This is a genomic window from Bifidobacterium myosotis (assembly GCF_002259745.1).
Lineage (GTDB): Bacteria > Actinomycetota > Actinomycetes > Actinomycetales > Bifidobacteriaceae > Bifidobacterium > Bifidobacterium myosotis.
Genome location: NZ_MWWW01000008.1, coordinates 1 through 115,343 on the forward strand (window position 1 = coordinate 1; position 115,343 = coordinate 115,343).

89 protein-coding genes, 1 tRNA gene and 6 pseudogenes (1 of these 96 running past the window's edge) are annotated in these 115,343 nt (G+C 61.5%); 34 read left to right on the forward strand and 62 right to left on the reverse strand.

Annotation, left to right across the window (positions count from 1 at the left end; translation table 11 throughout):
- The 3 genes from BMYO_RS04150 to BMYO_RS04160 form a co-directional block, all read left to right on the forward strand.
- Window positions 1-475 (forward strand): transposase (locus BMYO_RS04150; RefSeq protein WP_233428146.1); only part of this gene is annotated, 475 nt, incomplete at its 5' end.
- 83 nt (window positions 476-558) lie between these two features.
- Window positions 559-1,527, forward strand: coding sequence for an Abi family protein (locus BMYO_RS04155; protein WP_158216942.1), 969 nt, complete (start codon window positions 559-561; stop codon window positions 1,525-1,527).
- Between the two features lie 203 nt (window positions 1,528-1,730).
- A complete protein-coding gene (locus BMYO_RS04160) occupies window positions 1,731-2,495 on the forward strand; it encodes a DUF3841 domain-containing protein (protein ID WP_233428148.1) in 765 nt (254 codons plus the stop codon).
- Between the two features lie 146 nt (window positions 2,496-2,641).
- On the opposite strand, the gene BMYO_RS04165 is transcribed toward BMYO_RS04160, so the two are convergent.
- The 8 genes and pseudogenes from BMYO_RS04165 to BMYO_RS04190 all read right to left on the reverse strand — a co-directional run bounded on the left by BMYO_RS04165 (window position 2,642) and on the right by BMYO_RS04190 (window position 13,027).
- Window positions 2,642-4,237, reverse strand: coding sequence for a hypothetical protein (locus BMYO_RS04165; RefSeq protein ID WP_143249107.1), 1,596 nt, complete (start codon window positions 4,235-4,237; stop codon window positions 2,642-2,644).
- Window positions 4,238-4,378: 141 nt separating this feature from the next.
- Complete coding sequence (locus BMYO_RS11465; protein ID WP_143249108.1) at window positions 4,379-5,503, reverse strand: zinc ribbon domain-containing protein; 1,125 nt, start codon at window positions 5,501-5,503, stop codon at window positions 4,379-4,381.
- A gap of 155 nt (window positions 5,504-5,658) precedes the next feature.
- Window positions 5,659-7,752, reverse strand: a complete 2,094-nt coding sequence (locus BMYO_RS04175; protein ID WP_094667280.1) for a hypothetical protein — start codon at window positions 7,750-7,752, stop codon at window positions 5,659-5,661.
- 351 nt (window positions 7,753-8,103) lie between these two features.
- A pseudogene (locus BMYO_RS12565) lies at window positions 8,104-8,169 on the reverse strand (zinc-ribbon domain-containing protein); the annotation flags it as partial.
- Window positions 8,170-8,258: 89 nt separating this feature from the next.
- A complete protein-coding gene (locus BMYO_RS04180; RefSeq protein WP_094667281.1) occupies window positions 8,259-8,648 on the reverse strand; it encodes a hypothetical protein in 390 nt (129 codons plus the stop codon).
- On the reverse strand, window positions 8,602-8,841 hold the full coding sequence (locus BMYO_RS11675) for a hypothetical protein (RefSeq protein WP_158216943.1): 240 nt from the start codon (window positions 8,839-8,841) through the stop codon (window positions 8,602-8,604). Before BMYO_RS11675 ends, BMYO_RS04180 begins: the two co-directional genes overlap by 47 nt.
- A 660-nt stretch (window positions 8,842-9,501) precedes the next feature.
- A complete protein-coding gene (locus BMYO_RS04185) occupies window positions 9,502-12,312 on the reverse strand; it encodes an ABC transporter permease (RefSeq protein WP_094667282.1) in 2,811 nt (936 codons plus the stop codon).
- Between the two features lie 13 nt (window positions 12,313-12,325).
- Complete coding sequence (locus BMYO_RS04190) at window positions 12,326-13,027, reverse strand: ABC transporter ATP-binding protein (RefSeq protein WP_094667283.1); 702 nt, start codon at window positions 13,025-13,027, stop codon at window positions 12,326-12,328.
- Window positions 13,028-13,163: 136 nt separating this feature from the next.
- Here BMYO_RS04190 and BMYO_RS04195 point away from each other — a divergent pair, with 136 nt between their 5' ends.
- Both BMYO_RS04195 and BMYO_RS04200 read left to right on the forward strand, forming a co-directional pair.
- On the forward strand, window positions 13,164-13,823 hold the full coding sequence (locus BMYO_RS04195; protein ID WP_094667284.1) for a TetR/AcrR family transcriptional regulator: 660 nt from the start codon (window positions 13,164-13,166) through the stop codon (window positions 13,821-13,823).
- Between the two features lie 123 nt (window positions 13,824-13,946).
- Window positions 13,947-15,314, forward strand: coding sequence for an ATP-binding protein (locus BMYO_RS04200; RefSeq protein WP_158216944.1), 1,368 nt, complete (start codon window positions 13,947-13,949; stop codon window positions 15,312-15,314).
- 65 nt (window positions 15,315-15,379) lie between these two features.
- On the opposite strand, the gene BMYO_RS04205 is transcribed toward BMYO_RS04200, so the two are convergent.
- The 9 genes and pseudogenes from BMYO_RS04205 to BMYO_RS11680 all read right to left on the reverse strand — a co-directional run.
- Window positions 15,380-18,565, reverse strand: coding sequence for a type I restriction endonuclease subunit R (locus BMYO_RS04205; protein ID WP_094667286.1), 3,186 nt, complete (start codon window positions 18,563-18,565; stop codon window positions 15,380-15,382).
- Between the two features lie 9 nt (window positions 18,566-18,574).
- On the reverse strand, window positions 18,575-19,714 hold the full coding sequence (locus BMYO_RS04210; protein ID WP_094667287.1) for a restriction endonuclease subunit S: 1,140 nt from the start codon (window positions 19,712-19,714) through the stop codon (window positions 18,575-18,577).
- A complete protein-coding gene (locus BMYO_RS04215) occupies window positions 19,701-21,314 on the reverse strand; it encodes an N-6 DNA methylase (protein WP_094667288.1) in 1,614 nt (537 codons plus the stop codon). Before BMYO_RS04215 ends, BMYO_RS04210 begins: the two co-directional genes overlap by 14 nt.
- Window positions 21,315-21,426: 112 nt before the next feature.
- On the reverse strand, window positions 21,427-21,738 hold the full coding sequence (locus BMYO_RS04220; RefSeq protein ID WP_094667289.1) for a type II toxin-antitoxin system RelE/ParE family toxin: 312 nt from the start codon (window positions 21,736-21,738) through the stop codon (window positions 21,427-21,429).
- The gene (locus BMYO_RS04225) at window positions 21,731-22,015 is read right to left on the reverse strand and encodes a type II toxin-antitoxin system Phd/YefM family antitoxin (RefSeq protein ID WP_094667395.1); all 285 of its coding nucleotides are present in this window, start codon (window positions 22,013-22,015) and stop codon (window positions 21,731-21,733) included. The genes BMYO_RS04220 and BMYO_RS04225 overlap by 8 nt, the downstream gene beginning before the upstream one ends.
- 320 nt (window positions 22,016-22,335) lie before the next feature.
- On the reverse strand, window positions 22,336-22,650 hold the full coding sequence (locus tag BMYO_RS04230) for a cupin domain-containing protein (RefSeq protein WP_094667396.1): 315 nt from the start codon (window positions 22,648-22,650) through the stop codon (window positions 22,336-22,338).
- Between the two features lie 282 nt (window positions 22,651-22,932).
- Window positions 22,933-23,370 (reverse strand): class I SAM-dependent methyltransferase, encoded by a 438-nt coding sequence (locus BMYO_RS04235; protein ID WP_094667290.1) that lies wholly within the window; start codon window positions 23,368-23,370, stop codon window positions 22,933-22,935.
- 41 nt (window positions 23,371-23,411) lie between these two features.
- The gene (locus BMYO_RS04240) at window positions 23,412-24,218 is read right to left on the reverse strand and encodes a sulfite exporter TauE/SafE family protein (protein ID WP_094667291.1); all 807 of its coding nucleotides are present in this window, start codon (window positions 24,216-24,218) and stop codon (window positions 23,412-23,414) included.
- 617 nt (window positions 24,219-24,835) lie between these two features.
- A pseudogene (locus BMYO_RS11680) lies at window positions 24,836-25,003 on the reverse strand (hypothetical protein); the annotation flags it as partial.
- A 215-nt stretch (window positions 25,004-25,218) separates the two neighbouring features.
- Here BMYO_RS11680 and BMYO_RS04245 point away from each other — a divergent pair.
- The 3 genes from BMYO_RS04245 (at window position 25,219) to BMYO_RS04255 (ending at window position 27,179) form a co-directional block, all read left to right on the forward strand.
- On the forward strand, window positions 25,219-25,740 hold the full coding sequence (locus BMYO_RS04245; RefSeq protein ID WP_094667292.1) for an NAD(P)H-dependent oxidoreductase: 522 nt from the start codon (window positions 25,219-25,221) through the stop codon (window positions 25,738-25,740).
- A 137-nt stretch (window positions 25,741-25,877) separates the two neighbouring features.
- Window positions 25,878-26,093, forward strand: a complete 216-nt coding sequence (locus tag BMYO_RS04250; protein WP_143249111.1) for a TetR-like C-terminal domain-containing protein — start codon at window positions 25,878-25,880, stop codon at window positions 26,091-26,093.
- A 228-nt stretch (window positions 26,094-26,321) separates the two neighbouring features.
- A complete protein-coding gene (locus BMYO_RS04255; protein WP_094667294.1) occupies window positions 26,322-27,179 on the forward strand; it encodes a sugar O-acetyltransferase in 858 nt (285 codons plus the stop codon).
- A 112-nt stretch (window positions 27,180-27,291) separates the two neighbouring features.
- On the opposite strand, the gene BMYO_RS04260 is transcribed toward BMYO_RS04255, so the two are convergent.
- A complete protein-coding gene (locus BMYO_RS04260) occupies window positions 27,292-28,098 on the reverse strand; it encodes a methyltransferase domain-containing protein (RefSeq protein ID WP_094667295.1) in 807 nt (268 codons plus the stop codon).
- 194 nt (window positions 28,099-28,292) lie between these two features.
- Here BMYO_RS04260 and BMYO_RS04265 point away from each other — a divergent pair, with 194 nt between their 5' ends.
- Entirely contained in the window at window positions 28,293-28,655 is a 363-nt protein-coding gene (locus BMYO_RS04265) for a type II toxin-antitoxin system RelB/DinJ family antitoxin (RefSeq protein WP_094667296.1), read from the forward strand.
- Window positions 28,655-29,170: a type II toxin-antitoxin system VapC family toxin gene (locus BMYO_RS04270; protein ID WP_094667297.1), complete on the forward strand. Its 516-nt coding sequence runs from the start codon at window positions 28,655-28,657 to the stop codon at window positions 29,168-29,170. The genes BMYO_RS04265 and BMYO_RS04270 overlap by 1 nt, the downstream gene beginning before the upstream one ends.
- 234 nt (window positions 29,171-29,404) lie before the next feature.
- On the opposite strand, the gene BMYO_RS04275 is transcribed toward BMYO_RS04270, so the two are convergent.
- From BMYO_RS04275 to BMYO_RS04285, 3 genes are all read right to left on the reverse strand, one after another.
- Window positions 29,405-30,070: a DedA family protein gene (locus BMYO_RS04275; protein WP_094667298.1), complete on the reverse strand. Its 666-nt coding sequence runs from the start codon at window positions 30,068-30,070 to the stop codon at window positions 29,405-29,407.
- Window positions 30,071-30,266: 196 nt separating this feature from the next.
- Window positions 30,267-31,268: a sensor histidine kinase gene (locus BMYO_RS04280; RefSeq protein WP_158216946.1), complete on the reverse strand. Its 1,002-nt coding sequence runs from the start codon at window positions 31,266-31,268 to the stop codon at window positions 30,267-30,269.
- 107 nt (window positions 31,269-31,375) lie between these two features.
- Window positions 31,376-32,071 (reverse strand): response regulator transcription factor, encoded by a 696-nt coding sequence (locus tag BMYO_RS04285; protein ID WP_094667300.1) that lies wholly within the window; start codon window positions 32,069-32,071, stop codon window positions 31,376-31,378.
- A 187-nt stretch (window positions 32,072-32,258) separates the two neighbouring features.
- Between BMYO_RS04285 and BMYO_RS04290 the strand changes: the two are divergent.
- Both BMYO_RS04290 and BMYO_RS04295 read left to right on the forward strand, forming a co-directional pair.
- Window positions 32,259-33,095, forward strand: a pseudogene (locus BMYO_RS04290) (ABC transporter ATP-binding protein); the annotation flags it as partial.
- Between the two features lie 224 nt (window positions 33,096-33,319).
- The gene (locus BMYO_RS04295; RefSeq protein WP_094667301.1) at window positions 33,320-34,111 is read left to right on the forward strand and encodes an ABC transporter permease; all 792 of its coding nucleotides are present in this window, start codon (window positions 33,320-33,322) and stop codon (window positions 34,109-34,111) included.
- Window positions 34,112-34,457: 346 nt separating this feature from the next.
- On the opposite strand, the gene BMYO_RS04300 is transcribed toward BMYO_RS04295, so the two are convergent.
- From BMYO_RS04300 to BMYO_RS04340, 9 genes are all read right to left on the reverse strand, one after another.
- Complete coding sequence (locus BMYO_RS04300; RefSeq protein ID WP_094667397.1) at window positions 34,458-34,856, reverse strand: cupin domain-containing protein; 399 nt, start codon at window positions 34,854-34,856, stop codon at window positions 34,458-34,460.
- Between the two features lie 188 nt (window positions 34,857-35,044).
- The gene (locus BMYO_RS04305) at window positions 35,045-35,524 is read right to left on the reverse strand and encodes a flavodoxin (protein WP_094667302.1); all 480 of its coding nucleotides are present in this window, start codon (window positions 35,522-35,524) and stop codon (window positions 35,045-35,047) included.
- A gap of 1,416 nt (window positions 35,525-36,940) precedes the next feature.
- On the reverse strand, window positions 36,941-37,822 hold the full coding sequence (locus BMYO_RS04310; protein ID WP_094667303.1) for a LysR family transcriptional regulator: 882 nt from the start codon (window positions 37,820-37,822) through the stop codon (window positions 36,941-36,943).
- Window positions 37,823-38,341: 519 nt separating this feature from the next.
- Window positions 38,342-40,753: an alpha-xylosidase gene (yicI, locus tag BMYO_RS04315; RefSeq protein ID WP_094667304.1), complete on the reverse strand. Its 2,412-nt coding sequence runs from the start codon at window positions 40,751-40,753 to the stop codon at window positions 38,342-38,344.
- Window positions 40,754-40,856: 103 nt separating this feature from the next.
- A complete protein-coding gene (locus tag BMYO_RS04320) occupies window positions 40,857-41,726 on the reverse strand; it encodes a carbohydrate ABC transporter permease (protein WP_094667305.1) in 870 nt (289 codons plus the stop codon).
- A gap of 3 nt (window positions 41,727-41,729) precedes the next feature.
- Window positions 41,730-42,698, reverse strand: a complete 969-nt coding sequence (locus tag BMYO_RS04325; RefSeq protein ID WP_094667306.1) for a carbohydrate ABC transporter permease — start codon at window positions 42,696-42,698, stop codon at window positions 41,730-41,732.
- 169 nt (window positions 42,699-42,867) lie between these two features.
- Window positions 42,868-44,175 (reverse strand): ABC transporter substrate-binding protein, encoded by a 1,308-nt coding sequence (locus BMYO_RS04330; RefSeq protein WP_094667307.1) that lies wholly within the window; start codon window positions 44,173-44,175, stop codon window positions 42,868-42,870.
- A 409-nt stretch (window positions 44,176-44,584) separates the two neighbouring features.
- Window positions 44,585-45,601 carry a LacI family DNA-binding transcriptional regulator gene (locus BMYO_RS04335; RefSeq protein WP_233428149.1) on the reverse strand — a complete coding sequence of 339 codons (1,017 nt, stop codon included), beginning with the start codon at window positions 45,599-45,601 and terminating at the stop codon, window positions 44,585-44,587.
- 393 nt (window positions 45,602-45,994) lie between these two features.
- Window positions 45,995-47,017 carry a LacI family DNA-binding transcriptional regulator gene (locus BMYO_RS04340; RefSeq protein ID WP_338024371.1) on the reverse strand — a complete coding sequence of 341 codons (1,023 nt, stop codon included), beginning with the start codon at window positions 47,015-47,017 and terminating at the stop codon, window positions 45,995-45,997.
- A 312-nt stretch (window positions 47,018-47,329) separates the two neighbouring features.
- On the opposite strand from BMYO_RS04340, the gene BMYO_RS04345 reads away from it, so the two are divergent.
- The 3 genes from BMYO_RS04345 to BMYO_RS04355 all read left to right on the forward strand — a co-directional run bounded on the left by BMYO_RS04345 (window position 47,330) and on the right by BMYO_RS04355 (window position 51,666).
- Window positions 47,330-49,834, forward strand: coding sequence for a glycoside hydrolase family 94 protein (locus BMYO_RS04345; protein ID WP_094667308.1), 2,505 nt, complete (start codon window positions 47,330-47,332; stop codon window positions 49,832-49,834).
- Window positions 49,835-49,917: 83 nt separating this feature from the next.
- On the forward strand, window positions 49,918-50,739 hold the full coding sequence (locus BMYO_RS04350) for an alpha/beta hydrolase (protein ID WP_094667309.1): 822 nt from the start codon (window positions 49,918-49,920) through the stop codon (window positions 50,737-50,739).
- 117 nt (window positions 50,740-50,856) lie between these two features.
- Complete coding sequence (locus BMYO_RS04355; RefSeq protein ID WP_094667310.1) at window positions 50,857-51,666, forward strand: TetR/AcrR family transcriptional regulator; 810 nt, start codon at window positions 50,857-50,859, stop codon at window positions 51,664-51,666.
- A gap of 35 nt (window positions 51,667-51,701) precedes the next feature.
- Here the strand turns inward: BMYO_RS04355 and BMYO_RS04360 are convergent, their stop codons facing one another.
- The 9 genes from BMYO_RS04360 to BMYO_RS04400 all read right to left on the reverse strand — a co-directional run bounded on the left by BMYO_RS04360 (window position 51,702) and on the right by BMYO_RS04400 (window position 66,229).
- Complete coding sequence (locus BMYO_RS04360; RefSeq protein WP_094667311.1) at window positions 51,702-52,592, reverse strand: ROK family protein; 891 nt, start codon at window positions 52,590-52,592, stop codon at window positions 51,702-51,704.
- A 234-nt stretch (window positions 52,593-52,826) separates the two neighbouring features.
- On the reverse strand, window positions 52,827-54,986 hold the full coding sequence (locus tag BMYO_RS04365) for a beta-galactosidase (RefSeq protein WP_094667312.1): 2,160 nt from the start codon (window positions 54,984-54,986) through the stop codon (window positions 52,827-52,829).
- Window positions 54,987-55,202: 216 nt separating this feature from the next.
- On the reverse strand, window positions 55,203-57,242 hold the full coding sequence (yicI, locus tag BMYO_RS04370) for an alpha-xylosidase (protein ID WP_094667313.1): 2,040 nt from the start codon (window positions 57,240-57,242) through the stop codon (window positions 55,203-55,205).
- 204 nt (window positions 57,243-57,446) lie between these two features.
- Window positions 57,447-59,723 (reverse strand): beta-glucosidase family protein, encoded by a 2,277-nt coding sequence (locus tag BMYO_RS04375; RefSeq protein ID WP_094667314.1) that lies wholly within the window; start codon window positions 59,721-59,723, stop codon window positions 57,447-57,449.
- Between the two features lie 82 nt (window positions 59,724-59,805).
- The gene (locus tag BMYO_RS04380) at window positions 59,806-61,281 is read right to left on the reverse strand and encodes an alpha-L-fucosidase (protein WP_094667315.1); all 1,476 of its coding nucleotides are present in this window, start codon (window positions 61,279-61,281) and stop codon (window positions 59,806-59,808) included.
- Window positions 61,274-61,951, reverse strand: a complete 678-nt coding sequence (locus BMYO_RS04385) for an SGNH/GDSL hydrolase family protein (protein ID WP_094667316.1) — start codon at window positions 61,949-61,951, stop codon at window positions 61,274-61,276. The genes BMYO_RS04380 and BMYO_RS04385 overlap by 8 nt, the downstream gene beginning before the upstream one ends.
- 173 nt (window positions 61,952-62,124) lie before the next feature.
- Complete coding sequence (locus BMYO_RS04390) at window positions 62,125-63,885, reverse strand: ABC transporter substrate-binding protein (protein ID WP_094667317.1); 1,761 nt, start codon at window positions 63,883-63,885, stop codon at window positions 62,125-62,127.
- A gap of 335 nt (window positions 63,886-64,220) precedes the next feature.
- Entirely contained in the window at window positions 64,221-65,141 is a 921-nt protein-coding gene (locus BMYO_RS04395; protein ID WP_094667318.1) for a carbohydrate ABC transporter permease, read from the reverse strand.
- Between the two features lie 38 nt (window positions 65,142-65,179).
- A complete protein-coding gene (locus BMYO_RS04400; RefSeq protein WP_211276825.1) occupies window positions 65,180-66,229 on the reverse strand; it encodes an ABC transporter permease in 1,050 nt (349 codons plus the stop codon).
- A 479-nt stretch (window positions 66,230-66,708) separates the two neighbouring features.
- Here BMYO_RS04400 and BMYO_RS04405 point away from each other — a divergent pair, with 479 nt between their 5' ends.
- Together BMYO_RS04405 and BMYO_RS04410 are read left to right on the forward strand one after the other, a co-directional pair.
- Window positions 66,709-67,356: a YesL family protein gene (locus BMYO_RS04405; protein WP_158216947.1), complete on the forward strand. Its 648-nt coding sequence runs from the start codon at window positions 66,709-66,711 to the stop codon at window positions 67,354-67,356.
- Between the two features lie 357 nt (window positions 67,357-67,713).
- Window positions 67,714-68,187, forward strand: coding sequence for a PH domain-containing protein (locus BMYO_RS04410; RefSeq protein ID WP_094667320.1), 474 nt, complete (start codon window positions 67,714-67,716; stop codon window positions 68,185-68,187).
- A gap of 131 nt (window positions 68,188-68,318) precedes the next feature.
- On the opposite strand, the gene BMYO_RS04415 is transcribed toward BMYO_RS04410, so the two are convergent.
- Entirely contained in the window at window positions 68,319-68,882 is a 564-nt protein-coding gene (locus BMYO_RS04415) for a TetR/AcrR family transcriptional regulator (protein WP_094667321.1), read from the reverse strand.
- Window positions 68,883-68,956: 74 nt separating this feature from the next.
- On the opposite strand from BMYO_RS04415, the gene BMYO_RS12310 reads away from it, so the two are divergent.
- Both BMYO_RS12310 and BMYO_RS04425 read left to right on the forward strand, forming a co-directional pair.
- Window positions 68,957-69,616 (forward strand): sugar O-acetyltransferase, encoded by a 660-nt coding sequence (locus tag BMYO_RS12310; protein WP_275542053.1) that lies wholly within the window; start codon window positions 68,957-68,959, stop codon window positions 69,614-69,616.
- Between the two features lie 309 nt (window positions 69,617-69,925).
- On the forward strand, window positions 69,926-70,732 hold the full coding sequence (locus tag BMYO_RS04425; RefSeq protein WP_094667402.1) for a carboxymuconolactone decarboxylase family protein: 807 nt from the start codon (window positions 69,926-69,928) through the stop codon (window positions 70,730-70,732).
- Between the two features lie 63 nt (window positions 70,733-70,795).
- Here the strand turns inward: BMYO_RS04425 and BMYO_RS04430 are convergent, their stop codons facing one another.
- On the reverse strand, window positions 70,796-71,926 hold the full coding sequence (locus BMYO_RS04430) for an AEC family transporter (protein ID WP_094667322.1): 1,131 nt from the start codon (window positions 71,924-71,926) through the stop codon (window positions 70,796-70,798).
- An 82-nt stretch (window positions 71,927-72,008) separates the two neighbouring features.
- On the reverse strand, window positions 72,009-72,536 hold the full coding sequence (locus BMYO_RS04435; RefSeq protein ID WP_094667323.1) for a PadR family transcriptional regulator: 528 nt from the start codon (window positions 72,534-72,536) through the stop codon (window positions 72,009-72,011).
- Between the two features lie 144 nt (window positions 72,537-72,680).
- Here BMYO_RS04435 and BMYO_RS04440 point away from each other — a divergent pair, with 144 nt between their 5' ends.
- Window positions 72,681-73,424: an NADPH-dependent F420 reductase gene (locus tag BMYO_RS04440; protein ID WP_094667324.1), complete on the forward strand. Its 744-nt coding sequence runs from the start codon at window positions 72,681-72,683 to the stop codon at window positions 73,422-73,424.
- Window positions 73,425-73,490: 66 nt separating this feature from the next.
- On the opposite strand, the gene BMYO_RS04445 is transcribed toward BMYO_RS04440, so the two are convergent.
- The 4 genes from BMYO_RS04445 to BMYO_RS04460 form a co-directional block, all read right to left on the reverse strand.
- The gene (locus tag BMYO_RS04445) at window positions 73,491-74,822 is read right to left on the reverse strand and encodes an MATE family efflux transporter (RefSeq protein WP_420807291.1); all 1,332 of its coding nucleotides are present in this window, start codon (window positions 74,820-74,822) and stop codon (window positions 73,491-73,493) included.
- Window positions 74,823-74,944: 122 nt separating this feature from the next.
- Window positions 74,945-77,608 (reverse strand): excinuclease ABC subunit UvrA, encoded by a 2,664-nt coding sequence (locus BMYO_RS04450; protein ID WP_158216948.1) that lies wholly within the window; start codon window positions 77,606-77,608, stop codon window positions 74,945-74,947.
- A 122-nt stretch (window positions 77,609-77,730) separates the two neighbouring features.
- Complete coding sequence (locus tag BMYO_RS04455; protein WP_094667326.1) at window positions 77,731-79,482, reverse strand: serine/threonine protein kinase; 1,752 nt, start codon at window positions 79,480-79,482, stop codon at window positions 77,731-77,733.
- 99 nt (window positions 79,483-79,581) lie between these two features.
- Window positions 79,582-80,022, reverse strand: a complete 441-nt coding sequence (locus BMYO_RS04460; protein ID WP_094667327.1) for a helix-turn-helix domain-containing protein — start codon at window positions 80,020-80,022, stop codon at window positions 79,582-79,584.
- A gap of 381 nt (window positions 80,023-80,403) precedes the next feature.
- On the opposite strand from BMYO_RS04460, the gene BMYO_RS11685 reads away from it, so the two are divergent.
- The 4 genes from BMYO_RS11685 (at window position 80,404) to BMYO_RS04475 (ending at window position 83,713) form a co-directional block, all read left to right on the forward strand.
- The gene (locus BMYO_RS11685) at window positions 80,404-80,550 is read left to right on the forward strand and encodes a hypothetical protein (RefSeq protein ID WP_158216949.1); all 147 of its coding nucleotides are present in this window, start codon (window positions 80,404-80,406) and stop codon (window positions 80,548-80,550) included.
- Complete coding sequence (locus BMYO_RS04465; RefSeq protein ID WP_233428152.1) at window positions 80,547-82,049, forward strand: DUF6591 domain-containing protein; 1,503 nt, start codon at window positions 80,547-80,549, stop codon at window positions 82,047-82,049. Before BMYO_RS11685 ends, BMYO_RS04465 begins: the two co-directional genes overlap by 4 nt.
- Before the next feature lie 53 nt (window positions 82,050-82,102).
- Window positions 82,103-82,333 carry a hypothetical protein gene (locus tag BMYO_RS04470; RefSeq protein WP_094667329.1) on the forward strand — a complete coding sequence of 77 codons (231 nt, stop codon included), beginning with the start codon at window positions 82,103-82,105 and terminating at the stop codon, window positions 82,331-82,333.
- Window positions 82,334-82,441: 108 nt separating this feature from the next.
- Entirely contained in the window at window positions 82,442-83,713 is a 1,272-nt protein-coding gene (locus BMYO_RS04475; RefSeq protein WP_094667330.1) for an SPFH domain-containing protein, read from the forward strand.
- 159 nt (window positions 83,714-83,872) lie between these two features.
- Here the strand turns inward: BMYO_RS04475 and BMYO_RS04480 are convergent, their stop codons facing one another.
- From BMYO_RS04480 to BMYO_RS04525, 10 genes are all read right to left on the reverse strand, one after another.
- Window positions 83,873-84,373: a helix-turn-helix transcriptional regulator gene (locus BMYO_RS04480; RefSeq protein ID WP_094667331.1), complete on the reverse strand. Its 501-nt coding sequence runs from the start codon at window positions 84,371-84,373 to the stop codon at window positions 83,873-83,875.
- Window positions 84,374-84,431: 58 nt separating this feature from the next.
- A complete protein-coding gene (locus tag BMYO_RS04485) occupies window positions 84,432-84,800 on the reverse strand; it encodes a GntR family transcriptional regulator (RefSeq protein ID WP_094667404.1) in 369 nt (122 codons plus the stop codon).
- Complete coding sequence (locus BMYO_RS04490) at window positions 84,797-85,849, reverse strand: hypothetical protein (protein ID WP_143249113.1); 1,053 nt, start codon at window positions 85,847-85,849, stop codon at window positions 84,797-84,799. Before BMYO_RS04490 ends, BMYO_RS04485 begins: the two co-directional genes overlap by 4 nt.
- A 628-nt stretch (window positions 85,850-86,477) precedes the next feature.
- A complete protein-coding gene (locus BMYO_RS04495; RefSeq protein WP_094667333.1) occupies window positions 86,478-87,527 on the reverse strand; it encodes a zinc-dependent alcohol dehydrogenase family protein in 1,050 nt (349 codons plus the stop codon).
- 440 nt (window positions 87,528-87,967) lie between these two features.
- Window positions 87,968-88,702 carry a DUF4391 domain-containing protein gene (locus BMYO_RS04500; RefSeq protein WP_094667334.1) on the reverse strand — a complete coding sequence of 245 codons (735 nt, stop codon included), beginning with the start codon at window positions 88,700-88,702 and terminating at the stop codon, window positions 87,968-87,970.
- A gap of 519 nt (window positions 88,703-89,221) precedes the next feature.
- Complete coding sequence (gene tuf / locus BMYO_RS04505; RefSeq protein ID WP_094667335.1) at window positions 89,222-90,421, reverse strand: elongation factor Tu; 1,200 nt, start codon at window positions 90,419-90,421, stop codon at window positions 89,222-89,224.
- A gap of 172 nt (window positions 90,422-90,593) precedes the next feature.
- Window positions 90,594-92,717 (reverse strand): elongation factor G, encoded by a 2,124-nt coding sequence (gene fusA / locus BMYO_RS04510; RefSeq protein WP_094667336.1) that lies wholly within the window; start codon window positions 92,715-92,717, stop codon window positions 90,594-90,596.
- A gap of 24 nt (window positions 92,718-92,741) precedes the next feature.
- Window positions 92,742-93,212: a 30S ribosomal protein S7 gene (gene rpsG / locus BMYO_RS04515; RefSeq protein WP_094667337.1), complete on the reverse strand. Its 471-nt coding sequence runs from the start codon at window positions 93,210-93,212 to the stop codon at window positions 92,742-92,744.
- Between the two features lie 5 nt (window positions 93,213-93,217).
- Window positions 93,218-93,589, reverse strand: a complete 372-nt coding sequence (gene rpsL, locus BMYO_RS04520; RefSeq protein ID WP_094667405.1) for a 30S ribosomal protein S12 — start codon at window positions 93,587-93,589, stop codon at window positions 93,218-93,220.
- Window positions 93,590-94,305: 716 nt separating this feature from the next.
- A complete protein-coding gene (locus BMYO_RS04525) occupies window positions 94,306-95,334 on the reverse strand; it encodes a bile acid:sodium symporter family protein (RefSeq protein ID WP_094667338.1) in 1,029 nt (342 codons plus the stop codon).
- Between the two features lie 450 nt (window positions 95,335-95,784).
- Between BMYO_RS04525 and BMYO_RS04530 the strand changes: the two genes are divergently transcribed.
- Both BMYO_RS04530 and BMYO_RS04535 read left to right on the forward strand, forming a co-directional pair.
- A tRNA-His gene (locus BMYO_RS04530) sits at window positions 95,785-95,860 on the forward strand.
- A 192-nt stretch (window positions 95,861-96,052) separates the two neighbouring features.
- Complete coding sequence (locus tag BMYO_RS04535) at window positions 96,053-97,078, forward strand: threonine aldolase family protein (protein ID WP_094667339.1); 1,026 nt, start codon at window positions 96,053-96,055, stop codon at window positions 97,076-97,078.
- Window positions 97,079-97,136: 58 nt separating this feature from the next.
- On the opposite strand, the gene BMYO_RS04540 is transcribed toward BMYO_RS04535, so the two are convergent.
- On the reverse strand, window positions 97,137-98,318 hold the full coding sequence (locus tag BMYO_RS04540) for a glycosyltransferase (protein WP_094667340.1): 1,182 nt from the start codon (window positions 98,316-98,318) through the stop codon (window positions 97,137-97,139).
- A 216-nt stretch (window positions 98,319-98,534) separates the two neighbouring features.
- The gene (locus tag BMYO_RS04545; RefSeq protein WP_094667341.1) at window positions 98,535-99,740 is read right to left on the reverse strand and encodes a pyridoxal phosphate-dependent aminotransferase; all 1,206 of its coding nucleotides are present in this window, start codon (window positions 99,738-99,740) and stop codon (window positions 98,535-98,537) included.
- Between the two features lie 649 nt (window positions 99,741-100,389).
- On the opposite strand from BMYO_RS04545, the pseudogene purT reads away from it, so the two are divergent.
- Window positions 100,390-101,857: pseudogene (gene purT, locus BMYO_RS12075) on the forward strand (formate-dependent phosphoribosylglycinamide formyltransferase).
- A gap of 275 nt (window positions 101,858-102,132) precedes the next feature.
- A complete protein-coding gene (locus BMYO_RS04560; protein ID WP_094667342.1) occupies window positions 102,133-102,663 on the forward strand; it encodes a hypothetical protein in 531 nt (176 codons plus the stop codon).
- Between the two features lie 46 nt (window positions 102,664-102,709).
- Here BMYO_RS04560 and BMYO_RS04565 read toward each other — a convergent pair whose 3' ends face one another.
- Entirely contained in the window at window positions 102,710-103,075 is a 366-nt protein-coding gene (locus tag BMYO_RS04565) for a VOC family protein (protein ID WP_094667343.1), read from the reverse strand.
- Between the two features lie 148 nt (window positions 103,076-103,223).
- Between BMYO_RS04565 and purC the strand changes: the two genes are divergently transcribed.
- From purC to BMYO_RS04585, 5 genes and pseudogenes are all read left to right on the forward strand, one after another.
- Window positions 103,224-103,976 carry a phosphoribosylaminoimidazolesuccinocarboxamide synthase gene (gene purC / locus BMYO_RS04570; RefSeq protein WP_094667344.1) on the forward strand — a complete coding sequence of 251 codons (753 nt, stop codon included), beginning with the start codon at window positions 103,224-103,226 and terminating at the stop codon, window positions 103,974-103,976.
- Between the two features lie 270 nt (window positions 103,977-104,246).
- Window positions 104,247-108,014: a phosphoribosylformylglycinamidine synthase gene (locus BMYO_RS04575; RefSeq protein ID WP_094667345.1), complete on the forward strand. Its 3,768-nt coding sequence runs from the start codon at window positions 104,247-104,249 to the stop codon at window positions 108,012-108,014.
- Between the two features lie 940 nt (window positions 108,015-108,954).
- Window positions 108,955-110,547 carry a lactonase family protein gene (locus BMYO_RS12080; RefSeq protein WP_233428154.1) on the forward strand — a complete coding sequence of 531 codons (1,593 nt, stop codon included), beginning with the start codon at window positions 108,955-108,957 and terminating at the stop codon, window positions 110,545-110,547.
- 158 nt (window positions 110,548-110,705) lie between these two features.
- Window positions 110,706-110,876, forward strand: a pseudogene (locus BMYO_RS11480) (DNA-deoxyinosine glycosylase); the annotation flags it as partial.
- 324 nt (window positions 110,877-111,200) lie between these two features.
- Window positions 111,201-111,575: pseudogene (locus BMYO_RS04585) on the forward strand (uracil-DNA glycosylase family protein); the annotation flags it as partial.
- Window positions 111,576-111,789: 214 nt separating this feature from the next.
- Here BMYO_RS04585 and BMYO_RS04590 read toward each other — a convergent pair.
- On the reverse strand, window positions 111,790-113,268 hold the full coding sequence (locus BMYO_RS04590; protein WP_094667346.1) for a Na+/H+ antiporter NhaC family protein: 1,479 nt from the start codon (window positions 113,266-113,268) through the stop codon (window positions 111,790-111,792).
- Window positions 113,269-113,721: 453 nt separating this feature from the next.
- Here BMYO_RS04590 and BMYO_RS04595 point away from each other — a divergent pair, with 453 nt between their 5' ends.
- Entirely contained in the window at window positions 113,722-114,699 is a 978-nt protein-coding gene (locus tag BMYO_RS04595) for an aldo/keto reductase family protein (RefSeq protein ID WP_094667347.1), read from the forward strand.
- Between the two features lie 22 nt (window positions 114,700-114,721).
- Here BMYO_RS04595 and BMYO_RS04600 read toward each other — a convergent pair whose 3' ends face one another.
- A complete protein-coding gene (locus tag BMYO_RS04600) occupies window positions 114,722-114,940 on the reverse strand; it encodes a hypothetical protein (RefSeq protein WP_094667348.1) in 219 nt (72 codons plus the stop codon).
- 251 nt (window positions 114,941-115,191) lie between these two features.
- Window positions 115,192-115,343: the final stretch of a Y-family DNA polymerase gene (locus BMYO_RS04605; protein ID WP_094667349.1), read on the reverse strand. Its footprint extends 1,597 nt past the window's final position; only the last 152 of its 1,749 coding nucleotides appear in the window; its start codon lies off the right edge, out of view — the gene reads right to left on this strand; the stop codon is at window positions 115,192-115,194.

A 115,343-nucleotide genomic window follows, 5' to 3' on the forward strand; every position in this document is an offset into this window, starting at 1 on the left:
CGCGAGACGCGACGGCGACGAGGAGGGGGCGAAGCGCATGCGCGGCGTCAAATACGCCGTGTTGAAGAACCCGGACCGATTGACCGACCGGCAGGACGAATCCCTCGCCGCATTGGGGAACACGGACCCCAAGGGCCAGCTCTACCGCGCATGGCGGCTCAAGGAACTGCTGAGGAACCTGCTCAAGCACCCGCTCGGACAGGCCACGGCGGAGCTCAGGCACTGGGTGTTCTGGGCGTCCCACAGCCGCATCCCCGAGATCGTCGAACTCTCCCAAAAAATCCGCAGACGGCGGCCCGACATCCTCAGGACGATCGAGCTCGGCTACTCCAACGCCAGGCTCGAGGCGTTCAACAACCGGATCAAGGTCACCATCCGCATGGCCTACGGCTTCCACCACGTGAACAACCTCATCGCCCTGGTCATGCTCCGATGCGGCGGCCTCGACATCCGACTACCGAAACCCAACCCCTAACCCACGAAAACAGCAGAAGCCTCCATTATGACAAGCCTTGGCTGAGCTTGGACGAGCAGATCGCGCGGGTGGAGTCCCGCGGCATGACCGACGCGCACGAGTACGCGATGGAGTTCGCGCGCATCGGATACTACCGTCTGAGCGGATACTGGTACCCGTTCCGCAAACCCGCACCCGGGACGACGGATAAGCGCCTTGACGAGTTCGTCGAGGGCGCCCGCTTCGAGCACGTGATGCGCCTGTACCGGTACGACGACCGGCTGCGCGCCGCCCTGTACTCCGCGTTGAGCAAGATCGAGCTCGCGATACGCGTCAAGGTCGGCTACGTGCTGGGCCGGCGCGACGCGTTCGCCTATCTCAAGCCCGTGATGCTCAGGGACGACCTCAATGTGGTCGAATACTCCAACTTCGTCCACTCGTTCACCAAAGAGGTCAAACGCAACGACGAGGACTACGCCGAACACTTCAGGAACGACTACGACGGCCAGATGCCGATCTGGGCGGCCACCGAGGCCATGACCCTGGGCCACATCATCACGCTCCTGCGTTGCATGAAGCCCGAGGACCTTAACGAGATAGCCGCCGACTTCGGCGTCTCCCGGGGTGCGTTCAGTTCCTGGTTCACCACCATGACCGAACTGCGTAACAGCGTCGCCCATCAGGAGCGTCTGTTCGACCGTGAGTTCGACAACATCCCGAACTGGGAGCAGCGTCCCGAGCTCGCGCACGCCAAACTGGCCAACGAGGCGTATCTACGCCGGCTCCAGAATCTGGTCCGTATGAACAAGGCGTACCACGAGTTCCAGCAGTCCCAGCGCCGTCATACCAGGATCTACGGGCAGCTCGCCGTCATCGCGTATATGCTGCGCAACCTCGGCGACGACGACGAGGCCCTGAACCTCAAGCACTGTCTGGAGGCGTTCCCCACCGACATCCCGGGCATGAGCCCGAACAAGACCATGGGCATCCCCGACCACTGGAAGGACCAGATCCTGTGGAACTTCGACCTGCCCGGCGCGGGTGCGGCGGACGGCTCCACGACGGGCGAATAGTCGTAGACCACTGGCTGCACCAAGTCGCATAACCAACTCCCCCGAGGATGTCATCCTCTTACAGGAAACGTCATCCCATCCACACCGATGACTTGTCCGGTTACCTTAAGCAGCACGGGGAATACGAACCGTGCGCACGCCGCGGGACAAGCCCGCCGGCGTACTGGTTGGCTTCGAGGTTTCTTGGACGAGAGGAGAGCGGTATGGGACGCAATGGATACGCACGCCACGACGGGATGGGCATGATTTCGGGCAACACCCTAGCCGTCCCCCAGCCGTTGGAAGGGGCGGAGCCGATGGGGGCCGGCATCGACGGCGACGCCATGATCGACCTGTACTCGTTCCAGCATTGGGACACCATCCGCCGCGCGTTCGGCCGGCGCGGCGCGTACACGCCCTCGCTGGCCAAGTCACGCGAGGAGGCGTATCGCGAGGACGCCGACGCGGGCTTCGAGACGCCATCGTGGAACGTGTACGGGCCCGCCTACCGGTGGATGATGAAGGAGATGACCGAAGCCGGCCTCCGTCGCCCCTACGCGGGCGCGTCCCCGTTCTGGGCGTGGGCCCGTTGGCTTGATCCCGATATGCAGGGCAGCAACGACCCCTCTTGCCTGTACGAGGGGTTCGAGGACATGTACCGGGGATTCCAGCTGCTGCACCTGCGCGTGAAGACGAGCCGCGTCCTGTGCACCAGCTTCGACCAGTACCACTGCGTGCTCAACAACATGCCATGCGGGCCCATCGCCCTGCTCGCCGACCACGACGGCGACTCGCTCGACCGGTGGCTGGACGACCACTGGGAGGACTCGGACGAGCAGAAGCGCCGCCAGTGGCACGACAACGTCATCGTCCCCGCGGACCGCATGCCCGACGACTGGATCCAGGCGTGCCTGTGGACCATCACCCCCGCCGACGTCCTCGACATCACCGAGCTCGTCGACGACAAGCTCACCATCACCACCCTGTAAACGACGACCGCGGCGCCGGCCAAGAACCACCCTGCCGATCACAGAGCGGCATGGGCGGCACGCATCCGGCCAACTCGATGATGCCGGACCATGCCCGATACGGCATCGGGGCCAGCCAATGGCCGCCGTCAGGACATCAACCGTGCCTACCCCTCATGCCTCACAGCGTCCGCCTGATCCATGAGGCGGAAGATGTTGAGGCCGCGGAACCGTGCGTCCGATCGCAGTACGTCAGTCGGGCGTGTGCCCTTGCCGGTGTCCGTGTCGTAGACGATGGTGTCGCGGATGGGCTCGGCGGGCTGGCTCGCCTCCTTTGCGGACTCGTCCAGCAGTTCGGGCTTGGGGTCGTCCTGCTTCAGGCATTCGGCGCACACGGGCAACATGCCCTCGCGCGTGTACCGCATGGCGGCGAACCGGCCGCACTGCGAGCACACGTGGATGGAGACCAACTGGTAGAGGAACAGCAGCGCGTCCATCGCCGCGGCAAGGGACACCGCCTCAGACCCGCCGTCCGTATCCTCGTCGCCCGCATCGCAACCCCATGTGATTCGCATCTGCCCGAACCGGGCCTCCGCGAGGTTGATGCGGAAGCCGCCGAGCCCCGCGTCGATGATCGTCTGCATGTCGCGGACGAGTTCCGCCCCGAGACCGAGCTTCCACCCGTCGGGCAGATCGTAGAGCGGCCCGGCCCACGGCCAGTGGCGTCGCAGCGCCGTGTCAAGCATGCGCCGAGTGTTGTGTCCCGTGAGCAGGTGGCGCAGCAGCGGCATGCTGATCTCGCCGGCGAGGACACGCTGCCGGTCGTCCTCGGTGAAGTCATGCCGGTGATGCCATGTGTCCGTGCTGTCGCCGGACGGGTCGATCACCTTCAACACGGTCCCGTACACGAAATTGTCCCTAGCCCACTGGTGGGCGAGCCGGATCGTGGTCTCGCGGGGCGTGTTCAAGCGGGAGTTCCGATTATATTCGTCATCCAGATCGAACAGCAGCCGCCGATAGTAGCGACGCAATGCGGGAACATCGTCGGGCACCCACCCATAGTCGTCCATATCGGCCGAGCAACGGTACCCCAAAGCGATCAGCTTCGCACTCAGATCGTTCTGTTTGTCGTAGAACCGTTCGGCCAGCTCCCAGTCCTCCATGTCCTCCAATGGCCACAAACTCTGCGTGCACGCGTACCGTTCCATCCTGTCCTTGACGAAATCGCCGTCATCCTTGCGGGGATTCCCGGCCAACGCGGCATGGACCCTGGCGCGTGCGTCGGGATCGGGCCAGGCCACGGGTTCCAGTTCCTGCATCCGGCGCCCCCATGCCTCGGCCGCCTCGTCCATGCGCGCGAACTCGTAGGATTCGATGGTCTCGCGTCCCTCGCGCAGCGCATGCCATTCGCCCGTGTAATCCCGATACCCCCGCTCATCCCCGTCCCGCTTGGCCCGGTAGGCGAGCAGACTCACGCGGACCAGCAGAGGCGCGAGCATACTCTCCGCGTCCTCGAACCGGCGGAGCGTGCCACGGGAGGATGCCGGCGTGCGGGCCGCGTCGCCGTCGGCCTTGACCCGTTCGCTGACCAGGTGGATCAGCCACCGCAGTCCCTCCTCGCCATCGGCTGCGGGCACCGGTCCGACCTCCGGGTATTCGACGCAGGAGGACACATAGGCGAGCTGCTCCTCGCTCCACTCCACCCGATACGTGTACCCGTACGCGGGATCATCGTCACGCATCCCCCACCATACGGCCATCACAACCACCTTCCTTTCGCATCGTCATGTATCGGGCCGCATCCCGGCCCCACAAATGACCAACCAGAGAAATAAGGCCGGATGGGATGCCGTCCGGCAAAGGCGACATCCCATATCATCACGGAGGCTCGCGCGCCCCCGTGTTCAGGACAGCAGGCTGCCAAGATCGTTGGCGAACATGACGCCGAGCGTCAGGGCCACGGCCAGCACGATCACCACCGCCACGACCGTCTCCAGTACGATCATCAGCAGCATGGACAGGAACCGCGCCCAATGCGCGTCCAGCCGGCGTCGGGGATTGCCCTCCCAGACGAGCACGAGCAGCCACACGTTGAACGTCTGCGAGGCGAGCATCCAGACCGCCAGGGCGAGCGGATCCAAGTGGACGAGCCCGAGCAGGCAGGCGACGAGATTCAGCACCGTCCACGGGCCCAGACGGTGCGCCACCGAATCATGCAGACCGCCGAAGCCCAGCGGGTCGGCCATGGCCGCCCGGGCCAGCCGCAGGCAGCCAAGGGCCGCGTACAGGAACACGGTCCCCCCGATCCACAATCCCATGAACACGCGGAACCCGGCCTCCTCCATCATGTCGGACAGCCAATAGGACACCTCGTAGGGCAGGCCCGCCGTCGCGCCGGACGCGGCGTTGCCCGCCACGAGGATCGGGGCCAGGGCCGACAGGAACGTGGTCAGCACGATGACCACGATCCCGTACCACGCCCGGCCGCCACCCACCTTGGACGGACGGGTGACGAACGTCCTGAACCAATCACCGAACGCACGCGCCTCGGCCTTCGCCCTCTCCTGCTGCTCGGGCGTCAACAACGGCTTGACATCCGCAGCACCCGGAACCGGCATGGGACCGGTGGGCGGCACCCCCGGAGCCGGAGACGGGATGGGCGGCACCCCCGGAGCCGGGCGAGGCGGCACAGGCGCCGCTCCGGGCTCGGACACCTGCTGGGCCGGAACACTCGGAACAGGAACACTCGGCGCCGGAACAGGGCCGGCCACGGACGGCGGCATCGGAACGGCCGACCCTGCCGGCATATCCGACGCCGACGGCAACGGCTGCGACCCCAACACCAAGGTCTGTAGAGGGTAGACATCCGGCGCGGAATTCGGCACGGCATCCGGCACGGACGTCTCACCGGCACCGGGCGCAGTCGCACCTTGCGTCTGGGGAACCGCCCCCTCGAAACTGCTGCCGCATCCACGGCAGAACCTCGCCGCGTCCGGGCTTTCGATACCACACTTAGGACATGACTTCATCATCGACTTCCTTTCCTATCCAATCGACTTCACACCAAGCCCCGTTCAGGGCCTCCACACATCACAACTGGACAACGTCACTGCTCTTGGTCCTTGGCAGACATGAGCGACCGCACGGGGCATGACGCCATTCGAACGGCCATGTGCACACCGAATCAGTTCTGCACTCCCGCCACAAACGGAAGACCACTCTCCAATTGGGTGTTGAGCAGTACAGTGTGGGGAATGCGGCCTCCACCATCTCCACCATTGAAAGCCATCTGCAACCACTGGACGGTGTCAGAAGGAATCTGATCGGTGCTGGTGCCGGTTAGATAACCAGAGAATGCACCACATGGACTCATTCCGGTGGCCTCCGCTTCGGCGTTGTGATAGCGTGTGCCATCCTTGATCGTGCTCTCCCCAGGCGTTCCGGCGAGCTTGAGCGCCGCAGCGTCGCACTTAAGAAGGTAGGTGCCGTCGCTCTGTTTCTCGATCGAACTGAATCGTCCGGTGAAATCGGCGACTTCGACAGTACCGTTCGGATATCCGTCACCCTGGTCGCCGAGGTTGGCATCCTGAAAATGGCCGGAGAATGTGCCGTCCTCGGACACCTTCAGGCTGGTGTACCAAGCACCCGCGCCGCCGGAGAACGAATACGTCGCGGCGAACGGCTTGTAATCGGTCTTGGTTGCCGATTTCTGTGAGCTTCCTTCGCTCACGGTCTTGCCGTCAAGAAGCGTCCAGTCGATTGGATTCTCCTCGAGGTAGTACACGTTCTTCGCGTTGGGCGCGTCCTTGAAGGGAGCAGGCTTGCCCTTGGCGGTGGGACGTGTGGTGTCGACAGCGCCGTTGTCGGCGGAGACTGGCTGGTAGGCGGCCTTATCACGACGGATGAGGTAGGGGCGGTCCGCGTCCGGCTTGAAATCAGTCTTGGACGCGAAGTAACCGTCCGACTCCAGCTCGTTGAGATCGGCATCCACAGGCATGTAGACGAACAGTTCACCCGGATGGTAGGTCAAGCCGGTCATGGGATGCATGTCGCCGGTAGTACTGTACACGCCGTTGTCGCATGAGTAGGAACCGACACCCCCGCCGAGGTAATGGTCGCCGCAGTAGGGCAGGCTATAGCCTTGGATGAGCTCGAACGCGCCGGTCTTGCCGGAAATCAGGAAGTTCTCCATGCCCTTCATCGCATACTCGTCACCACCCTGCCCGGCAGGCGCGCAACGCACGCTCTGCGTATACCAGCACATGTCGAGACGAGAATCACGATCATCGGCCCCATTGAGCGCGACGAAGAAACCACTGGATTCCTTGCTTCCCCATCCCTCGGACGAATCCAAGGTGATGCAGTCACCGCCGGTCGTGCAATACCGGCCGACCAGCCGACCCACATGCTGGATACTCGTCTTGCCGGTCATCGAATCGACGCCATCCAACACGTCATACCGTTTCGACGCGTCGACGCCGTAATACAGGGTCACGTCCTTGACATCCGTCTTCACACCAATGCCCGGATTCGCGCCCACGATCCTGCCCAAGTATTTCCTACTGGAGAAACGTGGCTCCAACGTGACCGTATAACCCATCGACTCAAGCTGGCTCTGCGCCTCGTCCTGGTTCATGCCGGCGATCTCCACCGGAATGCCATCGCCCTCGACGCCCACGCCCAAATCGATGCCCGCATCCGGGTCGGTCACCGGGTCACCGTCCGCGGGACGGGTCACCGACACATGCCCCGGCTTCAGGGAGACGACCTCATGCTCCGTCAACGTCACACCCATCGGCTTCAAAGTCTGCTCAGCCTGCTGCACGCTCTGGCCGACCGTACCCTCGGGCACACCCGGGCCCATGGACTCCACCACCGTCACCGTACTGCCCGCAGCAAGACGGTCACCGCTCTTCGCACCCTCGAGACCCACATACGAGCCCTTCCTCGCACCGTCATACTGCTTCTTACGGATGACCTTGAAGCCACGGCCCTCCAACTGGGAAGCCACATCACCCGCACTGGTCGCGTTGATCGCGGGCACCTCACGCGGACCCCACACGTTCCACGCCACCAGACCGCCAACCACCACGCACAACGCAATCAGCGCCGCCAGAACAGTCACCATGATCCGCGTACGACGATCCGGACCCGGGACAGGAGCGACGACGGCCGCGACGGAACCGCCAGCCACACCGCCGTCGCCACCGGCACTATTGCCGCCGGCCACACCACCGGTAACACCGCCACGCCCGCCGACGCCGCCGGATACAGGCATTCCCATGGAAGTGGAAGCGGATGTCGGCAACGGCGCAGTCGGCACACTCCCAGGCTTTTGCGACGGCACGGCACCCGCCCCGGACGGCGTTGAAGACTGGGCCGGCTCGTCCACCAGCGTCCTCGTGGATTCATCAACCAACGTCCTCGTCGAATCGGCAGCCGACGCAGCCGGCACCGCATCCACCGAAGTAGACGCAAAGCCCGCCGGAGCCGGGGCCGGCACCGGTGTTACGGCCGACACCGAAGCGAACGGCACCGACGGAACCGGCGACGCCGGAGAACCCGGCACACCCGCAGGCTCCCCGCCGCCCCCAGGCCGCCACCCATCACGGTCCATCCCATCCAGACGCGCACCACAACCGGTGCAGAACTTGGCACCATCATCGTTTTTCGTGCCACATACAATGCAGAACATCCCTCAACCCTCCTTGCAACCAATCATGCCAGCCAACGACGCCAGAACCGCCGTAGACAACCGGCAAACAGGACCGACCACCGGCCCGCCTATTCCACCAAACTGGACAACACGCCCGGACCGTCCAAAACCACGCGCGACCTATGCCATCGATACAGCTCACGCCGACCAAACCACCGCCCATTTCCGCGTCCACCGCACCGCCAACCCCAGGTACCATCCTCATCAACGAGTCCGCCGGCGCAACCCGTGTCATCCGCATCAGCCGAGCCACCCGCGTCATGCCGAATCATCCATGCCATCCACACGACCCGCCCCGTTACGCCATCGAGCGGGAAGAGGAGGTCGCGCTCCATCGTCATGTTCTTGTACGTCATCGGCCCGTCATCCCCATCGACCAGCACGTCATACGACCACTCGTTGCCGAAGAAGTCATGATGGTTCACCGTCACCACCACCCCGGCATGCACCCGTGCCATCGAACTCGAACCCCACACGCTCGCCCCTGTTTAATACCAGACCGCCCGCGTTGAGATCCACGCCCTTCGCCATGATCCTGCCAGCCGCATCGCGCGCATGCGCGACGGCTCGCCCCTCGTCATCCGACGAATGGCCTCCACCGTCATCGACGGCCATCTCTTCGATTTCATGACGTACCGACACCTCACACATGACGACGCTCAGATACGGCAACCTCGTTTGCAGCCACCTCGTCTGCGGGACGAAACTACGATTTGGTCGTTTTTGCAGTTCCGTCCCACAACATCGCGGCACGATGACGCGTGCAATCGTTTGCACGTTGCATCGTACCACCATGACAATCATAAAAACCGCGGAAACAAGCCGTTTTTACCGCACCTTACAATCCACTCCTTCGGAGCCGCGTGGGACGAAACTGCAATAATGCCTTATTGCGCGTATCGTCCCGCGCATGTTCCACATCGGACCGCACAGAACCCGCTAAAACCACTCCGCGAAACCGTCGGACCACAAATTCAAGCCACCACGCCGCATCCGACCGCCGAAATGCCAGTGGACCGCCCCACACACCACAACGCCTTACCACATCTAAGGCTGCAACATCGCACTCAAGACGGACTCATCACAACATCATGAACAGCAATACCGCACACAAACAAATATGAAACCGCACCCGACAATTGGCGAACCTGAAGTACTTCAGTTCGACCAATCGTCAGGTGCGGTTCATCACAGGGACCTCCAGAGGCACTGCTTATCCAAGCGCCCTCTTATCGGAGCAGCCGCGCAGCCGCGCAACACCGCAGCCACCTACAGCCGCGCAGCCACCCACAGCTGCACCGCGCAACAACATCACTCCGGGCTCTTGAGGGCACCGACCATGTCGATGCGGTCGAGCGACTTGTTCGTCGCCTTCTCCACGATCACCGTGAAGCCGAACGCCAGCAGCGCGGCGAGCGCGTAGCAGTACCAAGCCACATGCGGCACGATGTTCATGCCGGGCAGATTGAGCTGACCCAGCAGGAACCCAAGCAGACCACGACCGCACGGCAGACCGATCACAATGCCGATGGCGGCCAGCAGCAGCATCTCCTTATTGACGTAGCCATGCACCTCCTTCTTGCGGAAGCCCAATACCTTAATCGTCGCCAGCTCGCGTTCGCGTTCGGAGATGTTCGTGGAGGCGAGCGTGTAGAGCACCACCACCGCGAGGATCGCCGCCATGACCACGATGAAGCCGATCATCACGAAGAAGATGAGGAAGCTCTTGGTGAAGTCGCGCGTCTGCTTGGCGGTGCTCACCACCGTCAGGTACTCATCCTGTTCGGCCAGATCGTCGGCGAACGCGATCTGCGCGTCGTCGTCGCCCTTCACCTTGATGAGGTCGGCGTTGAGCGCGAGGTCCGTATCGTCATCCACATCGAACGCGGCCCGATAGGCGGCTTCGGACATGACCACGATGTTGCCGGTGTAGTACTGGGCCACGCCGGTGACCTTCACCTGGGCGGTGTCCATCATCGCATCGGCGAGCTCGACCGTGCCGCCGGCGTCCAGACCGAAGGTCTTCGCGGCATTCGCGGTGACAATCGCCGCGGCCTCGCTCCCCTCGTCCAGCGCGATGGGCTGGCCGTCCGTCGTATGCAGGTCGAGATAGCCGTCAAGCGACTCGCCATCCGGGATGACCATGAACTGCACGGTCAGCTTGCCGTCCTCGGCGGCCCCACCGTTACCGGTCTCACCAGAACCACTGTTACCGGAACCGCTCGAGCCACCGTTACCGCCAACGGCACCGCCCGCGGACAGCGTCGCGCTCTCCAGATGCAACGGGACCGACGACTCCACCGCATCGTCGCCGTCCAGCGCCTTCTGCGCCTTATCATGGTCGGCGGGCTTGGTCACGGCCATCACGTCGTAGGTGGCGATCTCGCCGAACTGGCGAGGCATCATCGTCATCGCGGAGGAGGCCATGCCGAAGCCGGCGGTCATCAGCGCGGTGCATCCGAGCACGCCGATGATGACCATAAGCGCACGGGACTTGTAGCGGAACAGGTTGCGCGCGGTCACCTTGCCGAGGAAACTCAGATGATTCCAGACGAAACCGATGCGCTGCAGCACGATGGTCTTGCCGGCCTTCGGTGCCTTCGGACGCAGCAGTTCGGCCGGCTGGAGCCGCAGCGAGCCTGCGCACACGGCAATCGCGCTGCCGGTGATGAGCACGAGGAACAGCAGGATGCCGCCGATGCCGATACGCCAATCGATGATGAGCGGATAAGTCGGGATTACATAAAGGATATGCAGCATGCGCTTGGTGAACACGAACGGCAGCCCAGCCAGACCGATGAGGTCGCCGACCACACCGCCCGCGAGCACCGCCGCGGACGAGTAGATGAGGTACTTGAGCATCGTCTCGCCGCGCGTGTAGCCAAGGGCCTTGTACGTGCCGATGAGCTGACGGTCCTCCTCCACCATGCGCGCCACGGCGGTCAGGCTCACGAGAATCGCGATGACGAGGAACAGGATCGGGAACAGCTTGCCGAGACGCGAGATCATCTCGCTTTCGGTCTTGACGTCCTCGTAGCTGGCCAAGGCACTGCGGTCGCGGATGATCCAGTTGGCCTCCGGCAGGGCGTCGAGCTTCGATTCCAGCTGGGATTCGGCGTCGGCGATCTTCTGCTCGGCGGCGGCCTTCATCGGGCTGCCGTCGGGCAGGGCCGCGATGGTTCGCTTCTGTTCATCCAGTTTGCTCTCGACCGGCTCGCGCACGGCATCCTTGATGGCGTCGGTGCGGGCCTGTTCGCGGGATGATTGGATCTTCTCGATACCGGTCTGGGCCCGTTCGACCAGCGCCAGATAATCGTCACCATACGTGTTGAGGTCGGCGGCGCCGTCCACGCTGATGAGCGCGGACGTGTACGGCGCGTCCGTCTCGGCCACGGCTTCGGGCGAGACGAACAGCGGGTAGACGGTTTTGGCGCCGGAAATCAGTGCCATCGGGCCGGATGGGTTGACGATGTCGTTCGGATCAATGACGGTGCCGACGATGGTGTACTCGCCGGTCGAGAACGTGCCGGAATCGGATTCGCTCGACGCATCCGATGAATCAGCAAACGACGAATCGGAAATCAGCTGCGCCACGGACGTGGATTCGTCCAGCGTGAACGTGAGCGTATCCCCCAGCGCCTTGCCGCTGTCGGTCAGATACTGCTCGGTGACGGCGATCTCATGCGCCTTCTCCGGCAGACGGCCATCAGTCAGATATGGCTGGTCGAGCCCCTGATCGTTCAGCGCGGTCACGGTGGCGGACGACTGCTTGCCGTCGATCCGGGTGTATGCGCTGGCCGACCGCTGACCGGCGACCGCACCCACACCCTCGACGTCGGACAGGGCCTTAATGTCGTCATCGTCGAAGCCGAACGTGGAGACGATGCTCAGGTCGTGCATGTCGGTCTTGTCAAAGAAACCGTCGAGACCACCGCGCAGATCGTTGCTGATGGACGAAAGCGCGCCCATCATCATCACGCCGACCGCGACGATCACCGCGATCGCCGCGAACCGCTTGCCGTTGGATGCGACGGCCCGCCAGGCGTCCTTGTAGAGCGCGGTGCGTTTCGCTCGCGCCCGACTCCCGGACCGCCGCTTCGCGTGCTGTTGTGCATGTGCCATAGCGTTCACCCCTTTACCATTCGATGTCCGCGATGGGCGTCGGGTTGGCGTTCGTCGTGATTTCGGTGACCTTGCCGGAGCGGAAGCGGATCAGGCGGTCGCCCATCGGCGCGAGGGCGGAATTGTGGGTCACCAGCGCCACGGTGATGCCGCGGTCGCGGCAGGCGTCCTGCAACAGCTGGAGGATCTGCTTGCCGGTGTTGTAGTCGAGTGCGCCGGTAGGCTCGTCGCACAGCAGCAGCTTCGGGTTCTTGGCGAGCGCGCGGGCGATGGCGACGCGCTGCTGCTCGCCGCCGGAGAGCTGCGCCGGGAAGTTGCCGAGACGGTCGCCGAGTCCGACTTTCTCCAAGGTCTCGCGGGCATCGAGCGCGTCGGGGCAGATCTGCGAGGCGAGCTCCACATTCTCCAGGGCAGTGAGGTTGGGCACGAGGTTGTAGAACTGGAAGACGAAGCCGACGTCGAACCGGCGGTAATCGGTGAGTTCCGCCTCGCTGGCCTTGACGATGTCCTTGCCGTCGATGGCGACGGTGCCCGAAGTCGCGCGGTCCATGCCGCCGAGGATGTTGAGCGTGGTGGACTTGCCGGCGCCGGATGCGCCGAGGATGATGGCGAGCTCGCCCCGCTCGATGTCGAAGGTGGCGTGGTTAAGCGCCAGAACGGCCGATTCTCCGCTGCCGTACTGACGTACGACGTCATGGAATTCCAGGAATGACATGGTGGTTGGTTCCTCTCGTTAATCACTCGACACTATGTCGTCGGATAACACGATAATGAGGTCATCGCCGTACATCAATCAACAATTTCCCAGAATCTATCGAGCGATTCATACGAATCACCAAGGAGCGCACCTCATGGCCAAGAAGAACCCGGAACTGACCGGTCAGACCATCCGCAATATCAAGGAGGCGTTTTGGAAACTCTACGAGGAGAAGCCCATCGAGAAGATCAGCGTCAAGCAGATCACCGACCTGGCTGGCTACAACCGCGCCACGTTCTACCTGTACTTCTCCTCGGTGCGTGACGTGCGTGACCAAATCGAGGAAGACCTACTCGCCCAGCGCAACGCGATGCTCAACGCATCGATGCATGACGGCAAACTTGCCATCACCCCGGAACTGACGGATGTGCCCATGACGCTGTTCCGCTACGGCAGGGTGCTGCTCGGCCCGCATGGCGACCCGAAGTTCGTGGAGCGCGCCGAGGAGAGCGTCTGGCCGTACATCCAGCCGACTCTCTTCCCCGACACGCCGGACATCGGGGACATCAGCGACCCGCAGGAGCGCCGGCGGCTGGAACTGCTCAAGCATTTCTACCTCTCGGGCATCCTCGGCATGTTCCGCGCGGCGCTCAACAACCCTGACCTCATCAACCCCACCGAAATCGGCCGGTTCATGTCCGAGGAGCTCCTCCCCCGCATCGCACCGCGGGGCACGGGCGCTGGCGCTGGCGCTGGCGCTGGCGAAAGCCAAACATCCAAGCCCAACGAGCGCGCCGAAAGCGCCCGCGCATAACCGGAGCGAAAAACCAACCTCAATCTTCACTTTTCACAAGAGAAGATTCACATCAATCTTCATCTCCAGCGAGTGAAGATAGGATATAATCTTTACTGTCAGCAAATGAAGATGGAGAGCATTATGTCGTTGTCATCGTTGATCGCCGAATATCTCGACTTTCGAGTCCCCGAATACATTGAACGCGACAGCGCATCCATCGAGGTTCCCGAACCGGCGCGCAACAATGTGATCTACACCATCACCGGCGTACGACGATGCGGCAAAACCTATGCCATGTACCAGCTCATGGACCGGCTTATCGCCGCCGGAGTTCCGCGTACAAAGCTGTTCCACTTCTCATTCGACGACGAACGCATCATGCCGTTCACCGACCACACGCTCGCCGACCTTCTCGATACCTATTACCGCATGGTGCCTGACGCTTTGGATGGCTGCTATCTTCTTTTCGACGAGATTCAAGAGGCTCCATATTGGACGAACTTTATCCGACGCGTAGCCGAACAGCATAACGTCACTATTGTGCTCACCGGTTCCTCATCGAAGTTGCTGTCCTCGGACATCCCGACGAATTTCCGTGGGCGCTCACTATCAAGGGAGATGTGGCCTCTGAGCTTCAGGGAATACTGCCTATTCCATGGCATTTCCACAACGAGCGTCGCCGGCGAATACCCTGCGAACACGCGAAGGCCGTTGCAATCCGCATGCAACGACTATCTCAACACCGGAGGATTCCCCGCAGTGCAACGCATGGGCACGCTCGACCGCATGCGTATGCTGCAAGGATATGCCGATGAGATTGTCACCAAGGACGTTCTGGAACGATTCGGCACCACATCCCTGCGCGTTGCCACACGATTCTCCCGCAATGCGTTACGGTCCACAGGACTCAAATTCTCCGTCAACGCGCAGGTCAAAGCGATGCGAAGCATGCAGGTACCTGTCTCCGGTGGCAAACTGTATGATTTGATGGATGATTTCGAAGATGCGCACCTGCTGTTTAAGGTAGGCGACTTCACACTTTCCATACGGGACAATCCCAAGACCCCGTACAAGGTGTACTCCGTGGACCCCGGACTCTCCCTCGCGGTGGCCCCGGCCAATCATCTCGACCTCGGACAACGACTGGAGACGGCGGTATTCGTCGAACTCAAACGACGTTACGGCGACAACAGAACCAATACCATCGCCTCGTATTCAGCCGTCAATTGTCCGGAAGTGGACTTCATCGTCGGAGACGAGGCGATCGGAGAGCCGTATCAGCTGATTCAGGTCGCCGCGCAGACCGGCATCGACCGTACTGCGGTCACGGACTTCGGCGATCAATCATTAAGCGACAAGTTCCGCAGTGAAATCGGCAATCTATCAGCAGCGATGAGCAATACCGGGTTGAACCACGGCACCCTCATCTCACTAGACGAGGAAGGTGAAATCACCGTGCCAACGGGAACCATCGAAGTGATTCCCGCATGGCGATGGTTCCTGCAATGAACCTCATATAATCGGCATCCGCCCCTGCTACTGTCATGACTTGGTGATTCCAGACAAAGCATGAGCTACCTATCATGTGATTTGTAATTCGTCGCCTGCGCCATCACCTTGTCGAACACTTCCTCATTCCATTCCGGCGGATAGCCGTTCTGGTACAGCAAAACGGTCAGATCCATGTCGAGTGCGTTCTTGATGTCGTCGCGGGTCGACCAGTCGGCGTATCGGGATTTGTCATCCACCAGTTTTCGAATCTCCTGTGCCAGAAAACGACATTTCTCCTCTTCATAGGGGAATCCATGGTCGTCACGCACTTTGACCAAGATGTCGTAGAACGCTTTCTCCTCATAGGTAAGGCCAAGCGACTCAAATGACTGCCTGTCTTTGTCGAGATCCTTGAGCAGATCAAGCAGCTGGTCGGACAGATCGTTGACGAAGTCGGAGACCGTGTCACTGACGAACTGAAGGTTGTCGCGGGTGTTGTATGCATCCACGATTTTCTGGAGGCGTTCGCCAAATTCCACGGCCTTGACATTATTTGTCCGTCTATAGTCGCGTATGCTCCTCTGCAAGAGCTTGAGCAGGGCATTGAACTTGGTGACTGGCAGTTTGACCTTCGCAAGATTCTGGGCGAATTCCTCACTGAAGATATTGCCCCCATCAGGCAACTGCTGTGCGATCACTACGTTTTCGACGCCGGTGCAGGAGATTGCCTGTTTGACCATATCCTCGACCACGGCGTTCATGATATCGGCGTCAGGGGCATCGCCGATCGTCTGCTTGTGGATGACGGAGCGAATTGCGAGATAGAACTGCGCAGTTGCCGTTTCCTTATCTGCCAGTTCGCCAGATGGCGCGCAAATATCGTAGGCCTGCTTCAGGATGCGACTGGCATGCATGAACCGGTTCTCGCGGTCCTTCACCGTCTGCACGAATTCGGCTGCCCGGTTCAAGCAGTCCAATCGTTCCATCGGTGCGCCAACGAAAAATGGTCTGGTATCAAACCCGTACAAGATGTCTTTGAGGATGGACAGCTGGTTGCGGAATATGCCCAACGTCACCTGAAGCTCCTGCACCGGGTCGCCGCCATCATCCCCATATGCCTTGATGGCCTGCTCCATATTGTTTTTAATGCCGATGTAGTCCACCACAAGCCCCTGATACTTACCTTGGTAGACACGGTTGACTCGCGAGATGGTCTGGATAAGGGTGTGCTTCTGCAAGGGCTTGTCAACGTACATGACCGACAGGCAGGGCACATCGAATCCGGTAATCCACATGTCCACCACGATGGCGATGCGGAAGTTCGATTGAGGATTCTTGAACTGCTTGTCGAGCATTTTACGATGATCCTTGGTGCCGCACAGATTATAGAGTTCCGGCTCATCGTCGGCTCCGCGCGTGGCGACAAGGTTCATTGCAGGCAGTGCTACGAGATTCTCTTTCTGCTCCTTGGTGAGTTCCGTGCCCGATGGAGCCTTTGCGGGCTTCCCCCATTCGGAACGAAGCGCAAGAATTTCCTTGTAGAGCTTGTAGGCGTGCTGCCGATTGGAACATACGACCATGGCCTTTTGCACGACGGCGGGCTTTGCGGCGCACAGAGCCTCGTAATGTTCCACAAGGTCCTTGGCAAGTTTGCTCAACCTGGCCGGGTTCTCCAGAATCACCGACAGTGCGCTCATGGCGCGCTGGCTTTCCTCGATCTGCTGCGGGGTCGAGCCTTCCACAGCACATTGCTCATAGTATTCCTGTATTTTTTTGGTCTGCTCTTCGGACAGCTGGATGCGAGCGAGCCGTGGTTCATAGTTGATGGGCACGGTGATGCCATCGTCAGTGGATTGCCGCATGGTGTATCGGTCGACGACGGGACCGAATACTGCAAGCGTCTCATCGATGGGAGTGCCGGTGAAACCGCAATAAGTGGCATTGGGGAAACTGTCGCGCAGATATTTGGCGAAGCCGTAGGTGGTGAACACGCCTTCATCGGTACGTTTGAATTTTGCGTTGACACCTGTTTGGGTTCGGTGGGCCTCGTCGGAAATGCAGATGATATTGCTACGATCAGAGAGTAGCCCCGTCGATTCGCAGAATTTCTGGATGGTGGTGATGTAGACGCCGCCACTTTCCTTGCCTTTGAGGGTTTGTGAAAGATCGACGCGTGTCTCGATGCTGCGGACGTCATTGTCGTGCAGATAGGTCTTGGCGCTCTCGAACACCGCGGAGGTCTGGTTGTCCAAGTCTTCTCGGTCCACGATGACGATGATGGTGGGATTACCGAGCAGTTTGCTCCGGCGCAACATCATGAGTCTGCTGAGGAACAGCATCGTGTAGGTTTTGCCACATCCCGTCGCACCGAAATAAGTTCCGCCCTTGCCATCACCTCCGAAGCCTTCCCGCTGGAGATGATGACAAATACTGCTGAGCATAAGCTCAGCACCGAAGAACTGCGGATAACGGCATACGATGGCCGTCTTGACCGCATCACCGTCCGGATAGAAGATGAAGTCGCGAATGATGGACACCAGACGTTCCGGAGCCAGCGCGCCTTCGATAAGCGTATCCAGCGAGCTGATGCCGTCCATACTCTTGCCGTCATGGTCTCTTCTACGCCACGCGTAGAAGTACTCATATGGAGTGAAGATGGTGCCCATACGGTTGTTCGCGCCGTCACTGATGACGGCAAGGCAGCAGTAACGCATGAGATTGGGAATACCCCGGTTGTAGCGGATGGTGATTTGCTCCCACGCATCGTGAATGGTGGTGTCCTCTTTGATTGCCGATTTGAACTCGCAAATGACCAGAGGGATGCCGTTGATGAACAGCAGCACATCAGGCCGACGGCGCTCGGAGCCTTGCACAGTGAATTGGTTGACGGCCTTGAAGATGTTGAACCGCTGCTCGTCATAGTCGATGTATTCGATATGCACGGCAGGTTGTGCGGGATCGTCGCGCGTCAGGTCGAATCCTTCGTTGATAAGGCGGAACGTGCGTCGATTGCCATCGTACAGAGGCGTGTCCTGTATGTACCGGAGCCGGTTGATGATCTGTTCGATTTCGGATTCGCTGAGCTGCAGGTCAGCATACCGGTTGTGTAGATATGCCTTCAGATCGTCAATGAGAAGAACTTCGCTCAGGTCGCGTTGCATGCCACGACCGTCCACATGCTCATAGGATTGCCGCTCCAGCTTGCCGATGATCGCCTGTTCGAGATCATCCTCAGTGAATTTGCCGTTGCCCTGCGCGGAGCCTCCCATACGTCCTCCTTAACGTGACGCTTCCTCTATTGATCCTTTGATAAGAACCGGACAAATATCCTTGAGCTGGGACTTCAGGCGCTCGTTGATCTCGCTGCGCAGGGTATACGCCTTGTACAGATTGACGATGGACTGTTGCACTTGCAAGGATGGCAGTGGGATAGTGACATCGAGCATACTGCTCCAGTCGAAGGTCTCCCGTGCGCTTCCCCACGAATTAAACCTTGCGTACCTGTCAAATTCGGAACGATTAAAGAACAACATAAGGTACTCCGGCAACAGCTGCTGAATAGAGTCCGTCTTCACACGGAAGACCGTGTTGATTGACGAAGTGATAAATGATTCATCTCTGTCGTTCAGAGCAATTGATATCTTCTCACCATTACGCGACGTCACTGGAACATAGACAAGATCATATTTACTTATGATTTTGTAATTTGACAATGAGACGCCTCTAAGATTTGCCTTGGTGGGAATCAATGTCTTATTTATCGAAAGCCCCATAACCTTATTAGCCACAAAGGAATTGTCACTATTCCTCACATCAACTTTCTCAATATACGATCCGATTCTCTCGTATTTAGCTGATTTACAAATAGCTTTCAACGCTACCTCATACGAGGTTTTCAAATCATCAAGACCGCATTCGTAGGCTTGCTGATCCTTGAGCATCGCCTCATAGACAGCAACGTATTTGCGCTGAACATCAAGCGACGGCAGCTCAATCTCCACATCGCACAGGTCTTCCCAGTTATAGAACTCAGTTGAACTTCCCCATGAATTCTGAATTACATAACGATCGAATTCAGAGCGGCAAAAATACAGATAAAGCCACACTGAATCCAGTGCATCATCCCTAGAGACATCAAATAAGACGTAATCCTCAGTCACTATTCGCGATACCTCATCATAGTTATAGGTAATACTGAATTTAGAACCGTTTCGCGAAGTTCGATGATTAAAGAAGAATTCGTTAGGTTTTACAATCTGAAACTTTGTAAGATCACGAGCGGAAACATCGGCCTTGGTGCGAATCATTTCCTTGAGATTATTGACACCTCGCACATCATCCAGCCCGTATTCCCCAGATGAATTCCGTCGCTCAATAAGAGTAATCAACTCCCCCAACCTGTACTTATGCAATGCCATAGCCAATCCCCTCGAACGCGGCCTTCAGCATGGCCTGGGACTCCTGCTCCATGCGGAGTGTCGTACGCATCTCCTCACGAATGCGCGCCATCTCACCCTCGTAGTCGATATCAAGGTCATGGTCGACGAACTCGATGTACTTGCTCGGAGTAAGCGTAAAACCGTTGGCCCGCAGACCGTCCTCGCCTTCTAGCTTCACCGAGGCGCACAGTTCGGGAATATCCTCATAGCCGTCGCCGGTCTGCCATGCGGTGTAGGTACTCTTGACCCGCGCGATCTGCTCGGTGGTGAGCACCACCTTCTTCTTGCGCTTGTTCTTATCCAGCATGTATGTCTCCACATGCTGGTCCCATGTGCGTAGATCCATGAACAGCACTTCGCCCGAGCGGTCACGCAGCTGCTTTCCTTCACGGTTTACTCCAGCATGCTTGTTCATGCGCATAATCCACAACGTGACTGAGATATCGGTGGTGTAGAACATGTCGCGCGGCAGCACGATGATGGCCTCCACCTTGTCGTTCTCCAATAGCTTGCGCCGAATCTCGCCCTCCACGTCGCCGGCGTTCAACGCGCCGTTCGCCAGCAGGAACCCGGCGACGCCATGATTGACATCCAGTTTGGAGAGCATGTGCAGAATCCACGCATAATTGGCGTTGGATGCCGGTGGCACGGCGTATCCAGCCCAACGCGGATCATTGATCAGCTCGTTCTCGCCCCTCCATCCCTTCAGGTTGAACGGCGGATTCGCCATGATGAAATCGACCTTGCGGTCACGGTGCTGGTCGTCGGTAAAGGTGGACACGGCACGCTCGCCGAGGTTATTGGAAATGCCGCGCACGGCGAGATTCATCTTGCATAGTCGCCATGTGTCCGGATTGCTTTCCTGTCCCACCACGGAGATGGCGGCACGGTTGCCGTGATGACTTTCCACGAACTTGTGCGATTGGACGAACATGCCTCCCGAACCGCAGCATGGGTCGTACACCACACCCTCGTATGGCTCCAGCAGTTCGGCGATGAGCTGCACAACGCTTGCCGGCGTGTAGAACTCGCCGTCTTCCTTGGAACTGCCCGCAGCGAAGCTTTGCAGGAAATACTCGTATACGCGACCGATGAGGTCCTCCTCATGGAATCGGTCGCTACCGATCTGGTTCACACTGTCGATGAGTGTCTTGATAGAACGGGTTTCCGCCCCCAGCGTGGAAAACAGGTTGAGGGGAAGGGCGCCCTTGAGGGCGGGATTGCGTTCCTCAGCCTTCGCCATGGCGGTGTCAATCCTGATAGCGATGTCGTTGGCGCCCGCGTTCGCCACCAATGTGGACCAACGGGACTCTTCGTCAAGATAGAATACGTTCTGCGCGTTATAGAACGACGTCTTCTCCAAGAAGATAGGATTATCGCCGTACTGCTCGATAATCTCATCGCGCCGCCGATCAAACTTGTCGCCGGCGAACTTCAGGAACGCAAGACTGACGACCGCATCACGGTTCTTCTCGATGCTGCCCACACCACGCAAGGCCACGCGGCAATCCCACAACGCTTCCTCAAGTGTCTTTCCTTGCTGTTCTCGCGACTTTGCAGAACCCGTCTTCTTGGCCATGCTCCCTCATAATCTTCTCGCTTGTACAGTTTGGGCTAACGGATAATGTTAAAAGACACTACCAATTTGACACGCGAGTCGGCCGCTCAAGGCGGAATGCCGCCACAACGGCTTACTCTAAATGCCGCGATAAATCACATCTCGCGTAGATGACCCTTGCCACAGTGACAGTTTTCGCCTCCTCGTCAACCCAGTAGAAGACCCCATAATTGCCGACCATGATGCGCCGGTATTCACGGCGAAGCGGACGAATCGGAATATAGGCGGGATGCGAATACGGGAACTCGGCCAGACCATCAATCGCGGCACTCAATTCCATCATGAGATTCTCAGCCGCATGCGGACTGTGCAACTCACCTGCGATATAGGAAACCGCGGCGCTCATATCCCCCACAGCCTTCGGCAGAATCTCGACCTTATACACGGGCGGCGCCGTTGATCGCGGCGCGCATAGAAGCCAACGCCTCCTCAGGACTGAACCGGGTTCCCGTGGCTTCCGCCTCACGCTCTCCTTCCAACAGCATGTCGTACACATGACTGTCGAGCCGAAGACCCTCGTATGCCTCCATGCTGAGCACCACCATGTCTCCGAATCCGTTCTTCGTAAGGAAGACAGGCTCCCCCGTCTCATGCACAGTGCGGGATACGTCCGCGAAATTGTTGCGCAAGTCCGACACTGGGCGAATCATCTGATTGACCATAGCAACCACCTCCACATCTGAATTTAGCATAATTACGCTAAATCAAGGACTTTATCATTAGTCCGGCCGCATCACATCACGCCTCCTCGGCTACATCGTCTTTGCGGGCCTGCAGCAGGGCTGCGTCACAGTAGGCGATCACCTTGCTGTCGGCCTCGCCCTGCCAGGAGAAGAGACCACACCCGGTTTTCGCTCCGAGGTCGCCGGCGATCGTCTCGATGACAAAGTCAGCACCAGCGACACCCTGCTCATGGCCGATGACCGGCGCAATGCGCGCAATCGCTTTGTCGACATTGTCTCCATCACGCAGCAGTCCCGCGTCAACGCCGCATCATGATGAGCATCATTTTCGACGCCTCCTCGGCGTAGACCGCGTGGGGCAGCCGGGTCGGGAAGTGCAGGATGCCGCCGGGCACGAGGTCCACGGTCCTGCCGCCGCCGGTCACCTTGAGATGACCCTCGAGGCACTGGACGAGCACCGGCATCGCGACGGTGTGCTCGCTCAGCTCCTGGCCCTTGTCAAAGGAGAACAGCACGACGTTCGCACCCTCCACCTGCATCACGGTGCGTGAGACCGTGGCCTCGGGCTGCACCTCGACCATCGGGGCGAGTGCGTCGATGAACTCCATCACCATCGGCTGGCCGGCGTTGGTTTCATCCGTCGCTTCGGATGCCGTGCTGTTGGGAGTTGTGGTGTTGGGCGTTGCACCGTTGGTCATATCGGGACTCCTTTATTCCTATCCGTACAATCCGTACGTCTTCGTTCCGTCGCCTACCGACCGTCCGCGGCCGGCTCGCGGCGTCGGGCACCATGACTGCATGTCATGACTGCGCACAATGCCCGGCACCGACGATTCATCGATTTTCAGCTTAATCGCATCCAGACACGTCAGACGCGATTCACGCCGCATATGTCGTCAGTCCTTGCGGCGCACCACGAAGGCGATGCCGGTCAGCGCATCGCCGTAGGTGTTGAACACGTGACGCATCTCAATCACGCGCGCACGCAGATCCGGGTGTGTCAGCACGTTGCGCATGATGCGCAGCACGCCGGCCAGCCCTTCGTCCGCGATATTGCGGCGCATCCTGAGCAGCGCCATCGGTTCGACGCCGTGCCAGAGCACCTCGAATCCTTCCGACTCGAGCAGCGCCCGCCATTCGGCGGCGGTGAGCGGTCTCGCGTTCACCTTGATGGCCCGCGCAAGGTCCTTGCGAATCGACTCCTTGATGGACTCGTCAAGATCATCGGGCGCGAGTCCCATCTCATGAATCGCATACAGACCACCCGGCTTGAGGATGCGATGCGCCTCGCCGATAATCGCGCGTTTGCCTGCGACGCGGTTACACGAGCGCACCTCGACGCCTCCACCGCACGGTGTTTCAATAGCTCGACGCGTCACAGGAACAGGCGAATGACCGCCACTACGGACAGCGCGTAGACGAGCACGCTGAACGCGGACTGGCTGACGCGACGGGCCATCCAGCGGCCACAAAGCACGGCGATGATCACCAATAGGATCGTCCAAGCCATCGCTGGGAAGTTCGCCCAAGTAATCATGTCCAAGCCGATGGCGAACGGCAGCTTGACCATGTTGATGATCAGATAGAACCACGCCGTGGTACCGAGGAAGCGCATGACCGACAGGTTTTCGGACAGGAAGTATATGGAGGTGATCGGCCCGCCCGCGTTGGCTACCATCGTGGTGAAGCCGGCGAGCGCGCCGCACACCACGCGCTTGGCCAGTGCGAATGACTTCGCGCCAATGGTGTGTGGCGCGGCAGGCGACCGCGCATCCGAATCATCCGCCGCCGTCGTGCCGTCCGACTTCACGGCATTCGACGCATCGGCCTTCGACGGTTCCGCTTCGGTCTGCCCGGACCGTCCGACCGCCCTGCGCGCGGCAAGCCTTTTGCGCGCCAATGAGAGGAAGTACATCGAGACGAACACCGCCAGAATCACGCCGATGGTCAGACGGGTGACGGTGTCGTCGGCCACGAACAGGAATCCGGCACCCGCCGCGATTCCGATGGCGACGAACGGGAACAGTCGGATGAGCGAGCGGCGCGACACGTTGCCCCGGTACGCCCAGATGGCGCTCCAGTCGGCCACGATTGCCATGATGAGCGTGATGCCGGTGGCCTCCTTGGCGGGCATGACGGCGGTGAGCGTGGCCACAGCGAGAATGCCCGCACCGGGTGCCAATGACTTATCCAATCCATACAGCAGCGGCGATCGCCACCACGGCCATCACACCCATCGTCATCCGTCAATCCTTCCTCGCATGCCACCCGCATGTGCACGTTCCGCATCAGCAAACGATTGTGGTCTCAGCATGATTACCTGCAATCGCCGACGCCGGCATTATGCCACGCGCATCGACCCCTGCGCATGATATGGCGCGCGGGATGCGCCGGGTGTCACGCCGGTGTCACGCCGGGACGCAAATGCAATATCGCCCTTTTTGCACATGCGTCCCACATCATTGCGGGACGCACGCGCATTTCGACCGATAATGCACTTGCGTCCCACGCCCAGCATCACGGAATCGGCGGAATACCGCCATTGCTCAGGAAAACGGCCGAGAGAGCCAGTGGGACGCAAATGCATATCGGCGTATTCTGCATTTGCGTCCCACAAACAGCCACTGGTCACAGCCATGCCGATAGCTCGACACGCATCAAACCCATCAACGCATACCCTTCCGCACACCGCAATCGGTAGAACCCGCACCTCTCCGCGATCCAATAGGAGTATCGAACTCTGCACGAAAACAGAGGCATAGAGGTGCAGATTGATACGCGGCAGCAACGGCACGGGCTTCATGGACGAGCCATATCAACCGCACCCGCCACAGCAGACATGTCCCGCCTCGACAGCATGCGCACGTACCAAGCGACGGGCAGGGTGAGGAGCCCACCGGCGATGAACACCCAGGAAATCGGGATCACATCGGCGAGCGGCGCGAAGACGAGCATGCCCAGCGGCATGCAGAATGACGTTGTTCTCTTTCCTTGGCACCCTTCCGACAAGCCCCACCAATGAGCCGCGAGAGCATCCACGTTCGCCTATAACGTAGAGCAGGGTGTCGATGGGCGCGTCGTGCACGTCGTTTGCGACACTGATAACTGAATCGGCGCTTTCGTATACGCGAATATGCGAAAGGCCGTCGCCCGATTATCACCATCGAGAAAAAGGAGTAACCATGAAGACTCTGGTGCTGGTGTTCCACCCTGACCTCAAGGGCCAGTCGCACGTCAACAAGGCGCTGGCCGAGGCCGCCGCCGAACTGGACAACGTGACCGTCCGCGACGAGTACGCGCTGTACCCGGACGGCAAGATCGACGTGGCCGCCGAGCAGAAGGCCGTCGAAGAGGCGGACCGCGTGGTCTTCCAGTTCCCGCTGTACTGGTTCTCCTCCCCGGCGCTCCTCAAGAGCTGGGAGGACGAGGTGCTGCAGCACGGCTGGGCATACGGTTCCGAAGGCCATGCCTTCGAGGGCAAGGAATTCGGCGTGGCCGTCTCCACCGGATCCCCGGAGACCGCCTACCAACCGGACGGCTCCAACAAGTTCGTCATCGACCAGGTGCTCACCCCCTTCCAGGGCACGGCCAACTACGTGAGCGCCACCTGGATCAAGCCGTTCGTGACGTTCGGCGCCTTCGGCATCACCGATGAGGCGCTGTCCGCCGCCACCAAGGCCTATCAGGAAGCGCTGTCCGCCTGATTGAGATACGGTTCGCAGACCCGAGCGCAATAGTCCCAGATGCGCTGCTCGGCGAGGTCCGCTGCATCGCGCCGCAATACCGGCTGCTGCTGGAGGCCGGATACGGCGGCCGCATCATCGACGCAATCCAGCAGAACATGAACCGCAGTCCTTTGGCCCGCGAAATCGGCCCACGCTATGCCAGCCGATTCTGGGCCGGCGCGATTTGCGCCGTACTCGAGCAGTGGGTGCGCGGCGATATGGACGCTCCGGACGACGAATTGGCGGACATCATGACCGCGCTCATGCATCGCGGCGTCGAGACCGCCGCCGAATTCGGCACCGGCTGCACGCCCAAGTGGGACGAAACATAAGTTTCACACGACATCGACTTGCGTTTCGTCCCGTTTTGGGGCGGGGGTGCGGACGAAAAGTGGGACGAAACGCAAGTCGACCTCGTCGCTGACTTATGTTTCGTCCCGTTTTCCAGCCATAGCCTCAGGGCATTGCACGGCCGCGCGTGACACTATTGGACGCATGACCTGCATATCGATTCAATGGGAGGCGAGCACCGCACTTCATGTGAATATAAGGAACCGCATATGACTGGGACAATCCAAACCCTCCCCGCACCCGCAGCCCGTCCAACCGGAACCCGCCCAGACGCGAATCATCCGGATGCTGCACTTCCGAACACCTCATGCCACCGGAACACTCCGAACCATCAGTACTCCTCAAATCTTCAGTACATCTCAGACCTGCAGCACGCCCCGGACCATAACGATATCCCGCATGCTCCCGATATCCTCATCCGCGACCGCAGCGGCGAACCGGTCTCGCCGGACGAACCGGGATACAAGGCGATCGCGGCCATCATCGACTCGACGAAACGCCTGTGCGCCGAACTCAACACCAGCTGGCACGAGTCAAAGGAGGCACACGAGCTGTTCGAGCGCATCGTCGGACATCCGGTGGACCCGTCGTTCCGCTTCAACCCGCCGTTCTACACGGATTTCGGCCATAACATCACCATCGGTCGCAACGTGTTCATCAACTGGGGCTGCACGCTGATGGACCGCGGAGGCATCACCATCGGCGATGATTCGCTCCTAGGCCCGAACGTGCAGCTCATCACCATCAACCATCTCAAGGATCCCCACCGTCGCGCCACCACGGTATGCCGACCAATCGCCATCGGCAAACGCGTGTGGATAGGCGCGGGCGCGACCGTGCTGCAAGGAGTTGAGGTCGGCGACGGCGCAATCATCGGCGCGGCGGCGGTCGTCACGCATGACGTGCCGGCAGGGGCGATCGCGGTCGGCAATCCCGCGCACGTCATCGGACAGGTCGAGACGGATAACGCTGACGAGCCGGACAGCTCATCGAACAAGTCAGCCGAGCCAGCCGAGCCAGCCGGATCAAACAAGGCGAATCACCTCACGCCCACCGACGTGGCATGACCCGCTGGGCCGTCAGCCCTCAATCAGCCGGCCGGTGAAACAGGTCCAGTGAAACAGGTCCGAGGGGCATTGAATCAGTCAGCGAATTGCGGAGCACCCACCCAAAGCCGTCCTACCGTACCGCGGTGAAGAAGAAGCGCGGGAAGGGGAAGATGATGCTGCCGTCGGACTGGGCCGGATACTCCTCCCGCACGCGGGCGAACACCTCCGACTCGAAAGCGCGGCGTTCCTCATCGGTCGCCAGCGCCTGCAGATAGGGGCGCAGACCGGTGCCGCAATACCAGTCCATAATCGCCTCATGCGAGGGAAGCGTGTGCATGTACGTGGTCTTCCACATGCGGAAGCTTGCGGCGCACGTATGCAACAGTTCCCAGTATTCAGGCGGCGTGAGGTTGTAGAACTCGCGTTGCTGCGGAAGCCTGTCCGCGTAGGCCGGCGAATGGACGATTTCGCCGATGATGCGGTGAATCGGCTCCTCGTAGTTCATCGGCGTCTGCACGGCCAGGACGCCGCCCTTACGCAAGCGTCCCAGCAGCCTTGGAATCAGGCGGTTGTGGTCCGGCACCCATTGGATGCAGGCGTTGGAGAACACCACGTCGAAGTCGCCCGGCAGATCAGCAAGGCCAAGGATGGCTCCAACCTCCCCGGACTCCACGGACACGTCGCACAGCGCGAAATCGATATCGGGATGCGCCTTGCGCGCTGCCTCGATCATCTCCGGCGAACTGTCCACACCGAGAATCTCGGCATGCGGATAGCGCTCGCGCAACACAGCCGTGCTGTTGCCCGGCCCGCAGCCGATGTCGAGCACGCGCCGGACCGTCCCGTCGTCGGGCGGCAGCTGCATCGCCAGATCGCGCGACGGCTGCGTGCGCTCACGATTGAACCGCAGATACTGTTCCGAATCCCATGTGACCATGCGTCCGACGCTAATCGGAGACCACGAATGGTCCATAATCCCGTTCACATTCCGGACGCAAGCAGACTGCTCGTCTCGCCGGCAGCAGACCCCCGGCATGAGCCGCAATGACCCACCTCGAACGAATCCGCGCTCCCATGGACAACGCCTGTTGCTATACTGTATAGCAACAGGCGGCCGGGAAGGAGCCCGATATGACAATGACACAGATGAATGTGCGCATCGACGACAAACTCAAGGATGACGTCGATACGGTGCTGCGCGAACAGGGCGTCTCCCCAAGCGACGTGATACGTTCGCTATGGCGCTATATCGCCGACAGAAGACAGGTACCGCGTCTGGAAACGACGACGGAGGAACAGGCACGCAAGCAGCGCCGGATGCGCAGGCTCACGATGATCGACGCCTCTTCAGGACTCATACAAGAGGAACTCCTGCGCGCAGGAGTCATCGACGAAGACACGAATCTTCTCGCCGGGCAGACCCGGCAAGACATTCGCGTAGATGTATACGACCAGAAACTCGATGACTATCTGAACATGACAAGGAGCGTCTGATGAAGCGCCCAAATCCCCAGCGTGTCCTTCTGGATACGAACGTGCTACTGGATCATCTGCTGCAACGCGACGGGCGCGCGCAACAGGCAAAACGCGCCCTGGAGGCATGCACGAACCATGATGTGGAATTGATGTGCGCCTCGACATCGTTGAAAGACATCGCCTACATAGCCGAGGCGATGGTTCGCAGACAATTCAAGCAGGGAGAATCAGCTCTGGAAAACGAGACCCTGCACATGCTGGTACGTCATGTACCGTGGCGCTGCGTGGAGCAGGCACGAGCACTATGCGACATCGCGTCAATCGACCAGCAGACCTGCGATGATGCCCTCGCCTTGCGCCCCAGACATGACGATTTCGAGGATAATCTCATCATCGCGGCCGCACGGCAGTCCGGTGCTGACTGTGTCATTACATCCGACGCCAAGCTAATCGAGCATTTCCCGGAATACTGCGTCAGCCCAAGCCATATCGTGCAATCTTTCACGGCCAACGACGAATCCGACGACCTCTGACAACGCAAGAGGATTGCCTACGACATGGATTCCGCCCCACCCAGTACGCGCCATCCCGTTGATAATGACTACCCGTCAGACCCTCTCCGCGAGCTCGAGGGGTAGCCCATTCGTCAACGAACTTATGACGCAGGACACCAGGACCGTCCCAGCGGGAGCGATTCCGCCGCCCGTGGCGGCTCCATTACGCCGCTCTCACCTCTAGCCGCGCCCCAAGTTCCTCATCAGCGACCGCTACTCGTCGGCCGCGGCCATATGGGCCCGGACCTTGACCACCACGTACCAGACCACCAGCGCCACGACGATCGCGGCGACGGCGTACTGGAATTTGTCGAGGAACCCGAGGATCGAACACCACTGTGCGCCGAGCAGATACCCGGCCATCACGAGAATCGTGTTCCAGATGGCCGATCCCAGCGCGGTCAGCAGTGTGAACTTCGCCAGATTCGTGCGCGCGATGCCGGCCGGAATGGAGATCAGCGACCGCACGATCGGAATCACCCGCCCGATGAGCACAGAGGCCAGACCATAACGCGCGAACCAGTCATTGGCCTTGTCGATGTCGGAGGCGTCGGTCAGTGGCATCCGGTCGAACAGGCGACGCATCCGTTCGGCACCGATGGCGTAGGCGATCGCGTACAGCACCAGCGCGCCGATCACCGAACCGGCGGTGGCGCCGGCGATGGCCTCGACCAGCGTCATGCGCCCCTGGGCAGCGGTGAAGCCGGCAAGCGGCAGGATGACTTCGCTGGGAATCGGCGGGAACAGGTTCTCCAGAAACACGGCGATGCCGGTGCCGAGCCAGCCCATCACCGACATGAGTCCGACAAGCCATTCGGTGATGGCGCCGATGAATCCGCCCGTGGAGACCGGGCATTGCGTGATTGTTGCGATGTTCATGCCCCATACGCTACGGTACGCCCGCTTAACCGCCGCTAAGACGACAAGCAGCACTTTCGGTTTCCCCTGTCAGGGAGCCGGCACCGAAGGCGACGTCGCTCGTGACAAGGAAATCTTCGTTTCCCCTGTCAGCGGAGCCGGCCAGTGAAACGAGGCTGAGGGCAGTCAGTTCATCAACGAACTCACCATGCGGATACTAGGCCAGCGGCAGGGTGATGAGCATGGTGGTGCCTTCGGCGGAAGTCGATTCCACGTCGAGCGTGCCGCCGTACCGGTTCGCCACATCGCGGGCGAGCGCCAGCCCCAGACCGTACCCCTGATGCGCGGTGCCGTCGTCGTCCCGGGCGAAGCGGCGGAACAGTCGCTCCGGGTCCGCCCCGATGCCAGTGCCGTGATCGGTCACACGGATGGCCACGTCACCATGATGGTGGTATCCGAGCGAAACGGTGACGTCGGAGCCGATCGGCGCATGAGCGATGGCGTTGTCCAGCACGGCGACGAGGCAACGCGAGAGCCCCACCGCATTGCCGCGCACGACGAACCGGGACGGGTCCCCGTCGATGCGGGTCGCGACCCGCACCTGCTGCTTGTCGGCGAGCGGACGGACCGCCTCCACGGACTGGTCGATCACGCCGGCGAGCGCCACCGGTTCGGCGTTGACCGCCCCGCGCGCGGCCACCAGCAGGTCGGTGATGATGGCGTTCATGCGGTCCACGTCGCCGCGCAGATCATCAAGCACGCCGTCAATGGGCTGGCCGTGGGCGCGACGGAAGTCGATGAGGTCGATGCGCGTGGCGATCACGGCCAGCGGTGTCTTGAGCTCGTGGCTGGCGTCCGCCACGAAATCCTTCTGCAGCTCGAAGGCGTGCTCAAGCGGCGCGACCTCCTTGTGCGAGTAGTACCGTCCGATCAGCGCCACGGCGGCGATCACGCCAAGCACGAACAGCAGCGTGAACGCCACGGCCTTGCGCGTGTCGATGACCATCATGCCGGAGCCGTACTGCGCGGTGACCAACATGGCATTCGGGTCAAGCCCGCGTTCGGCGAACTCATGCCGCGATCCGAGCAGCACGCCGAGTACGAACAGGATGCCACCCAGCACGGTGATCGCCGTCATGGCCACGGTCATGCGCAGACTGATCAGGCCCGCCACATTGCCGGAACCGGGTTTGCGTACGCCGTCGTTCTTCGTCTTCATCGTCATTCCTTATTGATTCCGTTTGGCCGGCTGCCCCGGGTATGGGACAACCGGCCCCGCACAAGCCGGACGATACCGCGCAAGCCCATCCGTCACGGCGCCCGCCGTCAATCCCGCGGACTGCCGATACGATACCCGCGGCCACGCACGGTGCTGATGATGCCGCGGGTGGTTTTGCCACGCACGTACGACACGTACACGTCCACAGCGCCGATGTCGCTGCCCGCCGAGAAGGCGTTGCGCAGCAGTTCCTCGCGCCCGAACACATGGTCCGGCGCCGAGGCGAGTGTGGCGAGCAGCTTGGATTCCACGTCGGTCAGCGGCACGGCACGACCGTCCGGGTCCTCGATGACGTTCGATTCCGGCTTGAGCAGCCAGTCGCCGATCATCACGCTGGCGGCCTGCGCGTGGAATCCGCGCAGCAGCGCGCGCAATCGGGCTTCAAGCTCGACGAAGTGGAACGGCTTGGTCAGGTAGTCGTTGGCGCCGGCATCGAGTCCGTCCACGATGTCGTCCACTTCGGCGAGCGCGGTGAGGATCAGCGCGGACGTGGCGATGCCGCCGCCGCGGATTCGGCGGACCAGGTCCAGTCCGTCGCCATCCGGAAGCCTGCGGTCCACCACGAGCGCATCGTATCGCCCTTCATTCAGTCGCCTCTGTGCTTCAGTAATGGTCTGCACCCAATCGACCCGGTAATCGACGCCGAGCATCTCCGCCGTCATGGCGCCGAGATTGGGGTCGTCCTCGATGAACAGCACCGACGGCAGCATGAGCCGTTCGGGGTCGGTCGCGTAATCACCCATCGTCCGTTCCCTGCACTTTCCACATCGTTCGCATCGCCCACGTCTCCGCGCCGGATGCATCTGTCCGGCGGCATGCCGGAACAAGCCTGTTTCTACGGTTATATCAGACATCCAAATGACTTAGGCTGCGCTAAGAAACGCGTGCGGATTGGCCCGTTGGCCCACCATCGACGTAACGTGCGGACTTATGAATAGGACCAACGTTTTCACCGCCGAACGGGTGGGATGCGCGGTGCCATCCGCCGATGGCGACCGCGTGATCTTCGAGGGGCTGTCCTTCGCGATCGCGGCGGGCGAGATCGTCGATCTGGTGGGACCGTCCGGTTCGGGCAAGAGCAGTCTGCTGACCGCGTTCGCCCGGCTGAATCCGCATGCGACCGGCACCCTCGCCCTGCAGGGGCGGGATGCCAACGATTTCACGCCGCAGCAGTGGCGGCGCGAGGTGGCGTATCTGCCGCAGAAACCGATTCTGCCGGGGCGAACCGTGGCCGAGGCGATACGACTGCCGTTCAGCCTGGCCATCAGAGCCGACGCGGAGGGCGCGGCCGATGGCGGCGAGACCGGGACCGCAGCCGCTGATGCCAACAAGAGTGCAGATGGGATGCAGGCGCGCGGCGACGGTGGCGACGGCGCCAACAGCCATGCTGGCGGAACCGGTGGTGCTGGCGGCGACGGCAACGCCGATGCGGGGACGACCGTCAACACCGGACGGAGAATCGGACATATCGGCATCGGGCGGAAGTTCCTCGCGCTGTTTCGCAACAACGAGGAGCAGGCCCGCCGGCTGTTGCCGGATCAGCGCATCCGCATAACGTTGGACGCCATAGGTTGCGACGACATCGATCTCGATCGTCCGCCGCACGACCTCTCCGGCGGTCAGGCGGCCCGTGTCTCGCTTGCGCGCACGCTGCTGACCGGGCCGAAGGTGCTGCTCGCGGACGAGGTGGACGCCGGTCTGGACGACGAGAACGCCGAGAAGGTGGCGGATATCATGGCCACTGCGGCGGCTCGCGGCATGGCGATCGTGCGCATCAGGCATCGCCCGCCGGACGGGCGCGCCAGTCGCATCGTCACCCTTGCGGATGGCGTGCTGGCCGCTGGCGCGGCGGGCACGGCGGCATTCGCGGTGACAGGCACGGCGGTGGACACGGCGGCGGGCGCGGTGACCAGCACGGCCCCGGTTCCGGGCACGGTGACTGGAATGCCATCGGATACGAACCTGAGCACGACGGCAAGGAGGGTACGGGCATGAGCGGCAACGCCTATGACATCGATATCTGGGGCCTCCTCGTAGCGCTGGCGATGGTGACCGTCGCGGCGGGCATCAGCGAGCTCATGCGCATCAACATCGGCAAGACGCTGCTATGGTCCGCCTGCCGTGCGTTGCTGCAGCTGTGCGCGATGGGATTCGTGGTCGGCTATGTGATTCGCGCGAACAACGTGTGGTTGGTGTTCGCGGTGATCGCCGTGATGCTGGTGGCCGCCGTGCAGATCACGCTGTCACGCGCCAAAGGCGTGCCGAAGGGACTGGCCGGACCGGTACTGCTGAGCCTGACCATCACGATGCTGCTCATGATCTCGCTGGTGACCGAGCTTGTGGTGCGGCCGCACCCATGGTACGCGCCGCAGCTCGTCGTGCCGCTGACCGGCATGCTGCTGGGCAACACGGTCTCCGCGCTGGCGGTCGGGCTGAACCGATTCTACGAGAGTATGGACGAGCGGCGCGATGAAATCGATACGATGCTCGCACTGGGCGCCACCGCCTGGGAGGCGGCGCGGCCGTCCATCGTCTCCTCGATCCGGCTGGGGCTCCTGCCCACCACGGCCACGCTCGCCTCCTGCGGCATTGTGACCATTCCGGGCATGATGGCCGGCCAGGTAATCGCCGGAGGTGACCCGCTCGAGGCCGCCAAATACCAGTTCGTCGTGTTCGCCGCCATCGCGGCGTTGACGTTGGTGGCGGACAGTCTCATCATGGCGATGGTCTACCGCACCTGCTTCACCGCCGACGACCAGTACAAGCCGCCGGCAATGCGGTAGCCGAGAGCGGCTCATCGTCGTTCAACGAACAAAGCGGAACGAAACATAAGTTTCTTACGATGCTGTGTTATGTTTCGTCCCGTTTTGATACGGTCACACGGGACGAAACATAACACGGTATCGTCGCTGACTTATGTTTCGACCCGCGCAACAAGGTTTTGCAGCGTTACCAATCTGCGCAACGAAGTCTCGCTGTGGTTATGCAGTGGACGTAGACCCTAGTGGTCCGTCTCGCTCAATAATTAAGGGTCTTCGCATCTCCCCAGCCAGCCCCGCTGCCTGTTCCTCCTCAGAGGGGCCAACCGTACAAACAGTTGCAAGACAGATTACTGGAATCTTTAGGCCCTCACGCCAGACGGCGGTAGGCCTCCTCATCCACCGGCTCCAGCCATTCATTCGACGCACCCTCGGCCTTGGGCATGATGGCCACATGCGCGAACGCCTCATGCGGGGCCGCCCCGTGCCAGTGCTTGGTCTCCGGCGGAATGTAGGCCACATCACCCGGCTTGAGCTCCACAGGGTCCTGTCCTTCGATTTGGTAGTAGCCTCGGCCGCCTACCGCGAGCAGAATCTGGCAGACGCCGTGGTGGATGTGCCAATGGTTCGTGCAGCCGGGTTCGAAGGTCACGTTCGCCACGCTCACCTGACCGTCGCCGGCAAGCGGAGCGAGGTAGCTCTGCCCTTCGAAGTACTGTGCGTAGGCGTCGTTCGGTTTGCCCATCGGGAAGGCGCTCGGATTGTCCATCGTCATGTCATGCTCACTTTCTTCTATTCCGCGGTCTTTCTTCCATCCCGTGATGTCATGCGTTTGCCGGCCTGCCCGGTCACGCCGGGATCATTGCAGCTTGGCGGCCGTTCCGGGGCGAACGACCCGTCAACGGATGGATGGCTCACCATCCATCGAATCGTCAACGGCGACTCGCCACCGGATGGTCACAGATGCAGTCCTGCGACCCACTTGTCGAGTTCGGATTCCTTGACGTTCGCGGCGAGGCGACGGCCCGCGACCCAGTGCGCGGCCGGTGCGGAGTCATGCAGCTGCACGCCATCGGCGCCACGGATGCTGGAACCGGACGTGGCGAACGTCACGATGGTCTTCCCCGACCAATCCTCGCTTTCGAGGAAGGTGCGCACCACGCGCGGCGCGGTCTCCCACCACAGCGGATAGCCGACGAACACCACGTCGTACGGCGTGATGTCAATGGGCGCCGCAAGCGCCGGACGCATCTCGCGGTGCTTGTGCTCCACGCTGGAACGGCTGTTCGGGTCCCGCCAGTCCACGTCGGCGGCGGTATACGGCTCAGCCGGCACGATCTCCTTGATATCTGCGCCGATGGCCTTAGCCAATCGTTCGGCCACGGCCTGCGTGGTGCCAGTGGCCGAGAAATATGCAACCAGAATTCGCTTGCCCATATCGATTCCTTTCCCGAAAAAGCGAGGCAGTGTCGCTCGACAGGTACGCGATCTGCGCGGGCTTGACGCGCCTCGCACCCATAGATGCGCGGACCGGTCCCGCTTCACCTTCGATTATGGCGCGCATGGATTCTCTGTCCAATAGCTATCCGCGATAAGCGAGCATGTCCTATGGGCATGGCAGCGGATTCCCGATGCGTTACTGCCATAGCTATGTTGATGTGTTGATGTGGTTCAGACCCTAGTGGCCTGTCCGATAATTGGTTGAGTGGTGCTGTCCCCTCTGACGATGGGGCTGTCAGCGAAGCTGACTGAGGGAGAGAAAAAAGTTGAAACCCTCAATTATTTAAGAGACGAACCACTAGCGCACCACAAAAGTTCCTGCCGCACGGCATTCACCGCCCGCGGAGCACATTCCCTCCCATATTTCTCCGAGTACACATCTTTCCCCACGCACATCAATCCGGCCATGGCACGATCCGGCGTCGGCATGGGCCAAGGCATCTTTTTCCCCCACGTACATCGCCCCGTCCATGGCATGATCCGCCCATCGGCATGGGCCAGGGCATCTTCCCCCATGTACATCGTCATCCGTCGGTCTCTCAGGCGCCTTGAACTTGGCTGCCTCCCATCCCCCACGTACATCGCCCCGTCCCCTCATCTCGGTCAGACAAAGGAAAAGCCCGACCGTAAGGCCGGGCTTGGAAAGGAGAAGAGAGGAAGAAGTTCAATTGTCGCGGTCATTGCGGCCGTGATTCCTATATAACAGCATCCAACTTCACACAACATGCAAACAGTCTGGGAATAGACTGGGAATCAGGACGATTAGACTATTCATCACTCGGCAACAACTCTGCAACAACTCAGCGACCATGTCTTTAGGGGCCTTTCTGGGCCTTTCCATGTCTTTTTGGACCTTTCACGCGGGACAACGCGGTGTCAACGTGGTGTCAACACGGGACACAACGTCAATTTGACGCTTTTTGCATTTCCGTCCCACTGCTCCGTGCCACGAAAGCTCAAGCAATCGTTTGCAAACAGTATCGTCCCAATCCATCGATTACAGAAACCGCGGAAACAAGCCATTTCTCATGTACCCGACAATTCACTCCTTCAGAGCCGTGTGGGACGGAACTGCAAAAAGCCGGATGCACGTTGCGTCCCGCACGACGCACTTCGCGTTGCGTCCCGCACAGCGATTCACACGGCGCACTGCACGTCGCATCCCATGGCGATCCGCATCGGCCGACCCCAAACGGCACAATCACTCCACGAAGACGCCCTCACCATGACAAACGTTGCATGCGACAGTCACGGCAGACGCGCCATGGCAGACGCTCTCCAGCTGTCACACGCAACATTTACGCGGCAGCACAACCTCAGCCGAACGCATCCGCACACAACCGCACTCGCCGCCTACTCCGCCAAACCCTCGCGCAGGAAGGCGATGAACGCCTCGGCGGCCGGCGTGTGCATGATGCTACGCTTCCACGCCACCACCGACCTGGCTTCCAGATGCGGGGACAGCGGCAGGAACCGCAATCCTTCGCCAACCTGCCCCACGTCATAGCACAGCGCGGCACCCACACTCTGTCGTACGGCTATCGCCGCGTTGAGCGGCAGATTGAAGATGCACGCGAGCTGCACCTTGTCACGCAAAGAACCGAACCAGCTGAACAATTCGGCTCGCACCTGCGGCCTGAACGGCATCAGCAACGGTCGGTTCACCAAATCCTCCGGACGGGCCGACTCGGCGCCGGCCAATACCAGCGGATCATCATCGCGAACCATCACGCCCCACTCGTCCGCCATCGCCAGCCGCGTGAAGTCGAACCGGGCCTTGTCCACCGGCTCGGTCATCAGCGCCACGTCGCTCAAGCCCTGATCCAACCGTTCCTGAATCACGTCGGCGGTGGTGGAGACCATGACGAACCGGACGCGCGGATGCAACCGACGGAATGCAGCCATACGCGAAGTCAGGTATTCCACGGCACGCACCTCGCCGCAGCTTACCGAAATCTCACCGTCGAGTTCCTCACTGCAGCTGTTCGAAATCTCGCGTTCGGTCTTGTCGGCCAGTTCCACGATCGCCCGAGCACGGTCGCGCAGCAGACGGCCTTCTTTGGTGAGTGTGATGTTGTGGCGCCCGCGCGTGAACAAGGTGACCCCCAGCTCATCCTCGAGCTGCTTCAACTGCCGAGAAAGCGTGGGCTGCGAAATCTGCAACAGTTCCGCGGCCCATGTGATGTTGCCTTCCTCGGCCACGGCGAGGAAATACCTGAGGACCCTCAGTTCCATCGTCACCCTCCTGTCCGCGCGCGTTTCTTCCATCGGTGTTCTCAAGGGTAGCGCGGACAGCTGCACATTGGTGCGCGCGCTGTTGCGGGCTATGGAGCGGACGGACGAACGCCGAGAATAGGTAAGGCGTCGGTAGGTAGCGGGCGGGCAACGGGTGGGCAGACAGGTCAGGCCAGATGCAGGCATCAGACGCAATTGCCCCATCGAAGGCCCTGCACCTACCCCTCGCACCGAATTGGTTCGGACTGCTGGCGGATTGATTCTCCGCGCTCAATACCCGTCACATCGAAACGCTGTCACTTCTTGGCTGGCGCTTTGTGCTGGGGGGATATCAGAGCCGTTTACTTGAACGAATACGACGTCGAAAGCCCGCAATCTGCCGCCGTGCAACAGTGGATACAGTGTCGCAGAACCAAAGAATCGACGTTTCAAGGCATATCCCAGCAGGGGGATACATCTCGAAACGTCGATTCTTCTATCCGCACGTTGCGATATCAGCCATATGGCCGACCATAGCTACTACAGCGTCACGACGCCGTTTTCGGAGGCAATGATCTCACCATCAGCACCAAGGCGAGCGCGGAACGCACGGCCATCGGAGCTGGTCACCTCCACACCAGAAGGAGTACGACGGGCAGTGAAGGTCACGGATGTTCCATCAATCTCGCTGACTTGCGCTTCGGCGGATTCCGCATCCGAGATGAACACGGAAACCAGCGCATCCGAACCATACACGCGATCTGGCTTGGTTTCACCCGGATTGGTGACGATGACGCTACCATCACGCACCCACAGCGGGATGGAATCATAGCCGTGGGTCTCATGACGCCACACGCCGCCCCTCGTCTGTTCGCCGGTGAGCCAGTTGGTCCACACGCCGTCCGGCAGATAGTAGGACACCTCGCCGGAATAGGTGAATACAGGAGCGACCAGGAAGGACGGGCCGAACATGTACTGGCGGTCCAGCGTACGGCAGGTCTGGTCGTCCGGGAACTCCACGAACATGGAACGCATGACCGGCGTACCGGTGAGATGTGGCTGAAGACCAGTCTCATACACATACGGCATGAGTTCAAGCTTGAGCTTGGTGAACTTGCGAGCCACGTCCACGGCCGTCTGGCCGGGCACGAGTTCAACGCCGTTCTTCTCATCCTCCTGATCGAACAGCCACGGCACACGATAGACGGTGGAACCGTGCAGACGGGAATGGGATCCGAGCAGACCAAACGCCACCCAACGCTTATAGACGGCCGGGTCGGGGAACGCGCCCTCGAACCCACCGATGTCATGGCTCCAGAAGCCGAAGCCGGAGGAAGTCAACGACAGGCCGGCGCGCAAGGTCTGAGCCATGCCGTTGAAGGTGGATTCGCAGTCACCACCCCAATGCACGGGCTGCTGCTGGCCTCCCACGGTCGCCGAACGGGCGTACAGGCATGCATTGCCTTTACCGTAGGTCTCCTCAATGGCCTCGAATACCGCCTGGTTATAGAGCTGCGTGTACCAGTTGTGCATGGAGAGCTTGGGCGAGCCGTCATACCAGACCACATCACGCGGGATACGCTCGCCGAAATCGGTCTTGATGGCATCCACGCCTTGGCTCAGCAGATGCTTTACCTTGCCCTTGAACCAGTCACGCGCCTCCGGATTGGTGAAATCCACCAATCCCATGCCGGCCTGCCACAAGTCGGTCTGCCAGACCTCGCCGTTGGGCTTACGGACCAGATAGCCCTTCTCCTTGCCCTCCTTGAACATCTCACCGCGCTGGCCCACGTACGGGTTGATCCATGCACAGATATGCAGGCCCTTATCCTCATGCAGGCGCTTGAGCGTGGATTCGATATCACCGAAGAAACGCTTGTCCCATTCGAAATCGCACCAGTGGAACTCACGCATCCAATAGCAGTCGTAGTGGAAGGCGGCCAGTGGGATGTCGCGTTCGGCCATGCCGTCGATGAACGAGTTAATAGTCTTCTCGTCGTACTTCGTGGTGAACGAGGTGGTCAGCCACAGGCCGTAGCTCCAAGCAGGCACATTGGCCGGACGGCCGACGAGCTTGGTATAGCGATCAAGAATCTCCTTGGGGGTCGGACCATAAATCACACAGAAGTCGATGGCTTCACCCGGCACCGAGAACTGCACGGCTTCCGTGTTTTCAGAACCGATTTCGAAGGAAACATGGCCACGATTGTTGACCAGCACACCGTAACCGTTTGACGTCATATAGAACGGGACGTCCTTATATCCCTGCTCGGAAGCGGTGCCTCCATCCTCATTCCAGATATCCACGGTCTGACCGTTCTTGATGTACGCACCGAACCGCTCACCAAGGCCGTACACGTTCTCACCGACACCCAGATGCAGTTGAATCGCAGTGAACACATCCGACTCGTCATAGGCGGAACCATCCATCGAGACGCCGAACTCGCCAACCGGTTGAGCGGTGACGTTCGAGTCACGCGTCAACTTGAATCGTCCCAGCGACTTTCCAAACGACTGGGTCAGCACACGGCCATCCTCACCGGTGAAGATGAGGTTCCAAGGCGCACCCTTGACAACCTTCGCGGTGAGGCCTCCAGTGGTCAGCTCGATATCGGAACCGTTCTCACCGACTTCCCCATCCCCATTGCCGTGCGCGGCGACGGTCACGTAACCACGGCCACCGGGTTCATCAACATTGAGCGGAAAACCGGGATACTCGGTGGCGCCCTGCCAATGCTCGGCTCGAACCCGAATCACACCTTCGGCGGGAGCGGTGATATCCACGTTGAACGTAGGAAGGTTCAACGTATCGTACCGGCCACGAACCACGGAAGTGGGTGCCAACACGTTCAGGGACTCGGAGGAGGCATTCGCGGTCAATTCATAGGCTTCTCGCGCGTACAGGGCCTCAACGCCATCGCGAATCATCCAGTAACCGTTGGTGAACTTCATTGTTGTACTCCTTGAGGGGAGGGACGGTCCCGACCGAACTAATGACGAGGATTCGGTCAGGACCACCTATTCATGTATTGCGTTGAATTATGGTTTAGTACCGTTACTTGACGGCACCAGAGGTAATGCCGCGGGATAGCGTGCGCTGGAAGATCAAGTAGAAGATCAGCGTGGGCACAATGCTAATCAGCGATGCGGCAGCGGTAGTGGTCACATCCATCAGACGGTCGCCGGTCAGCGAGCTGACGGCAATCGGGATGGTCTGCGTGGAATTGTCGATGAGGAAGGCCATCGGAATCATGTACTCGTTCCAAGTCCAGATGAAGAAGAACACAAGCATGACGCTCAACGTGGGCTTGGAAATCGGGAAAACAATATCCTTGAAAATCGTCCAACGGCTTGCACCGTCAATTGTGGCGGCCTCAAGAATTGCTTTCGGGAAAGTGCCGTACACCGAAGACAGCAGGTAAGTTCCGAACGCGGACTGAATCACCGTGAAGATGATGACAATGGCCCACGGGCTGTTGTACAGACCGATGTTCTTGAACATGATGTACAGCGGGTAGAGCATTGCTTCCTGCGGCAGCATGTTTGCCAGCATGATAAGCAGTACAATCCAACGCCGTCCCTTGACTCGGCCAATGCCGAGTGCGAAGGCATTGAACATCGACAGAATCACCGCCAGCACAGCCACAAGACCAGATGTCCAGATGCTGTTCCACAGCTTTTCGGGATAATTGACTCGCGTCCAGAATTTAATCAGCCCATCCAAGCTGAATTCGCTCGGCCAAGCCAAAGGGCCGGAGGCATTGTAGTCGGCCGTGGTCTTGAAAGCGTTCAGAAGAAGAACGATGAACGGGAAGAGCATCACCAGACCGCCCAGAATCAGCAGGACGAGAATCGTCCAATCACCGACCGTGCGGTTCTTATGGGCCCTGGGGATACGCACTTTGGTAGTTGTTGCCGAAGTCATGATCTACTCCTCATCTTCCTTCGCAACCTTCTCCTGAAGGTTGGTGAATACAACGGCCACAATGATGATGACAATGGTCAGTGCGGTGGCAATCGCGGCACCGTAACCAACCTGCTGAGACTGGAAGAACTGCACGTACGAGTAGTAGGACGGCACAATGGTGCTGGTACCTGGACCACCCTTGGTCAGCATGTAGACCGGACCGAATACCTTAAGGGCTGCGATGGTGCAGGTCAGAGCCACCACAAAGATCTCCGGCTTGATGGCGGGAAGCGTGATCGCAAGGAAGCGCTGCCACCAGTTCGCTCCGTCAAGGCTGGCTGCCTCGTACAGTTCAGGGTCCACTCTCTGCAGACCGGACATGAAAATGACCAACGGGTAACCGACCTGAATCCAAATCATGATAAGCATGAGGAAAATCAGCGCCGTATCGGGCTTGCCAAGCCAATCGTGCTGAAGATTGCCTAGTCCGATGGCTTCCAGCAAAGCATTCAGCGCACCGTTCTCCGGACGGAAAATCCATCCCATGACCAGCGAAGCCACAGCGATAGGCAGGAGCTGCGGGAAGTAGTAGATGGCGCGCATCGTGGAGGCGGCTTTGGCACCGAATTTCTTCTGTACCACATCAAAAACAAGCGAAGATAGAATGAGGCCGAGCAGGATTGGGATGACCACCATGGCCACAATCATCCAAATCGAATTACGGAACGACGTCCAAAATGTCGTATCGCGCATCAACCGTATCCAATTGGTCAGACCGGCCCATTTAGGCGGACGGATACCACGATAGTTGGTAAAGCTCAGGTAGATGTTCCAAACTGCAGGAATCACGATGATCCACAGCAGCATAACGAAGCCGGGAATCAAGTAAAGCCAGAACCTACTTGACGGACTGCCCGGGATTCGGGACATTCCCTTCTCACGCGCAGTCTGTTCCTGCACATGCTTCTTTGATTTCGCTGTTGCACTCATAACGGCTCACTTCCGTTAACATCATTGTTCGGATTATCGGACTTCCTTGCCCGATGCAAACACTGTTCGGGCATGGCTTACGCGCAGCCCAACGAAGAATAGGGATGGCTTGCCGATCTTATAGGGAGACCGGCAAGCCGTTTTGTGGAGGAGGAAAGAAAGGAAAGTCTTACTGCTGCTTTACGCCAGCCGCTTCAACGCCCTTGTCGTAATTGTCCTTCATCTGGTTCAGGACAGTCTTGACATCGGAAGTGCCATTGACCAGCTCCTGCAGAGAGGCATTGAGCTCGTCATAGAACGTGGAGGTCGGCCAATCCGGATAGAAGCCAAGTGCGTCGTCCTTCAGCACACCATTGAAGGAGGTGATGAGTTCCTTGGTCTTTTCATCGGTGATCTTGTCAGGATCGGCGGCAATCGGCAAACCACCGGAATTACCCATGAGGTTCTGCACTTCTTCGCTCAGCGTGATGTCGATGAACTTGGCAGCGAGATCCTTACGCTTGGAGTTCTCGGGGATGACCCAGATGTTACCGGAGGAACCGACGACCTTCTTGGTCTCCGGGAACAGGCTGAAGGTCCAGTTGGTGTCCGGCATATCGGACTGGAAACGACCGAACCACCAAGTACCCGAGAAGAACATCGGATAGCTGCCCTTGATGAAGTTCTGTCCGGCATCCTCAGCCTTCAGGCCGGTGGAATCCTTGGAGATGTAGCCCTTGTCCACCCAATCCTTGATGGTCTTGGTTGCGTAAGTCGTGGCCTCACCCTGCCAATCGACGTCGCCATCGTACATCTCGTATGCCTTCAGGAACTTGTCATTGGCCTTCTGAAGAACCAGCTGCCACCAAAGATGCTGCAACGGATATTCGGCCACGCCTTCGGACAGTGGTGTCACACCGGCATCCACGAACTTCTGCATGGCATCTTCAAGCTCGCTCATCGTAGTAGGAATCTCGATGCCGTACTTGTCGAACATGTCCTTGTTGTAGTACATGACGATGTCCTCACCATAGTTGGTGATGCCATACCAGTCACCGGAACCCATGATGCCCTGCTCGTTGTACTTACCGGTATCCGCCAATGAACCAGACACCTTTTCGTCCCACTTGTACTGGGAAACATAGTCATTGAGGTTGGACAGCAGTCCTTGGCTTGCCAACAGACCGGCGGTGGCATTGCCCTTGTTGTATTCCATGACGTCCGGCGCTTCGTCGGAATTGAGAATCTGGGAGGCATTCTGGCGAATCTGCTCGAAAGACTTCTTCTCGAACTCGACCTTGACGCCAGTCTCCTTTTCAAAGATTTCCATGGCCTTGGCCCAAGCCTTACCCTGTGCGCCGTTGTCTTCTTCGTAGTGCCAAATCTTGATGGAGGTGGGATTCTCCTCCTGAGCGGTGTCACCGCTGCCGCATCCAGCCATGCCAATCATGGTGGTCACAGCAAGGGCAGCTGCGATAAATTTACGAGTCGCTTTCATCATTTCTCCTTATTCAGCGCCATTACTGATTGAAAACTTTCGAAACGATTCGAAGCTGTTTTCAATGTTTAATATAACGAGCAAACAAGTAAACGGCAAACCGTTTCGATTGATTTCGATAAATTAGTTCAACGAATAAATAATGTGAGCGTTCACGCTAACCTCACCCGGGCAACTGGGCTATTCCGCCATGTGACAGTCATTCGAGTACCGCCAACGCCGACAGCAACCACACCAAGAAACGCGAGGCCGCACTCTGTCAAAGCAACCCGAGAAGGCAGTATGGCTAGTGCCATCGAAAGGATTCGACGGCACTAGCCATACTGCTCAACTTGACGGAGCCACACAAAGATGTTTCCACAGGCTCCTCTTACGCAACTCTTATACTGATATATGCACTAACACGCCATCAACGGCATGAAGTCACACTCCCCCTTGCAACATATCGCGGCTGAAGCAGTTCAACTCGTCCCACATCATCGCGCTTGCCTTGCAGAACCTCCATCATCACATCCACAGCTCTCGAACAGGTATCATTCGGAATCATCGGCATCTCATCAACCGGCCTTGGCAGTGAGCCCAAACCATAAGTGCATGCAGCCAATACGGATACATCCTTCGGTACTTCCAAACCTCGATCACGCAGCCCACTCAATACATTGGTGATGTGCGCGGCATTCGTCTGGCAGATAATCATCGTAATTGCGGGATCTTCGGCAAAAGCCTCATCCAACATGAGATTGACATCATCACGACCATTACCAGTGGCCGCCTTGAACAGCACCGATACCCCCAAGTCACCCCCTCTCTTCTGGGCTGCACCAAGGAACCGAACGAGATAATTCGACCCATCGTCGTAAGCCCCGCCACTTGTACCCGAGACCAATATGTGGCGATGTCCAAGCGCATATGCTTTTTCCACCGCTTCACGCCCCATACGTTCGAAATCAAGGTCAACAGAATAGATGCCATCCGAGTTCGTAGGATATCCCACTGCGACCACCGGCAAATTAAGCGTCTTTGCCACATCAGCGCGCGCATCGCACATCACCACATCAAGCAGCAGGATGCCGTCCACCATTCCACTCGCAGCAATACGCGCAAGCTCCTGATCCCCATACTCATGCATCAATAGCAGGATGTCATACCCATATCGCTTCGCACGCATAGCAAGGGCAAAGAAAAATACCGCATAATTCGAATAATCCGTGTACTCGTGCAACGGTGAACTTAGCGCCAGCACCTTGGTGGGCTCCCCACGAAGAAACCGAGCCTGCGCATTGGGCATATAGTTGAGCTCCCTCGCAGCCTGAAGCACTTTCTGTCTGGTCGCAGCTCCGATGGAGCGCTTGCCACTCATAACATAGGAAACCGTACTGATTGAGACGCCGGCTTTTGCAGCTACATCCTTGATACCTGCCAACATCCACCTCCACATCGAATCATCATCGAAACGTTTCTATTAAGTATAATAAAAAAACTCCGCAAATATAAGATGCCCAAGGGCGAATAATATCGACATCCCACCTCATCACAACGGCCTGCACGCAGACCCGCTTCACGTTCAGCCCACATCGACCTTCGCCGCAAATAACGACAAAGCGATACGGAATCGTTTCCACTTTAGAGAATCAGAATTGCGCTTAATGAATAGAAATGGGCATCACGAGACAATCAAACCGATGAAGCGACAGCCTGTTAAACCACTGCAATGTACTGGAAATTAAGAGATTAGCGCAATTCCCTAAAACACCTACGCAGGCGTCCGGCATCACCGACGATACCCGCTTGCACCATTATGAAATGAAAACGATTCCAATCAGGCGGACTCGCGAATGGCCAGGTGGACCGGGAAACGCTGGGACGTGACCTTCCACGCATCATGTTCCAAGCGGTACGAGAGCATCTCGGTCGCGGCCTCGGCCACGGTGTTGAGAGGCTGGGACAGGGTCGTCAACGGCGGATTGAGCAGGCTGGCAGCCTGCAAATCATCGAATCCGATTACGGCGACGTCGTCGGGCACGCGCCTACCCGCCTTGTTCAGCGCGGCCAGCACGCCTGCCGCGATCTTGTCGGAATGCGCGAACACGCCGTCCACGTCGGGGTATGTCTCAAGGATGCGTTCCGTGGAGCGCAATCCGTTCTCCCGCTCATAGCTGCCCGAACACACCATCACCGGCTCGAGTCCATCCTCCGCCAGAGCGGCGAGGAAACCGGCGGTACGCTCCTTCGGCGTCGGCATGTCCTTCGGCCCCTCGATCAGCGCCATCCGCCGGCAGCCGCGACCCACGAGACGCCGACCAGCCTGATATCCGCCGTCATAGTTATCCACGTCCACGAACGGGCATTTGAACCCATTCGGAGGCGCGCCAACAAAGACGATCGGCTTACCCAGCGACCGCAACGCCTTCAGGAACCGCTCGTCCTCATGGAAACTGACCGCCACCACGCCCTCGGCGCCCGACTTGTTCAGGAGCTCCTCGAACCCGCCAACATCCCCGGGCGATGCCAGCACCAAGAACGGCAGCAGATTCCGACTTGCCAGAGACACACTCAACTGACCGAGAATGCCGACGATGAAATCGTCCCGGAACAGAAAATCAGTGGGCTCGTCCACCACCAACGCCACCACATTGCTGCGGCCACCGATCAGGCGCCTCGCCGAAGGGTTCGGCACGAACTGCAGCTCCTCGGCGGCACGACGCACCTTTTCCCGGGTGGATTCGGACGCCGATCCGCCGCTCAACGCGCGCGACGCGGTGGAAACCGCCACGCCTGCCCTCTTCGCCACATCACGAATCGTGACGGATGCCTTGTTCGCTTCTCGCGTCACCAACCTCACCCACTTCCCGATATCACGGCGACGCCGCCCATCTCCTCAACGCAGCGGAGCGCGACGCAATGGGACACACTGCCTAGGACTCCAGCTGCAGTGCCTCACATATCAAATCATTGTATCGCGTTTCCATCCTTACTACACCAAAGAAAGACACGCGGATGGAAACGTTTCCACTCACATGATATATGATGAAATCAACCAAACAACGACGTTATACGCCATAGCGCGATGGAACACAACCAACGCCGTCAACAATCAACAACAACCGAACAACAACACAGCCGCAACCGGCACGACAACAGGAAGGAACCCGCCATGCGATACGGCCATTTTGACGACGCAGCCCGCGAATACGTCATCGAGACCCCGGCCACCCCTCTGCCCTGGATCAACTATCTCGGCAACGAGGACTTCTTCTCGCTGATCTCGAACACCGGCGGCGGCTACTCCTTCTACAAGGACGCGAAACTGCGCCGCATCACCCGCTACCGCTACAACGGCGTGCCCGCCGACAACGGCTCGCGCAACTACTACGTGACCATCATGGACGGCGCCCGCCCGGACGCCAAGCCCGTCGAGACCTTCTCCCCCACGTTCCTGCCCGTCAAGACACCGCTGGACGACTACCGTTGCCGCCACGGCATCGGCTACACGGTGTTCGAGGCCGCCAAATCCGGCATCCGCACCTCGCTGACCGCATTCGTGCCGCTCCACACGCCGGCCGAAATCAACCGCTTCGACGTCACGAACGATACCGATGAGACGAAGACCGTGGACGTGACCGGCAGCGTGGAATGGTGCCTGTGGAACGCCGTGGACGACTCCTCCAACTTCCAGCGCAACCTGTCCACCGGCGAGGTCGAGGTCGAGCGCGACAACGACGCGACCATCCTCTACCACAAGACCGAGTTCAAGGAGCGCCGCAACCACTACGCCTTCTACTCCGTGAACGCACCAGTCATCGGCTTCGACACCAGCCGCGACGAGTTCCTTGGCCAGTTCAACGGCTGGGATACCCCGCAGGTCATCACCGAGGGCCGCGCCCACGACTCGGTGGCCCACGGCTGGTACCCGATTGCCGCGAACCGCGTGCGCATCACGCTCGCCCCCGGCGAGACCCGGTCGCTCGTGTTCGCGCTCGGCTACATCGAAGTGCCGGATGACCAGAAGTGGGAGGATCCGGACGATCCGGCCAAGGTCGGCATCATCAACAAGCGTCCGGCCCATGACCTGTTCGCCCGCTTCGACAGCACCGCCAAGGTGGACGCCGCCCTCACCGAGCTCAAGGCGTACTGGACCGCGCTGCTGAACAAGTACCATGTGGAATCCGGCGACGACAAGCTCGACCGCATGGTCAACATCTGGCACCAGTACCAGTGCATGGTCACGTTCAACATGTCCCGTTCCGCCTCCTACTGGGAGTCCGGCACCGGGCGCGGCATGGGCTTCCGCGACTCCAACCAGGATCTGCTCGGCTTCGTGCACCTCGTGCCCGAGCGCGCCCGCGAGCGCATCATCGACATCGCCTCGACGCAGCTCGAGGACGGCTCCGCATGGCACCAATACCAGCCGTTGACCAAAAAGGGCAACGCCGACATCGGCGGCGGCTTCAACGACGATCCGCTCTGGCTCATCGCCGGCGTGAACGCCTATCTGGCCGAGACGGGCGACATGTCCATCCTGACCGAGCCGGTGCCGTTCAACAACGTCGAAGGCTCCGAACAGCCGCTGCTTGAGCATCTGCGCCGTTCCGCCCACTTCACGATGACCCACCTCGGCCCCCACAGGCTCCCGCTCATCGGCCGCGCCGACTGGAACGACTGCCTGAACCTCAACTGTTTCTCCTCCACGCCGGGCGAAAGCTTCCAGACGGTGGAGAACAACGACACCGGCATCGCCGAATCCGTGTTCATCGGCGGCATGTTCGTGCTCTACGGCGGCCAATACGCCGACATCCTCGCCCATTATGGCGAGGCGTGCGGCATGGACGCCAGGTCCGTGGCCGCCGAGGTGGCCGAGGTGCGCGAGGCCATCGACGCGATGACGGCCGCCGTCAAGACCGCCGGCTGGGACGGCGAGTGGTTCGTGCGCGCCTACGACGCCTATTCGCGTCCGATCGGCTCCCACACCGACACCGAGGGCCAGATCTACATCGAACCTCAGGGCATGTGCGTGATGGCCGGCATCGGATTGGATGACGGCAAGGCCCGCACCGCGCTCACCTCGGTGAAGGACCGTCTGACCTGCGAGTGGGGCACCGCGATCCTTGCCCCCGCCTACTCCACCTACCGCATCGAACTGGGCGAGATCAGCTCGTATCCGCGCGGATACAAGGAGAACGGCGGCATCTTCTGCCACAACAACCCGTGGATCTCCATCGCCAACGCCCTCGCCGGCAACGATGACGAGGCGTTCGCCGTCTACCGCCGCAACTGCCCGGCATGGCTCGAGGACCGGTCCGACGTACGCAAGGTGGAGCCGTACGTGTACTGCCAGATGGTGGCTGGCCCCGAATCCGCGGCCCCGGGCGAGGGCAAGAACTCGTGGCTGACCGGCACGGCCGCCTGGACGTTCGTGGACGTCTCCCAGTACCTGCTCGGCATCCGCCCCACGCTCGACGGCCTCGCCATCGAGCCGCACCTGCCGGCTGACTACGCCGATCTGACGGTCACCCGCGAGTACCGCGGCGCCACCTACCGCATCACGATGCACCGCACCGGCGAGCGCACGCTCACCGTTGACGGGCGTCCGGTCGATGGCAACGTCGTGCCGGTGGCCGACGCGGGGTCCGCGACCGTGAACGTCGAGGTCACGTTCTGACGCAGGACACTAGACTGAATTCCGACGCCGGCCCCGTCGTGGGGCCGGCCAATCCATAATCCGCGACATGACCGAGGAGTCATATGCAATACATCGACCAGACCATCACCGGCATCGACGGCAGTGAGGCGCGATTCATCGGATACGTCATCGACAACAGCCCCGAGGTGGATATGGACCGCCGGCGCCCCGCCGTACTGGTCATCCCGGGCGGCGGCTACCAGATGACCTCCGACCGCGAGGCCGAACCGATCGCCCTGAAATTCGTGGGCGCCGGCTACAACGCCTTCGTGCTGCGGTACTCGGTGGCGCCGAGCGTCTATCCCACGGCCCTCATCGAGGCGGCCGCGGCCATGCGCCTCATCCGAGAGCATGCCGACGCATGGCACACCGACCCGGACCGCATCGCCGTGCTCGGTTTCTCCGCCGGCGGGCATCTGGCCGCGAACCTCGCCACGAGCGCGGGTGACAACGATATCACCGAGCACGGCTACGACCCGGACGAGGTGCGTCCGAACGCGCTCATGCTCGGCTACCCGGTCATCACCGCAGGGTCGCTCGCCCATCGCGACAGTTTCGACACCCTGCTGGGACCGGATCGCAAGGACGACCCGCAATGGCTGAACGCCCTGTCGATCGAGAAGCGCATCGACGCCAAGACCCCGCCCGTGTTCGTCTGGCACACGGTGACGGACGACTGCGTGCCCATGGAGAACACGATGCTGCTGGTCTCGGCCTGCAAGGCCGCCGGCATCAGCGTGGAGGCGCATCTCTTCCCCGAAGGCGGGCACGGCCTGGCGCTTGCCACCGAGGAGACCGCGTGGGGCGGCAAGGGCAACATCTTCCCCTGCGTGCAGGTCTGGACGCAGCTGGCCATCGACTGGCTGGGGCGCGCCTTCGCCTGATCGGCGCGCTCGTCTCCGCCGCCAGCGGATCGCCCATCTCCGCAGCCGGCATGGTGACGCAAACGTTACCATGCCGGAGTAGGCTGGGAGACCTCGGCACGGATACAAGGAGATGAGATGACTGTCGCGGCATGGAAACAGTTCCTGGACGACGAATCAAGCTGGCCTGCGGCCTCACGCACCACGGAACATGCCATCGTCCGCGACACCACCTCCGCCACCACGTTCGTCAAGCGCAAGCGCATGAGCCCCGAGGAACGGCATCTGCAGATCATGCGCGCTGCCGTCAAGATCATCGCCATCAAGGGCTTCTGGGGCATGTCCCTGCAGGACATCGCCGATGAGATCGGCATCACCGAGGCCGCGCTCTACCATTACATCAGCTCGAAGAACGAGCTGCTCAACATGGTGCTCGCCGAGGGCTACGACACCCCGGAAGCGGACGAATACAACGCCGTCACCGCCACCGTGACGGACACGGACGGCCATCACGGCTACTGTTTGCCCCGCTACTGCACCAACGTGGTGCTCTACAACCTGCAACGGCCGGAAATGGTGCAGCTGTTCTCCATGCTCAACGGCGAGGCGCTCAATCCGGCGCATCCGGCGCATCAGTTCTTCATCGGACGCCACCTGCGCAACTGGGAGAAGGTCGGTTCGATGAACTGGATACTGCCCGACGGCTACGACGAGGAACGCCTCTACCATGTGTACACGCTGGCGATGAGCGCGATGGACGGCCTGCAGTACCGCTGGCTCGCCGATCATTCGGTGAATCTTCTGGAGGAATGGATCGCCTTCTCGGATGAGATCTTCCCCGAGTCGGTGTGGCGCGGATTCCGCGACCCTGCCGAATACGACGCCGCGGCAATGCCCTGCCTGACGCCGTTCACCCTGCAGGCGCGCGAGGCGCTTGCCGCCGAGTGACCTGGTTGCAACGGTTCGGCTGCAACGTCGGTATCTCAGCCGAGTTCGGTCATGAAGGCGTAGTAGGCGCCCAGCAGTTCCGCGTTGCCGGCGTTACGGCAGCGTTTGACGGGCGTGTTGAAGTCCTTCCAGCTGGGAAGCTCCTCCAGCGCCTGCCTCACCAGCGGCAGGAACGACGGCTCCTGGCATATGGCCCCGCCCAGCAGCACGCATTCGGGGTCCACGGACACGATGACGTTGAAGATGCCCACGGCGATGTAGCTCATCCACTCGTCCACCATGTCGCGCACGTCGGGCTCGTCCATGCGACGCAGCAGTCCGGAGGGCACGATGGATTGCGCCTGTCCCCCATATTTCGCGACATAGCGTTGTCCCAGCGAGTTCGTGGACGAGAACTCATGGAGCGTCTTGGCGCCCTGGGTCTGATAGTTCGTGATCATCATGCCGATTTCGCCGGCGCGCCAGTCACGGCCCCTGCGGATGTGGCCGTCCAGGAACAGGGAGCCGCCCACGCCGGTATCGGTGACGGTGAAGACGACGAAGTCATCGAGTTTGCGGGCATTGCCGCAGTGCTTTTCGGCGATGGCCACGCAGTTCGCGTCGTTCTCCACCCAGATCGGCAGGTCGTCGCCCAGACGTTTGTGCAGCTCGTCGCCGACGTTCTGCCGGTACAGCGCATTAATCGAGCCGCCGGCCATGACCCGTTGCCGCCGGACATCGACGAAACCGGGCAGGCTCAGCGCAACGCCATCGACCTGACCGTTCGAAGGGCGGCGGACCGCATCGGCGATGCTGTCGAACAGCGCGACGGAGTCCTCGCCCGCCGTGGCGAACGATGAGGGGACGGCGGGCCGGCCATCGGTCACGATGGTGTGCCGGATGAACCGGCTGCCCACGTCGAAGGTCAGTATGCGTTTGCCATCCATGGTGCCCTCCTTGCTATAACGCTCCATCGCCGGCAATCCGCTCCCGCCCGGTGTACGTCGCTGTGCATTACGGTGTTATCGTTCACATCTTACCAGATTGCCGTTATCGAACGGTCAATCAACAAGGCGGGTCTGAGGATGGACCATCCGACACTATCGGGCCGTTCCCGGCCCATTCGGGATGTCCGGCCCGTCCTCGAACCCGCGCCGCATGCGGTCGCTCCTATCCCCCACTTATTCCACGGTCACGATGACCTGATACGGCTCCATTGCAACGACGTCGCCCAGCACGGCGTCGCCCCCGGCCAGCAGGTCCGTGAGCCCGGCTAGATGAGGCAGTGATACGGTCTGCCGCTGCGGGGTCATGTTGAGTACGAAGGTGACCGTGCGCCCGTCGCGCGTGCGGCGTTCGGCGATCTCCACGCCGTCGGGCGTCACCGTGCCGGCGAGGTCCGCGTCCGCAAGCACTCCCGCGGCGAACGCGTCCATGCCCGGCTCGTCAAGCGGTGTGCCGACATAGTAGGCGCGGCCGAGGCCATGATCATTGACGGTGACGGCGGGGGTGCCGGCATAGAAGTCGTCTCCCCCGTACGTCGCGAGCGTGCGGGCACCTTCCAGATGCATGATGCTGGCGACGATCTCGCCGGCGGCGTCCGATCCGGTCGAATCGTCGGCACCGGCGGCGACCGAACCGGAGGCACCGGCGTCAACCGGACCGCCGTCACCATCGCCCTCCGGCCTCGCGCCGAAGACCACCGGGATGCGCTCCCCCGGTGCAATCGCGTCGATCTCCTCGGCCCATACGCCGACGAGCGCGCGGAACGGACCGGGATAGCCGCCGGGGATCACCAGATCGTGCTCGTCATGGATGCCGGCCATGTATCCGGTGATGAAGCGGCCGCCGCCGTCCACATATGTCTCGACCGCATCCGCGACGCCCGGCTTGACCATGATGAGCGCCGGCGCGACGACGATCGCGTATCGTGCGAGCGTTGCGGCCGGCGTGGTGCTGGGGATGATGTCCACGGCGATGTTGCGCCGGTGGAACGCGCGGTAGAACCGGTGGACCTCCTCGGGATAGGAGAATCCGGCGGTCGGTCCCACGCATCCCTCGAGCGACCAGTAGCTTTCCCAGTCGAACATGATGGCCACGCGCGCCTGCACGCCGGAGCCCATGACCGTCGGCATCACGCGTTCCAGGGCATCGCCGAGCGCGGCCGTCTCGCGGAACACGCGCGAATCCTCGGTGCCGTCGTGGGCGATCACCGCGCCGTGGAACCGTTCGCAGCCGCCCAGCGACTGGCGCATCTGGAAGAACTGCACGGTGTCGGCGCCATGCGCCACGGCCTGCCAGCTCAGGGCCGCGACCTCGCCGGGGCGCTTGACCTTGCAATACGGGAACCAGTTCTGCTGGTTGGGCGTCTGTTCCATGAGCATGAACGGCCTGCCGCCGCCCACCGCGCGCATGAGGTCGTGGTTCATGGCCACGCGGCTCGCCGGCATTCCCATGCCCGGATAGTTGTCCCAGCTGACCACGTCCATCTCACGACCCCACGCGAAGTAATCGAGGTCCTTGAACGTGCCCATGAGGTTCGTGGTGATCGGGGTGGTCGCGTCGTGCGCGCGCACGGCGTCGCGTTCGTTGGTGAAGCAGGCGAGCTGCGACTCGTTCTGGAAGCGGCGGTAGTCCATGAGCAGCCCGGAGATCACGCATTTGCGCGGGTCCCAGTCCGAACCGATGCCGTCGCCGTAGCCGACCGGCGGCACGACGTCCGCCCAGTCGGTGATGGTGTGACTCCAGAAGTTCGCGCACCACGCCTTGTTCAGCGCCTCGATGCTGCCGTACTTCGCGCGCAGCCATCCACGGAACGCCTCGGCGCAGGCCTCGCAGTAGCACAGGCCGCCGCCTCCGCCGTATTCGTTGCCGATGTGCCATGCCGTAAGTCCCGGGGTGCCGGCGTAGCGCTCGGCGATCAGGCCGGCGAGTTTGCCGGACTCCGCTCGGAAATACGCCGAATTCGGGCAGAAGTTGTGACGGCCGCCGAAGACGTGGCGTTGCCCCTCGAACGTGGTGCGGATGACGTCGGGATGTTCGCGCACCATCCATGCGGGAAGTGCCGCGGTCCCGGTGGCGAATACGATGTTGAACCCGTGCGAGACCAGCAGCGCGACGATCTTGTCGAGCATCGTGAAATCGTACGAGTCCTCCCCCGGCTGCAGCAGCGTCCAAGAGAACACGTTGATCGTGGCCTCGTTGATGTGCGCATGCTCGAGCATCTCGAGGTCATGCTCCCATGTCTCCTCGGGCCATTGCTCGGGGTTCCAGTCGCCTCCGAACAGGAAGGTGTCGAACAGCGGTACAGCCGATGCGGCCGATGCGGACGGTGCGGTCATTTGCGGTTCCCTCGCTTGGGGCTGCTCTTGGTCCGCCTCCTGCGTGAAGGCGGTGATACGAATGCGGCGCGAATCAGACAGTCGATTCGCGCCGCTGGATGAGTTCGTGCCGGGCCGCTTGGCACCGTGCGATACCGAGTGATTCGAGTGATACCCAGCGATACCGTGCACCCCGGAACGGTCAGGCCGGCCGGATATGGCGGCCGGCCGTGACGATCAGGCGTTGAGCGGGTCGGCGCCCGGGCGGACGAGCACCGGCAGCGTGTGGTAGTCGTACTGCTCGGTGTACCAGCGGCCCGGCTCGTAGGTCCTGCCGGTCAGCAGGTTCGCCCACGGCTCGCCGGCGTGGTCGCCGCCGGCGTCCGGCACGTAGAAGCGTGCGGTGCCGTCCTCGCTGAACACCGGGGCGACCAGCAGGTCGTCGCCGAGCATGTACTGGGTGTCGATGTCCTCGCAGGCCGGGTCGGTCGGGAACTCGAGCACCATCGCGCGCATCATCGGCACGCCGGTTTCATGCGTGACCTTCATCTGGTCGAGCAGGTACGGCTTGAGGCGCAGCTTGAGCTCGGTGAACTCGCGCGACACCTCGACCGCCTCGTCGCCGTAGAGCCATGGCACCTTGTACTCGGTGGAGCCATGGTAGCGCGAATGCGAGGAGAGCAGACCGAACTGGGTCCAGCGCTTGAACAGGTCCGGGGTGGGCTTGTCCTCGAAGCCGGCGATGTCGTGGCTCCAGTAGCCGAAGCCGGACATGCCGAAGCTCAGGCCGGCGCGCAACGACTCGGCCATCGACGGGTAGTTGGAGGAGCAGTCGCCACCCCAGTGCACCGGGAACTGCTGGCCGCCGACGGTAGCGGAGCGTGCGAACAGGATCGCCTCGTCCTCGCCCTTGGTCTCCACCAGCACGTCGTAGACGGCCTTGTTGTACAGGTACGTGTAGTAGTTGTGCATGAGCTCCGGATCGGAACCGTCGTAGTACCGGACGCCCTCGGTGGGGATGCGCTCGCCGAAGTCGGTCTTGAAGCAGTCGACGCCCTGCGCCACGAGGTGACGCAGCTTGTCCTGGTACCACTTGGTGGCCTCGGGGTTGGTGAAGTCGACGATCGCCATGCCGGCCTGCCACTTGTCCCACTGCCAGACCTCGCCGTCGTCGGTCTTGATGAAGTAGCCCTTTGCCGCGCCCTCCTCGAACAGCGGCGACTTCTGGCCGATGTAGCTGTTGATCCACACGCACACCTTGAGGCCGCGGTCGTGCAGCTTCTGCAAGAGGCCCTCCGGATCGGAGAACTTGGTCTCGTCCCACTCGAAGTTGCACCACTCGAGTTCCTTCATCCAACGGCAGTCGAAGTGGAAGACGCTCAGCGGGATGTTGCGCTCGGCCATGCCATCGACGAACTCCATCACGGTCTTCTCGTCGTAGTCGGTGGTGAACGAGGTGGACAGCCACAGGCCGTAGCTCCACTCCGGCACCAGCGGCGGCTTGCCGGTCAGGTCGGTGTAGGTGTTGAGGATGCCCTTCAAGTCCTTGCCACCGATGACCGAGTAGCTCATCTCCTCGCCCGGCACGGAGAACTGCACGCGGGAGACCTTCTCGGAGCCGACCTCGAAGCTCACCTTGCCCGGATTGTCCACGAACAGGCCGTAGCCCTTGTTCGACAGGTAGAACGGGATGTTCTTGTACGCCTGCTCGGTGCCGGTGCCGCCGTCCTCGTTCCAGATGTCAACGGTCTGGCCGTTCTTGACGAAGTTGGTGAAGCGCTCGCCGAGGCCGTAGATCTTCTCGCCGACGCCGAGGTCGAGCTGTTCGGAGACGTGCAGGAGGCCCTGGTCGTCGGTCACGAGGGCCTTCGCGCGCCAGCCGGAGTGCGCGATGACCTTGCCGTCGTAGAGGTACTTGAAATCGATGGTCTCGCCCTTGGCGATTTCGAGCGTGAGCTTGCCCGAGGTGAAGGACCACTTGTCGTCATCCTCGACGATGGCGACATCCGGGTCGGACTCGTTGAGCGCGAACTGCGGGCAGTGCTCACGGTTCTTGCGGAAGTTGATCAGACGAGTGGTGATGATGTCCTCGCGCGGGGAGGTCACCTCGATGGTGAGGATGCCGCCGTCAAGCGTCTGGCCGGGGTGATGAATCGGCACGCCGAACGGGCAGAACAGGGTGAGCTTCTTCGGCTCGACGTTCGCGGTGTACACGTTGGCCGCGTACTTGACATCGAATCCGTCCTTGACGAGCCATCCGCCATTGAGGAACTTCATTGGGTTGCTCCTTTGCAGTGTTGTTCCGTTCGGTCCCGCATGCTTCGCGCAACCGATCTGTTGGTTATTTATAAGTCTATAAATAACAGCGAGCGACACGCCAGTATGTTCGATTTTCGTGTCGTGACCCACCCCGCGCACCAACGGCAAAGGCCCCGCCGATACGGCAGGGCCTCAGTTCAGAAAACAAGGAACAGCGAGTAGTCAGACGGTGATGGTGACAGCGTTTGCGGTGCCAGCCGCATCGGCGGCGTGACCGGCTTCCGCGGCATCACCAGTCGCCACAGACGCATCGCCGGCCTCCTTCCCGTCGGCATCGCGCACGACGACGGCACCCGCGAGCCGGATGTCCTGCACGGATTCGCCGACGTACACCTTGGCCGCCGGGGCGATGGCATACTCCCCCAGTTCGTTGGACCAGTAGCGCATCGCCTGCGCGACCGGCAGCACCAGTTCGACGCGGCGCGGTTCGCCCGGCTCGAGCTCGATCTTGTCGAATCCGCGCAGCTCCTTGACCGGACGGTCCTCGCCGGTGCCGTCAAGGCCGAAATACACCTGCGGCACGGCCTTGCCGGCGCGCTCGCCGGTGTTCGTCACGGTGAAGGAGACGCGCACCGCGCACCCGTTCGGCCGGTCGACGCCGTCGAGGCGCTCGACCTGAAGCCCGTCGTATCCGAAGGTGGTGTAGCTCAGGCCGTGGCCGAAGCAGAAGCGCACCGGGACCCGACGGGTCTCGTAATGGCGGTAGCCCACGTAGATGTCCTCGTCGTAGCGCACATGCAGTCCGGGGCCGAACGTGCCGATGGAGTGCGCGGGGCAATCCTCCAGAGCGATGGGGAACGTCTCGGGCAGGTGTCCACTCGGGTTCACGCGCCCGAGCAGCACCTCGGCGAGCGCGGTCCCCGATTCACAGCCGTTGTACCAGTTCCAGACGATCGCCTTCGCCTTGTCGGCCCAAGGCATGGCCACCGGCGAGCCGGCGACGAACACGAGCACCGTGTCGGGCGCCGCGTCGAGCAGCCCGGCGATGAGCTCGTCCTGACCGTACGGCAGGGCGATGGTCTCACGGTCGCGGCCCTCGAGGTCATGCTCATGGTCGAGTCCGCCCACGAAGACCACCGGGTCGCCGGCGGCCGCATACCTGCGTGCGGCGGAGATGGCCTCCTCGCGCAGCCGGATCGCGGTCTCGGCGTCGTCCGCGAACTCTCCGGCGGAGTTCGTCAGGCTCTCCTCCTGCCAGGAGTCGCTTTGCACCACCTGCTTGGCCGCGTATCCGGGCAGATACTCGATCTCGACGTTGCCGCCGAGCTGTCCGTTGATGCCCAGCATCGGCGTGACCTCGTGCAGCGCCTTGATCACCGCGCTACCGCCGCCGTTGGAGTGGATGCGCTCCGCGTTCGCGCCGATGACCAGCAGACGGGTCATCGAGGACTCGTCCAGCGGCAGCACTCCGCCCTTGTTCTTCAGCAGTACGACGGATTCGCGCGCGACGTCGAGCGCCTTGGCGGCATGGTCGAGGGTCGCGTACCGGCCGGCCTTGCGGGCGGGCTTGCGGCCATCCGCGTCGGGCAGCATGTTGAGCGCGTCCATGACGGCGAGCACGCGCAGCACCTTGGCGTCGATGTCATCCTCGGACACCTCGCCCGCCTCCACCGCGCGGCGCAACGGGTTCGCGAAATAGTACTCGTCGAAGTTCGGCGTCACCGACATCTCGACATCCAGCCCCACCTTCGCGCTGGCCAAGGTGCGTTTGACCGCGCTCCAGTCGGAGACCACGAAGCCCTTGAAGCCCCATTCGCCGCGCAGGATGTCGTCAAGCAGACGCTTCGACTCGCAGCACTGTTCGCCGTTGACGAGGTTGTACGCGCCCATGAGGGACAGGGCGCCGCCGCGCCGGACCGCCGCCTCGAAGGCCGGCAAGTAGATCTCGCGCAACGCGCGCTCGCTGATGGTCTCGTCCACTTCGAGACGGTCGGTCTCCTGGCTGTTGGCCACGTAATGCTTGGCGCAGGCGGCCACATCCGACTCCTGCACGCCCTGGATGTAGGCCACGCCCTGTTCGGCGGCGAGCAGCGGGTCCTCGCTCATGTACTCGAAGTTGCGGCCGCACAGCGGGCTGCGCTTGACGTTGAGCGACGGACCGAGAATCACGTCCTTGCCGCGCCCGCGAGCCTCCTCGCCGAGCACTTCGCCCACCGTGCGGGCCAGTTCACGGTTCCAGGTGGAGGCCACGGCGGAACCGGAGGGCAGGTAGGTGACCTGGTCGCGCGTGTGGTAGAGCGGCACCCAGCTGTCGTTGTGCAGCTCCTCGCGCGGACCCATCGGGCCGTCGTCCATCCTGAACGGCGGAATGCCCAGACGCGGCACCCCTTCGGTGCGGAACAGTCCGGCCGCGTGGATCATGTCGATCTTCTCGTCCAACGTGAGCTGTGCGAGCAGCGCCTGCGCCTTGGCGGTGTTGGCTTCGGTGATGGTGGTCATGAGTTGGTCTCCTTGTGTGTTCGCGTGTCGCGGTGGTTCGCACGTCGCGGCGTGTTCGCGTGTCGTGACGGCCGTCGCTGGCCTATTCGACGCTGATTCTGAATCCGACGGGCAGGTCCGGTGCGACGCCGGGACGCGCAGCCGGCGTGATGACGAGCCCCCGGTCCGTGCGCTCGTAGGGCACGGACCCGGACCCGAGCTGTTCGACGCCGCGCACGATGCCGTGGAACGGCGCCATGATGCCGTCGTGGTAGGCGGCGAACGCGGCCAGCGTCAGGGTCTCGGCGCCCTGCGGGTTCAGGCAGAACGCGTATACCGAGCCGTCCTTGGCCGTGAAACGCCAGTCGGCGGGCGTGTAGGCGAGCGCGGATTGGTCGGCGAACGAACCGGACGCCGCCTTGGTCGGGCCTTCCTCGGCGAGACGCCACGGGCGGGTGCCGTAGATGCCCTCGCCGTTCGTCCCGAGCCAGAGCCCGATGCCCTCGAGCAGCTCCCGGTCGTGCGGGGCGATGGACCCGTCGGCTCGCGGGCCGACGTTGAGCAGCAGATTGCCGTTCTTGCTCACCGTGTCCACCAGCGTGATGAGCAGTTCGGACAGCGTCTTGTATTCCAGCGACTTCGTGTAGCACCACGAATTGCGCGCGATGGCGGTGTCGGTCTGCCAGACGTACGGGGTGGCCGTCTCAAGACCGCCGCGTTCCACGTCGTAGAGCCCGGCGCCCCAGGCCATGCCGTCCTGCTTGTAGCAGATGATGACGGGCACGCCCCACTCCGCACCGCGGTTGTAGTAGAAGGCGGCCAGCCTGCGCATGTACGGCTTGAAGGCGCGGTGCTGGATCCACCAGTCGAAGTACAGCATCTCCGGCCGATACCGGTCGATGAGCTCGCAGACGCGCAGCAGCCAGTCGTCGAGGTATTCTGCGTCCGGCTCGGGCACGGAGAACAGGTCCTGATTGTCGGGTTCGGGGTTGGCCGGCCAGTAGAAGTCGCCTCGGCGCATCGGCTCGGCGGCGCGCACGTCGGAGTCGAAGTCGCGGCCGTGGCCCATGAACCACCAGTGTTCGGCGCGGTGGTTGCTGGCGGCGAAGTGCAGCCCATGGTCCAGAGTGGCCTCACGCAGCTCGCCGAGGATGTCGCGCTTGGGGCCCATCTCGGCCGTGTTCCAATGCGACAGGTCGCTGCGGTACATCTGGAATCCATCGTGGTGTTCAGCGACCGGGAAGTAGTACCGCGCACCGGCCTTGGCGAACAGGTCGAGCCATTCGTTCGGGTCGAACCGCTCGGCCGTGAACATCGGGATGAAGTCCTTGTAGCCGAATTCGCTCTGCGGCCCGTAGGTGGCACGGTGATGGTCGAATTCGGGGTAGCCTTCGATGTACATGTTGCGCGAATACCATTCGTTGCGGTATTCGGGCACGGTGTACAGGCCCCAATGGGTGAAGATGCCGAATTTCGCGTCGGGGAACCAGTCGGGAACCTCGACGCGGCTCAGTGATTCCCAGGTGTCCGTGTAAGGGCCGCGTCGGACCACCTCGTCAATGGCGTTGAGATCAATCATCAAAATCAGTCCTGTTCCAATCGAAGCCCACGCTCTGGCACCATGAACGGGCGATGATCATCGCCCCGCGCTCGTACGGATGCACGCGGTCCTGGCTAGCCAGGCATCCGTGCAGCTGGGTGAGCCAGTGGTCCACGGCGGCCTGGGTGTCCACGAAGATCGCGTCATGGCGTTCGGCCACGCGACGCGACGCGGCGGCGAACTCCTCGATCTTGGCGCGCATCTGGTCGGCCGGGTTCGGCTCGAACATGAACGGGCGCATGACGATGAGGCCCTTGAGGTTCGGGGCCTCACGGCGCGTGCGGTCCAGCAGGTCGTCGTAGATGCACTCGAATTCGTCCACCGTGTTGAGCCGCGCCTGCCACAGCGGACCGTCGAAATACCGCCACGCGTCGTTCACGCCGATCATCACGGAGACGTAGTCCGGGTTCAGGTCGATGACGTCACGCTGCCAGCGTTCGGCCATCTCGACGATGTCGTTGCCGCTGACGCCGGAGTTGATGGTGCACAGCGCACGGTCCGGGTAGACGGCGGTGAGCAGGTTGTGCAGGGCGTTCACGTAGCCGTTGCCGTATCCCCAGCCGCCGGGGAAGGCGGTACGGTCACGGCCGGCGTCGGTGATGGAGTCGCCGACGAACACGATGCGGGAGTGTTTCGGGAAAATCAGCATGATGACTTCTTGCGAGGGGTATATACGAAGAATGCGCGGCGGCCGGAGGAAGGCAGGGACGCCGCGCAATCGGAAGGGGATTCAGGGGTTGCCGACTCCCCTTTCAGAAGGGGAACGATTCGTCAGGGAGACGTGAGGGGGAGTCGGCAAGAATGGTGGGGGTCAGCCGAGGATCACTTGGCGTCGGACTGGTACTGCTTGACGACTTCCTGACGCGCCTTGGCGAGATCCTTGGCGTTCTGCTCGTCGACCTTGAGCACGCTGTCATAGCCCAGATCCTTGACCTGCTGGCGGACGTCCTTGAGCACCTTGGCGAACTCGGCGTCGGACTTGGCCACCAAGGCGTTCCAGGAGGCGTTGACGACCTCGGTCTTGATGGAGCTGCGGGTGGCGGAGACCGTGGACTCCTCCTGCGGAGTGGTGTAGGAGGCGCCGGGGGCGACAGTCAGCAGGTTGTTCTTCTCGAGGTAGTCGATGTCGCTGGTGGCGCCGCCCATGTGCTCGGACCAATCCTTGAACAGGGCGCTGGTGTCGGCCTCGGACTCCCACAGCTGCGGGTTGAACGCGGCGCCGGTCTCGGAGTCGATGTCGTTCTGCTGCACGGCCTTGAAGTTGAGCAGGGAGAAGCCGCTGTCGTAGGTGCCGCCGCCGAGGTCATCGGAGATCTTGAGGTTGGCGTGGTCGCCGTTCATGGCCTGCTTGCCGAAGTCGGTGAGCTGGGGCTTGCCGTCCGAGCCTTCGGTCCAACAGCCGAGGCCCTTCGGGCAGGCGGCGCCACCGGAGTTGGAGGCGGCGGCGTACACGCCTTCGGAGGAGTACAGCCAGTCGATGAACTTGGCGAGACGCTCCTTGTACTTGGACTTGGAGCCGATGGCGATGATGGTGGAGCCGTCGCCGTCCGGGGTGAAGCCGGTGGAGTAGACCTTCATGCTCTGCAGCGGGGCGAGCATGAAGCCGACGCCCTTGGCCTTGTTCTCATCGGAGTTCATACGCGGCTTGCCCAGCCAGCTGAACAGGGAGACGAGGGTCTTGCCGTTGGTCACCTTGTTCTGCATGGTGTCCCAATCCTGCGTGGTGGACTCGGGGTCCACGAGACCCATCTGCTCGGCCTTGTTGAGGAATTCGAGGGCCTGCTCGTAGACGCCGCCCTCCTGGGTGGCCGGCTGCACGTCCTTGCCGTCAGCGCTGATGAACACGGAGCCCTGACCCTGGTAGCCGAGCCAGTTGACGACGGCGGAGGCGTTGTTCATCACATCGCCATCCCAGTCCTTGAACAGGGAGAAGGCGTAGATGTCGTTCTGGCCGGTCTCCTTGCGGGCCAGATCCTGCATGTCCTTGAGCACGTCGAGGAAGGCATCGAGATCCTTGATCTCCGGGTAGCCGAGCTCCTTGTAGTACTCCCAGCGGATGTACGGCGCGGAGGTCGGTTCCATGCCCTCGCTCGGGCTGGACGGGTCGGAGGAGGAGACGCCCTGCGGGATGCCCCACACGCCGTCCTTGCCGGCCTGCTCGGTGATGGCGTCCACGGCGTTCTGGTACTTCTTGACGTTGGTCATGCTGCTGTAGTACGGCGTCATATCGGTCACCAGATTGGCCTTGACCAGCTTCTGGAGACGGCCGTTGCCGGTGCCGGTGATGATGAGGTCTCCCAGGGAGCCGGATGCGGCGCGGGTGTCGAAGACGGTGTCTCCGCCGGAGACGTTCGGGGCGATGATGTTGAGCTTCAGGTTGAACTTGTCCTGGACGATCTTGGCGAACCAGCCCTTCTGTTCGCCCTGCTGGTTGGCCAGCGAGTCGAACACATCAACGGTGACCAGCGAGCCGTCGTCCTTCTCCTCGCCCGCGGTGTCGCTGCCGCAGGCCGCCAGCGAGAAGGTCATGGCCGCGGCGAGGCCGACGGCCAGTACTGATGTGATCTTCTTCTTGAGTTCCATGACGGAAACCTCCTTGTTCCTTTCGTGTTGTTGTTCGGTTGCGTTTGGAATAATTGTTTTGGATTGGTTTATTGGGCGGACTGTCCGCTTAACGCGTCGCCTCCGGCCCTGCAATTACGGACTCGTGCTACGCACGAGACTCAGCATTACCTTCGCTCGCCTATCGGCTCACTCAGGCTGACGCTATGGGAAGTCCACCGGGCTTCCCATTACGCGTCGTCTCCGGCCCCCGCAAGAACGGACTCGCCTACGGCGAGACTCAATCCGACCTTCGCTCGGCTACCGCCTCGCTCAGGCTGACGCTATGGGAAGCCCACCGGGCTTCCCATTACGCGTCAGCCCTTCACCGCTCCCAGCATCATGCCTTTGACGAAGAAGCGCTGGAAGAAGGGGTAGACGAACATGATCGGGAGGACCACGATGACGGAGACGGTCATGCGAATCGAGGTCGGGGTGGCCGCGGAGGCCAGGGCCGCCACGTTCGCCGCGTTCGCCTTGGCCGCGTTGGCCAGCGCGCTCGCCTGGTTGATGTACGTGTAGAGCAGGTACTGCAGGGAGTAGAGCTTGTCATCGGTCATGTAGATCAGCGTGTCCTGGAAGGAGTTCCACTGGCCGACCGCGGAGAAGATCGCGACCGTGGCGAGGATCGGCGTGCACATCGGCAGCACGATCTTGCCGAAGATGGTCAGCGTGCCGGCACCGTCCATCTCGGCGGCCTCCTGCAGCGAGCTCGGGATGGACTCGATGTAGGTCTTGACCAGGATGATGTTGAACGGCTGGACCACCGCGGGCAGGATGTACACCCAGAAGTTGTTGGTCAGGCCGAGGTTCTTCATCGTGATGAACATCGGGATCAGGCCGGCGTTGAAGTACATCGTGACGACCACGAAGCGGTACCAGAACGAACGGCCCCACATCTTCTTCTGCGTGAACATGAAGCCGAGGTAGGCGCTGGCCAGCACGGTGAGCACGGTGCCGATCACGGTACGGGCCAGGGAGATCCACGCCGCGCGACCGAGGCCGGACAGGGCGAGCACGTCCTTGTAGTTCTGCAGGTGGAAGCCCTTGAACCACCAGGTCACCTCGCCCGCCGCCGACAGGTTGTTGTCGGACAGTGAGTTGATGATCAGGTAGTAGAACGGGTAGGTGCAGATCAGCGCGAAGAGGGTGAGCACCACGATGTTGACCACGTTGTAGACCTTCTCGCCCGTGGTGCGACGCAGTGCCGGCGATACTGATGCATTCTGCTTTGCCATGATATTTCCTTACAGTCTCGTTTGCCTTGCCGCGCCGATCAGACGATGCCCTCGCCACGGGTGCGTTTGGACATCCAGTTGACGATGAAGAGCAGCGCCACGGAGACGAGCGACTTGAGGATCGAGATCGCGGTACCCAGCGACAGGCTGGAGTTGCCGAGACCGACGTTGTAGACGTAGAGGTCGAGCACTTCGATCCACTTCTGGTTGAAGTTGTTCTGGAAGACGTAGTACTGGTCCATGCCGTTGTTGAGGAAGTTGGAGATCGAGAGCATGAGGAGCACGAAGTAGGTGGGCAGCAGCTGCGGGATGGTCACATGCCAGATCTGCTGGAAGCGGTTCGCGCCATCCACCTGTGCGGCCTCGTACAGCTCCTGGTCGATGCCGGCGATGCCGGCGAGGTACATGATGGAGCCCCAGCCGAGGCCCTTCCACAGGTTCCACAACAGCATCTTGAGCCAGATGTGGTCGCCGGAGTCGAGGAACTTGATGGGCTCGGTGATCAGGTGCAGGTTCTGCAGCAGCTCGTTGATCATGCCGGAGGAGGAGAACATCGCGAAGGCGATCGAGTAGACCAGCACCCAGGAGATGAAGTTCGGCAGCGTGGTGAGTGTCTGGATGAGGTTCTTGAACCACTTGGCGCGGATCTCGTTGAGGGCGATGGCGAAGATCACCGGGAAGAACGAGGTCAGGATGTTCAGGCCGGACATCGCGAAGGTGTTCATGAGCACCTGGCCGATCTTGGCCACCTGGGCGGGGTTCTGCACCAGCAGCTGGAACCACTGCAGGCCGACGAACTCGCTTTCGGACAGCGGGATCGGCGGCTGGTAGTCATAGAACGCGTAGATCCAGCCGAACAGCGGCAGGTAGCTGAACAGCACCACCATCACCAGCAACGGCGCGATGAGCAGGAACAGCTTGATGCCGTGGCGCTTGTTGTAATCAGTGCCGGGGAGCATCTTCTTCGCCTTGTTGGCGGCGCGGCGGTCGCGACGGCTCCGCGCCGGCTGTGCGCCGCTGGACGAAACGACTTCGGCGGCGTCGCCGACCAGACCGGTTGCGCCGTCCGCTGTTGTTGCGTTCTGCATCTTGTCTCCTTTGAAGCAATGCAGCGAAGATCACCGTGGGTGCGACCCGTTTCGCATCCCGTTGTCTTCTTTCTCTTGTTTATAACTCTATAAATAAGAGATTTGATTGTCAAACCGATGAACGAACGCACGGGTCCACCATCCCTGTGCACAGCCTTGAAAAACGTTGGAAACTCGCGGAATTCGACCAATGAAAATTTTATTTATATACTTATAAATAAGCGTGTCGCGAGTGAGACGACGCCGGAATGCGAGCAAAATGCTGTCAACATACCGGCGAGAAGCGCGGGTCCATGTTGCCCCCCACGAATCGTCCCACACGGCGGCCACAGGAACGACCTATACATACAAGACGGACCTGTGTACAGGACCGGTCGCATTGCCCCATTCCCAGGATAGTCCGGGGAATATTGAGGACAGTCCTATATATAAGGGCGACACAGGAACCACAGGAACGCATACAACAGGCAGGAGGAACGATGAAGTTCAACACCAACGCACCATTCTGGAGGTTCATGGACACCCTGGTGCGATTCACGGCCCTCAATCTCGTCTGCCTGGCGACGATGATCCCCGTCGTCACCATCGGCCCGGCACGCGCGGCGCTGTACAGCACGATGTTCGCCTACGACGAGCACGACGACATCAGACTCGTGCACGAATACCTGCGGCGTTTCAAGCGTGAGTTCCTCCACGGCTTCGTATCCGGACTCATCACGCTCGCCCTCGCCGCGGTCATCGTGTTCGGACTCGCCTTCTGGAATGCGTGGGACGCCAACGTCTCATACCTGCCGCTCATCGTGCTCATCATCGCCACCGTGGTGCTCACGCTGACCGCCGAATACCTGTTCCCCATGCAGGCGCGGTTCGACAACCCCCTTGCCACCCAGTGGAAACTCGCCGCCATGTTCCCGTGGCGGGCATTCCCCTGCTCGCTGGCGCTGCTCGGCATCGACGTGCTGGCCATCGCGCTGGCGTATTTCGTGCCGTTCGTGCGCGTGCTCATGATTCTGTTCGGCGTCGCATGGGTCGCCTACGCCAAGTCGCTGGTGTTCCTCTGGGGATTCAAGCGCTACGGCGGCTTCGGCCCGATCGAACAGCCCACCTACATCAACGCGCACGACTGAACGCCGGGCCACCCGCCGGCATCGATTCGGCGTCTGGTTCCGCATCATTTCCGCAACTGTCGGATTCCGACGCTGTACTGTCGCATCTCGACGGTTGACTGTCGGATTTCATACATATGCTGTACGAAGTCCGACAGTCATGCGTCGAAGTCCGACACTGAAAGGTTGAGAACCGACACTAAAGGGTTGAAATCCGACAGTCAGGTGTTGAAGTCCGACAGTGTCCGGCAGTCGAACAACGCCCACCCTCGAAATCCGTCACTCATACGTCGAAATCCGACAGCCAAGAGCACTATCGACCTCGCCAACCGTCGACTACGATGGGAATCGTATCGGTCCTCAACGAAAGGAACCACGATGTCCAACAGCATGGCCGATGGCGACGTCCTGTGGTCGCAGCGCAAGCGCAATTGGTGCCGCACACCGTTCACCTTCACCACATACACACTGACCAACGATGAAATCGCGGTCAAGACCGGCATCCTGCGCGAGACCTACGATGTGACCAAGCTGTTCCGCGTGGTGGACCTGACGCTCACCCGCACCTTGCTGCAACGGCTGTTCGGTCTGTCCACGATCACGCTGGAGACACGCGACCAGTCATCCGGCGGGCAGTTGGTGCTCAAGAACATCATCCACGGCTTCGACGTGCGTCGCGTCATCCAGCGCGCGGTAGACGAGTCACGCAATGTGAACCGCGTCAGCGCCCGCGAATACATGGGTGACGGCGACTTCGGCGGAGCGGCGGCGGACGGCGCCTATGCCGACGGCTACGCGGATACCGACGGCGACGGCTACGCGGATACCGACGGCGACGGCTACGCCGGCTGACCATCACCCCGTCATCAGCCTGCCTATTCCGATTTATTCCCAAGTATCGTCTGACTCAGACGGCCCGAATCAGAATCGGACACCGATCTGGCGCCCCACGGATTACGTCACACCGAATCATCCACATCGAATCATCCGCCGAGGGCCACATGTCGGATACCCCGCAGGACGGCTTCCGAATCGCGGGGCTCACCGCCGAGAGCGCGGTGCAACGTCAGCCCCTCGATCATGGCGTCCAGCATCACCGTAGTCTCACGGTCAAAGAAGCGGCCCATCGTCTCCTGCCATGCGCCCATCCAACGACTGCTGATATCGCGGAACGACTCATCATGGGCGACCAGCGCATAGAACTCAAGGTTGATGTTCCTATCCCGCCGGGTGGCGAGCAGGTCATGCTCGATATTGGCCGCGATGGCCTCGCACGCCTCCTCGGCATCGGTCGCCGCGTCCATCCTCGCGCGGAACGCGGCGATGGACCGATCGGCGAACTGGTCGAACGCCTGATGCAGCAGATCGTGCATGCCATCGAAATGGTAGGTCATGGACCCCAACGGCACATGGGCCTCGGCGGCCACCACCCGGTGCGAAGTGCCCGCCACCCCACGTTCCGCGATGACCGTGAGGCACGCATCGATGATGCGCTGCTTGCGCTCGGGATCGTTGCGACGGCGCGGCGCAGTGCTGCTCTTCTCCATACCGGCAGACCTTACCCGTCAATGGGTACATTCGTCCGTACGCCACTCGCAGAAGCGTACGAATGTACACATAAATGTATACATTCGTACACATGGACAACACGCAGAACACCACACAACACAACAGCCCCGTCGAAACGACCGACACCCGCAGCATGAAGGAGCTCATGCTCGCGGGCGAGTACTACACCAGCGACGACCCCGAGCTCAACGCCGAGCGCGAGCACGCCAAGGACCTGCTCTTCGACCTCAACATGAGGCGCCCCACCCTGCGCGCCGAACGCGAGCGCATCATCCGCGAACTGTTCGGCCATGCGGGTGCGAACTGCTGGGTCGAATCGACCTTCAACTGCGATTACGGATACAACATCTCCGTCGGCGACAACTTCTACGCCAACACCGGATGCTGCATTCTCGACTGCGCGCGGGTGACCATCGGCGACAACGTCTGGTTCGGCCCGAACGTGGGCATCTACACGCCCGAGCACGCCTTCGACGCCGCCGAGCGAACGGCCGGCTGGGAGCACAGCCTGCCCGTGACCATCGGCGATAACGTCTGGCTGTGCGGCGGCTCCACCATCGTGGCCGGCGTAACCATCGGGTCGAACAGCGTCGTTGCCGCGGGCGCCGTGGTCACCAAGGACGTTCCCGAAAGCGTCATCGTGGCGGGCGTACCGGCCCGCGTGATCCGCCCAATCACCGAAGCGGACAAACTCGGGCTGGTCAAGCGGTAGGACTTCACGCCAGCGCGCCCCCTCGTGCCGGACGACGGCACACCCGGCACGAGGGCGATGGCCACTCCGCACGCCGGCCACTCCGCACACGCGGATAAACGCTTCGCATCACGCCCGAGCCCACGCCGACCGTCATCGTCGGCTCGGATGAGCGGGAATCACGCACGTTCCCGCACCATGCACCCGACAATCCCCTCAACGCCGGCCATGCCTGCCAAGCATCACCGCCGATACTTGGCAGGCAATTGCGGCATGGCATGCATACTCATACGCTGTGTTGATGACGGATTGACGATGGAAGGACGCATCATGACGGAACACAGCACCACGGAACACAATCAATCAGCGGAACAACCCAGCGGCATCTCCCCCGCCGCCGAGGCTTATCATCGCACGTTCTTCCCGGATTCGGAGCTGCTGCGCCGCGACGACCCGGATCTGGCACGCATCATTGAGACCTTCGCCTTCGACGAGGTGCCGAACGAGCCCGGCGTCAATGATCTGGACGACCGCACGCGCTATCTGGCGATTCTGGCCACGCTGCTTGGCAGCCAGAGCCTGACCGAATTCCGCGGCATCGTGCCGGCGGCGTTGATCGCCGGACTCACGCCGGTGGAAATCAAGGAGACCACGTATCAGGCCGTGGCGTATCTGGGCATCGCGCGCGTCTACCCGTTCATCGCCGCACTGAACGATATCCTGCGCGAGCGTGGCGTCGAACTGCCGCTACCCTCGCAGGCCACCACCACACCGGAAACTCGGCGGGAGGCCGGCACGCAGGCGCAGGTGGACATCTTCGGCGACGGCATGAAGGACTTCTACAAGTCCGGCCCCGAAGAGAAGCGCCACATCAACCGCTGGCTGGCCGCCAACTGCTTCGGCGACTACTACACGCGCACCGGGCTCGACCTCAAGCAGCGCGAGATGATCACGTTCTGCTTCCTGGCCGCGCAGGGCGGGTGCGAGCCGCAGCTCACCAGCCACGCCCGCGCCAATATGCGCATCGGCAACGACCGTCACTTCCTTATCGCCGTGGCGTCGCAGTGCATGCCGTACATCGGCTATCCGCGCACCCTCAACGCGCTGCGCTGCATCGACGCGGCGTCTCAGGACTGATTGTTCGCGACGCGGATTCGACGCGTCCGCGTCGCAAGGAACCGGCCGGCTGTTTCGGCCGTCTTAGAACACCACCGCGGAGACGATGGTCAGCGACACCAGCGAGAACAGGGTGCTGACCAACACGAATCCGACCGCATAGTCGGGCATGTTGTCCTTGCGGCCGGTGAACATCGCGATGGTGGTCATGGTCGGCAGGCCTGCGATCACGGTGATCATGAGAATCATGTCGTGCGTGATCGGCAAGGCGAACGGCAACGCACCGACCGACCACGTCAGCAGCGCGTAGAACGCGAGCGGGAAGGCGATCATCTTGGCCACAAGCCCGGCATACAGTTCGTAGCGGCGCAGCACGCCCCACCACTTGGTCAGAGCAAACAGACCGCCGAGGTATATCAGCGACATCGGGGTCGCCATATTGCCGATGGTGTGCAACGGCTTCAGAATGAGATTCGGCACTTTGATGCCAAGCAGAATCAGGGCCAGCGCAATCATCACGCCGATGAACGCGGGGTTGACGAACCGACGGAGCAGCCCGAGCACGCGCGAACCAAGCGAAGGACGCGACGCGGCGGGCAGGTCTTCCCCGACGGCGCCACGGCTCCCATCCGCATTATGTCTTTCGCCTGCATTATGCCTTTTGTCCGCACTGTGCCTTCCATCCACACCGCGACTTCCGGCGGCACTGTCGTTCCGACCGATTCCGCCAGCGCCGCCGGCCCCAACCGCAGGACGAACCGGCTCGCACAGCCATACGCCATACGTCCACAACAACGTCTGGTCGATGATCGACATCAGCGCCACATAGATCGCACCCTCCCTCGGCCACAATGCCATGATGAGCGGGATGCCGATGAATCCGGCATTGCCGAACACCAGCGATGCCTGGAAGACATGGCTGCGCGAGCCTGTGAGCCGCAAAAGATGCGCGAATGCCCAGAACGTGAGGATGAGCAGACCGTACATCACGGAGGTGAGCAGCATCACACCCCAGTTGGCCTCGAGATGCGAGCGGTCCGTGCCGTCCACGGCATTCGAGAAGACCAGCACAGGGATGAGCACGTTGAGCAACAGCGAGCACATGCCGTCCAACGCGGTTTTGCCATAGAAACGCAGACGCACGCACCCGTATCCCACCATCAACATGATGAGAAAACCGACCAGCTGGCCGACCATCACGCCGAACTGTCCCACAGACTCCCTCCCGCTTGAGCAAACATCATCCGGCGACTATGTAAAGCGGCCATCTGGACAGCATGGCGGCACGATACGTCCGCTACTCGGATACGCCAAGTTCCTTCATGAGCCAGGCGCGTTCGGCGGCGATTTCGGCATCGTGAATCTGCGTGATGGCGATGCGGTACTTGTCGGTCAGGCTTTCGTTGTCGATCGGCCCCTCACCGTCGCTGTACATGCGCCGGACGTCCGAATCCAGCAGATCGAGCCGACGCCGCAGCACGGCATTGCGATCGGCGACATCGGGGATGACGGACAGGAAGGACATCACCACCGACCATTTGGTGATGTCGCTGAGCATGTAGCCATCCGTGCCCTTCAGCTCCTCGATGAGCTTCTCGCGGCCCGCCGGCTCAAGGTGGAATTCGCGCAGACGCCGGCCATTGACCACGTTGAACGACTCCCCCAGATATCCGGCCTTGACGAACTTAGCGGTGACGGAATGCAGCGTGCCGTCGCTAAAGGCACGGCTGTACCCCTGCAGCTGCTCCATCTTCTTGCGCAGCCTGTAGCCGCACAACGGCTCCTCGGAGAGGAAGCCCAACGTCATGATTTCCACGATATTCATGCATTCATGATACCTCAGTCTGAGATATTTCAGAACAACACGCCGTATCACGCGCCACGAAACCATCTCCAAACCCTTGGAATTCCGGCGTTCTTTCACATGACATAAATCCTGTTGATATATCTCAGCTTGAAATATATCAACATGGGGTGCATACTGGCATCAACGCGAACACCGCAGACCGGCATCCACAGCATCCGGCACCACGGCGGTCGCCGACAAACGAACCAGCACAACCATCAACCTTCATCATCGAAAGGAATCATCATGAGCAACATCACCATCTTCGGCGCAGGCAACATCGGCTCGGCCGTGGCGGACATCGCCGTCAAGTCCGGCGCCACTGTGCAGGTCATCGACCGCAACGCCGACAAGGCCGCCGCAGCCGCCGATGGCGTCACCGGCGCGATTTTCGGTGAGGCCGCCATCACCGGCGACATCGTCGTCCTGGCTCTGCCGTTCCCCGCCTACGACGAGGCGATCGCCGCCTACGCCGACCAGTTTGCCGGCAAGACGGTGGTGGACGTCTCCAACCCGATCGACTTCTCCACCTTCGACCTCGCCCTGCCGGAAGGTGCCAAGTCCGCCGCCGAGTACGTGGCCGCCAAGCTGCCGCAGTCCCATGTGGTCAAGGCGTTCAACACCACCTTCGCCGCCACGCTGGCCACCGGCGAGAACGACGGCGCGCCGACCGTGGTGCAGCTGGCCGCCGATGACGAGGCTGCCAAGAAGTCCGTGGCCGCCTTCATCGAGGCCGCCGGACTCAAGACTGTGGACGCCGGTGCCTTGAAACGCGCGCAGTACCTCGAGGGCTACGGCGCGCTGCAGATCATCCTCGGCGTGACGAACCAGACCCCGTGGACCGCCGGTTTCAAGGTCGTCAAGTAACCGCAGGAGATCCAAGCATCTCAGGAGATCATTGAGTGATGCTCGCCGCTTGTGGAGCGCCGCACGTTATGCCGTGCGACGCTCCCTGCGTTCCACAAGCACGTTCGTCAGCAGATAGCGCAACAGCGGCAGCGAGGTCGCGAACGTCAGCACGTCGGACACGGTCTGCGCCACCTCAACACCCGTGATTCCGATGAAGTGAGGCAGGATGAGCACCGCCGGAGCCAAGTACAGTCCCGTGCGGCACACGGCGAGGAAGGACGCGATGCCGGTCTTTCCCAAGGTCTGGCTCATCATATTGCCCATCATGTTCGTGCCATTGAGCGCCACGGTGATGCATTGGAAGTGCAGTGCGGCCACGCCCACCGCCACCACGGCGGGGTCGGAGCGGAAGATCTCCACCAACTGCGGGGATGCGACCCAGATCAGCGCGCCCAGCACCAGCAGCACACCCGTGGAAAGCTTGATGCAGAACCAGAATCCTTCGCGTACGCGCGCGAACTTCCCGGCCCCATAGTTGTAGCCGCATACCGGCTGGAAGCCTTGCCCCAGTCCGATGATCACCGAATTCACGCCGAGCATGATGCGCATCACGATAGCCATGCCCGCGATCGCCGCGTCGCCGAACGGATTGGCGGCGATGTTCACGCAGGTGGTGGCTATCGAGCCGGCGCTCTGCCGAACCAGCGAAGGCAGGCCGCCGCCGATGATCTCGCGGACCAGCAGCATATCCGGCCGGCAGTTGCGCAGGGAAAGCTTCAGCACGCCGAATCTGGCGCTCATCGTGGTCAGGATGATGAAGCTCACGGTCTGGCAGATGCCGGTAGCGAGGCCCGCCCCGAAAATCCCCAAGTCAAGTACGAAGATGAACAGCGGCGCCAGCAGGAAGTTCAGCAGCGAGCCGGTGACGAGGCCGATCATGCCGAAGGCCGACTGGCCCTGATATCGCAACAGTCCGTTCAGCGCGAACGAGCCGCATACGCAGGGCGCGGCCAGAAGAATCGGCGTCAGATATTGCACGGCATAGGGGGCGATGGTCGCGGTCGAGCCGAGCCCCACCACCAACGGTCGAAGCATGGCAAGGCAGACGACCGCCACCAACGCGCCACACAGCACGGCACCCGCGAAGCCCAGGGCCAACAGCCGCGCGGCGCGCTCGTTGTTGCGTTTGCCCAGTTCGCGGCTCATCGAATTGCCCGCACCGTTGCCGAAGAAGAAGCCGATGGCCTGCAGGATGGTCATGATGGAGAAGGCGATGCCAATGGCGCCGGACTGCGCGGTGCCGAGCTGACCGATGAAGAACGTGTCGGTCAGGTTGTAGGCGGTGGTCACCAGATTGGAGACGACGGCCGGAATGCTGAGCGTCAGAATCAGCGACGGTATCGGCTGTTCGGTCATCTGCTGGTATTTAGCGTCCGCACTCGCTCGTTTGATGCCATGAACCTGATTCACGGCGGATATCCTACTCGCGCGTCACGTCGAGTCTTTCCCTTCGGTTCGATATATGGTGAATGCGTCTGCTACGCCCTCTCATTCACCTCCAGATACCGCCCGGTGATGCTCGCAGGGTTTGCTGCAATCTGCTCCGGCGTGCCGGTGGCGACGATGCGACCGCCGGCCTCGCCACCGCCGGGACCCATGTCGATGATCCAATCGGCGTTGGCGATCATGTCGAGATCATGTTCGATGACGATGACGGTTGCACCCGCAGCGACCAGACGGTCGAAGACGCCGAGCAGCACACGCACGTCAAGCGGATGGAGGCCGATGGTCGGCTCGTCGAACACGAACACCGCATCCGACTGCGCCCTGCCCATCTCGCTGGCGAGCTTGAGCCGCTGCGCCTCACCGCCGGACAAGGCTGGCGTCGGCTCGCCAAGCGTCAGATAGCCGAGCCCCAAGTCGTGCAGCGTGGTGAGACGGGCGTGAATCTTCCTCATGTCGGCGGTGACGGCGAGCGCCTCGTCCACGCTCATCGCCATGAGTTGCGGCAGGGTCAGTGAACGCAGGGGCGCGTCCGCGCTCCCCCGCCCCGCCATGGATTCCTGCTCCGCCGTGATTCCAAGCTCCGTCGATGCGGCGCCCTTCCCCTCCTTGACCGGCCGGTGAATCAGGCTCGCTTCCGGCGCATACCTCGACCCCCGGCAATCCGGGCAGGCGATGGTGACGTCCGGCAGGAACTGCACGTCCAGCGAAATCGACCCGGTGCCGTCGCAGGTGGGGCAACGCAGCCGTCCGGTGTTGTAGGAGAAGTCGCCGGCCTTGTACCCGGCGGCCTTGGCCTTGTCCGTGCGGGCGAACGCGCGGCGCAGATCGTCATGGATATCGGCGTAGGTGGCCACGGTGGAGCGCACGTTCGCACCGATCGGCGTGGCGTCGATAAGGTTCGCGCGAGCGATGCCGTCCGCTTCGATGCCGCGAACGTGCGCCGGCAGATCATCTCCATCGACGTTGGCCTTGAGCGCCGGAATCAGCGATTCCAGCACCATCGTGGTCTTGCCCGAGCCGGAAACGCCGGTGACGACCGTGAGTCTGCCGCGCGGCACATCCACGGTCAGCGGCTTGACGGTGTGCAACGGGCCGGTCTCCATGTGAATCCGGCCGAAATCGAACATCTTTTCCGGAGCGACGTGGACGCGCACTCGGGTCTCGCCGCTTTCGGTCAGGAACGGCGCTATGCGGCTGCCCGGGGTCCGTTCGACCTCGTCGACCGTGCCCTGCGCGATCACATGACCGCCACCGGCGCCGGCCACCGGCCCCATTTCGATGAGATGATCAGCGGCCTTGAGCACACGTACGTCATGATCGACGACCACCACGGAGTTACCGTCCGCCACGAGGTCGTGCATCACGCCGAGCAGGCCGTCCACATTCGAGGGGTGCAGGCCGATGGACGGCTCGTCCAACACGTACAGCACGCCGGTGGTGCGGTTGCGCACGGCGCGGGCCAGCTGCACACGTTGTCGTTCGCCGGTGGACAGCGTCGCGCCGGCACGGTCGAGCGACAGGTATCCAAGGCCGAGTTCGAGCAGCCGCCGTGCCACATCGAGGAACGACTCGCAGATGTTTGTGGCCATCGAGCGCATGTTTTCAGGCAGCGTACCCGGCACGCCCCGCACCCACGTCACGGTGTCGTCCAGGGTCATGGCGGTTGCCTGCGCCAGATTGATGCCGCGGACTTCGGGGGCGCGAGCGGCGGCGCTCAGGCGTGTACCATCGCACTCGGGGCACGGCTTTTCTTCAAGGAAGCGGGCCACGCGCTTCAATCCCTGCTCGTCCTTGGCCTTGGCGAGCGCGTTCTCGACCGTGTACACGGCGTTGTAATAGGTGAAGTCGAGCTCGGCGAAATCGTCGCCCTTCTTGGGCCGATACAGGATGTGTTTCTTGACTGCCGGTCCATTGAATACGATGTCACGCTCCTCGGGCGTGAGCTCGCGGAACGGCACGTTGGTACGCACGCCCATCGCGCCGCACACCTGCTTCATAAGGTCCCACATGAGCGAGCCCCACGGCAGCACCGCGCCGTCGTCGATGGATTTCGATTCGTCCGGCACAAGGGCGGCACGGTTCACCTCGCGCACGATGCCGGTGCCGGAGCAGGTGGGGCATGCGCCTGCCGAATTGAAGGCCAGGCTTTCGGCGCCGGGGCCGTGGAATCGCTTGCCGCAATGACTGCATACGATCGGCTGCTCCAACGCCACATTGAGTGTGGGGTCCGCACGGGTCCCGCATTGCGGGCATACGTGAGATCCGACGCGGGAGAACAGCAGACGCAGGCTGTTGAGCAGTTCGGTCATCGTGCCGAAGGTGGACCGGATGCCGGGTACGGCGGGCCGCTGATGCAGGGCAAGTGCGGCCGGTACATGCAGCACCTCATCCACCTGGGCGCGACTGGCCTGGGTCAGGCGTCGGCGCGTGTACGTGGACAGCGCTTCCAGATACCGCCTTGACCCTTCCGCATACAGCACGCCGAGCGCAAGCGAGCTCTTGCCCGAACCGGAGACTCCGGCCACTCCCACCAGCTCGCCCAACGGCACGTCCACATCGACGCCCTTGAGGTTATGCACCCGTGCCCCACGCACCTCGATGGCGCGAGGGGCGCGGGGTGCTCGATCGCTCGTCTCACCGGAGACCACCTGCTTCTCGGGCTCTGTTCCTTCGCCGGATTCCTTCGCAACCGTCATGTCCACTCCCCTCGCCGCCTTCGACCTGCACTTATTGTATGGCTTGTATGGCGCATCCAGCCGGGCATCAAATACCAGATCACCGTCCTCCACAGGGGCTGCCATCCGGTACTCCGGCGTCATCAGGCGGTACGCGCGTACAGCGCATAACCGGCGTAATCCGGCAGACCGTAGACGGTGATGGAGAACGCCTGCGATTGGCCGAGCGTCGGCTTTTCTACATACGTGTCACGTCCGAATACGATGGCACCCGTCCGATCGCGCAATACCAACGTGACACAAACCTCATCGCCATACACGCCGTCGCCGTTGTCATCGTCGCGCTTGGCGACGACCTCCCCGCTGAACACCACTCCCCCATCATCCAGACGAGTCCGGTTCACGCCTGTCGTGTCGAAGGATTCCGAACCGTCAGTGGCCATCAGATTCTCCGATTTCGGCGCAATCGTGTCGAACGCAACCGTCGCCGGAGCGATGCCGTCGCCGCATATGCCGGAAATGTATATCGTCTGTCCGGGATAGATGATCGAGGACGTCATGGTATTGGCGAACAACACCGATCCGTCCGACTTCCTGCCGGTGATGGACACTTGCGGAAACACGATGCTCCTTGTCCGGTCCGTATTACGCAAAGCGATCGCATAATCCACATACCCTGATTCCGCGGACCATCCGGATTCCACCAATGTGAGCGCGTTGTCGGCAACGGAGTCGTCCCCCGAACCATTGCCGGCGTCGCTCCCGTTGTCCTCTCCCTGCGTTCCGGGCTGTAATCCGGGTGACGATTGCGACGCGGTCGAACCGCGTCCGCCCCTCCCGGCATCGCCGATGGAAGAACCGTGCATCACCACGTATCCCGCGACTCCGACGAGCGCCAGCAACACCACGGCCACCGCCGAAGCCAGCCAAATCCGCGTCCTCGAGGATATTCGAGACCTTTTCCGCCGTCGCAAGCCGTCAGACGAGGGAATCGTGTTCCGCGCGCCTCCGGCAACCCCGGTCCCACCGGTCCCCGGATTGACCGGTCCGGTCACCCCGGTGCGGGCCTTGCCGCCAACGTCCGCACCATCAACGGCGCCACCGGCGGAGGCACCGGCAACGACACCATCAAGACCACCATCCTCAAGATATGCACGCAACTCGTCAACGGTCTGGGGACGGGCGCTTGGTTCGAAGGCGCATGCCTTCTCGACTATGGAATCAAGCCCCGCCGGCACCACGGCGGCGTCGGCGAGCGCCGAGGCATAGGCACCGTCAGTCGGTTCAACACCGGTAAGCATGAAGCCGAGCACCCGTCCGATGGCATAGACGTCTGTGCGCGCATCGGTGTCCGAGAACCCATATTGTTCCGGTGCGGCGTATCCCCATGTTCCCAGCGCCGTGGTACAGCCGTCTTTCACCTGTCCCGCCGCATACTCCCTGGCGATGCCGAAGTCGATCAGATGAATGCCGTCGTCAGCCAGAATGATGTTCGCAGGCGTGATGTCCCGATGCACGATGCCATGTCGATGCAGCTCCCCCACCGCCTCGCACAGCTGGATCGCCGCCGTCGCCGCCCGACGCGCGTCAAGTCTTCCGTGAGCACCGATATATTGCGCAAGCGTGACGCCTTCGACATAGTCATAGACCACCACAAAGCCGTCCGGCAGCTCGTATGTGGCCTCGATGCGGGGCAATCGGGATGAGTCGCATTCAGCGAGCGTGGACCACAGGCGGCGACGGGCCAGTTTCAACGGCATCGTCTTACGAACGAAGGGCCCCGCTCCTTCCAAACCGACCAGCTCGGTGCGCCCGTATGGACCATCCGCCAGCACGCGATAGACCTGATACACATCGTCAAGCCCCATGGCATGCAGGGTCTGGCGCTCGTCCATGGTGTTGCTGCCCTCCCTGAGACGTCACACCCGATCCAGAAGGAGATCGGATCGCCTCCTCCAACCAGGTCGGAATTCAGTTGTTCCTCATTCCGACGTTCAATCCACGCTCAACAACGTCGGCTCATGCAGCCGGTACAGTTCATCGTCGGTGGCTACGCGATCGAAACCTTGGTTGATGCACCATATGATAATCGCGTCGCGGCGCTGACGGCACCACAGTTCGGAGACGCCGGCGAACCGCAGGAGCCGTTGCGTCTCATGCAGGTCGCATTCCAATCCGAATGCCAGCATAATCGCGTGGTCGCGCCCCGGACGGCTTTTGCCGGCGAAAATGTCATAGACAACCGTGGCGTTGAGTCCCGCGGTCCGGGCCACACCCGCACGTTTCAACCCGTGTTCATGCAGCAGCGTCCGCAGGTAGTCGACCAGTTCCCTGTCCGCTATCCGCTCCTCGTCCAGATATGATTCCACACCATCGCTGGCGAGCAGCCGCTTCAGCAGCTCCTCGGTGAGGTGAGACGGATCGTTGGCGTTCATCATGCATACCTTTATATCGTGCCACGTCGCCTTTCCGACGTCGCCTTTCCGACGTCTGCCCGCAATACCGGCATACCGTCGCACCAGCTTGGCAACCCACCGATAGGACCCGCCCCGAACCAGCGCTTCAGGCACGCACCCGCACCACGAGATCCGACAGCGTCGCCGGGCATCAGGGAACGTGCAGTCCGACGATCTCAGACAATCATCGATGCCTCCGGAATTCAGTTGCCAACTGATGACGAAACCTGCATTGACAAGCACAATAAGCTCGTCATCATTGTCTGTACCGCTCAGGAGGCCCAGTAGATCAGGAAGCTAATATTTAAACATATTGCTAATTTGATTACAATTTCACAATAGATTACATTGGAATACCGTATGACCGGCATGATGCTGCTATCAGAGGAGCAAATCATGAATGAACGTTGGCGCCTAGCCATCACGGTAGGAGCGACCGTGACAGCCGCCGGACTTGCTGCCTCCCTCATTACCATGCTGCTGTTGAAAAGGAAGACCCGAGCATGACCAACCCTTTTGATTCACCGACCAACCCCACCACGCCCACGCCGGCAAGTCCCTCTCCGCAACAGACTGGGCCGACGCAACCGTTTATGGCCGCCGCATCGGCCCCCGCAGCCGATCGCATCTACGCGTCGGACGTCCGTCTGGCATTCCAGACGATTCACGACATGCTGTCCACCGATGCGACTTTCACATTGGATGACAGCGACGCCCAACGCGGCGTCATCTCCTTCCATTCCTTCGACGACGCCCAGTTCACGCTCACACTGACGGCCACCGGACCGTCCACCACCGAGCTTCGCCTGAGCGCCGCCAATGATCCCAACGCGCAGCGCGGCAACGAATTCTATGCCGCGCTCGACCGTCGCTTCGTCGGGGCGGCTCACTCGGCCACACCCCCGGTCACACCGACGCGACCCGCCGGGCCGACGCCCAATGGCACGCCTGGCGCCTCCGACATGCCGAACGACACTGTCCCAGCGACACATGCGCATGGTCGTCGCGCCGCACGCGCGTCCCGCACCGACACGTCAGGGAAGAAAACCTCCAAACTGGCCGTGTTCGCCATTATCGTTGCCGTGTTGTTCCTTCTGTGCGCATTCATAGGCATCGATTCCTGGGGACTGCTGGTCTTCTTCACCATTCTGCCCGCAATACTGTCCGGCTTCTCCATCTATGTCACCCGCAAGGACGGCAAGGCGCAAGGACGCGTGCTCGCATGGGTGGCCGTCGGTATCACGGTGGTGTCGTTCATCATCGGAAGCGTCGGTGTGATTCGGGCGAGCCAGCAGCAAGCAAAGCTGGAACAGGAACTCGCCATTAAGTGCGAGGCCTACACATGGCCTGAATCGGATCTGGTCAAACTGCTGCCCAAGCCCGAATCCACGAAGGGCGAAATCGACAACGAAAGCTCCACGGCCTTCTCCATCCACATATGCGACACGGATAAAACACAGTTCGACGCCTACGTCCAGTCAGTGCAGGCCAACGGCTTCACCGTGGATTACAGCAAGTCGGACGACTCGTTCAGTGCAAAGAACGAGGGCGGTTACCGCGTCTACATCACCCGCCACTACGACGACGAGACCATCATGGACATCTCCATCGACGCTCCGAAGAGCACCGACAGCAGCTCCACCGGCGCCGAAGGCTCCACCGGTTCCGGAGACGGCACCACGAACTCGGACAACGGCTCTTCAACCGACGCCAACGCCGGCACAGACCAGTCGTCCTCGGCCACCGGTGTCTCCAGTGACGTCAAGGCCGCTCTGGACAGCTACGAATCGCTGATGAACGAATACGTCGACTTCATGACCAAGTATCAGGCCGACGGACAGCCTGCGAGCATGGCCGCCGACTATGCGAAGATCCTGATCAAGTACAACGACGCGATGAACAAGCTCAACGCCATCGACGAAAACACGCTCACCCCAGAGGAGAACCAGTACTATCTCGAGGTCGTCACCCGGGTCAATCAAAAACTGGCCACGGTGGCACAGTAAACGCATTGGTCATTTAGGCCATAGTCGTCGCATTCCATCGGAAGGACAAAACCATGGGTCTGCTGAATTCACAGAGCAACGGAGGCACACGACAGCCGTTCGGCGTGGCTCTCTCGGGCAGAGAGGCGCTGGAGGATACCGTCAACAGCTTCCTTCGCAGCAAGATGGGCATGGGCGCGCAGCAATCATCCACGATGTGCGCCGGCTGCGGCGCCCCGCTGTCCGGCGACCGCCACCAAATGGTGCGCTGCGAGTATTGCGACCGTGAAACGCAACTGCCCTGACAGTTCATTCCGCAGTCCGATCCGCTACACACCCCAGCACCAATGATTGCGCTCCCCCGCAGGCCCTAGCTGCGAGGGAGCGCAATCGCGTAATCAAAGGAGACGAATATGGCAATCATCAAGGCGTTCGCCGGTGCGCTCGGCGGCACGTTCGCCGATCAATGGCGCGACATCATCACCGCCGGTCCATTCAACGAGCACGTAGTGGTCAGCCCAGGAGTTCCGCGTGAGACGAACAACAACCGAGGTTCAAACGCAGCCGGTTCGGACGGGGTGATCTCCAACGGCTCGCTCATCTATGTACCGGAGAACACCGCCGCGTTCATCTTCAGCCAATCCGGCATAGAAAACATCATCCGCGAGCCTGGCGGCTACGAATACCGCAACGGCGAGAAAAGCGTGCTGGCCGGTGACGGCATCGACTCCTTCTTCACGCAACTGGCCGACCGATTCACCTTCGGCGGCCAGCCCGGCACCACCAAATACGTGGCATTCATCAATCTGCGCGAAATCCGGGGCATCAAGTTCGGCACGCCCGCACCGATGCCATATCATGACCGGTTCTACGGTACCGATCTGGAGATTCGAGCGCGCGGCTCGATGTCGCTCAAGGTGACCGATCCCGTACGGTTCGTCCGGAATTTCGTACCCGCCAACGTATCCTCGTACTCCTTTGACGACGCCGGTCCGCGACGACAGATCCTTTCGGAATTCGTCCAGTCATTTACAGTCGCCATCAACGCCTTGTCCGATGAATACCGCATATCGCAGCTTCCCGGCCAGTCGAATGCCATCGTCGGCGCAATACGCGGTGACGCCTCGAATGCGGGAACCTGGAATACGCGCTTCGGTTTCGAAGTCGTCGGCATCGGCGTGGAAAGCATCGAGTTCACCGAGGAATCACGCAGACTGGTTCAGCAGTTCGCCGAAAACCGCATGAACGCGGCCGCCTATGAGGGCATCTCCCAACAGGCAGGCACGATGGCCGCGCAGCAGAACATCGCACAAGGCATCGCCGAACATGGATTCGGCGATAACGGTGGCATGCTGCTGGGCATGAACATGGCCCAAGCCATCAATCCGATGACCGGCGCGCCAGTTACGGCGCCGACCCCAACCGCACCGGGAATATCGCCCACGCCAACCACCTCATCCGCCCCGAGCGCCCCCGGCAACACGGTTCCAGACGCAGCACCCGCCGGCGGAATCGCCGGAGCGACTGCGGCATACCCCGGCAATTCCGCAGTCGTTCCGTCTGCGCCCCGCATGACCGTGGAACAACAGGTCGAAGCACTGAAGAAACTGAAGGAACTGGTGGACGTCGGCATCCTGTCAAACGAGGAATTCGAAACAAAGAAGCGGGAGATCCTCGGACTGTAGCGATTGGACTGTAGCAGTCGGACTATAGCAGTGGTGCGGTGAGCGGTCGGCCGGCAGCCGTTGCTTTCGATTGCCGGCCTGTTGCGGCAGTCGCTGAGGGTTGCCAGCCACCCGATTGTGTCGGGCAACCCTCAGCGGCGCTTCGGCCCCGCCACAATCTCAGCGCTTGCCCGAGGTTCCGTCCGGGAACATGAAGAACGCGAGCGCACCCGCAGCCGCGCCACTGGCCAACGCGCCAGTCACCACCGTAAGCACCTGCATCGCTGTACTCAGCGCCGAGCTTGAAGCCGCCGTACGCATATCCACACGGTCACCCGTCGGAGCGACGGCCCCGCTCCGGCCTTCCACTTCGGTCGAATCAGCCATATGCTGTTTCTGTGCGGTAACTCCTTCAAGGGGATCGTCCACCAGCGTTTTGATGACCTTCGCCAAATCACGATTCTCGCTTCTGGCGATCTCCGCGTTGAACACGGTACGCAACGCCAGATACTGCAACTTACTCATCGGGCTTCTACCGGTTTCGAGATTGGAAACGGTCTGACGCGCCACACCAAGCTCATCAGCAAGTTCCTGCGTAGTCCAGCCGGCCACCTTGCGTATGATCGACAGGTTCTCTTGGAATTTGTTGATCCACTGCCGTTCCATCTCGGGCACTGCCATGCTGAGCCTCCTTCCGCACTGCCAACCATCATACGCAATGACAATACGGAGAAGATAGTCACCACTGGGCGCGCAGGGCGCTGATGGCGTCCTCGAGGCTGGCATCAAGCCGATGGGACTGGCCGGCGTAGACCTTTGCGGCCTCCAGCAGAGGTTCGGGGATGGTCGCCACCCGCCTGATTCGCGCGGCACGACCGGGCGCGGTTTCAATCACCCCCTGTTCGGCGAGTTCGGCATAGGCCTTGGCCACAGTGCCGGGGGCAATACGCAGGTCGCCGGCCAACTGACGCACCGACGGCAGTTTGTCGCCGTCATGCAGAAGGCCCGCACGAACCATGCCTTCGATCTGCGCGCGAATCTGCTCGTATACCGGCACCGGCGACGATTCGCGGATCACCAGGCGCACATCATCGCCGCCGCCCGTCATCGTGGCCTCCGGGGCGAAGTCCACAACCGGACCAATGCGGAACACGCCATCACGAGGTAGATGACCGCCAACACGGCCACCACGCCACCCATGATGATCTGTATGTTGCCCAAGGTCGGATACACATCATCCGCATAGGCCGCCGACCATGCACCGTTATTGGTGCCGACACGGACCGTTGCCGCCCCGGCCACCAGCAGGACCGCTGCCGCGTAGACCAGCATCGCGCCGACCGACAGGAACACCGTGAATCGCGTCAGCAGCACGCGCCACAGCCGGTCAGCCTCGGCGAATCGGGCTTCAGGAGCACTCGGCACATGGGCGATGCGCCACAGCGCCGCGCAGGTCAGGCCGACCAGCACCAGTGTGACGACGGTCAGCGGAATGGAATAATACGACCCGGGATAAGGACCGGAGGAATGAGCCCACATCCCATTCGGAGCGACCAGCTGGATGCTGCGCATCAGGCCGAAATCATCCGGGCTTGCCGTCACCGTGGTGAAGCCGAGATAGATGATGAGCAGTCCGGCGGCAAGCATCGGTTGCATGAGCACATACCGCCGCGCGTATGTCCATGGTTCGCGCGATTGCAACGACGCCGTACGCACCCGGCCGCCGCCCAGCCGATCGGACATGTCCGGAAAGGGCAGCGCGAGAACCAGCATGACCGCCGACGCGGCGAGGCCTGGAGACATCGATGCGATGCGGTACATGTCTCTGGGCACCACGGATCCGATGAGCAGCACAGCGCACAACACCGCCACGCCGGCGAGCAGAGCGAACGCCATGCGACGGCGCACGATGGGCATGGGACCGTCATCGGCCGTGGCATCCGGCACGGCAGCTTGTTCCGCCGGACCGCTCACCGGACTATCCGATGGACCACCCGATGAATTGCCCGATGGAACAGGCCGTTTCACCGACAGCGACGGTTCACGATTCATGTGCAGCAATGCCCTGACCATCAGCACCACCACCATGACGATGAACGCAATCTTCAGTAGTCCTATCAGCAACGCCACGACCACGGCGAGAGCAGAAATCGACATCACACCCACCCCATTGTGCTTGAGGTGCATCGCCGCCTGCCATCGAACGCCATCAGCCATTCCAGCCGAAACCGTTCGGCACAGCCAGCGTGAAACTGCACCATATTTCTAGTACAGTTCAAAGTGTATCAGAAGTATGGTGCAGTTGCAATGGGTCGACTGCCGTGTACCGTTCAAGAACACCGGCAACGAGCACCGGCAATGACGCAAAAACGTCCCAAAACGTAAGTCAGCGACGAGTCTATGTTATGTTTCGTCCCGTTTTGAAGCGTCAAAACGGGACGAAACATAACACTATGCCGTCGGTAACTTACGTTTCGGGACGTTCTGGGCATTTCGAGACATGTGACAGCAGCCGTGATGACGGCCGATGGCATTGCCAGCGTATACGGCACACACAATTGAGGAATTCAGGCTCGGTCTCTTCCCCATTCAGCTTCGCTGCCAGTCCCTCATCAGAAGCGGCCAACCACTCAGACAATTACAAACAGACCACTATTGATTGCGTCATTAATTCGTGTATTGCGTGCCGAAGTGTCAGCATGTATGTGAAGTGTTCGTCCAACCCGCATACGTACTGACGCTTTTAGATGTGTAACGACATTCTCTCGGCACGCACCCGCAAATCTCAGAAGCGAATCAGTGACTTGATGACCTTACGCTGGTCCATCGCCTCGTAGGCGTCCTGAATATGATCCAGATCGAACTCGGCGGTGAACACGCGACCGGGATTGATCTCACCCTTCAGCACCGCATCGAGCAGTCCGCCTTGGATGTCATAGTGCCGCACCGGGGCCGGGCCGCCCTTGATGCCGATGTTGGCGTAGAACGTGCCCTCCGCACTGATCTCAACGTCGTGCGGTAGACCCACACGCCCGATCACGCCGCCACGACGCACCAGTCCGATAGCCGTATCAAAGGACTGCTTGGAGCCCACGCATTCGAGCACCGCATCCGCGCCATACCCGTCCGTCATCTCCAGCACCTTGTCGATGGCGGCCTGACCGCGCTCCGGCACCACATCCGTTGCGCCGAACTCACGGGCCAACGCCGCGCGATCCTCGTGACGGCTCATGGCGATGATTCGCGTGGCACCACGCATCTTGGCGGCGATCACGCCGCACAGGCCCACGGCACCGTCGCCCATCACAACGGCGGTATCGCCGGACTTGACCTCAGCGGATACGGCGGCGTGATAGCCGGTGGACATCACATCGGAGATGGTCAGCAGCGACGCCAGCATCTCATCGGAGTAGTCTTCGGGCGAGCCGGGCACCTTGACCACGGTGCCATCGGCTTCCGGTACACGCAGATACTCGGCTTGGCATGCGGAGAAGTATCCGCCATGCGGGCACACGGATTCGAATCCGGCCTTGCACACCGGGCATGTACCGCAACTGTACGGGAACGGCACCACCACGAAATCGCCCGGCTTTACGCTCCTGACCGCAGCGCCCACTTCCTCGACCACGCCGATGGACTCATGGCCCACCTGACTGTTCGGGGTCTGCGGGGTGAGTCCACGGAAGAACCACAGGTCCGAACCGCAGACGCAGGCACGCACCACGCGGATCACGGTGTCATCATCCTGCTCCAGATGCGCCTTGGGCACCTCCCGCACAACCATCCTGCCAGGTTCCTCGAAGATCGCGGCCTTCATGGTTTCGGTCTCGCTCATGATTGTTCTCCTTGTCTACGGTCTTTGCGGTCCTTCCGCGCGGTGCGGAAGCACTCCACTACAGGTTCATTCAACAACAACCGACCGGCATGCACAAATAATCATCTGACATGGCAAGATATGCCCTGCAAACATGCAGACTGCCGTATCATCGCTACGGCATTGTCAGATCCTCGACGGCCCCTCGCCGTATCGTCACCGGTTCTTTCCCACTCATGCACGGTGCCCCGCAGGCTGTGTACTGCGTGCGAAACGCCGCAGGCTGTCTGCTACTACAAGCGCCACACCGCACGTCATACCCCATGCCTGACACAACCAACTGGGCGGGGAGGAAAAAAGACGGATACCGCAGCGGCACAATCGACCGTCAGACGGGTCATCAGTGGCCGCAACTCTCTCGCAGTTGAGCGGCGCGCTATGCGCGGCGGTACCGGCTGGCACTACCCCTCCCGTAACTGGGCGAGCTGGGTCTTGGCTTTGTGCAGCTTGGCGTACAGTTCGTTGCGTTGCGCGGGGTTCTTCGCACGCTGATGGTCGCGGGCGAGTTTGTCGATATCGGCCTCAAGCTTGGCGATTTGCGCATGGCGCGTGATACGCGCATCCAAATCGGCAACCTCAGGCGTGCCGAGGATGGTCTGGGAGCACAACGACATCCACAATTCGTCGATGGTGCCGCCGGCGATCTCCAACTGACACTCCCCCGCCGGCAACCATTCGCCGGTATATACCTGATAGTTCGGCATGTGACCGGCTCGCCCCGGTTGAGCGCGACGGACCGCGAACGCGCACTCCTCACGCGTGCCGCCTTCAAACGGCACCTCCCGCACGCAGGCGAACACGATTCCAGACTTGCGCTGCGAGGCGATCAGCTCGATGACCTCGACGGGCACGGAGCCCGCCTTGCCGGTCAGCTTGAGGCCGATGACCAAAACTTCGGGTATCAATCGGCCCAGTTCGAGGCCCGTGTTGGCCGCCCTCATCAGCGAGAGCAACGTAATGGATTCGATATCGTTGGTCAGACGTTGCTTGAGCTTCGCGGAAATCGGCGTGCGTCCCACGACAGCGGCTTTCGGCAGTGTACCTTTGGCGACGGGAATCGCTGTGGAGATCGGCAGCCCCAGAGACAGGGCGGAGACGGACCCGCAATGGGCGACCTGTGCGGCGGTGACAGTCATCGGCGACCTTCCTTTCCAATTCGACGCCATGCGGTCGCCGGAAACGAGGAACATATAGGCGGCCTCGGTCGAATCGTAGCTGGGCACCACATTAGCGCATCATCGCGCGGAATGCGGTGAGGGTACCGACAATAAACCGATAATAAAAATCGAATGCAGCTAAGAAATGAAAACGCATGGCTCTTACACGCCAAAATCGGAAGAGCCCAATGAACGTATTGCAGATACCATTTGCGCGTTGACGGCAGCCGCCGGAACGTAAGATCCCGTCTGTCCGAGTGGTTCCCATGCAAGTGGCCCCATGCTGTCCGAATGAACGCACGCCAACGTTCCTGCGGCTCCTCGACTTCGTGGATTCACAGACATGGCCTGCTACTGCCGCTTACGGTTGCCACCGTGACAACCGCATGCGCAACAACACAACGCACATACGGAAAAGGGAATCCCCCTCCGAGAACAATCTCGAAGGGGGATTCCCTTAAGTCGCTAGTTCAAGCGAAGATTCACGTCTGATGAAAATCAGGCGAGGATCTTGGTCACACGACCGGAGCCCACGGTGTGGCCACCCTCACGCACAGCGAAGGTCAGGCCCTCCTCCATAGCGATGGGCTGAATCAGCTCAACGGTGAAGGTAGCGTGGTCGCCCGGCTGAACCATCTCGACGCCTTCCGGCAGCTCGATGACGCCGGTGACGTCGGTGGTGCGGAAGTAGAACTGCGGACGGTAGTTGGAGAAGAACGGCGAGTGACGGCCACCCTCGTCCTTGGTCAGCACGTAGACCTCACCCTCGAACTTGGTGTGCGGGGTGACGGAACCCGGCTTGGCCAGAACCTGACCACGCTCGACGTCCGTACGGTTGATACCACGGAGCAGCAGACCGGTGTTGTCGCCAGCCTCGCAGGCGTCCATCGTCTTGTGGAAGGTCTCGATGGAGGTCACGGTGGTGGACTGGGTCGGACGAACACCGACGATCTCGACCGGGGAGTTGACGGCCAGCTGGCCACGCTCCACACGGCCGGTCACCACGGTACCACGACCGGAGATGGTGAAGACGTCCTCAATCGGCATCAGGAACGGCTTGTCGAGGTCGTGGACCGGGGTCGGGATGTACTCGTCGACAGCGTCCATGAGCTTCTTGATCTGCTCAACCCACTTCTCGTGGTCCGGAGCGTCGTCGTGCAGGGCGCCGTAGGCGGACACGCGGATGATCGGGCAGTCACGATCGAAGCCGTTCTCGTCGAGGAGGTCACGGACCTCTTCCTCAACGAGCTCGATGAGCTCCTCGTCCTCGACCATGTCGCACTTGTTCAGGGCGACCAGGATCTTCGGCACACCCACCTGACGGGCGAGCAGCACGTGCTCGCGGGTCTGGGCCATCGGGCCGTCGGTGGCGGCCACAACCAGGATGGCGCCATCCATCTGGGCAGCACCGGTGATCATGTTCTTCACGAAGTCGGCGTGGCCCGGGCAGTCCACGTGAGCGTAGTGACGCTTCGCGGTCTGGTACTCGATGTGGGAGATGTTGATGGTAATACCGCGGGCGGCCTCTTCCGGAGCGGAATCGATCTGGTTGAAGTCGTACTCCGGGTTGACATCCGGGAACTCCTCGTGCAGCACCTTGGAGATGGCGGCAGTCAGGGTAGTCTTACCGTGATCGACGTGGCCGATGGTACCGATGTTAACGTGCGGCTTAGTACGCTCGTACTTTTCCTTTGCCATTACTCTTTGTCCTCCTGGACGTCTCGTGAGTTTATCCATGCATTACGCATGGGACTCGCTTATTCTACTGGGTTTCTGGGTTATGTGCCACATTGAAGAGCCAGAACCCAGTCAGCGGTACACGATTTTACCGCTGACTGGAGACACTGGCCACTTCATTGGGCAACGCGTGTCACTCGCCGCGCTGGGCCTTGATGATCTCGTCGGAGACGCTCTTCGGCACCTCGGCGTAGGAGTCCATCTCCATGGTGAACATGGCGCGACCCTGGGTCTTGGAACGCAGGTCGCCGATGTAGCCGAACATCTCGGACAGCGGCACCTTGGCGTCGATGACCTTGACGCCGATGGCGTCGGTCATGGACTGGATGTTGCCACGACGCTGGTTGAGATCGCCGATGACTTCGCCCATGTACTCCTCCGGAGTACGGACCTCGACCTTCATGATCGGCTCGAGGATGACCGGCTTGGCCTTCGGAGCAGCCTCCTTGAACGCCATGGAACCGGCGATCTTGAAGGCCATTTCGGAGGAATCCACCGGGTGCATCTGACCATCGGTGACGGTGGCCTTGACGCCCACGACCGGGAAGCCGGCCAGAATACCGGACTCCATGGCCTCCTTGACGCCAGCCTCGATGGACGGGATGAACTCCTGGGAGATGTGGCCGCCGGTGACGGCGTTCTCGAACTCGAAGGTCTTGCCTTCCTCGGTGTCGAGCGGCTCGAAGTTCATGAGGACCTTAGCGAACTGGCCGGAACCACCGGTCTGCTTCTTGTGCGTGTACTGCTCGTTCATCACGGCCTTGCGGATGGTCTCGCGGTACGCGACCTGCGGCTTGCCCTGGTTGCACTCCACCTTGAACTCGCGACGCATACGGTCGACGATGATGTCGAGCTGGAGCTCGCCCATGCCGGCGATCAAGGTCTGGCCGGACTCTTCGTCCGTGGTGACCTGGAAGGTCGGGTCCTCTTCGGCCAGCTTGGCGAGGGCGATGCCCATCTTCTCCTGATCGGCCTTGGTCTTCGGCTCGACGGCCACCTGGATAACCGGATCCGGGAAGGTCATGGAGTCGAGGGTGATCGGATCGTCGATGGCGCACAGGGTGTCACCGGTGGTCACGTTCTTGAGGCCCACGAAGGTGTAGATGTTGCCGGCATCGGCCACATCCATCGGGTTCTCCTTATCGGCGTGCATCTGGAAGATCTTGCCGATACGTTCCTTCTTCTCGCGGGTGGAGTCGAGCACGGAGTCGCCCGGCTTGACGGAGCCGGAGTAGACGCGCACGAACACGAGCTTGCCGTAGAACGGGTGCGTGGAAATCTTGAAGACCAGAGCCGCGAACGGATCGGTCTTGGACGGATGACGGTCGATCTCGACGGACTCATCGCCCGGCTTGTAGCCCTTGATGGCCGGCACGTCCTCAGGGGACGGCAGGTAATCGATGACCGCGTCCAGCATCGGCTGCACGCCCTTGTCCTTGAAGGCGGAACCGCAGAAGACCGGGAAGGCCTGCTTGGCGATGGTCAGCTGACGCACGCCGGCGCGGATCTCTTCCTTGGTGAGGGTGCCCTCCTCGAAGAACTTGTTCATGAGCTCATCGTTGGCTTCGGCGGCGGCTTCCACGAGCTTCTCGTGGTACTCCTCGGCCTTGTCCTTGTACTCGTCCGGAATCGGGTCCATGTTGTAGTGGGCACCCAGCTCATCGCCGGTGTTCCAGTCATAGGCCTTCATCTCGACCAGATCGATGACGCCGGTGAAGCTGCTCTCGGAGCCCATCGGCAGCTGCATGACGATCGGGGTGGCGCCCAGCTTCTCCCTGATGGTGTCGACGGAGTAGTAGAAGTTCGCGCCGAGCTTATCCATCTTGTTCACGAAGCAGATACGCGGCACACCGTACTTGTCGGCCTGACGCCACACGGTCTCGGACTGCGGCTCCACACCTTCCTTGCCATCGAACACGGCGACGGCGCCATCGAGCACGCGCAGGGAGCGCTCCACCTCGGCCGTGAAGTCCACGTGGCCGGGGGTGTCGATGATGTTGATCTGGAACTTCTCGTCGGTGTCATGGGTCTGACGGTTCCAGAAGCAGGTGGTGGCGGCGGACTGAATCGTGATGCCGCGCTCCTGCTCCTGAGCCATGAAGTCCATGGTGGCGGCGCCATCGTGAACCTCACCGATCTTGTAGCTCTTGCCGGTGTAGTACAGAATACGCTCAGTAGTGGTGGTCTTACCGGCATCGATGTGGGCCATGATGCCGATGTTACGGACGTTGTGAAGGTCCGAAATCTCTTCAGCCATCGTATTTCCTTATTTCTCTCTGGATTACCAGCGGTAGTGGGCGAAGGCCTTGTTAGCCTCTGCCATCTTATGAGTATCCTCGCGACGCTTGACAGAAGCGCCGAGACCGTTGGAGGCATCCAGAATCTCGTTGGCCAGACGCTCGGCCATGGTCTTCTCACGACGGGCGCGGGAGAAGTCGGTCAGCCAGCGCAGCGACAGGGTGTTGGCGCGGTTCGGCTTGACCTCGACCGGCACCTGGTAGGTGGCGCCACCGACACGACGGGAGCGGACCTCGAGGGACGGACGGATGTTGTCCAGGGCGCGCTTCAGAACGGCCACCGGCTCCTGGTCGGACTTCTCTTTGACGATGTCGAGCGCGGAGTACACGATGTCCTCGGCGATCGACTTCTTGCCGTCAAGCAGGATCTTGTTGATGAGCTGCGCCACCACGGTGGAACCGTAGATCGGATCGGGCAGCACGACGTGCTTCTTGGAAGGTCCCTTACGTGACATATCTCTTACTTCGCCTTCTTTGCTCCATACAGGGAACGACCCTGCTTACGGTCCTTGACACCCTGGGTATCGAGCGCACCACGCACGATGTGGTAACGCACACCCGGCAGATCCTTCACACGGCCGCCGCGCACGAGCACGATGGAGTGCTCCTGCAGGTTGTGGCCCTCGCCCGGAATGTAGGCGGTGACTTCCACGCCGGAGGACAGACGGACACGGGCGACCTTACGCAGAGCCGAGTTCGGCTTCTTCGGGGTGGTGGTGTAAACACGGGTGCACACGCCGCGGCGCAGCGGGCTTCCCTTCAGTGCCAAAGTCTTGGACTTCTTCGGCTTCGGCGAACGTCCCTTGCGGACGAGCTGTTCAATAGTAGGCAACTTGAACTCCGATTCAGTGGTTATCTTGCTTTCGTGCGACCGCCGCACTGCGCCCGCACTCTTCCTGAAACCTCTGCGGACACGCTTTTGCACGCGCATCCGACGAATCGGAAAAGTAAGCCCAGTCCACCGGCCCGATGGCCTCCCCGTCTCCCGCGGCGCATTGCTGCGTGCGTTCATCGACACGGAGGATATCCCAACCCACATGCCTGTCACATAAGGCATGCCGTTGGCACACACAAATATCTATATTACGATTCGGCCGGACAACGACGCGCCGATGTGTAGCTGCAGGGCTGCGGCCGACCGACTGCCCCGCGTTCCGTCGTTGATTATCATTTGGCTCCCTGCCAGAGGAGATAGCCCGAGGAGCGGGACCAAGAGGCGGAATCGAGGAACAGGACCAAGGAACAGAACCAAGGAACAGAACCGAGGAGCGGGACCAAGGAGCGGGACCAAGGAACAGGACCGAGGAGCGGTGAATCCGTCAGCGTTTTTGACGCGGGACATCGGGGCATTTGTTGTCGGATTTCGACGCAAGACTGTTGAACCTCGACACTGTCGGAATACGACAGCCAACCGTCGAAAACCGACAGTCATGCATCGAAATCCGACACTTACTCAACCCCGCGGTTCCGCGGCCCCGAACGGCAAGTGCCCTCGAGGAGTCTTGTCACTCGGGGGCACCGCCAAATCTTTAGTTATTGTGAATTATATCACTTTTCCGCAGCCTTGGCCTTGTCGGCGTCAAAGGCGTGTATGGCGTTGGAACCCTTGGCGGAACCCTTCTCGCCGTTGTCGGAATCCCAGTGGATCTCGTGCTTGTCATCGTGGTTGCGCCACCAGCTGGACAGGATGGAGCCGGAGATGTTGTGCCACACGGAGAAGAACGTGGACGGCACGGCCGCGATCGGGTTGGAGGCGAAGGAGGTCAGGGCGAGTGTGGCGCCCAGAGCCGAATCCTGCATACCCACCTCGAAGGTAATGGCCTTCTGCTGCGCGTAACGGAAGCCCTTCGGATACACCTTGTACATGAGCTTGGAGAAGCCGAAGCCCAGTGCGTAACCGGACAGGTTGTGCAGGATGACCACCGGGATGGCCATGAGGGAGGAGGCCACGAACAGCTTCGGGCCGTTGGCCGCGACCACGACGCCGATGATCAGGAGGATGGCGACCTGGGAGACGATCGGCAGCGCCACGGTGACCTTCTCTATCTTCTTACCGAAGATCATATGGCACACCACACCAAGGGCAATCGGGAAGAGCACCACCTTGACGGCGTTGAGGAACAGGGACTGCACCGGCACGGCCACATACTGGGAGGCCAGCCACTGCATCAGCAGCGGGATCATGAACGGCGCACACAGGGTGGAGAGAATGCCGATGGAGACGTCAAGCGCCACATCGCCGCGGGACAGGTAGCTCATCACGTTGGAGGAGGTGCCGGACGGGCAGCAGCCCACGAGGATCACACCCACGGCCAGCGGGCCGTCGAGGCGGAAGATCCAGCACAGCAACACGGCGATGAGCGGCATGATGACGAAGTGCGCCACGGTGCCGACGATGACCATGAGCGGCTGGGTGAGGATGCGCTTGAAGTCATCGAGCGTAAGCGTCAGGCCCATGCCGAACAGCACGATGCCCAGCATGTATCCGGTGTATGCCTTGCCCCACAGGCTCGCCTGCGGCACGAAATAGTTGAAGACGGCCCAGACGATGACGATGACCGTGAACCATTTGGTCAGCCAGTCCGCGAAAGCCTTAACCTTTTAACCTTTTCCATTGTGTTTCTCTCTCTGTAATGGATGTGACAACGCCTGAAACTAAGCCCATACGACTTGACACGAAACTATTGCTCACATTGTGAACGCTCACGCAGTCGGCAACGTCGTTTTTGGACGTTTGCGCGAAATCGGATGCGCATTGTTGTGCGTTTCTCCAAAACCCGGCCTCCGCTGCGGGGATGCGACCGCCACAATCTTTCGTGACGGTTTTCCGTTTTCCGTGCGACCCGACCACCGACGCAGGGGCACGACCGGGGATGTTGGTGTTGTCGGTGGTCATGATGAGGTCCGGCCACCGACGCAGGGGCGCGACACCGGTGGGCACACACGCGACACGCCGACGCGCACGACCGCCGAAAGTTGTGTATAGTATCCATCTGTTGTCTTCCAGTCCTCTGGAAAGCAAACATGGTGGCCATAGCTCAGTTGGTAGAGCATCTGATTGTGGTTCAGAAGGTCGCGGGTTCGAGCCTCGTTGGCCACCCCATCAAAGACCCTTCCGGTTTCGGAAGGGTCTTTTTCGTTATCGGCTGACAACGTCCGGCAACGCAGCTGGGCTGACAACGTCCGGCAACGCGGCTGGGCTGGCAAAGAACGGACAACCGCCCGTATTGCTCGCGTGATGTAGACTCAGGGCTAGCCGACCAGCGAAATCATCAAGGTCCAAGAGAGGTCCATCATGCTGTCTTTCGAGAACGATTACTCCCGCGCCGCGCATCCGGCGGTGCTCGACGCCGTAACCCGCGCCAACGAGCACCTGTATTCCGGATACGGCACCGACGAACTCACCGGGCAGGCCAAAGCCAAAATCCGCGAGGCCTGCGGCGCGCCGGATGCGGACGTCTGGTTTTTGGTGGGCGGCACCCAGGCCAATCAGGTGGTCATCGACACGATCACCCCGGCGTATGCGGGCGTGGTGACGGTCTCGTCCGGCCATCCCAACGTGCACGAGGCCGGCGCCATCGAATTCGCCGGTCACAAGGTGCTCGCGCTCCCCCATCACAATGGCAAGATGGACGCCGCCGAACTGGACGAATTCTGCCGCACCTTCTACGCGGACGCCAATCATGAACACATGGTGTTCCCCGGCTCCGTGTACGTCTCGCAAAGCACCGAATACGGCACCATCTACTCGAAGGCCGAGCTCGAGGCCATCGCCGAAGTGGCCCATCGCTATGACATGCCGCTGTTCGTGGACGGCGCACGCCTAGGATACGCGCTGACCGCCACCGGCGGTGACATGACACTTGAGGATCTGGCGCGCATCGCCGATGTGTTCTACATCGGCGGCACCAAGGTGGGCGCGCTGTTCGGCGAGGCCGTCGTCTTCACCAAGAACAACACGCCGAAGCACTTCGTCACGCGCATCAAGCAGCACGGCGCGCTACTGGCCAAGGGATTCGTGCTGGGCGCGCAGTTCGACGCCCTATTCACGGACGGGCTGTATTTCGCCATCGCCCGCAACGCCAACGAGGCGGCCGACCGCATCCGTGAGGCGCTGAAGGCCAAGGGATACACGCTTACGTTCGACGCGCCCACCAATCAGATCTTCGTGACGCTGGATCGTCCCACGATCGAACGCCTCGAACAGCACATCAGGCTCGGCTTCATGGAGAAGGCCGACGACACGCATACGGTGATGCGCATCTGCACCAGCTGGGCCACCACCGCCGACGAGGTCGACCAACTCATCGCACTGCTGTGACGGCGCTGCGATGGCACGGCGGCGTCACAGCGCCATCGGCGAGTAACGCCGCCGTGCGCTACTCGCCGATGGCCTCGCGTTCCATATCCACGAACTTGTGGACGGATGCCTCGACGGAGTAGTGCTCCTTGGTGTGCTCGGCGTAGCGCGCGCCCCACTCGGCGCGTTCGGCCTGATGCGCGATCCACCAATCGATGCGGCGCGCGAGCAATGCGGCGTCACGCACCGGGAACAGCGATTCGTCCAGCAATGCGAACTGGCTTGCTGCGGATAGTTCGGACGCGGCGATGATCGGCACCAAGCCGCAGGCCATCGCCTCGATCACACTCACCGATTCGATGTCCGCGATCGAGCAGTGGACGAACAGATCGCCCGAGCGCAGCAGATCGGGCATGTCCGCGTGCTTATGGAATCCGATTTCGGCCTTGCGAGCCAACAGACGCCCGGCACGGAACGTGAGGTAGTGACGCAGCGGACCGGTTCCGGCGATGATGAGCTGGATGTCCCCGGCGTGCTTCGACATGGAGATGGCCTTGATCAGCGTGATCTGGTCCTTCTCACGGGCCAATCGCCCCGAAGCGATGATCCGGAACGGCACGGGCGTGGGGGCGGACGGATCGACCGGCTTCCCCGGCGCGTACACCGGCGAATAGCCGTTCGAAATCACATGCAGCTTGGCCTTGTATCCATGCGAGCGCAGCAGGCTCGCGGTCATTTCGGTGGGCACATGGATGTGGTCGATGCGCTTGTACAGCCAATGCTTGAACAGCCAGTACAGGAAATTCGATACACCGGGGATGTGGCGCAAGGGTCCGGCCGAGTACAGCACGTTCTCGGGCTGCAGATGGAAGCCGGCCGTGACGGGGATGCCCATCTGACGGGCCACTTTGGCGGCGTGACGGCCGAATTTGAACGGCATGTAGATATGCACGACGTCCACGCCGCGGAATGCGGTGCGGAACAGCGTGTCGCTGGGCTTGGCGAACTGCATCAGCTGCTTGGCGGCCACCCAGGAGACCAACGGCACCTTGTTCACTCGGGCCGGATATTCAGGGGCTCCGACGCCGACCAGCCGCACATGGTGGCCCTGACGCTCCAACTCGGCCGCCCACTGCAATGCCGAGTTGGATGTGCCATTGCCCTGATTGCCCACCGTATCGACCACCAAGGCGATGGTCAGCGGTCGGTCGATGCCCGCGGCACCCTCAGCGACGCTCTCGTCATTCCCGTTTTCATGCATTGCCTCATATTAGGTCACACGGCAGAGGCGACGCCCGACGGCCCCATACGCTACCGCATGTCGAGTCGCATGACCTGGCACAATCGTGTGGCGGCCACGAAAATGCCTAATTACGCCGTTCCAACAAAACCGGACATCAGTCACCGGCATGCTGCATTCTACGAGACCGCATGCCGCTCACCGCATGCCACGCCACATTCGCCACGTTTGCGGCAACTACCCGAGTACGCGTCGGATACGCGCCACGGCCTGATACAGATCGGCGGTGTGCTTGAGCAGGGAGATGCGCGCCCAGCCTTCACCGGCCTCGCCGAAGCAGGAGCCCGGCATCAGCGCCACGCCGGCCTTGTTGAGCAACCAGTCGGTGAATCGAGTCGAGGAACCGGTGCCGGAACCGAACCGTTCCGGCACCCGGGCCCATGCGAACAGTCCGCCCTTCGACTCATGGACCTCGAATCCGGTGCCGGCAAGTCCGTCGCGCACGACCTCGAACCGGTGCTGGTACTGCACGGCCAAGTCCTTCACGGTGGACTGATCCGAGCCCAGCGCAATTGCGCCCGCCTGCTGGATGACGCTGGAGGCCAGCACCGCGGTCTGCCTATGCACTGCCTTGACCGCCTGTAGCACCTCGGCGTTACCGGCCACGAACCCACCGCGCCAGCCGGCCACCATGAACATCTTGGACAGCGACCCCAGTTCCAGCGCCACATCCGACGCACCAGGCGTCTCCAGTACGCTCAGCGAGCGTGTGTCGCCGAATTCCAAGCCGGCGTAGGCGAAGTCGTTGAGGATGACGAATCCGTGCCGCTTCGCGAGACGCACGGCGGTTGCGTACAGTTCGGGCGTGGCCGCCGCGCCGGTGGGATTGTTCGGATAGTTGAGAATGAGCAGTTTGGCGCGATCCCACAGTTGCGGGGGCACGGCGTCCAGATTCGGCAGGAACCCTCGGGAGGCGTCGGCGGGAATCGTTTCGAACCGGCCTCCGGCCGCGGCCGTGGACCCTTCGTATTGCGGATAGTAGGGATCGACCGCCACCACGGTGTCGCCGGGGTCGATGAGCGCCTGAATCACCGTGGTAATGCCCACCGACGAACCGGATGTGGCGAGCAACTGGGTGGCGGGGTCCACGGTCACCTGATGCTGGCGGGAATACCATCCGGATATCGCCTCGAGGTACTGCGGCAGACCGTCGAATGCCGGATAACGGAAAAGCGCGGGATCGTGGGCGGCATGGGCAAGCGCGTCCTGCACGAATTCTGGAGGCTGGCCGTCCGGATTGCCCTTGCTCAGATCGATGACGTCCTTGCCTGCGGCGACGGCCGCGGCGGCGCGCGCATCCGCTTCGGCGAAGGGGTTGCCGGGCAGTCCCGCCGCTCTTCTGGAAATCAGTTCGGAAACCAGTGCAGCGTCCTGCGTCGACATGCCGCATCCCCCTTTGCTTACCGTGTGACTGGTCATGCCGCCCGGCTGAACCCCGCGGACCACTGGGCGCCGGGCCACAATGGCCGCTGGACCGTCTGAACCGCTGAGGCTGGCCGCCGATGGGCTATGAACCTATGGGCCAGCCGAGCACTTCCCCCTATAACGTTGGCCCGACCGCGATGAACATATCGGCCGGTGATTCATACCGTACGGGAGACAGGTTTCCGATGCAATGGCGTGTCTATACGCGATGCTTATAGCGGGTTACAACGAATTACCTCGCTTGCCGGGGCCGCTCTGCAGCATGCTCACCATGCCACTGCCCATTGCAGACGCACCCCGGCCGTGCAGCGCTCACACTCGATCCCGCACCCACGGTGTAGGGAACTTCCCACCATGTAGGGATTTTCCCACCATGTAGGGAGCCGTTTTTGCAGAATGGCGGAAACAAGCCGTTTTACATCCCTACATGGTGGGAAGTTCCCTACACGATGGGCAATTCCCTACACCGTGGGTAGCATGGGCAGGAAGTACGCCACCATTGTGGCCCGCGGAAGTTCCCTAGACGGTGGGATGTTGCAATCAGTGCTGTAATCACGCAACCGCACTTGCAACGCCATCACTGGAAATCATCGCGGCATGGCAGAATGTGGGATATGACTGAGCATGCCGTGAACGATTCCGTAATCTCCCGTCCTCACTCCCCCGAAAGCGACTCCCCCGCAGCCACGACCGCAGTCGGGCACACCACCGCAGCCGTATATGACCGGCCGCTGGGCACGCCGCTGGGCAAGCACCCCACGCGCGTGCTGTTCCTCGGCGCCGGCGAGCTGGGCAAGGAGGTGACCATCGAGCTCATGCGTCTGGGCGCTTGGGTGTGCGCCGCCGATTCCTATGCGGGCGCGCCGGCGCAGCAGGTGGCGCATGAGCACCGCGTGCTGGACATGGCGAACGCGGAGTCGCTGCAGGCCCTCTTCGACGAGGTGAAGCCGGACATCATCGTGCCCGAGGTGGAGGCCATCGCCACGGATGTGCTGGCGGGAGCCGCCAAGACCGGCGCGCAGGTGGTGCCGAGCGCCGAAATCGCGGCGATCTGCATGGACCGCGAACGCCTGCGTGTGCTCGCCCACGAGGAACTGGGGCTGCCGACCACGCCGTACCGTTTCGCCGGGTCGTTGGAGGAGCTGCGCGCAGGCGCTTCCGCAGTCGGTTACCCGTGCGTGGTCAAGCCGGTGATGAGCTCGTCCGGTCACGGTCAGTCCGTGGTGCGTTCGGCCGACGCGATAGAGGCCGCCTGGATCGAAGCGCAGGAAGGCCGTCGCGCCGCCGGCGAGGGTGACGTCTCGCGCGTAATCGTGGAGGCGCTGGCTCCGCTGGATTACGAGCTGACCGTGCTGACGGTCTCGTCGTCGGCCGGCATCGTGACCTGCGCGCCGATCGGGCAGCGTCAGGAGTCCGGCGATTACCGCGAATCGTGGCAGCCGGCGGCCGTGGTGGGCTCCGCCAGTGCCGCCAACGCCGCTGCTACCGCTGATGCCGCTGCCGGTACCAGCACCCGTGCCGCGCACCTGACACCTACCGGCGCCACCGCTGATTCGACGACCGGCGACGGCGTGCTGCGCCGCGCCCACGACATCGCCCGCGCGGCCGTCGAGGGACTGGTCGCCAAGGCGAAGGCAAGCGGCGAGACCGGCTGGGGCGTGTTCGGCGTGGAGCTGTTCGTGCTGACCGACGGCCGCGTGCTGTTCAACGAGGTTTCCCCCCGCCCACACGACACCGGCATGGTGACGATGGCCTCGCAAAGGCTCAGCGAGTTCGCGCTGCATGCCCGCGCGATCCTGGGCCTGCCGGTCACGTCCGAACATGTCGCGCTGACGTTGCGCGACGGTCAGGTGGCCGCCAGCCACGCCATCGTGGTCGAGGGCGACGGCGAGGCGACCTTCACGAACGTTGCCGAGGCGCTGGCTGAGCCGGGCACCGACCTGCGCATCTTCGCCAAGCCCGAGGTGCATGGCCACCGCCGCATGGCCGTCGCACTGGCCATCGGCGATAGCGAGGCCGACGCCCGTGCCAAGGCCGCGCACGTCGCCGACGCGTTGACCGTCACCGTGGAATAAGCCCCGTGGGAATAAACCGCCGAATCGATCGCCCTTCAGACCCGCTTCGAGGGCCAGTCCGTCCTGCAAGTACGGATGCGATTCGCGTGCAGCATGATAGTGGTCTGTCTCGCAATCGTTTTCATGCGCCTTCCCTGCGTGCAGCTACCCGCCTGCAATCTACCTGCCGAACAGCGGTCCCTGAAAACTCAGTAGCGAAAAGCGCGACATCGATTAGACGGCCATCGGTCATCCTGTTAGCATCACCGGTGCCTCCGAAGAGTGGGATCCTCATCATGCCCAGCAACCGTCGCCTTACCATTCCGGCCCTTATCGCGGCAACATGCCTGAGTTTTGGACTTGCCGGCTGCTCATCGGCGAACTCGACCGACACCCCCAACGAACAATCCCAGTCAGCCCAGAACGGTGACGCTTCGGCACAATTCACCGACAAGGCGGGCATCGAACAGGAATATCGGGAATCGTTGGGCAAACTGGAGTTTCCGGCAGGATACACCCCGCCGGAAACCATGGACAATCTGACCGCAGACCAGTATGAGAAAGGGTTTGGGGATACGAGAGCCTCCTTCGTCTGGGAGTGCGCATGGAAACGAGACTGGCTCGATACCTACGGCACGAATCTCGATGAGGCGAAGAAGGCTCTGCAACAGCTGCAAACCGCCAAGGACATGCCCTACATGCAGGGCAACAAAGTCGACGACGTCATGCGTCAGGCGTTGCAGGAGCAACTTGACAAGGCTGCGCTGGGAGACCCCTCCGCCATCCAACAGGATGTCGAAGTCAACTGCCCTGCGGACTGGCAGTGAGCAATCGTCAGCGCAATCGTCGGCTGAGCAAGACTCAGCTCAGCCGTCAGCTCAGCGCGGCCTCGATGTTGTTGCCGTCCGGGTCATGGATGAAGGCGGCGTAGTAGGTCGGGCCGTAGTTCGGACGAGGACCGGGCTGGCCGTTGTCCGTTCCACCCGCCTCAAGCCCCGCCGCGTGGAACGCCTTGATGGTGTCCTCGTCCTTGGCTCGGAAGGCCACATGCGTCGGCACGACCGGGTTGTCGCCCTTCGGGGACTCCAGCCAGACGCTGTCGCCATCCTCGTCGTTGGCGAAGCACACGGCACCCGGGAATTCGGCCTTCTTCACGTAGCCGAGCGGGGCCAGCAGCTTGCCGTAGAACTCCGCGCGCTTGTTCGCATCCGCGACGAACAGTCCAATGTGATCGATCATGACGAACCTCCTTTGAACAACGTCATTACCGTCATTGCCCATTATGGACGATTGCGGCCCTGGGTGTCGGATATCCCCGGCGATTGGTACCCTTTTTACCGTTAGTTCACCCAGAAATCCGCTCTTCAGCACGATTTGGAAGGCAGTCATGGAGAAACTGGAAAAGCTCTACGAGGGCAAGGCCAAGCAACTGTACGCAACCGACGATCCCGAGGTTCTGTGGGTCGAATACAAGAACACCGCAACCGCCGGCGATGGCGAGAAGAAGGAGGACTTCACCGGCAAGGGCCGTCTGAACAACCTCATCACCACCATCATCTTCGACCTGCTCAAGAAGCGCGGCATCGACAGCCACCTCATCAAGCGCGTGAACGCCACCGGCCAGCTGGTACGCAAGGTGACCATGTTCCCCCTCGAGATCGTGCTGCGCAACACCGCCGCCGGCCACTTCTGCTCGCGCCTCGGCGTGGAGGAGGGTCTGCCGCTCAAGGAGCCGGTGCTCGAGTACTTCCTGAAGAACGACGATCTGCATGATCCGTTCGTCAACGACGATGACCTGGTGGCCCTGGGCGTCTGCACCCGCGAGGATCTGGCCGAGATCGCACCGCTCGCCCGCAAGATCAACGAGGCCCTCATCGAGATCTTCGCCAAGATCGACGTCAAGCTCGTGGACTTCAAGATCGAGATGGGCCGCGCCTCCGACGGCACGCTGCTGCTGGCCGACGAAATCACCCCGGATTCCTGCCGCCTGTGGGATCAGCGCGACCATTCCGGCAAGGTGGAGCATTTGGACAAGGACCTGTTCCGCCGCGGCCTCGGCTCGATCATCCCGGCCTACGAGGAGATTGAGGAGCGTCTGGCCGAGCTGGCCAAGTCCGAAGGCATCGAAGTCGCCGAGTGACGCCGCGCGCATAGTGACGCCGCGCGCATCACGACATACCACATTGGCTTCCCTCACGGAGGGGAGCTGTCAGCAACGCTGACTGAGGTGAGGGCGAGGACATCTCGCCGATGGCTCCTCTCAGTCGTCTACGATGGCAGTTCCTCCCTCACGGAGGGGAGCCAAATTGCGAGTCGGCCCGTCGTCATCAGCCAACCCGACAGCTCCCCATGGAGGGAGCCAAATCCTTGTCATATCTGACTTTTCTGACTTTATTGCGAAAGGAATCCCATGGTTTTCCGCGTATACGTGGAGAAGAAGCCCGGCTTCGACGTCGAGGCGCAGCAGCTCGCCGGCGAGCTGCGCACGATCCTCGGCCTGACGGGTCTCAAGGCCGTGCGCATCGTGAACCGGTATGACGTCGAAGGCATCAGCGAGGAGCTGTTCCGCGCGGCCACGCCCACCGTGTTCAGCGAGCCGCAGGTGGACGACGTGTCCGCCGACCTGCCCGACTTCGGCGATGCCAAGGTGTTCGCCACCGAGTTCCTGCCCGGACAGTTCGACCAGCGCGCCGACTCCGCCAGCGAATGCATCCAGCTCATCTCCCAGGGCGAGCGTCCGGCCGTGCGTTCCGCCAAGGTGTACGCGCTCGAGGGCGATTTGAGCGAGGCGGACGTCGAGACCATCAAGCATTACGTGATCAACCCGGTTGAGGCCCGCGAGGCGTCGCTCGACGTGCGCGAGACTCTGAAGACCCAGGTGCCCACGCCCGGCAAGGTGGAGGTCATCGCCGGCTTCAACGAGATGGACGCGGCCGCGGGCCAACGGTTCATCGACGAGCGCGGGCTGGCCATGGATCTGGCAGATCTGGAGTTCTGCCAGAAGTACTTCGCCGAGGAGGGCCGTGAGCCTACGATCACCGAAATCAAGGTGATCGACACCTACTGGTCCGACCACTGCCGCCACACCACGTTCGGCACCGAGCTGGACGAGGTGGACATCGACGACGCCGTGGTCAAGGCCGCGTTCGACCGCTACCTCGCGATGCGTCACGAGCTGGGTCGCGACGCCAAGCCCGTGTGTCTGATGGACATGGGCACGATCGGCGCCAAGTGGCTCAAGAAGAACGGCATCCTGACCGGTCTTGACGAGAGCGAGGAGATCAACGCCTGCACCGTCAAGGTCAAGGTGGACGTGAATGGCAAGGACGAGGACTGGCTGTTCCTGTTCAAGAACGAGACCCACAACCACCCCACCGAGATCGAACCGTTCGGTGGCGCGGCCACCTGCATCGGCGGCTGCATCCGCGACCCCCTGTCAGGCCGTTCCTACGTGTATCAGGCCATGCGCGTCACCGGCGCCGCAGACCCGACCGTGCCGGTCTCCCAGACGCTCGAGGGCAAGCTGCCCCAGCGCAAACTGGTGACCACCGCGGCCGCCGGCTACAGCTCGTACGGCAACCAGATCGGTCTGGCCACCGGTCAGGTGGACGAGATCTACCATCCCGGCTACGTGGCCAAGCGCATGGAGGTGGGCGCGGTCGTGGCCGCCACCCCGGCCGACCATGTGCGCCGCGAGACCCCGGCCCCCGGCGACAAGATCATCCTGCTGGGCGGCCGCACCGGCCGTGACGGCATCGGCGGCGCGACGGGCGCCTCCAAGGCACACAACGTGGAGTCGCTGGAGCTGGACGGCGCCGAAGTGCAGAAGGGCAACGCGCCGGTCGAGCGCAAGCTGCAGCGTCTGTTCCGCCGCGGCGACGCCTGCCGCCTGATCAAGCGCTGCAACGACTTCGGCGCGGGTGGCGTGTCCGTGGCGGTCGGCGAGCTGGCGGACGGCCTGTACGTCGACCTCAACACCGTGCCCAAGAAGTACGAGGGTCTGGACGGCACCGAACTGGCCATCTCCGAATCGCAGGAGCGCATGGCCGTGGACGTGGCCGCCGAGGACGTGGATGAGTTCCTGGGTTACGCGCGCGAGGAGAATCTCGAAGCCACAGTGATCGCCACCGTGACCGAGAACCCGCGCATGGTCATGACCTGGAACGGCGACGAGATCGTGAACCTCTCCCGTGAGTTCCTGGCCTCCAACGGCGCATCCAAGCACCAGACCGTGCACGTCGAGGCGCAGCAGGCGTACGAAGTGCCGGCCGAATGGCGTTCCGGTACCCTCGGCGAGCGTATGCACGCGCTCGTCACCAACCTCAACGTAGCCTCCAACAAGGGCCTATCGGAGCGTTTCGACTCCACAATCGGCGCGGGCACCGTGCTCATGCCGTTCGGCGGCACGAAGCAGCTCACCCCGAACGAGGCCATGGTGGCGAAGTTCCCGGTGTTCGGCGAGACCACCACCGCCTCCGCAATGGCCTGGGGCTTCAACCCGTACATCATGGAGAAGAACCAGTTCACCGGCGCGTACCTGTCGGTCGTCGAATCGCTGGCCAAGCTGGTGGCCGCCGGCTTCGAGCACGAGAAGGCCTACCTGAGCTTCCAGGAGTACTTCGAGAAGCTGCGCGATGAGCCGGAACGCTGGGGCAAGCCCACGGCGGCCGTGCTCGGCGCGCTGATGGCCCAGGTGGACCTCGGCGCCGGCGCGATCGGCGGCAAGGACTCCATGTCCGGCTCCTTCGAGGATCTGGATGTGCCGCCCACGCTTATCTCCTTCGCCGTGGCGGTGGGCAACATGAAGCGCGCCACCTCCCCCGAGTTCAAGGGCGCCGGTCACCGCATCGTGCGCATCGCCCCGCGGTATTTGGCCGACGGCCTCACGCCGGACAAGGATGCGCTGCTCGACGCGTTCGCGCTGGTCGAGGAGCTGACCGACCCGTCGCACCACACCGCGCTGGCCGTATCCACGCCGGGCTACGGAGGCACCGCCGAGGCCCTGTTCAAGATGACCGTGGGCAACGGCATCGGCGTGGATCTCAACGACGGTATCGCTGTGGACGACCTGTTCGCTCCGGCGTACGGCTCGTTCATCGTCGAGCTCGCGGACAACGAGAAGATTCCGGCGGTCTCCAATTTGGTCGAGGTGGGCGAAATCGGCGTGACCACGGAAGACTACGCCTTCCGTGCCGCCGACGAGACCATCGATCTGGCTGACCTGCAGAACGCATGGGAAGGCGGTATCGAATCCGTGTTCCCGTACCGTTCGAAGGGCGACGAGCAGGGCAAGACCGTGGAGACCATCGACTTCCATGTGTCCGATTCCGCCGAAGCCGGCATCCGGAAGACCGTGTACACGGGCGCTTCGGTGGCCAAGCCGCGCGTGATCATCCCCGTGTTCCCGGGCAACAACTGCGAGTACGATTCCGCCGCCGCCTTCGAGCGCGCGGGCGCCGAGGTCTCCACGCTGATCGTGAACAACCTCACGCCGGCCGCCGTGGCCGAATCCACAGCCGCGCTGGTGGAGGAGATCTCCAAGAGCCAGATCGTGATGATTCCGGGCGGCTTCTCCGGCGGCGACGAACCGGACGGCTCCGCCAAGTTCATCACGGCGTTCTTCCGCGCGCCGGCCGTGACCGAGGCGGTCCGCGATTTGCTCAAGAACCGCGACGGTCTGATGCTCGGCATCTGCAACGGCTTCCAGGCGCTCATCAAGCTGGGTCTGGTGCCGTTCGGCGACATCGTGCCGATGACCGCCGAGTGCCCGACACTGACCTTCAACACCATCGGCCGCCACCAGAGCCGTCTGGTGCGTACGCGTGTGGCCTCCGACCTGTCGCCGTGGCTGGCCAAGACCTCGGTCGGAGACGTGCACACCGTGGCCATCTCGCACGGCGAGGGCCGCTTTGTGGCCTCCGACGAAGTGCTGGCTTCGTTGAAGGCCAACGGCCAGATCGCCACGCAGTACGTAAGCGAGGCCGGCGTGCCGGGCATGGATCTCGCAGTGAACCCGAACGGCTCGATGCTGGCCATCGAGGGCATCACCAGCCCGGACGGCCGCGTGTTCGGCAAGATGGGCCACTCGGAGCGCTCGGGCAACGGCCTGTACGCCAACGTGCCGGGCGACAAGTACCAGCCGATCTTCGAGGCCGGCGTGGAGTACTTCGCCGCCTGACGCGGACGGGCGGCCTTGTGCCATGAGCCTCATGTGCGGGCTCATGTTCTTCGCCGATTAACGCGGCCGGCCGGCTTGAACGGGCGATACGCGGACGGCACAGCCAACGGTTATACCGCCGGCTGTGCCGTCCGGCTCCGGTATCCGGCATTCAGTCTCTGATGGGCCATCGGAGGGTCCGGAGCCGAGGGACTACATCAGATGGGCCGGAGCTGAGGGGCCGGAGCTGAGAAGCCAGGGGTCACACCGGATGAGCCACAGGCAAGTCCGTCCCGCCGAACGAATTGCGTTCAGGAGGCCTTGTGCGCGGCTCGGATGTAATTCCCGGATAAATCCCAGATAAAACAAAGGCCGTTGTCGATCAGAAGGGTTTTCCCACTGACCGACAACGGCCTTTGTGTACTCCGCAACAGGCCGCAACAAGCCGCAACAAGCCGATTGTGGTCAGGAGTTTCGCACTCCTGACCACAATCGGACGGAAATCGACATCTCAGCGTCCGGTTTCTGTCAGTAGTTGCTTGCTTCTGGTAGGAAACGGACGCAATTCGCCATCTCAGCGTCCGTTTTCTACCAGAACGGCATGTCTTCCGGTAGGAAACGCCCGCTGATGGTCGGCTCAGCGGCTGTTTTCTACCGGAAGAGAGCTGGTTCTGGTAGAAAACAGCCGCTGAGGCTTACCGGGGCACAGGGACAGACGGCTCTTCGCCCGCAATCGGCCGCGGTCGCTCGGAATATCTAGTGGTCTGTCTCACTAATAATTGAGAGCTTCAGCTTCTGCCTCTCCCCCGTCAGCTTCGCTGCAAACCCCTCGTTAGAGGGACAACACCATTCAGACAATTATGAGACGGACCGCTAAGACCGTCCAGGCAAGGTCACCCGTCATTTGCCAAAATGCGTCGAGGGAAGCCACGCGGAGTCGATACAGAGTAGATTGAATGCCATGACTCACGACGTGGATGCATACGATTCGAATATGGTACTGGCCGTCGGTGGCTTCGGCGCACGGCGTGGCTCGTCATGCCCCGGCATCGAGGCAGTGACGCTGCATACGGCAGATGCGACAGCCGACAACGACGGTTTTCCGGTCAACATCTCACTGCACAAGGATGGCGTTCTGGCCAGTGTCCCCTCCCCCACTTGGATTGCGCGTGATGGCGACCTGCTGTATGCGGTGCTGGAGGATACGAACGAGGTCGCGGCATTCCGCATCAATCGAAACTCCGCTGAGACGGCCAATACCGCAATCGAAGATTCCGAGACCGGGCCCTCCGAGACCAGTGAAGTTGCGACCAACAACACCGCACTCAGTAACACCACAGTCAGCAACATCGCGACCGGGGATTCCAGGACCGGGGATGTCGAGACCAGTGAAGTCGCGACCAACAACATCGCAGTCAACACCACCGCAATCAACAACACCGCAGCCGTGCCGACACTGACAGAGCTCTCCCGTGTGCCGGCCTCAGGCGTCAGCCCCACCCATGCGGTGGTGGTGACGGACGATATCGGAGGCAAGCATCTCATCGTGGCGAACTATGCCGACGGCCATGTATGCGTGCATCCTATCGCGGCCGACGGCACGTTGCTCGAAGCCACACAGGTACTTGCTGGCGAGGGACACGGTCCGCTGCCGGCGCAGGAGGGACCACACGCGCACTGGATTCTGCCGTTGCCGGACGGCCGTGTGCTGTCCACCGATCTGGGCGCCGACCGCATCTATGTACATCACTGGCGGTCCGGTGAGCTCGTGCGTGTCGGCATGGTGCAGCTTGCGGCTGGCACCGGCCCGCGTGACCTGCATCTGCTGCCTGTCACGGATAAGGACGCGACAACGTCTGGAGCCGATTGGCGCGTGGCTGTGGTCGGTGAATGGGCGGATACGGTGACGTTGCTCGGCCCGGTGCCCGGCATCTCGAACAAGGCGGATGGTCAGAACGACGACCCGGCGCAATCGATTGATTCCGATGGCATCCGCGTGCTGCAGACCGTCAGTCTCGGCGGAGACGCCCTCGATCAAGCGGCGTCGCTCGCTTTTGTGCCGTGGGCCATCCTCCGCATGGGCATCCGTCAGACAACGGACAACAATGGTTCTTCAGCAGGGGAAGCATACCGAAATCCCGGCAATCGGAACGATGACGGCACCCGCGATGCCGATGCACACGGTACCAGCATCGGGTATAGCATCACGTCGGGTTCACCGATAAGCGAATCTCCAGCGACGATCCCGGTTGATGAGTCGTCGGTAGCCGGCGTCGCCTACGTGGGATTGCGCGGCTCGGAGCGCATCGTGGCCTTGGCGTGGGATGGCGAGCGCCTGTCCCGTCTCGCACCTGAGCACGAGCCAGGCTGGCGCGGACGCGGCATCGACTGCGGCGGAAGCCGGCCGCGGCATATCATGCGGGTCGGGAACGTGTTGCTCGTGGCGAACGAGGTCTCGAACAATCTGACGGTCTTCCAGCTCGGGCCAGATGGTAAACCGGTACGTGTCACCGATTTGGCTTCCGGCTCCCCGACCGTGTTCGTGCGGCTCTGAAATGCCGTCCGGCATCTTCGGCAAGGCGGCGGAGCAGTCCAGCATGGCGTATGGCCATCCAATCGCTCCGGCTGCGCCAACTGCTTCAGCCGCTCCGACCGCTTCAGCTGTTCCGATTGCGAGGATCACGGGAATCGTGAGGATTGCGAGTGAGCATCATGGATAGCCGCGTGGAACACCATGTGGAACATGGATTCGGTCCGGTGTGGGACGCTGAATCGCGGCTGCTGGTTCTGGGTTCCATGCCGAGTCCGAAATCGCGCGAGGAGTCATTCTACTACATGCATCCACGCAACCGGTTCTGGCCGGTGATGGAGGCGATATTCGCTGGTATCCCGGACTCCGACACGATTCGACATGCGGCATCGGATTATCCGCGTCTCGCCGACTTATCGACACAACCGTCTATGAATCCACCGGCGTCAGGTGGCCTGGTCGATGGACCATCAGCAAGTCCGGTGAATGGGACGTCGATTACCCTGCCGATCAACCCGCCGGGCTATTCGTCAACCGACACGTCAATCGACCCTCCAATCAACCCACCTGGCGATATGTCAACCGATACGCCAATCGACACGCAAGCCGGTATATCCCCGAACATGGCTGTCGCGGACATCCGATGGTTGGATATCCAACAGTCAGGCATCGGCCGCGATACGGCGGGCGATACGCCGGAGTCCCGTCGCGCGTTCGCCTTGCGGCACCATGTGGCGTTGTGGGATGTGATCGCCTCCTGTGATATCGTCGGCGCCTCGGACGCCAGCATCCATAACGCCGTGCCGAACGACCTGACGCCGATACTGCGCGGTGCGCCGATCGTCCATGTCTTCACAACCGGCGCAAAGGCTGCGCAGCTCTACCGCAGACTCATCGAGCCGCAACTGGCCGCGGCCGGCATCACGCTGCCGATGACCCCGTTGCCGTCCACCAGCCCAGCCAACGCCGCAATGCGATTGCCCGACCTCGTCGCCGTCTATCGCGCGGCCTTCGAGGATGCACTGATGCACCAATGCACCGATGCGGCATGACACCGTAACGACCGTGTCCATGTCAGGATTCGTTGATCGTATTTCCCGCTCTTCTCTGGCCAAGACGTTGCCGCAAGGCGGATAGCGAAGCTGTTTGCAAGGTAGCTTACGAGCCAACATGCGAACCAGCTGGCCGCGCGCGACGCGTCCATCATTGCAGAACGAGCCAGTCCCTGTGGGAATCGGCCCCCGGGACGGTTGATTCGTCGACGAATTATTGACGCTGGATGCATACGTGCTTTCTTGAAAACGCGTCACCGATGATGCGTGAAATCGGCAGGGTATAGAGGAACACCGCCGCGAACAGGCTGGACGTCGGCGCATTGATGGTGGCCAACGGCACGGCACCGGCAATCGACCATGGCACCAGCGGCGCGATGACCACAGCGGAATCCTCGATGGCGAGCGCCAGCCGGTCGCGATCATCGGCATCCTCGTCGGCTACCTGCACGGCATCGCCGAAGCCGTCGGAAGCCGAGGCTGCATCGGCCTCATTCCGAAGGACGCCCCTCGTGCGGTGCAGTCCTTCGCACAGCTGATGGGTAAGCATGATGGCCAGCGTCTGATTGCAAGCAAGCATGGCCGCGCCCATCGCCGTGATCACCGTGGCCGTAGTGGCCCCGAGACGTCCGGCCATCACCGATATCGCGAGCCGCAGCCGGTCCAGCATATGGGTCTGCGCAAAAATGCCGGAATAGGCTGCAGAAATGCACACGATGGCCATCACCGTGACCATGGAAACCACTCCCCCACCGTTGAGCAACGCGGCAACCCGCGTATCGTCCGAACGGTACCCGAACACCAGCAGGCGCAGTATGCCCGTGAACCCCATGCCCTGCACACCGATGCAGATCGTCGCCGAAACGGCGATGCTGACGAGCATGGTCAACCGCACGTCCACACACAGCAGCGCCATCACGATCACCACGACCGCCGGCATCATGGTGACCCAATGCAATTGGAACGCCGACGAGAACAGGTCGGCTACATTCCCCGGACCAGCCGCATCGCCGCTGCCGTATATCGAACCGGCGACAGGGGAATGACGAGCGGCCCCGGCATCCACCATCATGTCGCCGCCGGCCTGCGCCCACGCGATTACCACATACACCACGCAACTCAACGCGAACGGTATGGCGCCGGTGCGTACCATACGTCCGAGGTTCCCAAACAGATTGGTATGGGTGAGCTGGGCAACCAGCAACGCGCTGGTGGATACTGGCGAGCAACGATCGCCGACATAAATGCCGGCCAGAATCGCCCCGCCAAGCGTCACCGGGCTCGCACCCATGGATAGGCCAAGCGACATGCAGATTGTCCCCATAGTAGCCACGCTGGCAAACGACGAACCAGTCAGCACGGACATACCCGCGCACAGCAGAAAGCTCAGTGGAATCACCGTAATCGGATGGATGATGGAGGTCGCATGGGTCACGATATACGCAATCGTGCCGCTCGCACGCCACAGGGAGGTCAACAGACCGATAAGCATGAAGGTGACCAGCACGGTCGACGCCGAGCGCATACTACCGGCGGCGTGCATGGCCATGCTATGCAATGGAACCCGTCGCACCAGACCGTAGCCGGTGAATAACAGCACACCGACGAGCAGCGCCGGGATGATGGACCATCCGAATCCCACGCTGACGAACAACACCGCGCAGAACATCAGCATCGTCAACACCTCCGCCATATGCGGGCCTCCTTTCATCGGTTACGAGTCTATGGACAACGGTTCAACGACCGTTGTAACAACCGGTATAGCCGGGCTCTGTCAAACCAGTACCAACATGCCCCTTCTTTGTTCTTTGCGATTCCCCTGAAAATCCCGCCGAAAATCCGAGGGATTCTGTCTAGGGATTCTTCCGCGGACCGGTCAGCCAAGTCGATTGAGAGTCGACACGCATCCATACGCCAATGCCGATTCGACAAGCCGGTCTCAGAGGACACGCGGGACGAGCTACACGCATAGAGGCGTCATATCTCATCAGCGACCAGACCGTGCCGGACTGGTACGAATGAGCGACACGCGTAGGGACGTCATGCCGGTTTGCGTTCAAGTGCGGTTGAACTGCTTCAATGGGATTGTTAGCGTTCACGACCGGCCATGGCGGTCCGGCGACATGACCATTGCCAAGGAGCACATATGAAGTATCGCAGCGTAGGCAAGTCCGGGCTGAAGATCAGCGAAATCGCACTGGGCAGCTGGGTCACCGACCTCAAGGGCACGGCGGCCGAGGAGGTCGCCCACGAAACCGTGAAGCTCGCCTTCGATTCCGGCGTGAATTTCTTCGACTGCGCCGACGCCTATTCGGGCGGCGCGGCTGAGCGGTTCCTTGGCGAGGTGCTCAAGGAGTACCCGCGCAAGGAGCTCGTGATTTCCAGCAAGGTCTACTTCCCCACCGGTGACGGCGTCAACGATCGCGGTCTTTCCCGCAAGCACATCTTCGAGAGCATCGACCAGACGCTGAAGAACATGCAGGTCGACTACCTCGACATGTATTTCTGTCACCGTTTCGACGAGACGACCGATTTGACCGAGACCCTGCGTGCGATGAGCGATCTGGTCGCCCAAGGCAAGGTGCTCTACTACGGCGTCTCCGAGGAGTGGGGCTCCGCGCGCCTTGAGGAGGCACAGCGCATCATCGACCGCTACAATCTCTACCCGATCACCGTGGTCCAGCCGCAGTACAACCTTCAGGACCGCTACATCGAGCATGAGATCATGGGCACCTGCCGCAAGCTGGGCATCGGCATCACCACGTTCTCCCCGCTCGCGCAGGGCCTGCTGACCGGCAAGTACCGCAAGGGACAGCCCTTGCCGGCCGGGTCGCGCGCCACCTGGCAGGCCGACCACCAAATCAACGATCTGCTCACCGACGAGAACCTCGACAAGGTCGAACGCCTGCGCGTCGTGGCCGACGAGCTCGGCACGAACCTGCCGGTGCTCTCGATGGCGTGGATCCTGCAGCACCCGGAGATCAGCTGCGTGATCGCCGGCGCTTCGAAGCCGAGCCAGCTGGAGAACAACCTCAAGGCCTCCGGCTTCGTGATTCCGGAAGACGCAATGGCTGAAATCGATAAGATCACCGGCTTCCACCGCTTCGAACGTCACGTAGGCTGATCAGACCAAGTCGAATCGATGATCATGCGCCGAAATCGTCATCACCTTGGGCTTCGGCCCGCGCGATGGCGGTTTCGGCGTTTTTCGCCGTCTGCTCGATGACCTGTTCGTAGCCGGTCAAGGCCGCGAACGGCATGAACTGAGCGGCACGGTTGTGCCGGGACATCCGGGGATGCCTGCGCGAGACATGATGCGGCAAATCGATGATGTCGTCGTAGCGATGCGTTTCCGTTAACGCCATGTTCCTCCTTTCCCTCGGCATTTCCAATGGCTCTGTTCAACCGGCTTTGACATACCGGGTGAGCCGTGGATTGATTTCCCAAGGAATCGACCCACTCAGAACCCCAATTGGGCAGCGCATGTCAATTCTGGTTTAACAGAGCTTTTCCGATTCCCTCCATCGCGGCCGGCAGGAAATTACCTTGGGAACCATCCCAGGAAATCACCCTGAGAACCATTCCGGAAACCACCATGCGTCTTTCCATGCGACCGTCATGCGCGATGGCCTCCGATCTGCATGTTGCGTTCGATGCCGGTGGCCCCCTCTTCCATATCCATGGCCTTGACCACAGCGTTGCGCCCGAACCGTTGCTTGATATCCAGCAGCGTGCGTTCGATATGCTCTTCGTGGTCAGCCGCGCCGC

Bases quoted from the DNA above. Each gene is read 5' to 3' on its own strand.
- BMYO_RS04155 (WP_158216942.1), top strand. From the start codon at position 559: ATGACCGACGCGCACGAGTACGCGATGGAGTTCGCGCGCATCGGATAC.
- BMYO_RS04160 (WP_233428148.1), top strand. From the start codon at position 1,731: ATGGGACGCAATGGATACGCACGCCACGACGGGATGGGCATGATTTCG.
- BMYO_RS11465 (WP_143249108.1), bottom strand. From the start codon at position 5,503: ATGAAGTCATGTCCTAAGTGTGGTATCGAAAGCCCGGACGCGGCGAGG.
- BMYO_RS04175 (WP_094667280.1), bottom strand. From the start codon at position 7,752: ATGCCTGTATCCGGCGGCGTCGGCGGGCGTGGCGGTGTTACCGGTGGT.
- BMYO_RS04180 (WP_094667281.1), bottom strand. From the start codon at position 8,648: ATGGCACGGGTGCATGCCGGGGTGGTGGTGACGGTGAACCATCATGAC.
- BMYO_RS11675 (WP_158216943.1), bottom strand. From the start codon at position 8,841: ATGTGTGAGGTGTCGGTACGTCATGAAATCGAAGAGATGGCCGTCGAT.
- BMYO_RS04185 (WP_094667282.1), bottom strand. From the start codon at position 12,312: ATGGCACATGCACAACAGCACGCGAAGCGGCGGTCCGGGAGTCGGGCG.
- BMYO_RS04190 (WP_094667283.1), bottom strand. From the start codon at position 13,027: ATGTCATTCCTGGAATTCCATGACGTCGTACGTCAGTACGGCAGCGGA.
- BMYO_RS04195 (WP_094667284.1), top strand. From the start codon at position 13,164: ATGGCCAAGAAGAACCCGGAACTGACCGGTCAGACCATCCGCAATATC.
- BMYO_RS04200 (WP_158216944.1), top strand. From the start codon at position 13,947: ATGTCGTTGTCATCGTTGATCGCCGAATATCTCGACTTTCGAGTCCCC.
- BMYO_RS04205 (WP_094667286.1), bottom strand. From the start codon at position 18,565: ATGGGAGGCTCCGCGCAGGGCAACGGCAAATTCACTGAGGATGATCTC.
- BMYO_RS04210 (WP_094667287.1), bottom strand. From the start codon at position 19,714: ATGGCATTGCATAAGTACAGGTTGGGGGAGTTGATTACTCTTATTGAG.
- BMYO_RS04215 (WP_094667288.1), bottom strand. From the start codon at position 21,314: ATGGCCAAGAAGACGGGTTCTGCAAAGTCGCGAGAACAGCAAGGAAAG.
- BMYO_RS04225 (WP_094667395.1), bottom strand. From the start codon at position 22,015: ATGGTCAATCAGATGATTCGCCCAGTGTCGGACTTGCGCAACAATTTC.
- BMYO_RS04230 (WP_094667396.1), bottom strand. From the start codon at position 22,650: ATGGTGATGGAGTTCATCGACGCACTCGCCCCGATGGTCGAGGTGCAG.
- BMYO_RS04245 (WP_094667292.1), top strand. From the start codon at position 25,219: ATGAAGACTCTGGTGCTGGTGTTCCACCCTGACCTCAAGGGCCAGTCG.
- BMYO_RS04250 (WP_143249111.1), top strand. From the start codon at position 25,878: ATGAACCGCAGTCCTTTGGCCCGCGAAATCGGCCCACGCTATGCCAGC.
- BMYO_RS04255 (WP_094667294.1), top strand. From the start codon at position 26,322: ATGACTGGGACAATCCAAACCCTCCCCGCACCCGCAGCCCGTCCAACC.
- BMYO_RS04260 (WP_094667295.1), bottom strand. From the start codon at position 28,098: ATGGTCACATGGGATTCGGAACAGTATCTGCGGTTCAATCGTGAGCGC.
- BMYO_RS04265 (WP_094667296.1), top strand. From the start codon at position 28,293: ATGACAATGACACAGATGAATGTGCGCATCGACGACAAACTCAAGGAT.
- BMYO_RS04270 (WP_094667297.1), top strand. From the start codon at position 28,655: ATGAAGCGCCCAAATCCCCAGCGTGTCCTTCTGGATACGAACGTGCTA.
- BMYO_RS04275 (WP_094667298.1), bottom strand. From the start codon at position 30,070: ATGAACATCGCAACAATCACGCAATGCCCGGTCTCCACGGGCGGATTC.
- BMYO_RS04280 (WP_158216946.1), bottom strand. From the start codon at position 31,268: ATGAAGACGAAGAACGACGGCGTACGCAAACCCGGTTCCGGCAATGTG.
- BMYO_RS04285 (WP_094667300.1), bottom strand. From the start codon at position 32,071: ATGGGTGATTACGCGACCGACCCCGAACGGCTCATGCTGCCGTCGGTG.
- BMYO_RS04295 (WP_094667301.1), top strand. From the start codon at position 33,320: ATGAGCGGCAACGCCTATGACATCGATATCTGGGGCCTCCTCGTAGCG.
- BMYO_RS04300 (WP_094667397.1), bottom strand. From the start codon at position 34,856: ATGGACAATCCGAGCGCCTTCCCGATGGGCAAACCGAACGACGCCTAC.
- BMYO_RS04305 (WP_094667302.1), bottom strand. From the start codon at position 35,524: ATGGGCAAGCGAATTCTGGTTGCATATTTCTCGGCCACTGGCACCACG.
- BMYO_RS04310 (WP_094667303.1), bottom strand. From the start codon at position 37,822: ATGGAACTGAGGGTCCTCAGGTATTTCCTCGCCGTGGCCGAGGAAGGC.
- yicI (WP_094667304.1), bottom strand. From the start codon at position 40,753: ATGAAGTTCACCAACGGTTACTGGATGATTCGCGATGGCGTTGAGGCC.
- BMYO_RS04320 (WP_094667305.1), bottom strand. From the start codon at position 41,726: ATGACTTCGGCAACAACTACCAAAGTGCGTATCCCCAGGGCCCATAAG.
- BMYO_RS04325 (WP_094667306.1), bottom strand. From the start codon at position 42,698: ATGAGTGCAACAGCGAAATCAAAGAAGCATGTGCAGGAACAGACTGCG.
- BMYO_RS04330 (WP_094667307.1), bottom strand. From the start codon at position 44,175: ATGAAAGCGACTCGTAAATTTATCGCAGCTGCCCTTGCTGTGACCACC.
- BMYO_RS04335 (WP_233428149.1), bottom strand. From the start codon at position 45,601: ATGTTGGCAGGTATCAAGGATGTAGCTGCAAAAGCCGGCGTCTCAATC.
- BMYO_RS04345 (WP_094667308.1), top strand. From the start codon at position 47,330: ATGCGATACGGCCATTTTGACGACGCAGCCCGCGAATACGTCATCGAG.
- BMYO_RS04350 (WP_094667309.1), top strand. From the start codon at position 49,918: ATGCAATACATCGACCAGACCATCACCGGCATCGACGGCAGTGAGGCG.
- BMYO_RS04355 (WP_094667310.1), top strand. From the start codon at position 50,857: ATGACTGTCGCGGCATGGAAACAGTTCCTGGACGACGAATCAAGCTGG.
- BMYO_RS04360 (WP_094667311.1), bottom strand. From the start codon at position 52,592: ATGGATGGCAAACGCATACTGACCTTCGACGTGGGCAGCCGGTTCATC.
- BMYO_RS04365 (WP_094667312.1), bottom strand. From the start codon at position 54,986: ATGACCGCACCGTCCGCATCGGCCGCATCGGCTGTACCGCTGTTCGAC.
- yicI (WP_094667313.1), bottom strand. From the start codon at position 57,242: ATGAAGTTCCTCAATGGCGGATGGCTCGTCAAGGACGGATTCGATGTC.
- BMYO_RS04375 (WP_094667314.1), bottom strand. From the start codon at position 59,723: ATGACCACCATCACCGAAGCCAACACCGCCAAGGCGCAGGCGCTGCTC.
- BMYO_RS04380 (WP_094667315.1), bottom strand. From the start codon at position 61,281: ATGATTGATCTCAACGCCATTGACGAGGTGGTCCGACGCGGCCCTTAC.
- BMYO_RS04385 (WP_094667316.1), bottom strand. From the start codon at position 61,951: ATGCTGATTTTCCCGAAACACTCCCGCATCGTGTTCGTCGGCGACTCC.
- BMYO_RS04390 (WP_094667317.1), bottom strand. From the start codon at position 63,885: ATGGAACTCAAGAAGAAGATCACATCAGTACTGGCCGTCGGCCTCGCC.
- BMYO_RS04395 (WP_094667318.1), bottom strand. From the start codon at position 65,141: ATGGCAAAGCAGAATGCATCAGTATCGCCGGCACTGCGTCGCACCACG.
- BMYO_RS04400 (WP_211276825.1), bottom strand. From the start codon at position 66,229: ATGCAGAACGCAACAACAGCGGACGGCGCAACCGGTCTGGTCGGCGAC.
- BMYO_RS04405 (WP_158216947.1), top strand. From the start codon at position 66,709: ATGAAGTTCAACACCAACGCACCATTCTGGAGGTTCATGGACACCCTG.
- BMYO_RS04410 (WP_094667320.1), top strand. From the start codon at position 67,714: ATGTCCAACAGCATGGCCGATGGCGACGTCCTGTGGTCGCAGCGCAAG.
- BMYO_RS04415 (WP_094667321.1), bottom strand. From the start codon at position 68,882: ATGGAGAAGAGCAGCACTGCGCCGCGCCGTCGCAACGATCCCGAGCGC.
- BMYO_RS12310 (WP_275542053.1), top strand. From the start codon at position 68,957: ATGTATACATTCGTACACATGGACAACACGCAGAACACCACACAACAC.
- BMYO_RS04425 (WP_094667402.1), top strand. From the start codon at position 69,926: ATGACGGAACACAGCACCACGGAACACAATCAATCAGCGGAACAACCC.
- BMYO_RS04435 (WP_094667323.1), bottom strand. From the start codon at position 72,536: ATGAATATCGTGGAAATCATGACGTTGGGCTTCCTCTCCGAGGAGCCG.
- BMYO_RS04440 (WP_094667324.1), top strand. From the start codon at position 72,681: ATGGGGTGCATACTGGCATCAACGCGAACACCGCAGACCGGCATCCAC.
- BMYO_RS04445 (WP_420807291.1), bottom strand. From the start codon at position 74,822: ATGACCGAACAGCCGATACCGTCGCTGATTCTGACGCTCAGCATTCCG.
- BMYO_RS04450 (WP_158216948.1), bottom strand. From the start codon at position 77,608: ATGACGGTTGCGAAGGAATCCGGCGAAGGAACAGAGCCCGAGAAGCAG.
- BMYO_RS04455 (WP_094667326.1), bottom strand. From the start codon at position 79,482: ATGGACGAGCGCCAGACCCTGCATGCCATGGGGCTTGACGATGTGTAT.
- BMYO_RS04460 (WP_094667327.1), bottom strand. From the start codon at position 80,022: ATGAACGCCAACGATCCGTCTCACCTCACCGAGGAGCTGCTGAAGCGG.
- BMYO_RS11685 (WP_158216949.1), top strand. From the start codon at position 80,404: ATGACCGGCATGATGCTGCTATCAGAGGAGCAAATCATGAATGAACGT.
- BMYO_RS04465 (WP_233428152.1), top strand. From the start codon at position 80,547: ATGACCAACCCTTTTGATTCACCGACCAACCCCACCACGCCCACGCCG.
- BMYO_RS04470 (WP_094667329.1), top strand. From the start codon at position 82,103: ATGGGTCTGCTGAATTCACAGAGCAACGGAGGCACACGACAGCCGTTC.
- BMYO_RS04475 (WP_094667330.1), top strand. From the start codon at position 82,442: ATGGCAATCATCAAGGCGTTCGCCGGTGCGCTCGGCGGCACGTTCGCC.
- BMYO_RS04480 (WP_094667331.1), bottom strand. From the start codon at position 84,373: ATGGCAGTGCCCGAGATGGAACGGCAGTGGATCAACAAATTCCAAGAG.
- BMYO_RS04485 (WP_094667404.1), bottom strand. From the start codon at position 84,800: ATGACGGGCGGCGGCGATGATGTGCGCCTGGTGATCCGCGAATCGTCG.
- BMYO_RS04490 (WP_143249113.1), bottom strand. From the start codon at position 85,849: ATGTCGATTTCTGCTCTCGCCGTGGTCGTGGCGTTGCTGATAGGACTA.
- BMYO_RS04495 (WP_094667333.1), bottom strand. From the start codon at position 87,527: ATGAGCGAGACCGAAACCATGAAGGCCGCGATCTTCGAGGAACCTGGC.
- BMYO_RS04500 (WP_094667334.1), bottom strand. From the start codon at position 88,702: ATGACTGTCACCGCCGCACAGGTCGCCCATTGCGGGTCCGTCTCCGCC.
- tuf (WP_094667335.1), bottom strand. From the start codon at position 90,421: ATGGCAAAGGAAAAGTACGAGCGTACTAAGCCGCACGTTAACATCGGT.
- fusA (WP_094667336.1), bottom strand. From the start codon at position 92,717: ATGGCTGAAGAGATTTCGGACCTTCACAACGTCCGTAACATCGGCATC.
- rpsG (WP_094667337.1), bottom strand. From the start codon at position 93,212: ATGTCACGTAAGGGACCTTCCAAGAAGCACGTCGTGCTGCCCGATCCG.
- BMYO_RS04535 (WP_094667339.1), top strand. From the start codon at position 96,053: ATGCTGTCTTTCGAGAACGATTACTCCCGCGCCGCGCATCCGGCGGTG.
- BMYO_RS04540 (WP_094667340.1), bottom strand. From the start codon at position 98,318: ATGCATGAAAACGGGAATGACGAGAGCGTCGCTGAGGGTGCCGCGGGC.
- BMYO_RS04545 (WP_094667341.1), bottom strand. From the start codon at position 99,740: ATGTCGACGCAGGACGCTGCACTGGTTTCCGAACTGATTTCCAGAAGA.
- BMYO_RS04560 (WP_094667342.1), top strand. From the start codon at position 102,133: ATGCCCAGCAACCGTCGCCTTACCATTCCGGCCCTTATCGCGGCAACA.
- BMYO_RS04565 (WP_094667343.1), bottom strand. From the start codon at position 103,075: ATGATCGATCACATTGGACTGTTCGTCGCGGATGCGAACAAGCGCGCG.
- purC (WP_094667344.1), top strand. From the start codon at position 103,224: ATGGAGAAACTGGAAAAGCTCTACGAGGGCAAGGCCAAGCAACTGTAC.
- BMYO_RS04575 (WP_094667345.1), top strand. From the start codon at position 104,247: ATGGTTTTCCGCGTATACGTGGAGAAGAAGCCCGGCTTCGACGTCGAG.
- BMYO_RS12080 (WP_233428154.1), top strand. From the start codon at position 108,955: ATGACTCACGACGTGGATGCATACGATTCGAATATGGTACTGGCCGTC.
- BMYO_RS04590 (WP_094667346.1), bottom strand. From the start codon at position 113,268: ATGGCGGAGGTGTTGACGATGCTGATGTTCTGCGCGGTGTTGTTCGTC.
- BMYO_RS04595 (WP_094667347.1), top strand. From the start codon at position 113,722: ATGAAGTATCGCAGCGTAGGCAAGTCCGGGCTGAAGATCAGCGAAATC.
- BMYO_RS04600 (WP_094667348.1), bottom strand. From the start codon at position 114,940: ATGGCGTTAACGGAAACGCATCGCTACGACGACATCATCGATTTGCCG.